This is a genomic window from Mesorhizobium sp. M0587, assembly GCF_040320945.1.
GTDB lineage: Bacteria > Pseudomonadota > Alphaproteobacteria > Rhizobiales > Rhizobiaceae > Mesorhizobium.
On record NZ_JAMYQP010000024.1, the window covers coordinates 1 to 101873 of the forward strand.

At 60.4% G+C, this 101873-nt stretch carries 97 protein-coding genes and 10 pseudogenes; 45 read left to right on the forward strand and 62 right to left on the reverse strand.

Annotated elements, in window-relative coordinates; translation table 11 throughout:
• Positions 1-473: 473 nt before the first annotated feature.
• Entirely contained in the window at positions 474-722 is a 249-nt protein-coding gene (locus tag NKI49_RS33430; RefSeq protein ID WP_502899507.1) for a hypothetical protein, read from the reverse strand.
• A 714-nt stretch (positions 723-1436) separates the two neighbouring features.
• Here NKI49_RS33430 and petA point away from each other — a divergent pair.
• From petA to NKI49_RS20745, 4 genes are read left to right on the forward strand one after another with little or no spacing between them, the layout of a single operon-like run.
• Positions 1437-1919 carry a ubiquinol-cytochrome c reductase iron-sulfur subunit gene (gene petA, locus NKI49_RS20730; RefSeq protein ID WP_352601362.1) on the forward strand — a complete coding sequence of 161 codons (483 nt, stop codon included), beginning with the start codon at positions 1437-1439 and terminating at the stop codon, positions 1917-1919.
• Between the two features lie 17 nt (positions 1920-1936).
• Complete coding sequence (locus NKI49_RS20735) at positions 1937-3238, forward strand: cytochrome b (RefSeq protein ID WP_352601360.1); 1302 nt, start codon at positions 1937-1939, stop codon at positions 3236-3238.
• A 31-nt stretch (positions 3239-3269) separates the two neighbouring features.
• Entirely contained in the window at positions 3270-4817 is a 1548-nt protein-coding gene (locus NKI49_RS20740) for a mechanosensitive ion channel family protein (RefSeq protein ID WP_352601358.1), read from the forward strand.
• A complete protein-coding gene (locus tag NKI49_RS20745) occupies positions 4814-5722 on the forward strand; it encodes a pirin family protein (RefSeq protein WP_352601356.1) in 909 nt (302 codons plus the stop codon). The genes NKI49_RS20740 and NKI49_RS20745 overlap by 4 nt, the downstream gene beginning before the upstream one ends.
• Before the next feature lie 95 nt (positions 5723-5817).
• Here NKI49_RS20745 and NKI49_RS20750 read toward each other — a convergent pair whose 3' ends face one another.
• The 8 genes from NKI49_RS20750 to NKI49_RS20785 all read right to left on the reverse strand — a co-directional run bounded on the left by NKI49_RS20750 (position 5818) and on the right by NKI49_RS20785 (position 10859).
• Positions 5818-6249, reverse strand: coding sequence for a DUF1810 domain-containing protein (locus NKI49_RS20750; protein WP_352601354.1), 432 nt, complete (start codon positions 6247-6249; stop codon positions 5818-5820).
• A gap of 35 nt (positions 6250-6284) precedes the next feature.
• Positions 6285-6566, reverse strand: coding sequence for a GNAT family N-acetyltransferase (locus tag NKI49_RS20755; protein WP_352601352.1), 282 nt, complete (start codon positions 6564-6566; stop codon positions 6285-6287).
• Between the two features lie 67 nt (positions 6567-6633).
• A complete protein-coding gene (locus NKI49_RS20760; protein WP_352601350.1) occupies positions 6634-7299 on the reverse strand; it encodes a sensor histidine kinase in 666 nt (221 codons plus the stop codon).
• Between the two features lie 279 nt (positions 7300-7578).
• Positions 7579-8016, reverse strand: coding sequence for a CBS domain-containing protein (locus NKI49_RS20765; RefSeq protein ID WP_352601348.1), 438 nt, complete (start codon positions 8014-8016; stop codon positions 7579-7581).
• Positions 8017-8075: 59 nt separating this feature from the next.
• Positions 8076-8723 carry an HD domain-containing protein gene (locus NKI49_RS20770; RefSeq protein ID WP_352601346.1) on the reverse strand — a complete coding sequence of 216 codons (648 nt, stop codon included), beginning with the start codon at positions 8721-8723 and terminating at the stop codon, positions 8076-8078.
• A 41-nt stretch (positions 8724-8764) separates the two neighbouring features.
• Positions 8765-9166 (reverse strand): cupin domain-containing protein, encoded by a 402-nt coding sequence (locus tag NKI49_RS20775; protein ID WP_352601344.1) that lies wholly within the window; start codon positions 9164-9166, stop codon positions 8765-8767.
• Between the two features lie 79 nt (positions 9167-9245).
• Positions 9246-10004 carry an SDR family oxidoreductase gene (locus NKI49_RS20780; protein ID WP_352601342.1) on the reverse strand — a complete coding sequence of 253 codons (759 nt, stop codon included), beginning with the start codon at positions 10002-10004 and terminating at the stop codon, positions 9246-9248.
• A gap of 66 nt (positions 10005-10070) precedes the next feature.
• A complete protein-coding gene (locus NKI49_RS20785) occupies positions 10071-10859 on the reverse strand; it encodes an alpha/beta fold hydrolase (protein ID WP_352601340.1) in 789 nt (262 codons plus the stop codon).
• A gap of 408 nt (positions 10860-11267) precedes the next feature.
• On the opposite strand from NKI49_RS20785, the gene NKI49_RS20790 reads away from it, so the two are divergent.
• Positions 11268-11477, forward strand: a complete 210-nt coding sequence (locus NKI49_RS20790; RefSeq protein ID WP_352601339.1) for a DUF680 domain-containing protein — start codon at positions 11268-11270, stop codon at positions 11475-11477.
• 296 nt (positions 11478-11773) lie between these two features.
• Here the strand turns inward: NKI49_RS20790 and NKI49_RS20795 are convergent, their stop codons facing one another.
• From NKI49_RS20795 to NKI49_RS20855, 13 genes are all read right to left on the reverse strand, one after another.
• Positions 11774-12523, reverse strand: coding sequence for a glucose 1-dehydrogenase (locus NKI49_RS20795; RefSeq protein ID WP_352601337.1), 750 nt, complete (start codon positions 12521-12523; stop codon positions 11774-11776).
• Positions 12524-12663: 140 nt separating this feature from the next.
• On the reverse strand, positions 12664-13485 hold the full coding sequence (locus tag NKI49_RS20800; RefSeq protein ID WP_352601335.1) for an alpha/beta fold hydrolase: 822 nt from the start codon (positions 13483-13485) through the stop codon (positions 12664-12666).
• A 552-nt stretch (positions 13486-14037) separates the two neighbouring features.
• Positions 14038-14730, reverse strand: a complete 693-nt coding sequence (locus NKI49_RS20805; protein WP_352601478.1) for a response regulator transcription factor — start codon at positions 14728-14730, stop codon at positions 14038-14040.
• Positions 14731-14732: 2 nt separating this feature from the next.
• Positions 14733-15110, reverse strand: a complete 378-nt coding sequence (locus NKI49_RS20810) for a response regulator (protein ID WP_352601333.1) — start codon at positions 15108-15110, stop codon at positions 14733-14735.
• Between the two features lie 2 nt (positions 15111-15112).
• A complete protein-coding gene (locus NKI49_RS20815) occupies positions 15113-15754 on the reverse strand; it encodes a response regulator transcription factor (protein WP_352601331.1) in 642 nt (213 codons plus the stop codon).
• 400 nt (positions 15755-16154) lie between these two features.
• On the reverse strand, positions 16155-19550 hold the full coding sequence (locus NKI49_RS20820) for an MASE1 domain-containing protein (RefSeq protein WP_352601329.1): 3396 nt from the start codon (positions 19548-19550) through the stop codon (positions 16155-16157).
• A gap of 310 nt (positions 19551-19860) precedes the next feature.
• Entirely contained in the window at positions 19861-21465 is a 1605-nt protein-coding gene (locus NKI49_RS20825; RefSeq protein WP_352601327.1) for an MFS transporter, read from the reverse strand.
• Positions 21462-22553 carry an HlyD family secretion protein gene (locus NKI49_RS20830; protein WP_352601325.1) on the reverse strand — a complete coding sequence of 364 codons (1092 nt, stop codon included), beginning with the start codon at positions 22551-22553 and terminating at the stop codon, positions 21462-21464. The genes NKI49_RS20825 and NKI49_RS20830 overlap by 4 nt, the downstream gene beginning before the upstream one ends.
• Positions 22554-24340: 1787 nt before the next feature.
• On the reverse strand, positions 24341-24568 hold the full coding sequence (locus tag NKI49_RS20835) for a hypothetical protein (protein ID WP_352601323.1): 228 nt from the start codon (positions 24566-24568) through the stop codon (positions 24341-24343).
• Positions 24569-24837: 269 nt separating this feature from the next.
• The gene (locus NKI49_RS20840; RefSeq protein WP_352601321.1) at positions 24838-25821 is read right to left on the reverse strand and encodes a substrate-binding domain-containing protein; all 984 of its coding nucleotides are present in this window, start codon (positions 25819-25821) and stop codon (positions 24838-24840) included.
• Between the two features lie 73 nt (positions 25822-25894).
• Positions 25895-26950: an ABC transporter permease gene (locus NKI49_RS20845; protein ID WP_352601319.1), complete on the reverse strand. Its 1056-nt coding sequence runs from the start codon at positions 26948-26950 to the stop codon at positions 25895-25897.
• On the reverse strand, positions 26950-28467 hold the full coding sequence (locus NKI49_RS20850; RefSeq protein WP_352601317.1) for a sugar ABC transporter ATP-binding protein: 1518 nt from the start codon (positions 28465-28467) through the stop codon (positions 26950-26952). The genes NKI49_RS20845 and NKI49_RS20850 overlap by 1 nt, the downstream gene beginning before the upstream one ends.
• Positions 28464-29462: a LacI family DNA-binding transcriptional regulator gene (locus tag NKI49_RS20855; protein WP_352601315.1), complete on the reverse strand. Its 999-nt coding sequence runs from the start codon at positions 29460-29462 to the stop codon at positions 28464-28466. Before NKI49_RS20855 ends, NKI49_RS20850 begins: the two co-directional genes overlap by 4 nt.
• Before the next feature lie 216 nt (positions 29463-29678).
• On the opposite strand from NKI49_RS20855, the pseudogene NKI49_RS20860 reads away from it, so the two are divergent.
• Positions 29679-29946: pseudogene (locus NKI49_RS20860) on the forward strand (helix-turn-helix transcriptional regulator); the annotation flags it as partial.
• 199 nt (positions 29947-30145) lie between these two features.
• On the opposite strand, the gene NKI49_RS20870 reads toward NKI49_RS20860, so the two are convergent.
• The 4 genes from NKI49_RS20870 to NKI49_RS20885 form a co-directional block, all read right to left on the reverse strand.
• Entirely contained in the window at positions 30146-30616 is a 471-nt protein-coding gene (locus NKI49_RS20870; RefSeq protein ID WP_352601313.1) for an SgcJ/EcaC family oxidoreductase, read from the reverse strand.
• A gap of 856 nt (positions 30617-31472) precedes the next feature.
• Positions 31473-31904: a hypothetical protein gene (locus tag NKI49_RS20875; protein WP_352601311.1), complete on the reverse strand. Its 432-nt coding sequence runs from the start codon at positions 31902-31904 to the stop codon at positions 31473-31475.
• A 362-nt stretch (positions 31905-32266) separates the two neighbouring features.
• Entirely contained in the window at positions 32267-32431 is a 165-nt protein-coding gene (locus NKI49_RS20880) for a hypothetical protein (RefSeq protein ID WP_352601309.1), read from the reverse strand.
• An 84-nt stretch (positions 32432-32515) separates the two neighbouring features.
• Positions 32516-32725, reverse strand: a complete 210-nt coding sequence (locus NKI49_RS20885; RefSeq protein WP_352601307.1) for a hypothetical protein — start codon at positions 32723-32725, stop codon at positions 32516-32518.
• A gap of 430 nt (positions 32726-33155) precedes the next feature.
• Between NKI49_RS20885 and NKI49_RS20890 the strand changes: the two genes are divergently transcribed.
• Entirely contained in the window at positions 33156-34346 is a 1191-nt protein-coding gene (locus tag NKI49_RS20890) for an MFS transporter (protein ID WP_352601305.1), read from the forward strand.
• A gap of 875 nt (positions 34347-35221) precedes the next feature.
• On the forward strand, positions 35222-36529 hold the full coding sequence (locus NKI49_RS20895) for an NRAMP family divalent metal transporter (protein ID WP_352601303.1): 1308 nt from the start codon (positions 35222-35224) through the stop codon (positions 36527-36529).
• A 268-nt stretch (positions 36530-36797) separates the two neighbouring features.
• On the opposite strand, the gene NKI49_RS20905 is transcribed toward NKI49_RS20895, so the two are convergent.
• On the reverse strand, positions 36798-37310 hold the full coding sequence (locus NKI49_RS20905) for a DEAD/DEAH box helicase family protein (protein ID WP_352601300.1): 513 nt from the start codon (positions 37308-37310) through the stop codon (positions 36798-36800).
• A gap of 1084 nt (positions 37311-38394) precedes the next feature.
• Here NKI49_RS20905 and NKI49_RS20910 point away from each other — a divergent pair.
• A complete protein-coding gene (locus NKI49_RS20910; RefSeq protein ID WP_352601298.1) occupies positions 38395-40938 on the forward strand; it encodes an RTX toxin in 2544 nt (847 codons plus the stop codon).
• 247 nt (positions 40939-41185) lie between these two features.
• Here NKI49_RS20910 and NKI49_RS20915 read toward each other — a convergent pair whose 3' ends face one another.
• On the reverse strand, positions 41186-41920 hold the full coding sequence (locus tag NKI49_RS20915) for a class I SAM-dependent DNA methyltransferase (RefSeq protein WP_352601296.1): 735 nt from the start codon (positions 41918-41920) through the stop codon (positions 41186-41188).
• A complete protein-coding gene (locus tag NKI49_RS20920; protein ID WP_352695748.1) occupies positions 41913-42338 on the reverse strand; it encodes a DUF1127 domain-containing protein in 426 nt (141 codons plus the stop codon). The genes NKI49_RS20915 and NKI49_RS20920 overlap by 8 nt, the downstream gene beginning before the upstream one ends.
• A 96-nt stretch (positions 42339-42434) precedes the next feature.
• Here NKI49_RS20920 and NKI49_RS20925 point away from each other — a divergent pair.
• Positions 42435-43240, forward strand: a pseudogene (locus tag NKI49_RS20925) (AraC family transcriptional regulator).
• 379 nt (positions 43241-43619) lie between these two features.
• On the opposite strand, the gene NKI49_RS20930 reads toward NKI49_RS20925, so the two are convergent.
• Together NKI49_RS20930 and NKI49_RS20935 are read right to left on the reverse strand one after the other, a co-directional pair.
• On the reverse strand, positions 43620-44135 hold the full coding sequence (locus tag NKI49_RS20930) for a hypothetical protein (protein ID WP_352601294.1): 516 nt from the start codon (positions 44133-44135) through the stop codon (positions 43620-43622).
• Positions 44136-44464: 329 nt separating this feature from the next.
• Positions 44465-44866, reverse strand: a pseudogene (locus NKI49_RS20935) (IS66 family transposase); the annotation flags it as partial.
• 635 nt (positions 44867-45501) lie between these two features.
• Between NKI49_RS20935 and NKI49_RS20940 the strand changes: the two are divergent.
• Positions 45502-46041 (forward strand): DUF2380 domain-containing protein, encoded by a 540-nt coding sequence (locus NKI49_RS20940; protein WP_352601292.1) that lies wholly within the window; start codon positions 45502-45504, stop codon positions 46039-46041.
• Here the strand turns inward: NKI49_RS20940 and NKI49_RS20945 are convergent.
• Entirely contained in the window at positions 45978-46415 is a 438-nt protein-coding gene (locus NKI49_RS20945) for an SRPBCC family protein (protein WP_352601290.1), read from the reverse strand. The two genes, NKI49_RS20940 and NKI49_RS20945, sit on opposite strands and share 64 nt — an antisense overlap.
• 127 nt (positions 46416-46542) lie before the next feature.
• On the opposite strand from NKI49_RS20945, the gene NKI49_RS20950 reads away from it, so the two are divergent.
• The gene (locus NKI49_RS20950) at positions 46543-47622 is read left to right on the forward strand and encodes an adenylate/guanylate cyclase domain-containing protein (RefSeq protein ID WP_352601288.1); all 1080 of its coding nucleotides are present in this window, start codon (positions 46543-46545) and stop codon (positions 47620-47622) included.
• A gap of 614 nt (positions 47623-48236) precedes the next feature.
• Here the strand turns inward: NKI49_RS20950 and NKI49_RS20955 are convergent.
• Positions 48237-49785: pseudogene (locus tag NKI49_RS20955) on the reverse strand (winged helix-turn-helix domain-containing tetratricopeptide repeat protein).
• A gap of 128 nt (positions 49786-49913) precedes the next feature.
• On the opposite strand from NKI49_RS20955, the gene NKI49_RS20960 reads away from it, so the two are divergent.
• On the forward strand, positions 49914-50375 hold the full coding sequence (locus NKI49_RS20960) for a cupin domain-containing protein (protein ID WP_352601286.1): 462 nt from the start codon (positions 49914-49916) through the stop codon (positions 50373-50375).
• A 452-nt stretch (positions 50376-50827) separates the two neighbouring features.
• Here NKI49_RS20960 and NKI49_RS20965 read toward each other — a convergent pair whose 3' ends face one another.
• Positions 50828-51925, reverse strand: coding sequence for a nucleotidyltransferase family protein (locus NKI49_RS20965; RefSeq protein WP_352601284.1), 1098 nt, complete (start codon positions 51923-51925; stop codon positions 50828-50830).
• A gap of 686 nt (positions 51926-52611) precedes the next feature.
• Between NKI49_RS20965 and NKI49_RS20970 the strand changes: the two genes are divergently transcribed.
• From NKI49_RS20970 to NKI49_RS20980, 3 genes are all read left to right on the forward strand, one after another.
• Positions 52612-52782, forward strand: a complete 171-nt coding sequence (locus tag NKI49_RS20970; protein WP_502899510.1) for a hypothetical protein — start codon at positions 52612-52614, stop codon at positions 52780-52782.
• Positions 52783-52882: 100 nt separating this feature from the next.
• Positions 52883-53188 (forward strand): hypothetical protein, encoded by a 306-nt coding sequence (locus NKI49_RS20975; protein ID WP_352601282.1) that lies wholly within the window; start codon positions 52883-52885, stop codon positions 53186-53188.
• Positions 53189-53627: 439 nt separating this feature from the next.
• The gene (locus NKI49_RS20980) at positions 53628-53897 is read left to right on the forward strand and encodes a hypothetical protein (protein ID WP_352601280.1); all 270 of its coding nucleotides are present in this window, start codon (positions 53628-53630) and stop codon (positions 53895-53897) included.
• 288 nt (positions 53898-54185) lie between these two features.
• On the opposite strand, the gene NKI49_RS20985 is transcribed toward NKI49_RS20980, so the two are convergent.
• Positions 54186-54485, reverse strand: a complete 300-nt coding sequence (locus NKI49_RS20985; protein ID WP_352601474.1) for a DUF1236 domain-containing protein — start codon at positions 54483-54485, stop codon at positions 54186-54188.
• Positions 54486-55735: 1250 nt separating this feature from the next.
• A complete protein-coding gene (locus NKI49_RS33435) occupies positions 55736-55963 on the reverse strand; it encodes a TrbI/VirB10 family protein (RefSeq protein ID WP_502899508.1) in 228 nt (75 codons plus the stop codon).
• 12 nt (positions 55964-55975) lie between these two features.
• On the opposite strand from NKI49_RS33435, the pseudogene NKI49_RS21000 reads away from it, so the two are divergent.
• A pseudogene (locus tag NKI49_RS21000) lies at positions 55976-56101 on the forward strand (Lrp/AsnC ligand binding domain-containing protein); the annotation flags it as partial.
• Positions 56102-56177: 76 nt separating this feature from the next.
• On the opposite strand, the gene NKI49_RS33440 reads toward NKI49_RS21000, so the two are convergent.
• The 3 genes from NKI49_RS33440 to xth form a co-directional block, all read right to left on the reverse strand.
• A complete protein-coding gene (locus tag NKI49_RS33440) occupies positions 56178-56303 on the reverse strand; it encodes a Y4oE-related protein (protein WP_502899506.1) in 126 nt (41 codons plus the stop codon).
• Positions 56304-56665: 362 nt separating this feature from the next.
• Positions 56666-58444, reverse strand: coding sequence for a DNA ligase D (ligD, locus tag NKI49_RS21010; RefSeq protein ID WP_352601276.1), 1779 nt, complete (start codon positions 58442-58444; stop codon positions 56666-56668).
• Between the two features lie 489 nt (positions 58445-58933).
• Positions 58934-59722, reverse strand: a complete 789-nt coding sequence (gene xth / locus NKI49_RS21015) for an exodeoxyribonuclease III (RefSeq protein WP_352601274.1) — start codon at positions 59720-59722, stop codon at positions 58934-58936.
• A 343-nt stretch (positions 59723-60065) separates the two neighbouring features.
• Here xth and NKI49_RS21020 point away from each other — a divergent pair, with 343 nt between their 5' ends.
• On the forward strand, positions 60066-60947 hold the full coding sequence (locus NKI49_RS21020) for a hypothetical protein (RefSeq protein ID WP_352601272.1): 882 nt from the start codon (positions 60066-60068) through the stop codon (positions 60945-60947).
• A 193-nt stretch (positions 60948-61140) separates the two neighbouring features.
• Here the strand turns inward: NKI49_RS21020 and NKI49_RS21025 are convergent, their stop codons facing one another.
• The gene (locus NKI49_RS21025) at positions 61141-61566 is read right to left on the reverse strand and encodes a hypothetical protein (protein WP_352695750.1); all 426 of its coding nucleotides are present in this window, start codon (positions 61564-61566) and stop codon (positions 61141-61143) included.
• Between the two features lie 225 nt (positions 61567-61791).
• Here NKI49_RS21025 and NKI49_RS21030 point away from each other — a divergent pair, with 225 nt between their 5' ends.
• The 10 genes and pseudogenes from NKI49_RS21030 to NKI49_RS21075 form a co-directional block, all read left to right on the forward strand.
• Complete coding sequence (locus NKI49_RS21030; RefSeq protein WP_352601268.1) at positions 61792-62112, forward strand: hypothetical protein; 321 nt, start codon at positions 61792-61794, stop codon at positions 62110-62112.
• A gap of 20 nt (positions 62113-62132) precedes the next feature.
• Positions 62133-62307 (forward strand): annotated as a pseudogene (locus NKI49_RS21035) (BMP family ABC transporter substrate-binding protein); the annotation flags it as partial.
• Positions 62308-62452: 145 nt separating this feature from the next.
• A complete protein-coding gene (locus tag NKI49_RS21040) occupies positions 62453-62833 on the forward strand; it encodes a hypothetical protein (protein WP_352601266.1) in 381 nt (126 codons plus the stop codon).
• Positions 62834-63054: 221 nt separating this feature from the next.
• A complete protein-coding gene (locus NKI49_RS21045; RefSeq protein WP_352601264.1) occupies positions 63055-63285 on the forward strand; it encodes a polymerase in 231 nt (76 codons plus the stop codon).
• Between the two features lie 607 nt (positions 63286-63892).
• Complete coding sequence (locus NKI49_RS21050) at positions 63893-64096, forward strand: CsbD family protein (protein ID WP_352601262.1); 204 nt, start codon at positions 63893-63895, stop codon at positions 64094-64096.
• A 330-nt stretch (positions 64097-64426) separates the two neighbouring features.
• The gene (locus NKI49_RS21055) at positions 64427-64939 is read left to right on the forward strand and encodes a DUF2231 domain-containing protein (RefSeq protein WP_352601260.1); all 513 of its coding nucleotides are present in this window, start codon (positions 64427-64429) and stop codon (positions 64937-64939) included.
• Positions 64940-65386: 447 nt separating this feature from the next.
• Entirely contained in the window at positions 65387-66454 is a 1068-nt protein-coding gene (locus tag NKI49_RS21060) for a glycosyltransferase family 2 protein (RefSeq protein WP_352601258.1), read from the forward strand.
• A complete protein-coding gene (locus NKI49_RS21065) occupies positions 66429-67121 on the forward strand; it encodes a class I SAM-dependent methyltransferase (protein ID WP_352601256.1) in 693 nt (230 codons plus the stop codon). The genes NKI49_RS21060 and NKI49_RS21065 overlap by 26 nt, the downstream gene beginning before the upstream one ends.
• On the forward strand, positions 67057-67548 hold the full coding sequence (locus NKI49_RS21070) for a GtrA family protein (protein ID WP_352601254.1): 492 nt from the start codon (positions 67057-67059) through the stop codon (positions 67546-67548). Before NKI49_RS21065 ends, NKI49_RS21070 begins: the two co-directional genes overlap by 65 nt.
• 292 nt (positions 67549-67840) lie before the next feature.
• Positions 67841-68071, forward strand: a pseudogene (locus tag NKI49_RS21075) (GyrI-like domain-containing protein); the annotation flags it as partial.
• Positions 68072-68147: 76 nt separating this feature from the next.
• Here the strand turns inward: NKI49_RS21075 and NKI49_RS21080 are convergent.
• The 3 genes from NKI49_RS21080 to NKI49_RS21090 form a co-directional block, all read right to left on the reverse strand.
• Entirely contained in the window at positions 68148-68354 is a 207-nt protein-coding gene (locus tag NKI49_RS21080) for a hypothetical protein (protein WP_352601252.1), read from the reverse strand.
• 129 nt (positions 68355-68483) lie between these two features.
• Positions 68484-69107, reverse strand: a complete 624-nt coding sequence (locus NKI49_RS21085) for a hypothetical protein (protein WP_352601250.1) — start codon at positions 69105-69107, stop codon at positions 68484-68486.
• Positions 69094-70332 carry a putative hexosyltransferase gene (locus tag NKI49_RS21090; RefSeq protein ID WP_352601248.1) on the reverse strand — a complete coding sequence of 413 codons (1239 nt, stop codon included), beginning with the start codon at positions 70330-70332 and terminating at the stop codon, positions 69094-69096. Before NKI49_RS21090 ends, NKI49_RS21085 begins: the two co-directional genes overlap by 14 nt.
• Positions 70333-70716: 384 nt before the next feature.
• On the opposite strand from NKI49_RS21090, the gene NKI49_RS21095 reads away from it, so the two are divergent.
• The gene (locus tag NKI49_RS21095) at positions 70717-71064 is read left to right on the forward strand and encodes a substrate-binding domain-containing protein (protein ID WP_352601472.1); all 348 of its coding nucleotides are present in this window, start codon (positions 70717-70719) and stop codon (positions 71062-71064) included.
• Between the two features lie 242 nt (positions 71065-71306).
• Here NKI49_RS21095 and NKI49_RS21100 read toward each other — a convergent pair whose 3' ends face one another.
• The 3 genes from NKI49_RS21100 to NKI49_RS21110 all read right to left on the reverse strand — a co-directional run bounded on the left by NKI49_RS21100 (position 71307) and on the right by NKI49_RS21110 (position 74571).
• Complete coding sequence (locus NKI49_RS21100) at positions 71307-73079, reverse strand: adenylate/guanylate cyclase domain-containing protein (protein ID WP_352601246.1); 1773 nt, start codon at positions 73077-73079, stop codon at positions 71307-71309.
• Positions 73080-73894: 815 nt separating this feature from the next.
• Positions 73895-74089, reverse strand: a complete 195-nt coding sequence (locus NKI49_RS21105) for a hypothetical protein (protein WP_352601244.1) — start codon at positions 74087-74089, stop codon at positions 73895-73897.
• A 290-nt stretch (positions 74090-74379) separates the two neighbouring features.
• Positions 74380-74571, reverse strand: a complete 192-nt coding sequence (locus tag NKI49_RS21110; RefSeq protein WP_352601242.1) for a hypothetical protein — start codon at positions 74569-74571, stop codon at positions 74380-74382.
• Between the two features lie 298 nt (positions 74572-74869).
• Here NKI49_RS21110 and NKI49_RS21115 point away from each other — a divergent pair.
• Together NKI49_RS21115 and NKI49_RS21120 are read left to right on the forward strand one after the other, a co-directional pair.
• Positions 74870-75495, forward strand: a pseudogene (locus tag NKI49_RS21115) (TRAP transporter permease); the annotation flags it as partial.
• Positions 75496-75953: 458 nt separating this feature from the next.
• Entirely contained in the window at positions 75954-76151 is a 198-nt protein-coding gene (locus tag NKI49_RS21120) for an ADP-ribosylglycohydrolase family protein (protein ID WP_352601240.1), read from the forward strand.
• A gap of 375 nt (positions 76152-76526) precedes the next feature.
• Here the strand turns inward: NKI49_RS21120 and NKI49_RS21125 are convergent, their stop codons facing one another.
• From NKI49_RS21125 to NKI49_RS21135, 3 genes are all read right to left on the reverse strand, one after another.
• A complete protein-coding gene (locus NKI49_RS21125; protein ID WP_352601238.1) occupies positions 76527-76796 on the reverse strand; it encodes a hypothetical protein in 270 nt (89 codons plus the stop codon).
• On the reverse strand, positions 76793-77071 hold the full coding sequence (locus tag NKI49_RS21130) for a hypothetical protein (RefSeq protein ID WP_352601236.1): 279 nt from the start codon (positions 77069-77071) through the stop codon (positions 76793-76795). Before NKI49_RS21130 ends, NKI49_RS21125 begins: the two co-directional genes overlap by 4 nt.
• 76 nt (positions 77072-77147) lie before the next feature.
• A complete protein-coding gene (locus tag NKI49_RS21135; RefSeq protein WP_352601234.1) occupies positions 77148-77306 on the reverse strand; it encodes a hypothetical protein in 159 nt (52 codons plus the stop codon).
• Positions 77307-77615: 309 nt separating this feature from the next.
• Between NKI49_RS21135 and NKI49_RS21140 the strand changes: the two are divergent.
• Positions 77616-78056: pseudogene (locus NKI49_RS21140) on the forward strand (J domain-containing protein); the annotation flags it as partial.
• A 117-nt stretch (positions 78057-78173) separates the two neighbouring features.
• Here NKI49_RS21140 and NKI49_RS21145 read toward each other — a convergent pair.
• Positions 78174-78473 (reverse strand): hypothetical protein, encoded by a 300-nt coding sequence (locus NKI49_RS21145; RefSeq protein WP_352601232.1) that lies wholly within the window; start codon positions 78471-78473, stop codon positions 78174-78176.
• Positions 78474-78611: 138 nt separating this feature from the next.
• Positions 78612-78863: a hypothetical protein gene (locus NKI49_RS21150; RefSeq protein ID WP_352601230.1), complete on the reverse strand. Its 252-nt coding sequence runs from the start codon at positions 78861-78863 to the stop codon at positions 78612-78614.
• A 729-nt stretch (positions 78864-79592) separates the two neighbouring features.
• On the opposite strand from NKI49_RS21150, the gene NKI49_RS21155 reads away from it, so the two are divergent.
• The 4 genes from NKI49_RS21155 to NKI49_RS21170 all read left to right on the forward strand — a co-directional run bounded on the left by NKI49_RS21155 (position 79593) and on the right by NKI49_RS21170 (position 85164).
• Positions 79593-81164, forward strand: a complete 1572-nt coding sequence (locus NKI49_RS21155; RefSeq protein ID WP_352601228.1) for a pilus assembly protein TadG-related protein — start codon at positions 79593-79595, stop codon at positions 81162-81164.
• A gap of 357 nt (positions 81165-81521) precedes the next feature.
• Complete coding sequence (locus NKI49_RS21160; protein WP_352601226.1) at positions 81522-82007, forward strand: Csu type fimbrial protein; 486 nt, start codon at positions 81522-81524, stop codon at positions 82005-82007.
• A gap of 38 nt (positions 82008-82045) precedes the next feature.
• Positions 82046-82777: a fimbrial biogenesis chaperone gene (locus NKI49_RS21165; protein WP_352601224.1), complete on the forward strand. Its 732-nt coding sequence runs from the start codon at positions 82046-82048 to the stop codon at positions 82775-82777.
• A 20-nt stretch (positions 82778-82797) separates the two neighbouring features.
• Complete coding sequence (locus NKI49_RS21170; RefSeq protein ID WP_352601222.1) at positions 82798-85164, forward strand: fimbria/pilus outer membrane usher protein; 2367 nt, start codon at positions 82798-82800, stop codon at positions 85162-85164.
• 24 nt (positions 85165-85188) lie between these two features.
• Here NKI49_RS21170 and NKI49_RS21175 read toward each other — a convergent pair whose 3' ends face one another.
• Positions 85189-86127, reverse strand: a complete 939-nt coding sequence (locus NKI49_RS21175; RefSeq protein ID WP_352601220.1) for a Csu type fimbrial protein — start codon at positions 86125-86127, stop codon at positions 85189-85191.
• Positions 86128-86566: 439 nt separating this feature from the next.
• Here NKI49_RS21175 and NKI49_RS21180 point away from each other — a divergent pair, with 439 nt between their 5' ends.
• A complete protein-coding gene (locus NKI49_RS21180) occupies positions 86567-86731 on the forward strand; it encodes a hypothetical protein (RefSeq protein ID WP_352601218.1) in 165 nt (54 codons plus the stop codon).
• Here the strand turns inward: NKI49_RS21180 and NKI49_RS21185 are convergent, their stop codons facing one another.
• Entirely contained in the window at positions 86732-87625 is an 894-nt protein-coding gene (locus NKI49_RS21185) for an AraC family transcriptional regulator (protein WP_352601470.1), read from the reverse strand.
• 205 nt (positions 87626-87830) lie between these two features.
• On the opposite strand from NKI49_RS21185, the gene NKI49_RS21190 reads away from it, so the two are divergent.
• Together NKI49_RS21190 and NKI49_RS21195 are read left to right on the forward strand one after the other, a co-directional pair.
• The gene (locus tag NKI49_RS21190; RefSeq protein WP_352601217.1) at positions 87831-88355 is read left to right on the forward strand and encodes a DJ-1/PfpI family protein; all 525 of its coding nucleotides are present in this window, start codon (positions 87831-87833) and stop codon (positions 88353-88355) included.
• Between the two features lie 44 nt (positions 88356-88399).
• Entirely contained in the window at positions 88400-89827 is a 1428-nt protein-coding gene (locus tag NKI49_RS21195; protein ID WP_352601215.1) for an NAD-dependent succinate-semialdehyde dehydrogenase, read from the forward strand.
• Between the two features lie 277 nt (positions 89828-90104).
• Here NKI49_RS21195 and NKI49_RS21200 read toward each other — a convergent pair whose 3' ends face one another.
• Positions 90105-90518, reverse strand: coding sequence for a hypothetical protein (locus NKI49_RS21200; protein WP_352695752.1), 414 nt, complete (start codon positions 90516-90518; stop codon positions 90105-90107).
• Positions 90519-90602: 84 nt separating this feature from the next.
• Here NKI49_RS21200 and NKI49_RS21205 point away from each other — a divergent pair, with 84 nt between their 5' ends.
• Entirely contained in the window at positions 90603-91229 is a 627-nt protein-coding gene (locus NKI49_RS21205; RefSeq protein ID WP_352601211.1) for a lyase family protein, read from the forward strand.
• 17 nt (positions 91230-91246) lie between these two features.
• Complete coding sequence (locus NKI49_RS21210) at positions 91247-91534, forward strand: hypothetical protein (protein ID WP_352601210.1); 288 nt, start codon at positions 91247-91249, stop codon at positions 91532-91534.
• Between the two features lie 189 nt (positions 91535-91723).
• Here the strand turns inward: NKI49_RS21210 and NKI49_RS21215 are convergent.
• Positions 91724-92478, reverse strand: a pseudogene (locus tag NKI49_RS21215) (SDR family NAD(P)-dependent oxidoreductase).
• A 794-nt stretch (positions 92479-93272) separates the two neighbouring features.
• On the opposite strand from NKI49_RS21215, the gene NKI49_RS21220 reads away from it, so the two are divergent.
• A complete protein-coding gene (locus NKI49_RS21220; protein WP_352601208.1) occupies positions 93273-93533 on the forward strand; it encodes a tyrosine-type recombinase/integrase in 261 nt (86 codons plus the stop codon).
• Between the two features lie 1010 nt (positions 93534-94543).
• Positions 94544-94843, forward strand: coding sequence for a DUF1236 domain-containing protein (locus NKI49_RS21225; protein WP_352601206.1), 300 nt, complete (start codon positions 94544-94546; stop codon positions 94841-94843).
• A gap of 878 nt (positions 94844-95721) precedes the next feature.
• Here NKI49_RS21225 and NKI49_RS21230 read toward each other — a convergent pair.
• The 6 genes from NKI49_RS21230 to NKI49_RS21255 form a co-directional block, all read right to left on the reverse strand.
• Positions 95722-96087 carry an SPW repeat protein gene (locus tag NKI49_RS21230; RefSeq protein ID WP_352601204.1) on the reverse strand — a complete coding sequence of 122 codons (366 nt, stop codon included), beginning with the start codon at positions 96085-96087 and terminating at the stop codon, positions 95722-95724.
• 99 nt (positions 96088-96186) lie between these two features.
• Positions 96187-96432 (reverse strand): DNA-directed RNA polymerase subunit omega, encoded by a 246-nt coding sequence (rpoZ, locus tag NKI49_RS21235; protein ID WP_352601202.1) that lies wholly within the window; start codon positions 96430-96432, stop codon positions 96187-96189.
• A 9-nt stretch (positions 96433-96441) separates the two neighbouring features.
• The gene (locus NKI49_RS21240) at positions 96442-97194 is read right to left on the reverse strand and encodes an NADH dehydrogenase ubiquinone Fe-S protein 4 (RefSeq protein WP_352695754.1); all 753 of its coding nucleotides are present in this window, start codon (positions 97192-97194) and stop codon (positions 96442-96444) included.
• 65 nt (positions 97195-97259) lie between these two features.
• Positions 97260-97754: an Hsp20/alpha crystallin family protein gene (locus NKI49_RS21245; RefSeq protein ID WP_352601200.1), complete on the reverse strand. Its 495-nt coding sequence runs from the start codon at positions 97752-97754 to the stop codon at positions 97260-97262.
• A gap of 78 nt (positions 97755-97832) precedes the next feature.
• Complete coding sequence (locus NKI49_RS21250; protein ID WP_352601198.1) at positions 97833-98303, reverse strand: Hsp20 family protein; 471 nt, start codon at positions 98301-98303, stop codon at positions 97833-97835.
• A gap of 276 nt (positions 98304-98579) precedes the next feature.
• Entirely contained in the window at positions 98580-98945 is a 366-nt protein-coding gene (locus NKI49_RS21255) for a hypothetical protein (RefSeq protein ID WP_352601196.1), read from the reverse strand.
• A gap of 243 nt (positions 98946-99188) precedes the next feature.
• On the opposite strand from NKI49_RS21255, the gene NKI49_RS21260 reads away from it, so the two are divergent.
• Together NKI49_RS21260 and NKI49_RS21265 are read left to right on the forward strand one after the other, a co-directional pair.
• Positions 99189-100583: a Do family serine endopeptidase gene (locus NKI49_RS21260; RefSeq protein ID WP_352601194.1), complete on the forward strand. Its 1395-nt coding sequence runs from the start codon at positions 99189-99191 to the stop codon at positions 100581-100583.
• Positions 100584-100802: 219 nt separating this feature from the next.
• Positions 100803-101042 carry a hypothetical protein gene (locus tag NKI49_RS21265; RefSeq protein ID WP_352601192.1) on the forward strand — a complete coding sequence of 80 codons (240 nt, stop codon included), beginning with the start codon at positions 100803-100805 and terminating at the stop codon, positions 101040-101042.
• A 670-nt stretch (positions 101043-101712) separates the two neighbouring features.
• Here NKI49_RS21265 and NKI49_RS21270 read toward each other — a convergent pair.
• Positions 101713-101871 carry a transposase gene (locus NKI49_RS21270; RefSeq protein WP_352695756.1) on the reverse strand — a complete coding sequence of 53 codons (159 nt, stop codon included), beginning with the start codon at positions 101869-101871 and terminating at the stop codon, positions 101713-101715.
• Positions 101872-101873: the final 2 nt, after the last annotated feature.

A 101873-nucleotide genomic window follows, 5' to 3' on the forward strand; every position in this document is an offset into this window, starting at 1 on the left:
CATTGCTCGTCCGTCAGAACCGTTCGAATCATCAAAGCCTCCAAAATGAGGCTTGAATCACTCAAAGGGCGAAAGTGGAATCCTGATTCTCAACAACCCCTAGGACGAATGCATCCGTCGAATGGGGATTCTAGTCAGCAGGGAGACAGCGACTTGAGGTAGTAGCTAAGCCGGCATGCCGCCCGGGAGCGGTCAGGGGCCATCACCATGAAGGTCGGCTGAGAGGCCGCGTCGGCCAGCCGCAAATTGCTCTTCGACCGCACTGAGGCGCATTTCGGTCAGGTGGGCCGAGAGCTGATCGGCAGCTTGGTCGAAGAGATTGCGCTCGGGAACGCGACTTCCCTGCCGCTATGGAGCGACATCGGCTGCGAGGACTTGCAGCGAAACAAAAGACTGCCGATCAGACCATTATGAGCAACTGAGGGCTAACGCCTCTATCCGCTTGGGATTGATACCGACTCGGGTGCACGACTCTAGAAGTGAGGATTAAGTTTGTTGCGCCACGCGCGTCCCTGGCGCCACAGTTCATGAACCAGCGACCCCAAATACATCAGGCGGCGCCTCAGATGTTGGCCAGCGTAGCCAGCATCGCGACAGTCTGTAATGTAAGTATTGGCATCGCGGGGCGTGGACGCCGCTTCAACCTCGTGGCCCTTGCTTCGTAACTTTTTGACAGTGCTCGCTCTGATGTAATGTGAGCCACCGATGACTACAATTTTCATATCGAGTCTCCTTGCCATCGCCAAATCTGAGAACGCCCGCACGACGATGCGCTATCTGCGGACGGCGGCCCCCGAAACAACATGAGCTTTCACGAGTACACGACCCGATTTGTATCAACTCCGATAGAATCTGGTACCAAGGTACAGCCAGCGCAGGTGCGCCCAAACTGGCGTCGGCAACTTCCATCGCCGCAGCGCTAACCGTCGTCAATTTCGTCGTGCGTGCCTTTGTTTTCCAAAGGCAGATGACATTCCATGATTTGTTGTTGTCCGGGCGGAAGCCCGCATAGCGCCACGCGCTAGCTATCCTTGCCAGCAACCTCCAAGACGATTGCATCAGGAAACTTGCATCTGCCGAGGAGGGACGGCCATCACACCGACAGCGAGACGTGCCTATGCCGAGGTATGATCGGGCTGAGCGATAGTTCTGTGATTGCGGCGTGAACAATGCCGGATCTGAGGAACGCTAACCGGAGAATTCAGAAACCCGGCGACCATTCATGGCCTCCTCAACAGTCCGGGCCAGCCCTTCGCTCAGTAAATCATGACCGAAAGTATTGGACGAACGCGCCCTAGGCACGATGGCTCACGTCCCACCACAGCCGGCATATTTCAACCCGACGCTACGCATTCGAAAAGCCACGGCCGTGTCTTGCCTTTGCTCGATGCCGCCGACGCGCTGTAGCAGCTTTCCCAACGGCAGGAGTCATCATTATGGCCGATCTTTCCGAACTCGAAAACGGCAGCGCCGAGCACACATTGCCCGCCGAGGCGCAGGCTCCGGTCGAAGTCGATGTCTCCTCGCTGATGCCGGGAATGTCGCTGGTTGTGCAATGGTGCGGTAAGCCGGTGGTCGTGCGCAACCGCACAGCCAAGGAAATGACGGATGGTCAGGCGGTCAATCTCGCTGAGCTCAAGGATCCGATCGCCCGCAATGCCAATTTGCCCGCCGACGCGCCGGCGACCGACGCAAACCGCACTGCGCCAGATAAGGAAGCCTGGATAGTGATGGTCCAGGTCTGCACGCATAGCGGCTGCATCCCGGTTGGCCAGCAGGGCGACTTCGGAGGCTGGCTCTGCCCCTGCCACGGTTCCCAATATGATAGCGCCGGACGCATCCGTAAGGGTCCAGCGCCGGAGAACATGGCGGTGCCGGTGTTCCAGTTCATTTCCGACACCAAGATCCGTATCGGCTGAAGCATGGGGAGGTTACCATGAGCGACAAACATTCGACATATGTGCCGAAAACCGGCATCGAACGCTGGTTGGACGCCCGCCTGCCGTTGCCACGGCTGGTGCATGATTCCTTCATCGTTTATCCCGTCCCGCGCAACCTGAATTACGCCTATACGTTCGGCGGCATTCTCACGGTCATGCTGGCGTCGCAGATCATAACAGGTGTCGTGCTGGCGATGCATTACGCACCCGACACGGGGCTGGCCTTCAATTCGGTCGAGAAGATCACGCGCGATGTAAATTCTGGCTGGCTGCTTCGCACCCTGCATTCGAACGGAGCAGCGTTCTTCTTCATCGCCGTCTATCTCCACATCTGCCGCGGGCTCTATTACGGTTCGTACAAGGCGCCGCGCGAGTTTCTATGGGTGCTCGGCTGCACCAATCTGCTGTTGATGATGGCGACAGCCTTCATCGGTTATGTGCTGCCCTGGGGCCAGATGTCATACTGGGGCGCTACCGTCATCACCAACTTCTTCACGGCAATCCCGCTGGTCGGCAACTGGATCCAGCAGCTGTTGCTCGGCGGCTTCGCTGTCGGCAATCCGACGCTGAACCGTTTCTTTGCACTCCATTATCTGCTGCCATTCATGCTTGCAGGCGTGGTGACCTTGCATATCTGGGCGCTTCACGTGGTCGGCCAAAACAATCCGACGGGGGTTGAGGTGAAATCCAAAACCGATGTCGTCGACTTCACGCCCTATGCCACCGTCAAGGATGCGGTCGGCATCATCGTGTTCTTGTTTTTCTTTGCATATTTCGTCTTTTATCTGCCGAACTTTCTTGGCCATCCGGACAACTACACGGTGGCCAACCCACTGAAGACGCCCGCGCATATCGTGCCGGAATGGTACTTCCTGCCGTTCTACGCAATCCTGCGGGCCATCACCTTCAATGTGGGACCGATCGATTCCAAACTTGGTGGCGTGCTGGCGATGTTCGGCTCAATCGCCGTGTTGTTCCTGGTGCCGTGGCTCGACAGCTCCAAGGTGCGCTCGGCGGTCTATCGGCCCTGGTATAGGCTGTTCTTCTGGATATTCGTGGCCGACGCGCTCTTTCTCGGCTGGCTCGGCTCACAGCCGGCGGAAGGCGCGTACGTGGTCATGTCCCAGCTTGCGACGCTTTACTACTTTGCATTTTTCATCATCGTCATGCCGCTGCTTGGGCTGATCGAGACCCCACGACCTTTACCGCATTCGATCACCGAAGCGGTCCTCGAAAAGAACAAGGCCAAGGGGCGGGCGCCCGGTCCGGAGATCCGACATCCGTCGGAAGGGCGCTGAACATTGCGAATATGCTCGATCTGGATCCGTCATGAGCTGGTGGAACTCGCCTCTGGTCTATATCGTGTTGATCGGCCTCGCCGGGATCATCGTTTGGACGCTCATCCCCAGACGTTTCGGCAATACGAGGCTGATCGTCCAGCTTGGCTTTTTCCTTGCCATGTCGATTCTCGTTCTCGACCTGCGCGTTGTCCCGTACGAACCTGCGAGGGGCGAAGAGGCAAGCAGCGGAGCGATCCTGATCGGGTCGGTCAAGCTGCTCTGGTGGGTTCACCTTGCCTGGGCGCTAATCGGATTTGTTCGTATTTATCTTGTCTTCGAGCGAAAGCCGCGCGAGGCACGTCTCCTGCAGGACGTCGTGGTCGGCATCGTCTACACCGGAATGCTGCTGTCGATCCTGGCGTTCGTCTTCTCCGTGCCAGTCGGAACGTTGATCGCCACCTCGGGGGTATTTGCCGTCATCCTGGGACTGGCGCTCCAGAATACGCTTGGCGACGTATTTTCAGGAATTGCGCTTAACCTCGGTCGCCCTTACGTGCTTGGAAACTGGATTGTCTTGAGCGACGGAACAGAAGGGCGCGTTGTCGAGACCAATTGGCGGTCGACCAACCTGCTTACCCCAGCTCACAATGTCGTCGCGCTGCCCAACAGTCTTCTCGCCAGGATCGGAGTGACGAATGTCAGCGGTCCAGACGAGAGCCATGGACTCGCCGTGACGATCAAAGTGGTACCGACGAAGATGCCGGCGATCATTCTCGATACCATGCGTTCCGTCCTGCTGAGTTGCAATTCGATCATCCAGGATCCTTCGCCTTCGGTTGCCATCAGAAGCCTGGATGCTGCGGCAATCGAAATCGAGCTCTCGTTTCGCGTCGCAAGTCTCGACCAGCGAATTAGCGCTCGGAACGAAGTTTTCGATCTCATCTATCGCCATTCAAAGTCAATCGGCATGCTGCTGGCTGAGCCGCTTTCGGCGTCGATTGCCATGACCAGCCGCCCAAGCGACGATACGGCAGCCTCTGACAGCTTCACCCCGATCGAACTGATCAAGTCCATACCGATTTTCTCGGCGCTGACGGATGCCGAGCAGGAGGCACTTGCGGCGACGACCTCGGTCCGCGGCTACCGCAAGGGCGAAATCATCGCAAGACAGGGAGAAAAGCTGCTGTCCCTCATGATTGTTCGGACCGGCGTCATCGCCCGGCAACGTGGCCAGGACGATGCTCAGCCCCAGGAAATCGGCCGGCTCGCACCGGGCGACTTCTTCGGCGAGACAGGCTTGCTCGCCGGGATCGGCGAGGAGTCGACATTGCGGGCAATGACCCATGTCGCGGTTTATGAGATAGACCAGAGAAGCATCGCGCCGCTGCTGCTCGACAGGCCTGAAATGGCCGAAGATCTTGCCGCGATCCTGGCGACGAGGGTGTCGGCCTTCGGCGACAGCGGCAATCCAGGACACCAGCACGCGAGCTCCAAATTCGCGCTCCTTACAGCCATTCAGGCAGCCTTTCGCGCCGCTCCGTTCAAGCATGCTGGAGCGCCTGGCCGAGAGGTCAAGCAGAAGGATCAACATCCATGACCATCCGCCAAAGCGACATCGCGGCCATCGAGGCACTCATCCAGCCGAGCGTCCGTGAGTTCGCGGACGGTTTGAAGGTACGGCGTTTGTTGCCCACCTCGAACCGCCTGATGATCGGGCCCTTCATCCTGTTCGATCATTTTGGTCCGGCTGTATTCGACGCGGGTCGCGGTTTCGACATGGGACCGCATCCGCATATCGGCGTTGCGACTTTGACCTACCTGATCGATGGAGAGATCGTTCACCGGGACAATCTCGGCGAAGTGCGGACCATCCGTCCCGGCGAGGTCAACTGGATGACGGCCGGGTCGGGCATCGTCCATTCCGAGCGCACGCCGCCAGAAGTCCGAGCGTCGGGAGGCAATCTCTTCGGCGCTCAGGCCTGGATGGCCCTTCCCTCCCGGTATGAAGAAATTGCGCCCAGCCTTGCGCATTACGGCGCTCCCGAAATCCCGAGGTTCTGTGCCGACGGGGTCGAGTTTACTTTGATCGCTGGCGCATCCGATGGCCTGGTCTCGCCGGTAAGAATCTTCTCCGACATGGTCTATGCCGAAATTGTGCTCACGAGCGGCGCGCGATACCAGGTGAAACCTGAATATGTCGAGCGCGCGATCTACGTTGCCGCCGGCGAGGTTGGGATTGTCGGCCATGACGGGACGTTCCATGAGGCCGATTTGATAGCTCTGGCGCCTGGCACCGAGATCGTGCTCCAGGCGCCTGCCTTTCATGCGGCAAGACTGATGCTGATCGGGGGCGAGCCGCTTTCGGAACCACGTCACATCTACTGGAACTTCGTTTCCTCTTCGGCCGAACGGATCGCGCAGGCGAAGATGGATTGGCGCGAGGGCCGCTTCCCCGGCGTGCCGGGCGAGCACGAATTCATACCCCTGCCAGACGACACCTGAGCGTGGGAATGACGTAGTGATAGTTCACCGGTGCGCATTTTGGCTGCCGCCATTCCCCACCCCATCGCCTGCAAGAATGCCTCTTGTTGGCGACGCTACGATGTCGGGTAGAGTTCGATCATTGTTTGTTCGTCGAGCAAACCGTCGAACCACACGTCAAAGATGGTTTCGAGCAGGAACTCGTCGTTGCTCGCTTCGGAAAACAGCGTCAGAGAGGCGTGTAATTTCTTCGCGTCAACATCACCGAAGACAGCGTGAGCGCTTGAACCGGAGAGCCGTTGTAGTGCCCCGATGCATTCCCGATAACGACCTCCTAGTATCGGAGATGAGAGATAGGCACTCGCTTCGTCGAGCGATGTGATCGCATATGGCGCAGGCGCAGCGTCGCTTCGGTTGACGGCCAACCTTGGAAAGATGAACTCCATGTAGGACGTGCACATCATTCCTTGGCGCAGAATACCTAGCGCGTCTTCATAGACAGCGTCCTGCGCTCTGACGAACCTCTGCAAATCATATTCGTCGCTCATTTCAGAGGATGCCTTTTTTCGCAACCAGCCTGTACCTATCCGTCGACGATATCGGCATATTCCGGCTGTTTGGCGAGGAACCGGCTCATGAAGGCGCATTTCAAGATCGCTTTGCGGCCGGTTTTGCGCAGCAGCTCAAACGTACCCTGAGCCAATCGCGTCGCGATCCCCTGTCCGGAAAACTCCGACGGGACTTCCGTGTGTATGAGAACAATCTTCCCGCTCTCGATCCTGTAATAGGCCGCAGCGAACATTTCATCGGCGATCGGCAGCTCGAAACGATGCTGTTGAGTGTTCTCGATGACTTCCGTATCCATCTTTAACTCTCGATTGTGCGCTGGTTTGTGCGTATTTGCCGAGACAGGTTGGCCTGTCGTTGGCCCTCTATCGTATTGCGGGCAACCGCAACGTCACGGCTGTGCCCGACCCGAGCTCGCTCTCGACGTCGACACTTCCCCCCGCCTCCTCGGCGAAGCGCTTGACCATTGGCAACCCAACGCCGCCGAGGCCTCCACCTTTCGTGGTGAAGAAAGGATCGAATGCGCGGACCATAGTCTCGCTGGTCATTCCAATTCCGTTGTCGGCGACACGAACATCTATCCGACCGGCCGTGGAACTTTCGGACGCCAAGGCGGCGTCGATCGAGATCAGACCGCCGTCAGGCATAGCCTCGCGTGCATTGAACAGAAGATTCAGAACCGCGTTTTGAAGCCCAATCGGATCACCCTTTACCCGAGGCAGATCGGAGCCGACCCGAACCTCGAGGCGCAAATTGGCACCCCAAGCGCTTCGAATGACGGATTCGACCTCAGCCAGGCAGGCGCCCACGTCCGCATACTCGATTTCGGCATGAATTTCTCGGGCTACGCCGATGGTTTGCCTGACAAGGCCGCCGGCTCGCTCCAGAGCTGTTTTGGCGCCGGCAATAACAAGCCCAAGATCCGGCGCCGCTGAGACGCTGGGGTCACGGGCCAGATGGTTCAGCGCGGATGAGGCGACCTGGATGAGATTGCCAAGGTCATGAACAATGCCGGCGGTCGATATCTGCACGGGTAGGCCGCTTCGCGGAACATCGGCAGGCCGGTCGAAGACATCTTCCTTTAGGCGTGACATTCCATTCCCCCGGTTGCTCGGTCGACTCTTGGTTGCTGGAAGAACTTAAATGAACTGCATCTGTGGTCGATTGGGTCGAGGAAGAGGGCGAGCAATACCGCGGTATATGTCTTGCTATCGCGTCGCGGGGCCCAGCGATCATGTTGACGAGCACGAGGAACAAGAGATCGCCCGGAGTGGGCTTGCTGTGGCCCGGCCCGGTGCCTTGCTCCTGCATCACTGGTAGCCGATCCCGCCGATGTAGTTGGCCAGGAGTTGCTCCTGGAGCTCCTCTTGATCGAAGAGCGCCTTCATTGCATCACGGATATCAAGCACGCCTATCGGCTTCTGGTCCGCCCCAAGTACCGGCACATTCTGAAGGCCTCGCGCGGCCATCGTCTGCCAGACTGAATGGACGTCGTCGTCGGGACCGCAGGAGACGATGGATCGGCTCATCAACGTAACAACGGGCGCTTCTGTTGGCCCTGAATTGGCCAGATGGCGGATGATATCGGACTTGCTCAGCACACCTGCCACCTCCCCGTTGCCGTGGCACACGACGACCAGGCCTGTTGCTGGTTTGGAAAGCGAGAGTGCGGCACCGCGAAGCGGAGCGTCGACATCGATCACTGAGAGGCGGGCCGACGTTATTGGATGCAGACTGTCAATGCGCATGACGCCCTCCTGAAAGCGCCTCGCGGCCACAGCCGGGAGGCTGGGGTTCGATGTTTTCCTCACTCCTGGAAGGGAGCGTTCATCACGGAATCAACTGCCGAAGGAGCCCTGTAGCCGGGGACAAAGCGTTCGCCGAAATCCCGGGCAAAGTTGTCGTAGGTGGTTGCGGGACTGACATCCGCGATCTGGCAAAAGCATCGCGTCATCCGTCGCTTCATTCCGAGCCGCGGGAATTCGCCGACGATCGTTGCCATTTCGGTGGAAGGGATGAGCTTATATTGCAAGCCGACGACATCGAGGCAGATCCCGGCTGTGCACAACGCCACCTCGGCTTCCTTGTAGAGGCCGATCGACGGTGTCGAGTTGAGGGCGACGCTGTCCCAGATCAGTTGAGCGCGACGTTCGTCGAAGCCGCCGTCCCGGACGAAGGTTCGAGCCAGATCGGCGCCTTCCACTTCGAAACGGCGCGGCCCGGCAAAGTGCTCATTGAGCGTGATGTCATGCAACAGGGTTCCGACAGCGACAACTTCCGCGTCGTGCTCGACATTCTGAAGCTGTCCGATCCTGGCCGCGAAAAGCCAGGATCGGACTACGTGATTGAACAAGTAGGGTTCACATCGCTGACGAGCATATTCGATCGCTCGGCCAACAATCGGCGTATCGGGGACCGAAACCCCTGCAAGCATGCGCCTGGCGATCGCATCCATGTCGGTGACCTTTCCTTTACGCCCCGACGACTAGCCCGATTTCATTTCGGGTATGTCGTCAGGTTCTTCTCGTTGGTATCGACAACGAAGATCGCAAGCAGGCGGGCGCGTTCCGTCTTGCTGGCGTTTTCGCTTATCGCGTGACGGTCGCCGGGAAATTCCGAGAAACTTTCGCCGGCACGATAGGTCTTCACCGGTCCTTCGTTGACCTGGCTTCGGATCGCCCCCTCCAGGACCGTCGCATAGATGAACGCGGACTTGGGATGCGTATGGGCAGGCGATGTACCGCCCGGTGCGTACTCGACGAGCACCGCTTTCATGCTCTTGCCGGGCACGTTTGGAAGAGCCTGGTCGTAGACGAGCTTCACGCTGTCCGCGTCTTTCGCCATTGCCGCGGTGAAGGAAGCGGCAGTGAGCGCTGCGCATAGAAGTGTCTTGATCATGTCTAGTCTCCTTGTTGAATTTGATGGCTGGGGAACGCCGATCTGATTGGTCACGAGACCAGCGCTAGCTTTTGTTTGTTTATTTCGGCGGTGTGTACCGGCTGAGCCAGTCATCGAAATGCACGGCGCCGATGCGCGCGTTCTCGCCCGGAACAAGCGTTCGATCGTCGACTGCCACTTGACCGTAGTAGAGAGCACCAGGATCCGCGACGACTTTGCGGGGGTCGTTGGTGGCCTTCAGAAAGCGACCGACGAGTTCGCTCATGCGAACGCGCTCCGGGCCGGCGATTTCGGTCGTGCCGTTCAACGGAGTGGCAAGCGCGACGTCCGCCATTGCATCGGCGACATCATCGGCCGCCATGGGTTGGAAGTACGCCGGTGACATGTGGATGGTATCACCGACGGCGCCGGTGTTTGCGATGGCGGCCGTGAATTCGAAGAACTGGGTGGCGTGGACGATCGTGTATGGGATTGCGGATTCCTTGATCAGTTTTTCCTGGAGCAATTTTCCGCGGAAATAGCCCATGCCCTGCAGCCGGTCGGTGCCGACGACTGACAGGGCCGCGTGATGACCGACACCGGCGGCGGCTTCGGCTGCAAGAAGATTACGCCCGGACGCAGCGAAGAATTCCAGCGCGGCCTTCTCCTCGAACGACGGCGAGTTCGCAAGATCGACGACGACCTGTGCCCCGGCAAGTGCGGCGGCCAGCCCTTCTCCCGTGACGGTGTTCACTCCGGAGTTCGGCGACGCCGCTAGCACGTCGTGCCCCTTTTTCCGCAGTCGTTCCACAGTCTTCGAACCGATCAGCCCGGTTCCGCCGATAACGACAATTTTCATTTCGAATCTCCTGCTGCAGCGTGTTTATTTGCTTTTGTTCGGTCGGGCGCTGGCGTTTCCGGACAGCTACTCGCTGGCCGATGCGGCGTCCTCGATAAGTGACGTGACCTCGTCGGGGCGTGAGACCATGAGTGCGTGGGAAGCACCCTCGACGACGACGGTTTTTACGGCATGCGCCCGCTTGGCCATGAAGCTCATGACGGCTGCCGGGATATTTCGATCATCCGTGCCGTAGATCATGTAGGACGGCAGCGTCTTCCATGAGGCAACGCCCGAGGCCTCAGCCAGAGCTGCCTGCGCGACGGGACGTTGAGTGGCTGCCATTAGCGACGCCTGTTCTTCCGGGACATCGGCGGCGAACTGGGCGCGGAACTTGTCGGGCTGGATGAAGAGATCCTGGCCGCCGCCCGGCAACGCGACTGGAGCAAGGGCGCTCGCCAGAGTGCTGCCGGGAAACATGCCAGAAAGCGTCAGGCTCGATTCACCGGTCTCCGGCGCGAACCCAGCCACATAGACCAGCGCCTTTACGTTGGCATTTCCGTTGGCGGCCTCGGTGATGACTGGCCCGCCATAGGAATGCCCCACCAGAACGACCGGCCCGGGGATCGACCGGAGGATGGCCGAGACTGCCGAGGCATCGCTGGCGACGCCGCGGAGCGGATTGGCTGCGGCCTTGGCTATATAGCCGTCCCTGTTGAGTTTGGTGATGACCGCATCCCAGCTCGAGGACTCGGCGAAGGCGCCGTGCACCAGTACGACGGTCGGCTTGGCCTTTGGGCCGACCGGCTGCGCCATCGCGGTGCTCGATAAGGCAATCGCCGCTGCGAGCGCCAGGATCCCGGTAATGTTCGACATTGCTTTCTCCTTTGCCGGCCTTTCATGACCTATGCGCAGAAGAATGCGCCGACCCGGCGCGCCGACCTATTGTGCGGAATGGTCAGTCATATGATGCCAAGGTCCAGGGTAGGTCATCGCTGAGATCAGGTGACCGGTGGCATGCTGCAGCGATGGCCGGCAGCGCTGGAATGGTGCCGGGGCCGCGGCCAATGAAAGATCCATGCAAGTGGCTGCTTCCAAACACCACTTCGCCCGACGAATGTTCAGCGCACTGCCTCCCGTCAACGGCATTGTCCCAGCCCTTCGGCTTGCATCGCCCAATGCCAACGCATGGGTCACACAGCCGGATCGTCTAATCGTCTTGCGGGAGCGAGGCTTTATATCTGGATGGGTGAAGACCACCAAGATAAAGATGGAGTTACCAAAATGAAAAAGACAGCTCTTATTGTTACAGCAGGAAGCGCAATTGCCGGAAGCGACCACTATGGATCAAACGGCGCCCAGCAGCCTGCACCTGCGTCTGACAACACGTATACCTCCTCGACCAGAAAAATGAACAACGATACTGGCATGCCGAAAACCGTACGCAAGCCTGTTTCCAACGACGAATATGGCCAAGGCATCTGGGGTCACTGATCCTGACCGACACCAAATTAAAGGGCCGGGGTGAGACCTCGGTCCTTCGGCCGTATCTGAGTTAATTCCTTGAGAGGTGAACCGACTTTTCTTGCCAGCCGATCCTCTGTCAGCGTTCGTGACGGCTTGTATCGTCTTAATTTGTACCACCACGACGAACGTTCTCGCCTTCGATCCGGTGCCCAGCGCGCGACGCGGTCGACGTCACTGCCGATCTTAGCGTTCGGATGCGCACCCCGTTGGTGACATCGTGGAATAAGGGGCGTCGCGACGGTGGACAACGGAGCAAGCGCGACTCAGAGCAACGCCATTCCGCCGTCAACCCGCAGGTTGATACCCGTGACAAAGCTGCTCGCGTTCGAGGCAAGGAACAGGGCGGCCTTTGCCAGCTCTTCCGGCTGTCCCATACGACCCAGGGGTATTGCTTCCGCCATCGCCTTTTCGAACGGTCCCCGCTGTTCAAACGGTAAGCCTAGCTTATCGAGAATAGCCGTATCCACCGGTCCTGGGCTGAGCACGTTGACCCGGATATCGCGGGACTTCAGCTCGATCGCCCAGCTGCGCGCGAACGCATTAATCGCTGCCTTCGAGCCAGCATAGACAGCATGCCCGTCCAGGACTTTCTCACTGGCCAGCGACCCCGTGAGGATGATTGCGCCGCCGTTCCGCATGATCGGGATCAGCTTCTGGACACCGAAGAAGACGCCGCGCGTATTGACGGCAAACTGCGCGTCATATTCTGCCTCGGATACGTCGGCCGAGTGTGTGATGGTGTTTAAGCCGGCGTTCGCCATATAGATGTCGAGCGCCCCGAACCTCTGCCGGATCTGCTGCGCGACGTCGTCATGGTGCGCCACGTCGGCCACATCTCCTTGAATGCCCAGCGCGCCTGCCCCGATCTGTGCGACCGCCTCCTCGACCGCCTGCTGCCGGCGGCCGGTGATGACCACTTGCGCTCCCTCGTCAGCAAAGATTTTTGCAGCCGATAGTCCGATTCCACCATTTCCGCCGGTGACCACAGCGATTTTACCTGACAGTGTGCCCATGTCGTTTCTTGCCTCCGGAATTGGCACTGGCCTGCTGGACGCCGGCGAGTGCAGCAGCGGGGTGAGGCTGCGGCCGGAGCTCTCCAGAACTCGAACGGCCGCAGCTGCCCGCAACAACGCCTGGTCGTGATCGCGGGAAGCTATCCTTTGATAAAGGCGAGCAGGTCGGCATTGACCTGGTCCTGGTGCGTGGCCGTGATCCCGTGGGGCGCACCGGGGTAATATATTTCCTTTGCACCCCTGATCAGCCGCGCCGACTTGACTGACGAATCCTTGACCGGGACGATCTGGTCGTCCTCGCCATGCAGGATCAGCGTCGGTATATCGAACTTCCTGAGGTCCTCGGTGAAATCGGTTTCGGAGAACGCTTTGACGCATTCATATGCATTCACGAGACCGACCTGCATGCTCCAGAGCCAGAACTGATCCAGAATCCCCTGGGAGACCTTGGCGCCGGGCCTGTTTGCACCATAAAATGACAGAGCGAGGTCCAGGTAGTGCTGCGAGCGATCCTTGAGGAGGCCAGCCCGTATACCGTCGAACACATTAATCGGCAGGCCCTCCGGATTGGCCGGCGTCTTCACCATGATCGGGGGGACGGCAGCGATGAGCACAGCCTTGGACACCCGCTTCGTCCCGTGCCGTCCGATATAGCGAGCGACCTCGCCTCCTCCGGTGGAATGTCCGACCAGCGTGGCGTCCCGCAGATCAAGCGCATCGATTACCGCTGCGAGATCGTCCGCATAGCCGTTCATGTCGTTGCCGGACGTGGCCTGGCTGGAGCGGCCGTGGCCGCGCCGGTCATGCGCAACCACACGAAAACCGTTATGGGCAAGAAAGAGCATTTGCCCGTCCCAGGCGTCCGAATTCAGCGGCCAACCATGCGAGAAGGTTACAACCGGCCCCCTGCCCCAGTCCTTGTAGTAGATTTCGGTGCCGTCCTTGGTCGTGATTGTGCTCATAGTCCTGGTTCCTTTGCCTTTTTGGTGGATAGCGGCGTTTGGCTTTCGGCCCGCGGTAGATTGCGAAGCGACCGAGGATCAAGCCGCCCACCAAGACGTCACGGCCGGATGCGCCAATCGTGAAAAGTCCATCCCTGCTCATCGTGTCCATCCCTGATGCTTGGCCTTCAACAACTGGCTCACCATCACGATCATCGATCCGACCTGCATGGTCGCTTTCGGGGAGGGGTGAGCGAAGGAGCGGGCGACACTCGACGATCGTGATGGCTTGCGAGGAAGAGGATGCGCTTATCCGGCCTGCAAACCTATTCTACGGAAGGGTCTGTCGTGCGATGCCAAGGTGTAGGAAAGATACGCTGAGACAAGGCTCGGCGGAGTAACTTGGTCTAGTTTCCAAAAACGCGACGCTGCCCCCAAGCCTGTGCGGCACCGATTTGACGCAGCAGTCGCCAAGCGTCATCGCTGGATAAATGTAGGTGGAGTGGACTCGCGCAAATCCGCGATCAATCGGCTGTCCCTGCATCATACTTGCAGGAAGCTTGGGGCAGAGATCTATGTCGCGTCGGCCTGTCGCATCGGCACGGGCAGTGTCTCCCATGCCCGGATCAGCTCGCCGATCGAAGCGGCTTCCATCTTGCGCATGACATTGCCGCGATGGAGCTTGACCGTCACTTCGCTTATGCCGAGGTCAAAGGCGATCTGCTTGTTGAGGCGTCCGCGCGCCACTTCATGCAGAACCTCACGCTCGCGTGGCGTCAGCGTTTCAACGCGCTCGATGTTGCGCTTGACGATCACGGCATCCGCCCGCCGCTTGGCATCCATCGCAATACCCGCGATGACGGCGTCCAGCAGCGTCTGGTCCCGCACCGGCTTGGTGAGAAAGTCCACCGCGCCGGCCTTCATCGCCTGGACAGTCATCGGGATGTCGCCATGTCCGGTCAGGAAGATGATGGGTTTGGGGTTGCCGTTTTTCGCAAGATGCTGCTGCAGATCGAGGCCGCTCGATCCTGGCATGCGCACGTCGAGGATCAAGCAGCCGGGGCTGTCCAAAATGTCGGCGTCGATCAACTCGCGGGTCGAGGCAAAGCAAACTGGCTCGAAGCCCGCCGACAGGATCAATTCCGATAGCGCCTCCCGGACAGATGCATCGTCGTCGACAATAATGACGAGCGGCTGCTGCGCTTCACTCCTGCGCTGCGGCGCCGACGATAGCGATCTCCGCTGGAGCGGCTGGTCAACTGTCATGATCATCCCTCGGTTTCTTGGTTGCGTAAAGCGTCACCCACCGCCACAAGCAGGGCCTGGCCATCGAAGGGCTTGCGGAAAAACCCGCTAATACCTTTGGCGCGGAACTGATCCGCTAGCTCGTGCCGGCCGGTAATCAGGAATACCGGAAGGTTCGGACGCGCCCTCTTGACCAGGTCACGAAGCTCAAAGCCGTCCATGCCGGGCATCCCGATGTCGGTGATGAGCACGTCCACGTCCGACAACCCACTGACCACCAGCGATCCCGCCGACGAGAAGCTGCGGGCCATATAGCCGGCGGACTCCAGAAGATCCTCCAGCGACTCAAGCAGCCTCGGATCGTCGTCAACCACCGCCACGACGGGCCTTCGCTTGCTCACGTTCAGCCCCCTCCCGATCGGCGCGAGTGCGTGATCGGTATTTCCAATCGCTCCGCCATGCGGACGAGGTCGGCAAGCGACGCGGCGCCCATTTTCTGCATCACATTCCTTCTATGAATTTCCAGCGTAACTTCGCTGATTCCCAGTTCAGCGGCGGCCTGCTTGTTGAGCAGACCACTCACCACCAGCGGCAGCACTTCGCGTTCGCGCGGCGTCAACTCGAGGTAACGTTGCTTCAACACGCCAAGTCCGGCGCGCTGCGATCTCTGTTCCCGATCCTGGGCAATCGCCGCATGGATTGCGGTCATGAGGTCCGCATCGCTGAAAGGCTTGGTCAGGAAATCCACGGCGCCGTGCTTGATCGCACGCACCGAGGATGGGATATCGCCATGTCCTGTTATGAAAACGATCGGCGGATGACCGCCCACTGCGATCTGTCTCTGCAGATCGAGGCCGTTGATATCTGGCAACTCGACATCGAGGATGAGACAGGCAGGCAAATCCGGCTTGTCGGCATTGATATACTCACCGGCCGACCCGAAGGCTATGGCGCGCATACCGTGCGAAACCAGCAGTTCGCTGAGCGCCTCGCGGATGCGGTGATCGTCATCCACGATGAAGACAATTTGCTCGTCCGTAGTCATGACGCGACTTTCGCATCGACGGACGCGAGAATGCCGAGATCGAAAGGGCGAACCGCTGTTTGAGAAGCACCGGCATCGGTTGCTCCCGACGGACCAACAAAGGCTCGAGGTCGTCGGTGCTCCGCATAGCACCTTCTATCAGTGGCTGGATTTGGGCGGATGCTCATGGCGCTATCCTAGTCCCGCTACACGCCCTTCGCATCTCATGGAAATCCATGCATGGATTTCCATCGGACTGTCCGCCACACCCGTTTTGGCGAACCGGAATGAAACCAAGCGCTCCCGCGCGAAACAATCGCTTCATACCGAGATACCGAGCGAGCGAAGCGGCGTCTGCAATCAGTGCCCTCGTCTCGGATGCGTTCCGCGTATGACCAAAAAAACTATTGCGGTCGCCCGATCATGGTGCAGCCTTCGCCTCAACCGGAAGCGTGAAGACGAACCTCGCCCCATGCGGAACGCGGTTCTCCGCCCATAAGCGTCCGCCGTGAGACTCGATGATCGAACGGGAGATCGCGAGTCCCATGCCCATTCCTTGCCCTTTTGTCGTGAAGAACGGGTCGAATATCTTATCGGGATGTTCGACTCCCGGGCCGGAGTCGCTGACTTCAATCTGGATTGTGTCCCCTGTCCGGCGCACACGCATCCCAAGAACCTTGTCCCCGGCAATGGCGTGCATAGCCTCGATGCCGTTGCGAATAAGATTGACCAGGACCTGTTGGATCTGGACGCGATCGAACGCGACCAGCGGGAGGTTGCGTTCGACGTCGATCTCCATACGAACGCGACACCGTATGGCTTCCTCGGCCATGAGGTCACGCGCTTCGTCAATGACACTGGGGATCGGCGTGCTGGTTCTCAGTTCAAGGGACGGCCTGAACAAGGCGCGGATGCGGCCAACCACATCTGCCGCCGAGTTGGCGTCCCGGATAATCCGCTCGGCTGTAATCTTGGCGCGGTCGAGATTGGGCGGCTCGGCGGATAACCAACGGTGGCATGCATTGGAGTTGGCGACGATCGCGGCTAGCGGCTGGTTCACCTCATGAGCGATGGATGCGGAGAGTTCAGCAAGGCTCGCCGCCTGACTCGCACGTGCAAGTCTCTCTTGCGCCAGTCGAAGCTGCTCTTGTGCACGCACCTCGTTTTCGATGTCCAGGCAGATAACGTTCCACTGCACGATATCCCCTTCAGTGTTGCGCATCGGGGCGGCTCGCGTTTCGACCCAGCGATACTCGCCATCGAAGCGCCGCAGACGATGCCTTCGCGCGTAAGGCTCGCCTGTGGTCAAGGAATGGGCATATCTCTCCTTGACACCTGCCAAGTCGTCGGGATGAACACCCGCTTCGAGTGTGCCGGCCAGCCGCGATTTTCCCGCTTCGTCCAGTTCTTCGAGGTTGTAGCCGAGAAATTCACGGAGCTGCTGGCTGCGGTACATCGGCTCGCCATCCGGCGCGGCACAATCGATCATTGCCGGCAGCGTTTCAACGAGTTGCCAAAGCGCGCGCTCTCTCTCGCGCAGCGCTTCCTCGACCCGTAGCTGATCGTCGATGTCGTGCGTAAGGCCGTACCACTGGACAATGCGTCCGCCCTGATCCCTCAGCGGCTCTGCCTGGCCCTCCATCCAGCGGTAAACGCCATCCGCACGACGCAGGCGATACTTCATAAAGAAGCGTTCGCCCGTGGCGAAGCAACTGTTAAGTGTTTCTCGCAGGCTGGCCGCATCGTCGGGATGAACGACGGTGGCTATGAAGGCCGCCAGCCGGTTCGTGTCCGGCATCTCCGCGTCCGTTATGTCGAGGCCGAGAAAATCGATCAGGCGCTTGTTGAAGAAGGTCGGCTCGCCGTTCGAAGACAGCCGCCAGAGGTAGCTCGGAACCATGTTGACGAGTTGGGAGAGCTCCTGCTCCCGGTCGTGCAACGCAGCCTGGGTGGTCACTAGGTCATGGATGTCGACGCTCACACCGTACCACTGGAGGATACGGCCATCTTCGTCGCGGAGGGCCTCCGCGCGAGTCTCGGTCCAGTGATAGCGCCCGTTGGTCCGCCGCTGGCGATATCTCTGCACGTAAGGCACGCCCGTTGCGAATGAATGGCGGATTGCTTGCCGTGCTGTATCGATGTCGTCTGGATGGATCACACTTAGGGAAGGCGAGCCATCCGGGGCGATGATGTCGCTAAGAGTGGCCCCGGTTACATCCGTGAACCGCTTGTTGACATAGGATGGCGTTCCTTCCCGTGTCGTACTCCAGATCAAGGCGGGCACCGTGTCGATGAGTTGCTGAAGGCGTCGCTCACTTTCGCGCAATGCCTCCTGCGCTCGCACCTCATCATCGACATCGAGAGAAACGCCGTACCATTGCACAACAGCGCCGTTTTCATCACGTCGGGGCTCCACCCTGCACTCCGCCCAGCGATAAGAGCCATCCTTTTCAAGCCAGCGAAACCGCATGATGGAGCCATCGCCGGTCTCGAAGCTATTCGATAGCGTGCACTGCACCCCGGGAGCATCTTCGGGATGGATCAGCTTCTGCAGCAATTCATCGATGCGCGGTTCGCCCAGATCTTCGAAGTTCGCGATGACGGAACGGAAATGGTCCTGGTACCGCTTATTGAAGTAGGCCGGCCCGCCCGTCGGCATGGCGCTCCAGATGCGGACCGGCACGGCGTCAATCATCTGCTGGAGTTGCTGTTCGTTCCGTCTCAATGCCTCGACGCTTTCGTGCAATGTGAGCACCGCCTGCTGGTGTTGCCGCGAAATGGCGGCCACGATCAGAGCCGAGAACGCCGAAATGACCAGAAAAAGCTGCAGCATGATCTGGTTGTTCTTTTGGGAAGCGGGATCGCCGGCAAATTGGCTGGCGCCGGATACCGTGAATACCGCCGTGATCAGCGCAAGCAGGATCAAGGCGACTGCGGCGCCCCTGAACTCAAAGCGCACCGCGGCCCAAAGAAGAGGCGGCATGATGATGTAGGCGAAGGGCAGGTAGCCGCTCAAGGAGAGGGCGGCAACGCCGAGAAAGATCAGCCCCAGGACGCTAGCTTCGATCCATCGGGCGGCCGAAAGCCGGGCCTTGCCGCGCCAGTTCTGGAACACGACCAGCGCCAGCGGCGCCACGATCAGGACCCCGGTTGCGTCGCCGATCCACCATAGAGGCCAGGCCGCGGCGAAGCTCTGTGACTGAATACCGAACCACGCAAGCGTTGCACTTCCCACCGTCGCGCTTGCGACTGGCGCGACTCCAGCGGCCAATACGACGAATGCGAGAACTTCCTGCAAGGTTTCCAGCCGAAGCGGGCGCTTGCAAGCCCGATTTACGAGCCATGCCCCGGCCACCGCCTCAAGAGCGTTGCCGGTGTAGATGAGGAAGGCGGCAAGCAGCGGAGTGTGGAACCACAACAGGTTGCTGGTCAGTTCAGCCACACAGGCTGCCAGCATCCACCACGGCCAGCTATACCTGGAGGCAATGAGGAGCGTGGCGATGAAAAGCCCGCTCGGAGGCCAAATGGAGATGCCCGTTCCAGGTACGATCGCGAGCGACTGAGCGAATCCGCAGCCCAAGACGTAAACCGCGATAAAAAGTCCCAGATGCAAGGGTCGGGGGCGATGCGCCCAGACCCGAGAGGAACTGCTTGTTTCAACATCACTGACAATATTGCCGGGAGGCAGGCCTGGTTCATTTGCCGCGCGAGCTCGACCTCGTCCTGGCGATCCCAGTCCGGATTGGTCCAACCCATGCTTCAGCGCGCGTGTTGCTTCGGAGTCGGTTTCGCTAGGCGAGGTGGATGCTGTCGTCATCGGCTGCTCCTGACGGACACACAAAAGCCTTGTCGGCTCTCCGTATAGCACTTGCTCTCAGCAGCTGGAATCTGGGCTGACGAACTCGCAGCCCATGATAAACCCGCCGCGCCCCAGCCGCATCTCATGGAAATCCATGCATCGCGTAGAGACTGGACGAACGGCCAGGTCATGTCGCCTGCCGCTTTGTCTGCTGCACACCGAACCCAGAATGCCCCTGCATTCCCATGTGGTCGGTCGACACCGCTCGCACGATACATCCGGGAGCCCTGCCGGCAAAGACAAGTTCCAATGTAAATGGCTAGAGGCGCTAAGTTCTAGACCTTGTTCGGTTCGGCCGAGCGGCTCGGCGGCCGAGGAATTGCTTGGCCAGAATGAGACAGGGCGCAGCAACCGCGAACAGCACCACAAGCGCGAAGAAAGCTTCATCGAACGAGATCGTGGCGACCTGCCTCTCAAGGGCGTGCTGCAGCAGCGGGAGCGCGGCCTTCGTCGCCGTGGCGCTGTCCATACCGTTTGTCAGCAGAAGGTTCGCGGTGGCCCGCAGGCGCTGGTCCACGGCCGCGTCGCCATTCATGAGGTGGGCAGCCAGTATGGTTCGATTGTGGACATTCTGATGATCAATGTACGTTTGCAAAAGGGCTGTGCCGGTCATACCGCCAACCTGTTTGCCGAAGTCGAACAGGCCGATGCCGAACGGCAGCGCATCGGCTGTAAGTCCCCGAAGCGAAATCAGGGTCAATGCCACGAACAGCAGACCCAGGCCGAATCCCCGCAGAAACAAAGGAACGCTCAGGTCCGGTGAGCCGCTCGCGCTGGTCGAACCCGACAGGAGCCACATGGCTCCGGCGAACAGCAAAACACCGAACGGGACAAGTGCAATCGGGTGAATTCCGGCCTTTTCGATGACGAAGCCAGCGAACAGAAGTCCCAGCGCGAGTGCGGCCCCACTGGGTAGCAGAAGCACTCCTGCGCCCGTGGCCGTAAAATCGAGGACGTTGAGGGCAAAAGCCGGGATGAGATAGGCGCTGCCCGAAAGAGCAAAGCCCGCGACGATGCTGACGAGGAGGCCAAAGCGGAAGTCCGGAACATCGAATGGCGAAACAGCCAGCAGTGAGCCTTCTGAACGGAAAGCGATTTCCCAAATGGCCAGAAAGCCGACGGCCACGACACCGATGGTGGCAAGCACGATGATATCCGTGTCGTCGAACCAGTTGAACCTGTTGCCTTGCAGCAAGACGTAGGTCAAAAGCGCGGCACCCAGGCCGAGCAACGAGACCTCAAGGACAGGAAGCCTGATTTCCCGCCAGTACGTTCGGTCGCCGTCCGCCCCCAGAAGGACAAGGGAGGCGATGCCGAGGGGAATGTTGCTCAGGAATATCCGCTCCCAGGTGAGATGGTCGACGAGCCAGCCCTCCAGGGCAGGCGTAACGGCCGCCGGAGCCGTCACGGCGCCTACAGCGAAAATTGCCTGGACGACCGGTTGATTTCTGTGCGGGAACCGGAAGAACAGCAGAGCCTGACCTGCGACGAGAATTGTGCCGCCGGCCAGCCCCTGGACAACGCGGCAGATGTCAATCCAGGTGAGGTCAACCGAGAACGTCATTGCCGCGGATGCCAGCAAAAGGGCGACGATCCCCGCGCGCAAACAGGCGGTCGGCCTGACTGCCCTGACAAAAAGCGGCGCGACAAGGAAAACCGTCAGTTTGGCCGCGATGAAAACAACGTCGGCCATCGCCAGTTCGTCCGGTGTTGCGTAGGTGTCGCCAAGCATGTCGATCCTGCCGATGGACAGTGCAGTGGACGCGACCGCGTCCATGAGGGCGGCCAGCACAATGCCTGTCGCCATGAGCCAGGCGCGCGACGGTGCGCCGAGATGGTGCTGCACGGCTCCTTCTTCGGCGAGATGCGTCACTGTAGCGAGCGTCCGTTCGCGGTTCCGCCGGGCTGCGTTTCCAGCGCAATAGCCGCATCCCGGGCACTAACGGCGATGGCAACGCGAGCCGAGAGCCCCGGAACCAGGCGGCCGGGCAATGGGTTCCGCGTCATTTTGACTTTGACCGGCACGCGTTGGACAACGCGGATGAAGTTTCCGGTGGCATTGTCTGGCGGCAGCAAGCTGAATGCAGCACCGCTGCCGGGTGCGAAGCTGTCGACAACACCAGCGATTTCCAGATCTGGATATCCGTCGACCCTGACGCGGACAGGTTGACCGATCTGCACCTGTTTCAGCTGGGTTTCCTTGAAGTTGGCGACGACCCAGACGTCGTTGACGGGAACGATGTCCAAGGCTGCCGCTCCTGGCGTGACATAGCGGCCGACACGGATCTGGCGATTGCCGACGATTCCTTCGACCGGAGCTCTCACGACTGTATTGTCTAGGTCGAGCATAGCCAGTTCGAGCGCTGCCTGCGCCTGCGACAGGGCTGCTTTCGCGCCGGACAATTGCGCATCCAGCACGTCGAGCTTCAGCTTTTGAGCCAACAGATTGGCTTCTGCGCCGTCCAGGGATGCCTGTGCCTTATCATGGCCAGCCTGTGCATCCTGCAGCTTCTGATCGCTTGCTGTCCCGTTCTTCTGCAGCGTCACGTAGCGGTTCAGGTTGGCGCGCGCGAACTGCAGGTCAGCCGTGGCGGATTGCTTCTGCGCCTCAGCCTGCGCGATCAACGCGTCCTGGAGTTTTCGAGTCGCCCCGATGTTGGCGATGTCCGCGTGCCGGGCGGCGACGTTAGCCTTCGCCTGGATCACTTTGGCCTTGTAGTCGCTATCGTCGATGCGAAAGAGAACAGCCCCCTTTGAAACGCTGGCATTGTCGTCCACGTCGACTTCGACGACATAGCCCGCCAGCTTGGGAGCGATACTGGTGATGTCTCCGCGGAGATACGCGTTGTCGGTCGCTACCTCGAATCGGCCGATGGTGAACCACTGCCAGCTCCATATTGCTGCTGGTGGCATCACCATAAGGGCAATGATGGCGATTGCGATCTTGCGGGCTCGGCTCATGATCGCCTCGACCTCAAGTCAACGCACTCGCCGTCGAAGGGGATACCGAGCTCCCGGAGAACCCCAGATGGTCGGCAAAGCTGCGAGCCGCGATACGTAATAAGCTTTCACGAGAATGTCTCCGTCGAGCTGCGGTTCAGAGTTGCCCAACGATCGCGGATTTCATGGTCTCGCCGCTATCACACGAATGAATATCCCAACTCGCCCGATTGGCAGTTCGCACTGGACCTCGGCACAGGTCGTGCTGTCAGCCGGTCAATTCACCGGCGCAGCCAAATGTCCATCTCGGGGTCGAAGCCTCAGGAGGCCGGCAATTGGCGACGGCAACCCTCCAGCCTGGTTGGTGCGACGCCCGCTTTCAGGTGGTCGCAAAACTGATCGCAAGGGCTGAGACGCGTAAGGCCCGAAGCAGACCAGCCTTTGTGCACGCCCTTCTACGCTCAAGCGCTCTCCCCATTCGAAATGGCCTTCACCTCACAAGGGACGTGACGCAAATCGGACTTTCTACACCGGAGATGCAGGCCGGTGCAGAAGCGGACGCCGCAGGGTTTCCAAGCTTCCGTGGCATATCGACCTCCGAACTCGACGCACCTGCAACGCCTCCTTGATGCATAGAGTAGAGCGTGCAGCCATGCAGCGGGTACGGCGTTGGCATTGGGGTATGAGGACCCGCTTCGCGGCCCCGCCCGTCAACCCCGGAGGCCACGGCGCTGCCAATCCCCGTCGCAACTGAGCTGCCGGGCTGCCGCCTAGTCGTTCGCTGCGAACGTCGGCTTCCATCTCAATTGCGCTTCGTCTTGAGGCTCTCGTAGTCAGCGATGCACGTGAAGCCAAGGCTCGATCGAGGGGCAAGGGACTTCAGTCTTAGTTGAGCTATCGCTAATATGACGATAGCTTGCAGAGCGGGGACGATCCTGGCGCTCATAGCTCAAACAGGACAGAGCGGAGGCTCAAAATGGGCGATGATAAGCTCTGGCATGATGCTATTCACGACCATCAGGTCGGACATTTCGCTTCGGAGAACGGTTTGACTGCGGACCTGGCTTGGGAGTTGATCCTAAAACACGGTAACAACCGAAAGGCCGTGATTAAAGCTGCGCAGGGTTTAGTCAGGCAACATGGCCGACCACCCCCCTGCTCCCCTATAGAACCCCCGCCGCCCTTGGCGAAGAGCGTGGGCGGACGAAAGCGGTAGCTTGCAACGCTTGCTGGGATTTTGGCGCCTTTGAAGATGGCCAAGGACATCACAGGCATACTGCGCTGTTCATCCGGTGGAACGGGACAGGTTGTGGCCCGTTTGGACGCAGAAACGTTCTAAAGCCTACCGAGCGAAATGATGGCCCTGGAAAATTGCGCCACGAACGCGATAATTGTCCTGTCGTGGTCCACAAATTCCGCCCTCACCGGCGGTTACATCCAAGGCCGGTTCACATCACTGAACCGGTCTTTTCTATTTGCGACAACGAATCGCCCCAAATAAACGGGTGGAGCTTCTGGGAGTGCCGCTGCGGCCAACGCTGACTCGGCAGCTTCACCTATGAATTAGTTCCGTTTTCGTTCTTTTCCACGACAACGCCATCCCGTACGGCTGGATAGGGTTCCTCGGCAATCTGCTCCAAGAGCTTCCGTGAGGCCGCTAGGATGCGGCGTGTCTCATCGATGGCCGATTGTAGGGAGCTCAGTTCGGCATCCGCTCGGCGCTGTTTACGGCGGGCGCTTTCGATAAAATGGTAGTCAGGTTCCCACCTGTATTTCATACGGGACCAACGAGCAAACCGGGGAAAAGTTCAGCCCGTCAGCTTCTCGAAATCGTTGCGGCGGTCGCGGATCGAGACGAGCAATTCCGCTTCGGTTTTGCTGGGCTCAAGTTGAAACACAGTCAGCACAGTGGACGCGAGCATTTCCGCGTCAATCGAAGTGGGGTGCAAGCTGGCGTCGGCGCATATCTGATCGAACACACGCTGACACATAGCCAGGTCTTCCGATGCCAGAAATTGGAAATTGGAAAAGGGCACTTGGCTGTCTCTCGCTGCATGGCGAGAGCGCAAAGCATCTCTCAATCGTCCGTATGCCGCGGCGTGCCGGGCGACGACAGAATGTACGAATTCGTACGCGGATGCTGCAAGCTAATTCAGTGTCAGGTCTGTCAAATATATAATCGCTTTAGTGTTGTTGGTGCACTTTTCAGCGCGATGCGCTCTTTTTTAGTTGCCTTCAAAGGTTGCGAACGCAAAGAGGGCGGGGTTCGTTACTCCCGCCCTCTTGGCGTGAGTTGCAGCAGTGGCTACTTACCCGACAGCTGCTTGGCGTTCTCGGCCGTAATCGCCGTAGTGTCGACGGTGACCGTGGGCTCCACCGACGAGGCGCAATCGAGCAGGATCTTTTTCGACATTTCGATCGCTTCCTTGGCGCCGGTCGGATAGGTGAAGGTCGCCGCCCAATCGCCCTTGGCGACGGCTTCGATGCCGCCCGCCGGTCCAGGCAACCCGTCGGTGCCGATGATCTTGACGTCCTTGCCTGCGCCCTTAGCGGCAAGCAGCGCGCCCGCCGCCATCATGTCATTCGAGGCGTAAAGCACCTTGATGTCGGGATGCGCCTGCAGCATGGCGGCGAAGGCGGTTTGGGCTTTGTCCGGCACCCAGTCGGCGGCCTGTTCGGCCACGACCTGGATCTTGGCATTCGCCTTCACGCCGTCCTTGAAGCCGTTCAGCCGTTCGACCGCCGGCGTGGAGCTTGGCAGTCCCTCGAGCACGGCTGCCTCGCCGCCGTCCGGCAGCAGGGTCTTGGCAGTGTATTTGCCCGCTTCCATGGCGATCTTGTAGTTATCGCCGCCGATAAAGGCGGTGTAGTCCTTGCCGGGATCGCCAACCGTCTTGCGATCGAGTTCGATGACCGGGATGCCGGCATCCATGGCACGCTTGACCGCAGGCGTCAGCGGTGCCGCCTCGAAGGGCGAGATCAGCAGGAGATCGACCTTCTGGGTGATGAAGTTGTCGACCTGCGACGTCTGCGTGTTGACGTTGCCGGCGCCGTCGGCGATCTGCAGCGTGAAGCCCGGCACTTGCTTGGCAGCCGCGGTCAGTTCGTCATTCACGTGCTGGCGATAGGGTTCTGCATTGTTCGCCTGAGAAAAGCCGATGATGAACTGACCGTCCTTGGCGCAAGCCTTGACCATCGGGCCGGCAGCTTGGGCGGCTCCCGCAATGCACAGGCCAGCGCCTGCCAGGAGCGCGGCCTTGAGGGCACGCCTTTTTCTTGTGGTTTCCATATTCACTCTCCTCCTCGTCGGGCCGGGGGCCAGACCTTTGGTTGACTGACTTCCACTTGCCGCCGCCTTCCTCCTAACGGCCCAAACCCTCGCGGCGGCGAACGAGGGATTGGAGCACTGCCGCCAGCACAATGATCGCGGCGGTCGCGAGCAGCTGCATGGCGGGGGTGATGTTGTTGAGCTGAAGGATGTTGGCGAGCGCGCCGAGCATGATGGTGCCGGCAACCGTGCCGACCATCGAGCCGGCACCGCCGAACAGGCTGGTACCGCCAATGACCACGGCGGCGATCGCTGTGAGTTCGTACCCCATGCCGTCATTAGCACTGCCGAAATTGAACTGGCCGGCATGCACGATCCCTGCAAGCGCGGAGGCAAAGCCGGTGATGGCATAGACCGAGATCTTCACCATCGACACCGGCACGCCGGAAATGCGCGCGGCGCGCTCATTGCCGCCAACGGCGAAGACGTAGCGGCCGAAACGTGTGGTGTTGAGCACCACGGTAGCGATCGCGGCGAAGGCGATGAAGACGATGGTGGCCACCGGAACGGTGTTGCTGAACAGGCGTTCGCCAAGCACCGCGAACACCGGGGGCGCTAAGCCAGGCCCGTCGCCATAAGAAATGTTGATGTACTGATTGCCCGACACCACCAGCGCCAGGCCGCGCGCCGCCTGCAGGCCGGCCAGCGTGACGATGAACGGCTCGAGCCGGAAGCGGCTGGAGATGGTGCCCTGAATCGTGCCGAAGACGATGCCCATGACCAGCACGGCAAGGATGGTCGGGACGAGGCCAAAGCCACCCGAAATCATCATCGATGCGGTCACCACGCTGGAAAGGCCAAGGACGGCGCCGACCGAGAGGTCGATGCCGGCGGTGATGATGACGAAGGTCATGCCGATGGCGATGATGCCGGTTTCCGACACGGCACGCACGATGTTGGCGATGTTATCGGGGTTGAGGAACAAGATTTCGCCATGCCGGCGCGGCGAGAAGATGATGCCGCCGATCGCCACCAGCACCAGGCCAATCAAGCTCTGGAAACGCACGATGAGGGCTAGCGGATCGCGATGCTTTGGTGCCGGCACGGGCACCAAACGCGCCCCCGCGATCGAAATCTTGTCCTGCGCCATCAGGCCTCCCTGCCGTTTGCCGCGGCAAGCACCGTGTGCTCGTCGACGCCGCCGATGAATTCCGCCACATTGCGCCCCTGGCGCAGCACCACGATGCGATCGCACAGGCCGATCAGCTCCGGCATCTCGCTGGAGGCGACCAGGATGCCGAGCCCTTGCGCCGCGAGTTGCCGCAGCCGCGCATAGATCTCGCCCTTGGCGCCGACATCGACGCCACGTGTCGGCTCGTCGAGCAACAGCAGCCGGGGATTGCCGAGGATTTCCTTGGCCAGCACCACCTTCTGCTGGTTGCCGCCCGAAAGCGCGCCGACGGCGATGTCGGGGTTCTTCGGCCTGATGTCGAACTGGCCAAAGGATTGCCTGATCGCATCAATCTGGCGCCGCGGCGACATCAGGCCTGCTGGCGAGATGCGGCGGATCACCGACATGACGAGGTTGAGGCCAACCGCCATTCTGAGCATCAGGCCGCTGCCTCGGCGGTCGTCGGTGACGAAGGCAATGCCCGCGTCGCGCGCGGCCTTGATCGAATCCAGTTTCACCGGCCGGCCGTCGATGGCGACCTCACCTTCCCAACGGCCGGACAGACCGGCGCCATAGAGCGCGCTGAGCAGTTCCGTGCGCCCTGCCCCCATGATTCCGGCTAGCCCGACGATCTCACCGGCATTGACGTCAAGCGAGATGCCGGTGGGCGGCTGCCATCCGGCACTTTCATGGGCAAGCCGGAAGCTCGCGTCGCGCAGGCTGAGCAGCGTCTTGCCGGCCGTCCTGGCCCGTTCGGGATAAAGCTCGTCCAGCGGTCGCCCGACCAGGAGCCGCACCAGTTCGGCCTGCGGCGCATGCGGCTCGGTGATGCCGGCGACGCGACCGTCGCGCATCACCGTCACCCGGTCGGCGATCAGCGGCACCTCCTCCAGGCGATGCGAGATATAGACGATGCCGACCCCGCTGCCGGCGAGCTTGCGCATGATGTCGAACAGCCTTTCGACCTCGCCGACCGTCAATGCCGCCGTAGGCTCGTCCATGATCAGCACGCGCGAGGCGTAGGACAGCGCCTTGACGATCGCCACGACCTGGCGCTGACCGATCGACAGATCGGCGACCATGCTGGCCGGATCTATTGCAAGCTCGATGGCTTCCAATCGTTTGCGGGCCTCGCCGCGCATCGCCCGCACGTCGAGGAAGCCGCCCGGCCGCATCAGTTCGCGGCCGAGGAACAGGTTGGACGCGACGTCGAGCGTCGGCACCAAATCGAGTTCCTGGAAGACAGTGGCGATGCCGGCTGCCTGCGCCTCGCGCGGATTGTTGAAGCGCACCGGCTTGCCGTCGATGAGGATGGTGCCCTCGTCTGGTGCGTAAACACCCGACAAGAGGTCCATGAGCGTCGACTTACCGGCGCCGTTCTCGCCGAGCAGTGCGTGGATTTCCCCGGCCTTGAGGTCGAAGTTGACGCCGCGCAGCGCCTGGACACCGCCAAAGCGCTTGACCGCACCGGTGACCGAAAGCAGCGGCGCGCTCATGTCGGGCTCGCACAGGATTGCCGGGCCTGCAGCGTCGCCTGCAGCCGGACCGCCTGCGGCTCAATATCGCTCGACGCAATACGGGCGCAGAGCAAGGCCGCTGCCTGCCGGCCGATCTCCTTGCAGGGCTGGGCGACGAGTGTCAGTCGCGGCTCGAAGCAATCGGCCCATTCGAAATCGTCGAAACCCGCAAGCGAGAGATCCCCCGGTATCGAGAGACCCCTTTCGCGGATTGCCCGCACCGCTCCGATGGTCGTCATATTGTTGCCGGTGATCAATGCCGTGGGCCACGACGGCAGGGACAGAATGGCGTGGGTCGACGCCGTGGCACTCGCCGTGTCGACGTTCTCGCACGACACATAGTGCGGCAGGTATTCAAGTCCATTGGCGGCAAGCGAGGCGCGAAAGGCCTCGATGCGCTCGCGCGTCGTCGCCAAGCCCGGCTGGCCAGCGAGATAGCCGATGCGCTTGTGGCCGAAGGAGGCGACGTGGTCGATGAGCGCCCGCATCGCCGTCTCGTTCTCGACACCGATCTGGTCAAAGCGCTGATCGGCGAAGCGGTCTATAAGCACGCAGGGCAGCTTCTTCTCGGCCAAATAATCGATGGCGCGCTGGGGCGCGCCCGACGGTGCCAGGATAACGCCGTCGACACGCCGCTGGTGGAACGCGCGCACCACCGACAGCTCGCGATCGGGATCCTCCTGCGTGTCGGAGAGGAACACCATAAGGCCAAGACGCGCGCATTCGGCTTCGACAGCGCAGATGATGTCGGTAAAATAGGGGTTGGAAATCGCCGAGATCGCCAGGCCGACGCTGTTGGTCGAGGCCACCTTCAGCGACCGCGCAAGTTCGTTGGGCTGATAGCCCATCGCGGCAATCGCGTCATTGATCAGCCGGGCCTTCTCCGGCGAGACAAAGCGGGTCCGGTTGATGACATGCGAGACGGTCGAAACCGACACGCCGGCGCGGCGCGCGACCTCAGCCATTGTCGGCATGGCGGCTCAATTGGAGTGCTGACAAGCGCTCCTCCCTGATGATGCGTTTCCGGTCCGCTCTTATTGGATCTGGCGGATTTAGAGCTACGGTAGCGCCGTCGAAACGTTTGCGCAATCGCTTCGATGACTATTTCGGATCAAATTTTGCGCTCGGCGCAATTCAATCAAACTGGCCGGGTGGAGGGGCGGGAAGATCGTCGAGCATGCGAGGAACACATGAACCCAACCGACAAAGCATTATGGTTCGTCAAGAGCCATCTGCCGGAGCCGATTTCGCTCGAAGACGTCGCCCAGAGCAGTGGCGTGTCGCGATTTCATGTCACACGGGCTTTTCTTGCCGCCACCGGGCCGTTCCGTGATGGGCTATGTGCGCTTGCGCCGGTTGACGGAGGCGGCGCGCAGGCTGGCCGGCGAGGCGCCCGATATCCCCTCAGTCGCGCTCGACGCCGGTTACAACTCGCATGAGGCTTTCACCCGGGCTTTTTTCATCGCCGGCTTCGATAGATCGCTCGTCCCGGAGCGAGGTCTGCCTGCTCGATGGCTGGCGCGAACAGGTCGGGCCGGGTAACACCACAGAACCTTGCCGACTGTGCGTGCGGCAATCCTTCTTGCGAACAGTGCCGCGTCATCGACAGCGCCATTCCCTCCGCTCGCCACGGCTTGCGATAGAAACTACACCGCTTCTACTTCACCGGCTCCGGCATCGCCGAGGAGTGGTGGTGGACAATAAGCCAGTTTCCGTTGCGCAATTCGTAGATGTAGGAGTAGCGCGCCTTGACGGTCTCGGTTGTGCCCGGGGTGTTTCCGGAAAGCGCGAAAGTATAGGTGCCAACGTCATACGCCGTGTTGCAGCCAATATGGATCGTGCGGCTATCGATGGTGCCCTGGGGATTGCGCTCGAGGAAATGGACGAAATAATCCTTGATTGCGGCGGGACCCGTTCTCGGTTGATTGGAAACGGTCGCCAGCAACACTGCATCAGGAGCGTAATTGGCGGTAACCTTGGCCGCATCGTGCGTTGCCAGCGAATTGTTCCAGCGATCGAACAGCGCGGCGATTTGGTCTTTGTTGACCGTCTTGCAACTAATCGAGGTGTCGGCTTGCGCGACAGCCGATGCGGCGCAGGCGACGGCGACTGTGATGAATCTTTTCATCGCTGATGATGCCTCTGGAGGGATACGAACGGCATGGCATATTGGGTGTGCAGCGGACTTAGCTGTCCAGCCGCGCACGTTTATGAGTTCACGCCCTAAGAAAGAGATGACCGGTGCGACGAGGGACTACTGAGGGGACACATGACGCCCGTCGCACCGGTCAACGCTAGAACTTGAAAGCTAGCCGCATATTAGCAACTGCGCAATTAATCCGGAAGGAGTACCCCTTGCCGGAAGGCCCGCCGAGCAGTCGAACCGACCATCAAGCCATATTGCGAGACGGTCCACGTCGTCATTTTCATCCGCTTGTGGCAGCTTTTCCGCCGCCTAGCGTGGAAGCAGTCTGTCAGAAGGCGGCCCCGGATCTGCCGCTGCAATGCGCGCCTCGTTTTGAGCTAATTTTCGCCGCGCTCAAAGCGCCAGCTTCTGCCGAGCACTTCGGACCCATGAAGATGCCACAAAGCTGGTTTCAACGAAGGCCCGGAGTGGGTGAGCTCTTGCAAATTCCATTTGCGAAACTGCCCCATATGCCGCGGAAGCCTAGCGCCCCATCCCAAAAAGAAGCGGGCGCAAGATCGAAATACTGATCGGAATCGATCCGTCCTCAGCTCAGCACTCGATGAGCAAGCGCGGCATCAACTCCCAGCATCAATCGATAGCAACCACCGGTCCAGAGACGGCCAGGGCCGGCGTCGCCGCGCCTTCGCGCATTTAGAGGGCCGGTTTCAGCGGCAGGAGCTGTTCGCAGACCACCTCAGGCGCTGGTAATTCGGGAACACCGAAAAGTGCAGCTGGCAGCAGACGCAACGATACGTCACGCTGTCAACTCAGTATCGACCGCGCTTCTTAAGCAACCTCAGTGCCACATTTTCCCTCTCAGCCATTTAAGAAACTTGTTCCCACCGATTGTTCGGCGGACCCGAGCGGCTGCCCATTCACCTCTGAACGTGGTTCCGACGTGGCAGCTGCAGACGATGTCGTGCAATTGCCAGTCAGTCAGCTCGAAGAACCGCTTGGCTTCTCCATATGAATCATCCCTTAGGCCCTCCACGCGGAGTACCGGATCCTCGAAGGCCACGCTAATTGGCGAGCCCTCACAGCGTGACGCGTCACGGCGTTTTCGCTCAAGATGCTCGGTGCGGGTAAGAGCACGCAGGCGTCGCTCGGGAACCTTCTCCAGCAACTCCGCCCAACGCTCAATGCGCTGCTGGCGGCTCATGATCGGGTATGTCGACAAAGGTTCCACCTTTGCGATTGTCTGCAGTTGGTCCAAGGTTTGGTGTTTCATGGTCGGCTCCTGTTGACGGAAGTCTCCCCACTGAGGAAGAATTATCGCGCTCCGAGGTCCTGACAAGAGCCGGCCTGGCGGCGATTGAGGCGCGCGGCGAACTCGATCTCGCAGAGAGTCTATGCAGGATGTTCTCCGACCGACGATGTGGAAGAGATGAGAGGGACCGGCGCGCACGTTCATCAATTGAACGACTGGTATGCGGGGTCATAGAATTGAAATTTGCGGTCGCCCGAAAGCAGTCATGCAAGCGCCGCGGACCGATCCTGCGGCCGGTCAAAACGGCGCTGGCTTGCCTCGGTCGCGTGACCTAGGCTGGGCCTCGACGATGATGCCGCCGACGCCGTGCAGAAGGGCAGGCCCTACGTGTTCTTTTTGAAGAGACGAGCTTCCCTCAGGATTGAGCCGCGATCGAAGCCGACCAGCGACACTATCTCGCGTATCTGGTGTTCGGGTACGCCTGACTCTCGCGCGAGCTCGCTGACGATTTCAGGTTTCAGGCCGGGCCGTGCTTGTTCTTCCGCCATCACATTGTGCCTGATGTTGGCCAAGAATGCGATAGTTTACGCTTTCGGACCAAGTCTAGCCAGGGGATTCGCTCACGGGTTCGCTTACCGTCCAAGCGCCTGCCGGGAAGCCGAAAGAGGTTCTTCCTCGTCCACTAGTCCGGCCATGTAATTTGCAATAATCCGGGACGCCAGCGCTTGGCGTCGCTGTTCAGCTAGAACCTCGGACGTGAGCCGGTCGAACACGCGGCCCAGCAGCGCCAGGTCAGACGGATAGAAGACGCCTGCCTCTTCGGCTTTTCGGTGGATCGGCATGTGTCCCTCCCCGCCGGACTGATATGCTGCGCAATTAATCCCATTGGGGAATGGCAGTAAAGAAAAGGCCGCTGCGTGGAGCTGAGAGCTAGGCAGCGGCGAGGCTGCCGATAGCTCCTAGCCGGCTGGGGCTGGCGCGGGATCGGCTCGACTTTGGCCACACTTCCAGGAAGAGATCGGGTGGTGGATAAATTCCGATCACCCACTGGCCGGTCGCAACGAATTGGACCTGGCCCTTAGCCAGCTTCCAGAGCCGGTGCTCAGCCGTATCGATTGGAAAACAAGCGCGGAGGTATCGTGAGCGATGCCGACTTTTTGTCGCGATCGCGAAGTTCAGCCCTTAACCTGGTGCGAGCAAGGTCTCCAACGGCAGCATCGATAGTAACGTCAACGTGGCGGGGTCGAAGCCGCTTCCACGCGAGGCGCGTCCATGGCAGAACTCCTTGGCATGGCACGCCCTGGCCCGCTACTGGCATTTTTAGCGCTCTATGTCCTTATGTATGCAGCATTCGGGACAGCGTCCCCGTTCTGGCCACGGTATTTTGAGGTGCGCGGCCTGACACCTGAAGAGCTGGGCGTTCTATTCGGGCTAGGCAACGCAGCCCGGCTGATTGCCGGACCGCTCGCCAATCGAATTGCAGATCTTCTCGGCGCCCTCCGCATCACCCTGGCGGTCTGCATCGGGATCGCGGTGGCGGCGACGCTTGGGCTGGCTGGCGTGCAGGGCCTCTTTCTTATATTAGTCGTCTATCTTGCCCAGTCAGCAGGACTGGCGCCGATCACAACCCTCGCCGACGCCCTTGCGGCGCGCGCATCGGGGCGCGAGCCCGGTTTTGAGTATGGTTGGGTGCGGGGTGCGGCATCAGCGGCCTTCGTAGGTGGCACCCTCGCGGCTGGCCAGGTGCTCGGAGTTTTCGGTCTAGGTGCGATTATATGGATGTACGCCTCGCTGCTCGCCGCAGCGTTGGCTGCCGCCGCGCTGGTGCCGGAATCAGACACCGCCGCCGAGCGGGCTGCGGACCCGGTCGGGCAAAGCGTAATCGGCGGGCTGCGCGAGCTGCTCGGTCTTCCGACATTCCGGCGCATCGTGGTGATTGCGGCGCTGATCTATGGCAGCCATGCGATGCATGACACCTTCTCGGTAATCCGCTGGACGGCGGCCGGGGTCGGCACGGCGGCGAGCAGCATGCTTTGGTCGGAAGCCGTCGCAGCGGAGGTGGTAATGTTCGTTTTGTTTGGACCGATCCTGCTGCGTCGCTTTGGCGTGGCCGGGGCAGCTGCTCTGGCCGCGGTGGCCGGAATCCTGCGCTGGGTCGTGGAAGCGGAAACGGCGGTGGTTTGGATACTTGCGTTCGTGCAACCGCTTCACGGCATTACCTTCGCATTGCTGCATCTTGCCTGTATGCGTGTTATCGCCAGCAGCGTGCCCGCACATCTTGCCGCCACCGCGCAGGCCGTTTACGCGATCGGCCCGGGGCTGGCCACCGCGGGCCTGGTCTGGGTATCAGGACAGCTTTACGGAGCCTATGGCCCGCCCGGGTTCCTCATCATGGCAGCATTCTGTGTGCTGTCCCTTCCGCTAGTGAATGGACTTCGTGAAAGGCCCCCATCACCGGATTGATGATGGTCGCGCTTATGCGAGCTTCTCAGCCAAGGGATGGCAGCGGCGGGTCGCAGGATATGGACTCACATGAAAGACCGCCGCTTTAGATGGGGAAGCTGACGTTGCTGAAGATTTAGCGATCTCGGAGCACGAAATGAACTCCATACCAACTCCGGACGGACCCCGTTCTACCTTTCCTGAAATGCTCTAAAAGGCGATCTTCAGTCCGACCTTGGCGCCGATGGTGGAACTGTCGGACGACATTTTGCCACGAACTTCGCCGTTGACGGTGGTCGAGTCCGACATCTTCAGGTTGAAGCCGGTCAACAGCGCGGCGGAAAGATCCGAATCGTCGAAGTCTATCCCAACCGGTAACCGGCGGGCAGCTCAATACGACCATCCTTGACGCTCCGAAACAACGCGTGCGAACCGGAATTGCTGGATTCATTCCAGCCGCGCCGCAAATGGGGCGTAGCTTGGTGGTGTCGATCAACGAAATCTGCGCGTCCGGCGGAGAGCTTGTCGGGGGTTGCTCAACTCGCTTCGCTGTACGGAAGAATCAGAGCCCGGTTGGTCGAGGCCAGGAGACGAATGCTGGCGGTCGACATAGCCCCGCCATGGCACTCTGCAGGCAACGAAGTTGTGCCTTCCCAGTGGGATAAGCGCATCCAGGAACCTTAATCCTTCTAAGAAGTTATGGATGCACTCTCAGCCGGACAGCGTCATGTTCCGCAGGACGCAGCCGGCAGGTGTTCTTTTGGCGATCTCTTTAGGCGCCACCGTCGTGTCACGTCTGCTTCAGAGGCACTTTGGGCGTACGGTTCCATTGATCGTCCTCGGGCAGGTGTTGGCGGCCACCGGCGCCGCTGGTTTTGCTCTGTGGATCGGTGACGATGGACGAACTGACGGCCGCCAGGAAAGACCAGCCGAGTTCCTCTGCCGCTCCCGCGGCGAAGGAGATTCTGGGCAGACTCGGGCCGGGCCTCATCACGGGCGCGTCCGACGATGATCCATCCGGGATCAGCACCTATAGTCAGGCGGGGGCGCAACTCGGGTTTGGCATCGGATGGACGATGCTGCTGACCTATCCTCTGATGGTCGCAATTCAGGAAATCAGTGCGCGCGTCGGAAGGACGACCGGACACGGCATCGCAGGCAATCTGTGCCGTCACTATCCAAATTGGCTTCTGCAATCAATCGTAACTCTTCTGTTCATCGCAAACACCATCAACATCGGCGCGGACCTCAGCGCCATGGCGGATGCGACGAAGCTTTTGATTGGCGGCCCGGCGGTGCTCTACGTCGTGCTATTCGCAGCGGTTTGCGTGGTCGGAATCGTTTTCGTGAACTACGATCGCTATGCGCTCATCCTGAAGTGGATGACATTGAGCCTGTTCTCGTATGTCGCGGTTGTCTTTGCCGTGCGAGTTCCCTGGGGCGAAGCACTCGGTGGCGTGCTGGTTCCCAGAATCATCTGGAGCAGCGAGTTCTTCACCACGCTTCTCGCGATCTTCGGCACGACGATTTCGCCCTATCTCTTCTTCTGGCAGGCGTCACAGGAGGCTGAAGAGGTCCACGCAAATCATCACAGAAAATCGTTGTTGAGGGCTCCACGTCAGGCGCTCGACGCGTTCTCGCGAATTCGCGCCGACACTCTCATAGGCATGGCATTCTCCAATATCATCGCTTTGGCGATCATCTTCGCGACCGCGGCGACGTTGAATAAAGCCGGCACCACCGACGTCGAGACATCCGCTCAAGCGGCCGAAGCGTTGCGGCCGATTGCCGGCGATTTTGCCTTTGTCATCTTCGCTTTCGGCATCGTCGGTACAGGGTTGCTAGCGGTGCCGATCCTGGCCGGCGCGGCGGCTTACGCCATTGGCGAAGCGAGACGATGGCCGGTGGGATTGTCGCGCAGACCTAAGGAAGCTGTGGCGTTTTACAGCACTCTTGCCGCGGCAACGGGGCTCGGAGCAGCGATCACGTTCAGTCCAATTGATCCTATCAAAGCGCTGTACTGGACAGCTGTCATCAACGGTGTCGTCGCCGTTCCGGTCATGACAGTTATGATGGTTATGACAGCGCAGCCGAAGGTCATGGGCGACTTCACCATCAAGGGTTGGTTGCGCTGGCTGGGCTGGACCTCCACGATCGCGATGGCGATGTGCATGTTCGGGATGCTCATCAGTTGGTTCATGTGACAGCCAGATAGCTTCCGCCGTTGGCACTCGGGACGATCTCGCAGCGGCCCGGCAGTTTTTTATTGGGGGTGACCAAGCCAGTCTGGCGGACCTGACCGGCACTTGTTGCTTCGCCGGCGCGTGCCAAGGCGGGCGGCTACAAACCGCCCACCGACTTGCACACTCCAAACACCATTGGCGACTCCGCCAGTGAGCCGCTCCAGCAGGCTGGCGTCTTCCCCCCAACCATTCGAGTGCTTTCCATCCCATTCGCAACACTTTCAAGGCTTCAGGTCAGTTGAGCAATGATATCGTCGACGACGCTCGAGACGGTGCCGGCCGTGTCGACATTGATCCCGGCTGGAAGGTATCCGCGGGTACTATGGTAGCGGAGTACCAACGCACGCTCGTCTGGCTCGAAGCCCGGCTCATTTGGCCGTCCATCCAATCGTCGGTTCAGCGTCTCGACATCGGTATCGAGCACGAAAACCTTGTCGAATAAGTGCAGGAACTTATGGAAGTTACGGGAGCCGCCGCAGAAGAAGGTGACTGGGTGGGTGGTGTCGGCGATCAAGGATCGGACTTTGTCGACAGGCCAAATCCAGTGCGCGTAACTCCAGGCGATGCGGTCCGCGACGCCTTCAGGTGGTCCGGCCAGTGCCTGGCCTGTCTCGGGGTCGCCGACATAGGCCAAGACCCGATCGCCATGGATGACGTGGTAGCCGCGCCGTTCCAGTTCGGTACCGACAGACGTTTTTCCAGTGCCGGAACCGCCTTCGATCAGATAGTTCTTGATGCCCATGGGCGCCGTTTACCATGGCTTTCAATTCGGCGAGAAGAGACTCTATTTGCGGACGGTTCACCAACGAATTCGCCTAATCAAAGGCAGCTTTCAGGACTTTGCGGATTTGCAGTGAAGGTCCGAAATGCGGTCGCTTCCGGCATTCGGGACCGTTCAGTGGACAGCAGAATCCACGGCCAAAATGCGCCTCTATGGGTCGTTGGGAGCGGCGGCCGTAGATCCCAGAAGCAGTCGTTCGATCGAGTTGCCCGATCTAAGCGGACAGTTCCGACACTGGTGGTCGCTACGCAGCCGCAGCAGCGTGACCGGCAGGAACATCGAGCTTAGGTGGGAACGGCTGCGAGCGAACCCGCCCCCATGTCGCTTGTTAAGGTCGCCCGACGGTATGCCACGGGTGATGCATGTTTGACTTAAGGTCTCAAAATCGGCCCGACTATTCGCCAGGATCGAATTCAGCTTTCAACAAGAATGTCTCCACCGGCCCAATCGGATTATTGATCCGGCTCTCGAGAACTTCGATAAGTTTCCGTCCAATGCCCGGCCATGCCCACGGAATGAACTCCGATCTTTGCCGGCAGGAAGCGCCAGCCGCGTGCTGTCGTGGGTGACGATGTGGACGTCGCGGCCCGGTATAAGACCCCGCCTGCCGAGAGCGTGGGTCGCCTCGTAGGCAATCTGTTCATTGTCGAATCAACATAACGATACGCGGTGTCGAGGTCGGTTCTTCCAAACGCGACGAATGGCGTACGTCTATCCAGCAATAGCTTGACGCGCGGATCACCCACGTGCGTGATGATCAGTCCGTCCGGTGCTACGCGCCTGAAGCTGCCGCTCCACACTCTCGACGGAAGTGTCGTGTTTCGAGGGCGCGCTCAGTATGTGGTGGTGCAGGCGAGACTTCGATGTCCCTCTATCTGCCTGCCTGACCCAGCAGCTGCCTGCCCATCTGGCCGCTGGGCCATGTTCTCTGCCGAAAGGACCTCGCTTAGACCGTTGGGCTATGGATTAGTCCAGATTGGTAACTGGATTACCATCCTCGATCTCGTATCCTGGTCGATCATGGTGCGGGCGCGGAGTATTGATATTGGCTGAACCGTCTCATGCGATCGGCAGCGGGAGTGGCGAGAAACTCTTGACGGATTCCGGCATTGACTCCGGCTTCAAAGGCGACTGGCTGAACATTGACAATTGGACCCCGCCGGTCGAAAGCGCGAGCGACAATGAGACGACCCGCGAGATCTCCGATCTTAGCGAAGGACTCGCTGCCGAAATCGGCAAGGGCGGAAGCAATCCTGGCCTGGATCCCGCCGCGGACAGCATCGATCCTATCTCGGCGTATGGGTTCACTCCGACATGGGGGAGCGATGGCGGATTGAAACTCACCACCATCGCCGAGACAACGGCCGGACCTGGGACTCATCTCGACAGCACCTTCCTCGAAACGCTGATGGCGAAGGTCGCCGGCTTGTGGCACGATGCGGAAACGGGCCATGCCAACAGCCATGCCACCTACACCGCCACCACCCCTGAGGCAGTTGCTGCTGACATCGGCACAAGCACAACGGGCGCCGGGGTCATCACCAGCAGCCTGCTTGCCGCGAGTTCAACGGCGATCGACCCGATCTTCGAAACCAGAGTGGCGGCCGCCGGCGACGACGTCGAGGAGAAGGGTTCGGGCTCGATCTCGACCAACACCAACGACCTGGAGCTGGGCTATGACAGCAGCACTCGCCAGACAGTAGGCATCCGCTTCACCGGCATCGACATCCCGCAAGGCGCCATCATCACCAGCGCTTATATCCAGTTCCAGGCCAACGAGGTGAAGACTGGCGCAACCTCGTTGTTGATTCAAGGCGACAATGTCGACGACGCCAGTCCCTTCACTACCGCCAACAACAACGTGTCCTCGCTTCCCAGGACGGCCGCATCCATCGCTTGGGCGCCGGACCCGTGGACCACGGTGGGCGAGCAGGGCTTGGCCGAGCGCACGCCGGACCTGTCGGCAGTCGTGCAGGAGATCGTCAACCGTTCGGGCTGGGCTGCGCTCAACGACATGGCATTCCTGGTCACCGGCACCGGCACCCGCACGGCAGATTCCTATGAATACTCGCCGGCCAGCGCGCCGCTGCTGCATATCGAATATATTCTACCGGGTCCGCCCGGCAATCCGGTGGCCTTCAACGCACCGCCCGATGCCAACAACGCCACCAACCAGATCGCCGAACTCGCCGCGGCGGGCGCCGCCACCGGGATCACCGCCTCGGCCAGGGATCCCGACGCCGGCTCGACCGTCACCTACAGCATCAATGACTCGCGCTTCGCCATCAATGCCAGCAGCGGCGTCATCACGCGCTCGGCCACTGGCACGCTCGACTTCGAGACGCAGTCGTCGATCAACCTGACGGTGACGGCAAAGTCGTCCGATGGCAGCACCGCCAACCAGGCCTTCACCCTCGCCGTGCTCAATAGCCCGGAGCCGGTCGCGTTCAACACCCAGCCGGATGCCAACCCCGCCGCCAACCAGATTGGCCAGAACGCCGCCGCCGGCACGGCGATCGGCATCACCGCATCGGCCAATGATCCCGATGCCGGATCGACGGTCACCTACAGCATCAACGACTCGCGCTTTGCCATCAATGCCAGCACCGGTGTCATCACGCGCTCGAGCACCGGCACGCTCAACGCAACGTCGGAGCCGTCGGTCAACTTCAACGTGACTGCAACTTCATCCGACGGCAGCACCAATACCCACGCCTTCAGCGTCAGCGTCACCGGTGCTAACCAGCTCCCGACATCAGTGACCCTGGCGCATACCATCCTCACGTCGCAGTGGTCGCCACCGAGCCCCGATCCCACGGATATCGTCTATATCTCCCACTTGGGCACGCTGCTGGTTGCCGACAGCGAAGTTGACGAGATGTCCATTTTTACCGGCAAGAATCTCTACCAGATGAATCTGAGCGGCAGCCTGGTGGGTACGCTCACAACCATCAAATTCTCCGACGAGCCGGCCGGGGTCGCTTATAATCCTGCTAACCACCATCTCTTCTTCGCGGACGACACCGGCACAAAGAGCGTGTACGAACTCAATCCCGGACGGGATGGACTTTACAACACGTCCGACGACATCGTGACCTCCTTCAAGACGTCGGCATTCGGCAGCACGGATCCGGAAAGCGTTGCCTATGATACCAAACGGGGCGTCCTGTATGTCGCGGATGGCTCAACACAGACGATCTACACCGTCGCACCGGGTCAGAACGGCAAATTCGATGGCATCGCGAGCACGGGCGGCGATGACATTGTGACGAGTTTTTCTGCTCGCGCGCTGGGGACCCCTTCCGACGAGACCATTGCGTACGATCCGGTCCACGACCTCCTTTATGTCATTACATCGAAGAATTCGGTGGCAATGGTAACGCCCACTGGACAGTTGTTGGGCACGCTCGATATCTCCGCCGCCCATGCGCACAAACCGGCGGGAATGGCGCTGGCGCCGAGCAGCGACGATCCAAGCCACAGTATGAGCCTGTACATCACCGATCGCGGCACGGACAATGACTCCAATCCGACCGAGAACGACGGCATGATCTATGAATTCCATTTGAACGATTGGCTGCTCGCCTGATCCGCCACAGCGATGGTTCAACCCCTCGGCGCGCTTCGTGCCCGCGCAGGTTGGTACGAACCTGTTCATGAATCCGATAGCGCTATGAAGCGGCCACAACAGCCCGGACTTGACCGAGATTGGAGCGGCGTTGCCAACTACACTGGCATTCGTTCTTCTGATTCAGCGCTCCGCGAAACGTATGAGTTTCGGGCCATTCGCTTGGCCGCGACGGTCGCCTCTAAGCCCAGAATCGGCCCGACCCGTCCTAGCCTCCGACCTTCTGCCAGACGGAGATGTGCATGTCGCTGGCCTGAGTGAACGGCTCCCTTTTCCAGCCGCTCCAGCGCTCTTTGAGCGTCAGGCCGGCTACTCGCGCCATGAGGTCGAGCTCAGCCGGCCAAGCATAGCGGAACGGAACCGAAAAGCGCTGACAGATGCCGTCCCTAAGCCATATGTGATGGGACCAGAAAGTCTGGTTCACCACGTCGAACTCGTCGATGCCCCAATGCGTCTTGCTGCGATCGAACGCCAGCATCGTCTCTCCGACCGGGAGCCGCCGAAGCGGCGGTACACCGACCTCTATCAGGAAGCGCCCACCCAGTTCGAGATGCGCGCCCGCGTTTTGGAAACAGGCGACCTGAGCGTCCTGCGACGCCAAGTTATTGATCGTGTTGAAGACCAGATAGACGAGAGAAAACCGTCCAGCGACCCGTGTCCTAGCCATGTCACCGATAGCCACCGGGATTTCCGCGCCTCCGATTTTTGCGCGAAGGCGGGCCGCCATCGGCCGGGAAAGCTCTATGCCTTCTACCTGCACCCCTCTCCGTGCGAGCGGAAGTGCCAAGCGACCGGTCCCGATCGCGAACTCCAGCACGCGTCCGCCTCCTGCGAGTTCGGCTAAGAGTTCAACAGCCGGGTCGACGACCTCTGGCGCCGACATCCTGTCATCGTCATCGTAGGTCGCCGCAATCTTTTCATCGAAATATCCGTCGTCATGCATTCCCGTTTGCCTTTCTGCTGGTGATCTGCTCCGGGGAGGCTGGGCTAGCGCGCGGCGCCGCTTGACGGCGGCACGAATCCGCGGGCCGCCCCGAGAAGGGAGCAGCGAGGGCTTCGACCCATCCGCACGGGACCGGCGGTTCCTCGGGTCCGGGTGCCTCCATTCCGGCGGCTTGCAATCGGTTTGGCCCCGTGCCGCTTCGGACCGCGCCACATCGGACGATCTCGCGAATGTCACGGCGTGCGATGCCCATATCTCTCAGATCGCAATCCGACAGGCGCCGCAGCGCATGTTCAGTCTCGCGGCGTTGCCACCAACCCGCTATGGCGAAATCCTGAACAGCTAGGGCCCGCAGGCTCGTCAAAAGGCCATGGACGAGGCGCTCCGGCACTTCGATCATCTGCAGTTCGAGTGTCATAACTGTGACCCACGGATGCGTAGCGTTGGTGCAAACCTAGTGAAGCGCCGACAGACATGTTATCGCTAGTCTGACAAATTGTATTTGTGAGCCGCCATGATCGCTCGCGACAACCTGGTAAATGTTCATCTGCCGGAAGACGGCTCTGGCGATTATCCGCACACCGCCGTCGCTCAGGGCGGAGTCGAGCCTGCGGGGCAGGCCTACGCGTTCCATGCGCACCACCGCGCGCAGCTCTTTCAGATCGTGCGAGGTTCGCTGAGGCTGGAAACGGAGCGAGGCTACTTCATCGTGCCGCCCGAACGCGCCGTGTTCGTGCCGTCCGGGGTCCTTCATGAAGTGACCTACCTGCAGGACACCGATCGCAGCTATCTCTTCTTCCGGCCCGACGCGGTCGTAAATCTGCCCTCGGATGTGTCGGTGATCGGGACGACGCCGCTGCTGCGCGAACTCATCCTGGCGTTTCTCGAAGTACCCCGTGCGGAGGCCGGCAGCGCCCGCGCCGAACGACTGGTCGCAGTCATTCTCGACCAGCTCCGGGCGAGTCCGGTCGCGCCGTTGTCTCTTCCCTCGCCGATATCCGAACGCCTCCGGTCCTTCGCCGAAGACGTCCGGAACGACCCGGGTGCAGACTGGCCACTCGATGAGATTGCGTCATGCGCCGCCATGTCCCCGCGCAGCCTCCAGCGTCACTTCCAACGGAGACTGGCATGAGTTTTCGCGCCTGGCGGCAGCAGGCGAAACTTCTCAAAGCGGTGGAGTGGCTCGCCGCCGGCCGAAGCGTCGGCGACATCGCCTTCTCGCTCGGCTACTCTGGCCCGAGCGCCTTCATCGCGGTGTTTCGCGCGGCCTTCGGTGCCTCTCCTGGAAAGTATTTCCAAGAGCCGTCTCCGGGAGAGTAACGCGCCGCGCGGCTCGTGGCCCATTCTCCAGCCTTCGCCTATCACCTCAGCCGAAGATTAGATTGGCACCGGTTTCAGTTTGCCAATTGTGCGACTTTCGAGACACAAACCATGAACACTGCGGCGCAGTGCTGCTGGATTTCTAATCGCCGCTCAGTCGGCTTCCATGTTCCGAAATGACCGGATTAGGGCGCTGCCTGGCGGCCTTTGAATCAAGGACGGGCCGAGCTGACGTTCGTCCAACTGCCGTCCAACTTCAGGTTCCGACCGTCACAGGCACCAGATGTTGCAAGATATCTAATCGAACTAAAGTCCGGCATCGATCAGTTCGCCCAGAATTTTTCCGCCAATAACAATCCGGTCCACCGCATCGATGGGGCTAAGCCATAGCCCAGTTCGCGGTCATTACCGACATAGATATGCGACCCGAAATAGGCGGAATGTCGATATCGCTCCAGATGTCGATGGACCGGGCGAGCCAGTCCAGATTGTCCGCAGCCGCCGGATCGTTGGCGGGCCCGAACAATTGAACGGCCAGTTCGGACGCGTCGTCCCGGGCAAAATGGCCTTGCCGCCACAACGCGGTCTCCATCACGAATTCGAGGTACCGTAGCATTTCGTCGTCAACGAGATTGTCGCTGCCGCGGTAGACCCAGAATAGATCCGACCAGGTCGTATCCATTTTCCGGGCGAATTCACCGGCATTCGGTAGACTGGCCGTTATTTGCTCAAGCCGCGCCTTGAAATTTTCGAGTGGCGTTAGCGGCTTGCCCCGCGAATTCATCTTAATGTAGAGCGCATTGCCCTCCGCGGCGTTTTTGATCGGCAAGACGTGAAACGATACCGCAGGCCGCGCCTCGTCAGTGTTCGAAATCCTCGCCAGCGAAGTGCGCATGGATGGTGTCCAGCGTCCTAAGCATGGACTGCACGGTCGGATCATGGTTCCAGGTATGGAGATACCAAGCTTGGTCGACCAGCCATTGAGACACAGTGTCTGGCCCGGCAAACGCTTCCTGAAGGCTGGAATGCGATCGAGATTGGCCGGAATACCGAACGTTCAAATGATCGGGACCAGGTTTCCTGAAGGCGTTCGCATTCGAGGTCGCAAGGGTACCACAACCGCTCCGGCGCGATGAGGAGCATGGCCAACCTGCTGAAAGGTAAGCATCCGGCGAAGACCGCGGCAAAGTCGATTTCGGCGAATGGACGGTATTCGGCAGCCTGAGTGGTCGCGTTGTTGGCCAGGCGTTTCCATTCCCACGGCAGCAGCTCGTGGAGGCTCGTCTGCGGCGTATCGGCGATGCGGGCGAGCACGTCCGCGAGCCAGGTCTGCGGATCGACATCGTTGAGTTTTGCTGTGCCAATCAGCGTTGCCGTGGCCCCGGCCCGGTCGGCTCCACGTTCGGAGCCGGCAAAGAGCCATGATTTGCGTTCCAATGCGAAGCCGCGCAGCGCGCGCTCGGCCGCGTTGATTGTGAGGCAGATCCGGCCATCATCGAGGAAGACGGCAAAGCGGTCCCAGCGCTTGAGCATCTAGTCGACGGGTTTGGCGACGGAGGATGAGCGCGACAGCTTGGTACGCTTATTACGAAGCCAGGTCTCCAGCTCTGTCACCGGCGGTACGGAGCTCGGCTCCCAGCTGGTCGAGCTTCGCCTCGATTGTCTCGTCGGCATCATCGGCCTTGGCATAGTCCGCATCCAACTTGTCGTATTCGACCTTCAGCGCGTCGCGTCAGGGGAGCACGTCAGGGCAATGATCAAACTACGGGAACCTGAAGGGGATCGAACCTACAACGCTTTCATTTGCTCCGTATCCAATTTGTAGGTCCGTGTCCCCTGCCCTCGCTCGGAGTTTAGAAGAAATCGACAGACTAGTTAAGCCCGGGATAGCAACTCGGGTGGTCCCACAAAGTCGCCCTACATCTTTGATCCTGCCGAACGGCCACGTTATCCACCAAAACCGGGCACACCCGTTTCCATCTCGGGAGCGGATATTAAGGTACACGTGTCCCGACAAATTGAGCTGGAAATAGACGTCCTCAGTATCCTCTGCGCTGACTTTGACAATGCGGCAGCGGCGGCGCGCAAACTCATCGCCACGGTCCCGGCTTTCGCCATCGCGCCATTATCAAACAATATTCCCTCGCCTTGGCTGCAGGCGCGGACAGGCTTATCCTTCCAGCTGGAGGAAATACGATGCCCGCAACGTATCCAACGCAAGCTCTTTTCCCCCAATTTGTTGCGCCGCCCTGGCCGCCGCGATGGCGCTTGCTTCAGGCGCGCCGGCGGACGCAGCCGAGCTATCGACGCTCGCGGTTGCCGGATTCAGCTTCAAGGATACGTCCGGCGAGGTCCGGGACCAGACCGCCGAGCACGCAGCGCGGCTGAAGGCATTCGGCGCGGTGCTGCACGACGATCTGTCGGCGAGCCCGAAGATCGATCTAGTCGCCCTGCCGTGCGAAGCCGATCGCTGCGGCGACCTCGGCTCGATCGCCACGCAGGCCAGAGCCGCGAGCGCGAAATACCTGCTGGTCGGCGAGGTGCACAAGATGAGCACGCTGATCGGCTGGGTGAAATTCGTGGTGCTCGACCTGAGCGAAAACAAGCCGGTCTGCGACCGGTATCTCACTTATCGGGGCGACACCGACGAGGCCTGGCGGCGCGGCCGCATTCATCGCGCGGGATGTGGGGAAGTACTGCATACCGTAGGCAATGCGCGGCGCGTTGATTGGCATGCTCACTCTTCGAGTGGCGTGTCCGGTCCCGGATCGCCGCCGGCAGCGGCTATGGCCAGCCTGTGACAATAGTGATTCCAGCCCTTTTGGTGGCCGGCGCGCTCTTCCTCGTTCGGCAGGCCGCTATGGGTGAGACGCACCAGCGTGCCTGCACCCTTCTCGAAAAGGTCGATTTCGACCAGGCTCGATCCGGGCGGCACCTCCTCGCGCCCTTCCCAGCCGAAGCTGTAGGCGAGGCGGTGGACCGGGATCACTTCGGTGAACTGGCCGCGGGCGGCGTATTTGCCGCCCACGCTGACGAGATAAATGCCGCCGGGATGCGGCTCCACGGTTGCATTCGTGCCGAGCCATCGCATGATCTTGTCGGGGTCGGTCAGAAAGGCGAACACCGTCGCCTGCGGGGCCGCGACCTCGACTTCGCTGCGAACTGCGTTTGCCATGGTGGCTTCCTTTTTGGGGTGCAATGTCATCCGGCTCGAGCAACAATGTAGGCCAATCGCCGTTCGAAGCAAGAAAGCTGCCGCCATCCTCATGACAGGCGCGCCACGGCGTTGCATGATCGCGGCCATGCGGCTTCCCTCTTCCCTTTCCTATCTCATCGACGAAGCGTCCGGCGCGGCCGACGGCGATGCATTCCTGTCCGCGCTCGGCGCAAGGCTCGTCGTCGACGGCCTGCCGCTTGCCGGCGGTGCATTCACCCAGGCCGCGCCGCACCCGATCATAACGCGGCGCACATGGCTGTGGCGCGCCGATACAGGAACGGTGATCGAGGCTTTGGGCTTCGGCTTCAGTGCGCCCGCCGATGCGGATAATGCAAATAACGGCCGCGATTGGCTGGCTGGACTGGGAGGCGGTGTCGTATACGAGGATGTCGTCGGCGGCGCTACCGACGGGACCGTGCTCGGCTGGGCTGCGACCCGGCCGCTCCGCGAGTCCGAAACGGAGCTGCTGCATGAGGCGGCGCGATATGCGGCCGCGCCGCTTGCAGTGCTCACCGCGCGCTCGACGCTGGCCGCGCTGCTGGAGACCTATCTCGGCCGGCGCAGCGCGGCGCAGGTGCTGGCCGGCCGGCTGCGGCGCGAGGCCGGCGAGACCATTCGGGCCGCGCTGCTCTTTGCCGATTTGCGCGGCTTCACCGAACTGTCGGAGTCCGCCGCGCCTCAGGAGGTGGTGGCAGCGCTCGACAGTTGGTTCGACCGCGTCGCCGGCGCCGTCCACGCCTTCGGCGGCGAGGTGCTGAAATTCATCGGCGACGGCGTTCTAGCGATCTTCCCTATCGGAGAGCGCGACGCCGCCACCGCATGCGACGCGGCGCTGCGCGCGGTCGCTGCCGCGCGCGCCGGCATGGACCACCTCGATCGCAGCCGCACCGCGCAAGGCATGCCGCCTCTGCCCTTCGGCACCGCGCTGCATATCGGTGAGATGCTGTGGGGCAACATCGGCACCGCCGACAGGCTGGATTTCACCGCGATCGGGCCCGCGGTGAACCTGGTGAGCCGGCTGGAGGGTCTGTGCCGGCCTCTCGGCCGCGCGGTGCTGCTCTCCGGCGCCTTCGCGGCGGAAACGACGCAGCCGCTGGTCGCTCTCGGCGAGCACGGGCTGCGCGGCATCGCCGAGCCCTGCGCGGTGTTTGCACTGCCGGAGTGAGATGCCGCTCCTTCTCCACGCTTATCCATAGAGTGCGTCTTTCTGCCGATCGGCGTTCGATATGACCGCCGAAACGCGGCTCACCCGGTGGCCGCCACTCGATCGCGATGCCGGCAATCCTGGCATCCTTGTTTGAAGGCTCGGCTCCGGCGCAAATCCTGTGAGGCCTGCTGGGATGGCGCATCACAGGTCCTCTGTGCGGTGACTTGCTTCGGGCTGAAAACGGGCGCGAGTTCCCCTCCCCTTTCCCGCAATATCGCGTTGCGGCTCTGCGTGGCGAAAAGCTGCTCGACGATGAAGCCGAACGCGGCATTCGAACCTGGACGTCGCCAATCGAAATCGCTCGGCCTCTCCTGATGCGGCGAGTCATCTGGCCGCTTCCGCGCGAACATGAGCTTTGGCGCTACAGTGTGCTCGGCGCCAAGAGACTCGGCATGCAATTTGGCTTAGCGTAGGATTCCGCCTTCTCCCGCAAATACCCCCTTTAGTTCGATGCCTACACCGGCCCCTTGCCGACAAAGGCACCTCGCGGCTAAGCCGAACACATCCTGTACGGTTCGCGCATGTATTTGTACGTCGACTTTCGATCAGAATGACGAAAAACCAACGTCGCACTACTCTGGCAACCCCGCAGTCCGCAGCGCATCGCCAAGAGCTTCCGCGAGCGCTGGGGCGCAGTTCACGCCCCCGAACTGGCGATTGTAACGAAAGGTCGGATGCAGTTCGAGCACCCGTGCAGCGGCTGCCCTCGCTTCTTCCAGCCGTCCGAGTTTGGCAAGCGCAGCGGCCAACTGCACATAGGTGATGCTGTGCGCGGGATTGGCCTGAACAGACTTGTAGGCGGCGCGACAGGCTTCTTCATAGCGGCCGCGCAGCAACTGACTCATTGCCTGCGCATCGAATGCGGCGAAAGCCCATGGGTCGAATGGACTGAGCCGCATGCCCCTCTCGCTCCACTCGATGGCGCGCTCTGCTTCTCCGCTCCATCCGAGCATGAGGCTGCCAAGGATGTAGGTCAGTGCCGATGACGGACTGATCGCGAGCGCGGCTTCCAATGCGATGAAAGCAGCGCCGCGATCATGCCCATCCATGCCGATCGAAAATCCCGCAAGCGTCAGAGCGGTCGCATCGTCCTGGCCGTGGAGGATCGCGGAGCGGGCGTGGCGGATCGAAGCCGCTCGGTTGACCTCCAGCAGGCCGGCGCGGAGGAAGAGACAATGTGGCACATCGCCGCGTTACCGTGCGCCAGCGCATAGGCAGGATCGAGTTCGATGGCACGTTCGAGCAACATGAGCGCCCGCGTCACCTGCTCGGGCATGCCGGAATCGACGTCGAGTTGGGCCCGCAACACGAGGTCGTAGGCATCGAGGCTGTCGGGGCGCTTGCGTTTCACCCTGCCGATTTCGGCGCGCCGCAGACTTGGCGCAATCGCGCCCACAGCCGACAGCGCGATCTCATCCTGAAGTGCGAAATATCGTCGGACTTGCGGTCGTAGCGCTGTGCCCACACATGGGCACCGGTCGACGCATCGATCATCTGGGTGGTCACGCGCACGCTGCCGCCGGCCTTCCGCACGCTGCCTTCGAGTACATAGCGGACGCCAAGCTCACGGCCGACCTGCTTCACGTCTACGGCACGGCCTTTTTAGGTGAAAGTCGAGTTTCGCGCGATGACGAAAAGCCAGTTGATGCGTGCCAGGCCGGTGATGATGTCGTCCACCATCCCGTCGGCGAAATAGTCCTGCTCCGGACTGCCGCTCAGGTTCGAGAACGGAAGAACCGCGACGGACGGCTTGTCGGGCAAACTCAGCCGCTCAGTAACGGCGCTGGCCGCCTGATCAAGACTATTGGCGGCAACAGCCGGTCCGACATAGCGGTAGCCGCGCCGCGGAAGCGTTTCGATCCAGTCAGCGCCGCCGGCCAGATCCTCGAAAATCCGGCGGACCGCAGCAATCTGAACCGTCAGGTTGCTGTCTTCGATAGCCTGCGCAGGCCATGCCGCCTCGATGAGGGCTTCCTTCGAGACTGGCGTTCCCGCGCGCGCCACGAGCAGCGCGAGCAGCGCGACCCCGCGCTGCCCGAGCGCGATCGGCTCGGCACCGTGGAATAGGATTCCGGCATCGGTGTCGAGGCGGAACGGGCCAAAGGCAAGGGGCGTCGCCATTCACCACACAAGATACGGTTTGTGATTTTTTCGCAACAATTTCGGAGCGGTTTCACGACTTGCCGGCGCGGACGCGGCATCTTGCTTCAGTGCTTGCGGAAAGAAGCACCAAGCCGATGGAGGATCACATGAGCGCCGCTCCCGTCATTCGCATGCCAGAGGACAACAAGGGGGTCATGCTGCGTGGCCATCCTATGGTGTTTCTCGTCACCGGCAAGCATACCAAGCACACGAGCATGTTCGACTGGACGATCCCGGCGGGGTTCGCCACCGGGCTGCATGTTCACCGCGTGCAGGAGGAGACCTTTTACGTGATCGAGGGCGAATGCGAGTGGCATGTTGGCGAAAAGACGATCCGCGCAACCCCGGGAACCTATCTGTTCATCCCGCCGGGAGTGCCGCACAACATCACCAATGTCAGCGAGAAACCGGCGCGCGTATTGATGACCGTCTCTCCGCCCGGGCACGAGCACTGTTTCGAAGAGCTTGCAAAACTCGCCGCGCAGGGTGCCCCCGACCCGAAGGCGCTTGCCGACTTGCGAGACCGCTACGACACCAATCAGCTCTCGACTTTGACGACACGTAGCTAAATCGGGGCCGCAATGCCTGCTTGGGGCGCTGCTTGCCCGTTCAAGTGGCCGCTCATTTGATTGCAAGCGACCCTGGCAGCCCTTCGAAACGAACGCCCCACAGAATCATCATTTGTCTAGCTTAGCGTTGTTTGGCGGACCTTCAACGCGATGCCCTCTGATTGGATGGCCAATCCCTCGCATTGCCCGAGGTCTCGGGTTCAGCATTCGCCTGCCAAATTGCGGCCCTAATGGTTCACATAACAACCATCAAGTGTTGCCACGACGGTAGACTAGCCAGACTTGCTCAAGGATCAACAAGCCAGAATGCCAATTATGCGATTTTGGACGAACACACGGCGAACAGACCTCAACAGCTACGGTATACTCCCTCGTACCCGATCCTGATCCACGAGGGTCTTCCTCAATCCGAGCGATAAGGGCGGCTTTCGGCCTCCCCCTTTTTTTGCTGGCTACGACTTCACGGCCGGGTCGAAGCCGTCCAGTTCCTCGCCGATCTCGACGAGGGCCCTTCTGACTGTGTCCTCAACTTCCTGTCGTTTCTTCGGCGGCATCAGGCCCAGCCCCTTCAGCATCGCCTCGCGCCAGTGCTGCCCTCTCCCCCACGCTTCCGAGAACACTGTTGCAAGGTCGTCCTTGCGCCGGGTCGCCTCCAGTGCCTCGACAAGGAGGCTGGCCTGATGGACGTCTTTTTCGCGCTTGGCGACGCCATCTGCATCTGATTGCCTGCGAGAGGCGACGATGAGCTTGTGAACTGCATACCGTTCCGGCGACGGCACGGTTACAGGCACCCCTGACCGATGCAGCATCACGGTCCGGATGGGCTCGTGGATCAGGAAATCGAGAAAGCGCAAGGGCTGCGCCGAAGCTCCCCCCAGTGCTGGCATCGGACTGGCATGGTCAGTGAAGTCATCGGATCCCCGGTTCGGCGTAAGGAACTCGACCTTGTATCTCGTTGCATTCTCGAATTGCGTCGTGTGTCCGGGATCCGATCTGTGGGGGATTTCCCTGAAGGTTGGGTCAATCTCTCTCAAGATTTCCAGGATCGGCGGCAGGCTATCTTCGACTGACGACGAGATCGAGTAGTGCTGCGCGAAATCGGCATCGCCGGTTTGCAATGAAGCGCCGGGCAACCTTACACCGAGATGTCCTGCATACGTCTGGAAGGCAACCGTACCAACGAGCACGCCTCTTAGGCGGAAGATTCCTGCTGCTCCCATGGCTTCAACGACATCGCCAGTGAACCGGTCCGGAGCAGTCAGCCCTGCTTCGCGAGTCAGCGTGGAGACGAGTTTCCGTCGGCTGCGGAGGTCTTCCTTAATCTCTTGGAAGGTTTCAACGCGTTTCGCGATCTCGGGGTCGTCGGACGGGCCGACATACTTCCGCGTCTTCTTGGGTTGGGTTTCCTCAAAATACCAATAGCCCCGCCCCTTCACCGGCACCCGGACGAAATTTCCCGCCGTGGAGAAGTCGGTTTCGAACGATGCATCAAGGCAGCGCTGAACAAGTTCCGCATACATCGTGCGATAAACGAGATCGACCGTCTTCATGCGTCGGCTCCGTTATAAGAAATATGAGTTTCTCTTATAACGGCATGAGCTCAAGCGATGCAAGCGACGTTATAAGAAAATTGCTGAGATCTTATAACGCTGCCTTCCGCGCGATAGACAAGACCAGAGGCACGCTATCGAGTCCCACCGCCTACAATCGTAGATAGGCCTTGACCCCGGATCATCAATCAGCACTTTTTGTCATGGTGGACGATGCGACCCCAGGTGAGGATCACGAGATCTTCCATCGCTATCCGACGCCCAATGGGCCTTCCAGCGATGCAGGCGCGGGATCGATGGCGGGCGCTTCAAATCGGCCCAGCGTCCAGCAGACGGCGTTGGAGGAATCAAGCAGTGCGTTAGCATCCCCGCGCCACCGGCGCTATGCTTGCAATGCAAATCCACGAAGGTATGACCCGCGCAAAAACGCACAGCCACGACAATCCGGCGGCCGATACGGTAGCCGTCCCCCCTTCCGCATGAGTTCGCCGAACATCTTTCCGACCTAGCAGGCTTCTCTGATTGGGGTCGTTGAGGTCACATCCCTCTGCAATGTTTAGTACGCCGACTTAACAACTCTCCTAGCTGATCCCGCAATATGAGCGTTGCTCAAACCGGCCGAACGAGGCAGTCTGTGGATTCGAGGCGTCGTCTCGACTAGTGCATACCCAATGGACGACAGATCGATGAAATCCAGCATCGACCACCTCTCGCTGCCAAAACAGCGCGAGCTGACGAAGACGGTTGAGCTGCTCCTCGAGGAGTTTGAGGATGCCCTCAAGGGAGGGACGGCCGACCGCGGCCGAGCTGTTGCGATTGAGCCGCGCACAGGTTCACCGGCTGTTGCAAGCCTATGATCGCGATGGCGCGTCTGATCGTCCATTCCGAAACAAGCTGCTGGAATATATTAGGTTACGCTTATATTGACGGGGCGTTGTTGCGCTCCAGAATCAGCGAATGGCGAAGGGCATCAAAGTTGGCGACGAGGTCGCAATCGCCGCGACTGTGCGCAGGCGCGTCACCGAAGACCGGGTGAGCGTCTCGATCCCCTCTTATGGATTTCCTCACTCAATCGTTGACCGGGCTGCAAACATGAAGAAGGGCCAGCCAATCGAGCTTATCGGCGACGTTACTCACATCGGTGGTGATCTGGTCACGGTGAATCTGGGCGTGCCTGTAACAGTGAAAATGGATACTGTGCGGCTGGTGAAGCCGTACTCACCTCCGAAGCGAAAGGCTGCACTGGTGGACAAGCCGACGTGACGAAGGTCTCAGAACTCGGCCCCTCGATTCCCGGCAAGCTGCATGACGGCCAGGTCGTCCGCGAAGAGGACCATTTCTATAGCGGCCCCAGTTGCGGGCAGAAAGTTGACCAGCGCGACTTGCGCCAATGCCTTCTGGCACGAAGAGCCGGGGAGCCGCTGGAGCTAGAACCCGAGGCAAAGGTCATTAAATTCCCACGACGGAAATGAAAAAGCCCGCCGGCCGGAGCCAGCGGACTTTTTTGAAAATGACCGATAGTCAGGCGCGATCCCGCTTGGTCAGAGAGCGACTGCGCATCCTTCGTTTGTATGTTTGGCTGCCATCCAACTTGAGCGCATATAGCTGCTCAGTCGGGTTTGAAGTTCCTTCCTCCGGCTCCCTCTGGCTAGGCCCGGCGTGTACTTTGGTCGCCCAAAGCCAAGGGGGCCGGGCCGCCTCCATGTTGCCGGAAAGCTGGACCGCACTGCTACCCCTCCGCTGGGTCAGCCCGGTCGCGGAGAGCGGCGAGCAATTCGGCTTCCGTTGCTCCGGGGTAGAGTTGAAAAATCGTGAGCACTGTCGCCGCAAGTTCCTCAGCGCGGCTCGACGTACGGTCTACGCCGGTGTCGATGCATACCTGCTCAAAGATGCGCTGACACATCGCCAAATTTTCCGGGTCCAGGAATTCCAAGTCCGACAAAATCACGCAGTGGCCGGCTGGATTTCCTGAACGCCTCGCGCGGGAGGTCGAAATCGAGGGCGCTAGGACGGTAGCCTTCATCATCATGGTCCATCGGCGGTCCCCAATCGCGAGAAGTACGGAATCGTACATGAAAATTGCAAGCTAGTTAGCGCTGGGAGTGTCGGCCTCTAACACCGAGAGGCAGCCCTGCTTTCGGTATCCAGCCTCCGACGACGAGCACCCGCTATAGGCTTTGCGTACATGACGGGTGCTCATCAACCGACGACGAAGGGACTGATATTCGCCGGCCGCTGAGTTGAGTGCTTAGCGCTCGGATCAATCGTAGACCTTGACTATTTTGCGGGTACCCGGGTCCACGAGAACTGTTCGGTTGTCGACTACCACGTAGCGGTATTTGACGTTGGGGACTTCGTGAAGCTCTACGGTGTCGGGCAGAGCTGTGCCCACGTTGAGTTCGACGCCTGGAAGCTTCACAGAAGCGAGGGGCTGCTTGTGCACATACTCCCGAATGACCGTATCCTGTTCAGGCGCGATCACGACGTCCTGAGCCGCAGCTGCGCCGACGCCAGCAAGCAGCAGTAACGCCGCCGCGGCGGCTCTCAGATTCGATCTCATATTCGATACCTCCGTGGGAAACTTCATGCCCTGCCCCCAATGCAACTTGGGGGAATCAGAAATGTTCCTGTCGGTGGACTTCAGTCCGGTCGCAGCTTGGACTTCAGTCCGGTCGCAGCTTGGACTTAAGTCTGATCGCGTCGGGCAATGGTGCCGTCCTCGTGCCAGCCAGACCACCCCACTTGGCTGGGAGGATGCTCAGCCGGAGGTGATCCAGAGCTTGTGAGGGCTTGACGGAGAAGCGACGCAATCGGCGGGCCCAAAGGCGCAAAATTGGATCGCATTGCGGGGTTGCGGCCCAAAAGCGGCTAGCCCTCAAGGTCGCCAGTCAAGATGATCCGCGGCACAAAGCGCCTTCCTGACCATTGTCTCGTGAGCAACATACCTATTGGGGCTATTCCAATGTACCGCGCTGCATGCAAAAAGCCCGTCACCTCTGGGGAAAGCAACGGGCTTGTGTAGAGCGGTGCTGTAAAATAGCCGCTCCGCAATAATGACTGGCACCGGTGAACATTCGATTAAAAAGCCCGCCAACCTTTGGCTGACGGGCAGGGTCTGGAGTGCGGCTAGGGATTAACCCAGCACAGGGTCAACGAGCGGCGGAGGGGTCGGTTGCGATCAGCCGTTCGGCCGCCGGCCAGAAGACACGAAAAAGCCCGCTTTGGCACATGCCATCGACAGAGGCGGTTTTCGACTCATCGTCCTTAATGACCTGGGTCCGGTATCCGTCACTTTTCGTGAATCCAGTCATCGCCCTCCGGCGGCCTGTCAACCAGTTCGGGCTCCATGGGCTTTAGGAACTTCCAGCATCCACTGACTCGCAAGACCAGAATTCAATTAGCTTTAGCTAAATAGTTCCAAAACTCAAAAGCGCGAACGATGCAACAAAAAAAGCGCGCCGCACGTTGCGCCTCGATAAGACCAGGCAGGGGAACAAACATGGCCGATGACAAAGCGCAAGCGCGATTCCCGCGACCGCGTATCGGAGCGCATTGTGCGCAGTGAGGGTCAAGCCTCGAGCAAAGATGCCCGCCACCTCCCCTCGGCAGCGGGCAGTTTCGTCGTGCGAACCGCACTGAATGGGAACAGTGTGACAGCCGAAGTACCTCAAAGCGACCATGTTCCACCGATGAGAACAAAAGAGGGACTCACAGATTGGCGGTTCGGGTCTAGAATCGGCCTATTGAACGATCTTCGATAATCTCTCCCAAACCCCAGAGGGGCTCGCCGGTTGACCCGAGGCTTTCAGCTTAGGATCTATAAGCACTCGAGAAGGCGATGTCATGATCGACCAGAATATTGAACTTGTAGCCCGGCCGGATCTCGAGAGTCGGCTGGACGTCCATGTTCTTGGAGATCGTTCGTTCGGCCACGCGGCCGAATGTCTCCGGATACTCGAACCCGATACGGGCCATGTACTGGGTCTGGTGCGATTTGAGCTGGATATGATAGGTCCGCCGCGAGGTCGTCACGACCATGGATGACACACAGACCTGCACGCCTATGACCGCCTCCTGAAGGAAAAGCTGACGCGCCTGGACGGGGTGGCCTCGATCGAATCCAGCTTTGCGCTTGCTCAGATCAAGCGGTCGAACCGGCTCCCGGTCGAGATGTGAAGCTTGGCGGTCCCAGACTTGTGACCGAGCCGTGCTGCAAAATGGATACGATTGCGCAGCTTGGACGCTGATCGGCTCAGCCTTGTCTGGCGAAATCCAGTTCAGAAAAAACCGTGCACCAGAAGCGGTAGTCGCTTGTGCGGCCGTCGAAATGCGCCGTCAGTGCGCAATGAGCTGCAGCCGGTGGCAGCACTCGAGCCATAAAGCTCGATGGCTGCCTGCGCGGTAGCCTCTGGATCGATCAGGTCCCAGAGCGTCAAAGTTCCTGGGGTGTTGGTACGGAAATGATCGGATTGAATTTTTGGCATACACAAGGCTCCCGCGGGTGGTCCAGCGAGGGCAGCGGTGCGCTGCGAGGCCGGACGTTGGGAACCCACCTGGAGTGAGCCACGATCCGAGGGCGTTTTCGCCCAGGATATGGCCTTCGACAGCTTCGCAGGGCAGTGGCCCGAAGAAGCTAGCGCAGAGGCAATCTATTGCAGAGCACCGTTCCGAAGGCAACTGGTGAGCGTGTGCACAGGCGGCCCTGTCTGATCAGTGCGCCATCGCTCCGGAAAACCCGGTTCAGGCGGCCTTTCTGGCAGCCGCCCTGAAGGGACGGTCGATGTTGAAGGCGTCTGGACGGATATGGTGCTCCACCTGGTTCCAAGTCACGGGATGGGCGATTGGGAAGCCAGGCCGCGCGCGTGGTGAGAAGGCCCCGACAGCCGTGTTGCCGCGCCCGTTGCGGAGGTAGTCGATGAAGATGCGGCCCTTTCGGGCTGAAGGCGCGGCGGACAGCAGATAACGCTCCGGATGAGCTTCAGTAAGCCGATTGGCGAACGACTTAGCCAGGAGGCGAGCCCTGTCGTGCGTAATCTTAATCTCAAGTGGCGCCATCAGGTGAATGCCCTTGCCGCCTGTCACCTTCGGCCAGCTCTCCAGCCCTTCCGCTTCCATGACGTCGCGGAGCGCCAGCGCGGTCTCGATGACTTCATCCCACCCCACGCTCTCGCCGGGGTCGAGGTCCAGAACGATGCGGTCGGCATACTCGATATCGTCAACGGTGGCGTTCCAAGGGTGTAGCTCTACAGCATCCATCTCCACCAGCCCCAGCAGGCCGGCAAGGTCGTCTACCCACACGCGCACGCCTTCGCCACCCTCGCGCTTCTGGACCCGCAACTGATGCACGGATGCGGGGATCTTCGGCAGCGCGCCCTTGTGGTAGAAGGTTGCGCCATGAGCGTGGCGGACCAGCTTCAGCGGTCGCTGGCCGAGATGGATGAGAGCCTGATCCGCAACTCTCTCCCAATAACGTGCAAGGTCTTCCTTGGAGGGCGAGACTGCGTCGGGCAGCAGTTGCAGGATGTTCTCGCTGGGAACGCCATGTTGCCGCGTTGCGCCACGTCGCTTCGAGGGAGCAGGAGGCTTGGCCGGGATCGTCACGAGGTCTTCGCGCAGGCCCTTGAACACCGCCTCGCGCAGCACGCCGCGATCAGTAACGCCGCTGAATTGCACCTCGGCCAGCACGTCTGGTCTGACCCAGGTCGCCTTCGGTTTCACAATTGGCTCTGAGAGCGGCGAGTTGCTGATGATCAGCGGGTCGAGCCGCTCGCGAACCGCTTGCGCAGCGCTCAACGTATACCCGCTTCTTGCCTTCCCGGCATAAAGCAGCCGGTCGCCCTCGCGGCGGCCAATGTAGAGCGATGCGATGCGGCGCGGGTGAGCGCCGAGTTTCTCGACAAAAGCGACAATGGGAAAGGTGTCGCTCTTGATGCACTTCACCTTGAGCCAACTGGCCTGAACCCCCGAGCGGTACGTGGCATCGGCGCGTTTGCAGACGATCCCTTCCAATCCCATCCGGCAGGCATGTTGAAACACGTCTCTGCCGCTCACCTCCAGATGCTCGGCATAGGTCAGTGTCGGCGCCGCGTTCTTCAGCACCTTCTCCAGCACCGCCTTACGCTTTACCAGCGGCTGCTCCCGAAGATCGCGCCCGTTGAGGTGCAGCAGGTCGAATGCATAGAAGATGAGCCTTGCGGAGTTGGGATTGCCCAACTCCCGCTCCAAGGCCTGGTAATCCGGCAGGCCGGTGTCGCCGAGGACGACAGCCTCCCCGTCGATGATCGCCGCCTTCACCGGCAAGCCCGCCGCTGCTTGAACAATTCGTCGGTACCGATGTGACCAGTCGTAGCCCCGACGCGTGAAGGCCCGCGCTTTGCCGCCCTCGATGATCAGCTCGGTGCGGTAGCCGTCGTACTTGATCTCGTGAAGCCATTCGCCGCCCTCGGGGGCTTTCGCAACCAGCGTCGGCGACTGAAATTCAACGAATGAGAGCCGGCCATCTCCGGCTTCGGAACTCATGGCGCAACATTCCTCCACCTTCGACTTCAACTTTGATGCCGCTGAATAGGTTCCGGGCAGAGCTGGCTTAAGGGGCGGCGCATGGCCGGATCATCGCTCGGGTGCCGTGGGGAACTATTATTTCATTGCTTACGTATCGATGTCGCTCATTGGTTCTCCCCCAGTGCGCGTAAGAACCAGCTGTCTTGGCGTCACGTATCGGTGCAACAATGTCGAGGAAGCCGCCGAGGAACTGTTGCGGTGGACGAGCGCGCGACCGTGCGGCTGATGCGACCTTAAATGCTCCGCAGCCTGCTGGACGCAGTCGACCGGATTGGCAGCCCCGGCGCAATGAGGGGCGATGGTCGGACGCTTGCAGTCCGGAGCGCAGTTGGACCCGATGGATCCGGCAAACGTCTCCCTTGTTGAAGGCGCATTCCATTCACCGGGAATTTGCCAGCAATAGAACGACGTCGCTAAGCGATTTCCGCCGAACAATGGGCTTGCCAACTACATGTCGGACGAGGCGAGCTCTATCCAGGCTGGCGCATGATCACTCGGCTTTTCCCACCCTCGCAAGTCGACGTCCACGCCGGCATCACGCAACCTGTTCGACAGCGACGGGCTCACAAGGAGATGGTCCATTCGTAAGCCGGAACTTCGATCATAGCCGCCCCGGAAGGAGAAGTTCCAGTAGGTGTAGATGCCTTTCTCCGGATGGATGCGGCGGACGGCATCGATCCAGCCGTTGCCAAGCATTTGGGCGTAGGCCTGCCGGCTCTCCGGAAAGTAGACCGCGTCGCCTGTCCAACGTCTCGGCACCACGGCATCGATCGGTGTGGGCACGACGTTGTAGTCGCCGCACAGAACACTAGTGATCCCTTCCCTGAGCAGCACCTGGCCATAGCTGATCAGACGGTCGAACCAGCGGAGTTTGTAGTCGAATTTCGGGCCGGGCGCTGGATTGCCGTTTGGCAGGTAGAGACAGCCAACGACGATGCCATCCACTTCGGCCTCGATATACCGGCTGTGAGTATCGTCAGGATCCCCTGGCAGGCCGCGTCGACGTTCCAGCGGCTCCTTTCCTCGGGCGAGTACAGCGACGCCGTTGTAAGATTTTTGCCCGTGCCAGATCGCGCCGTAACCGGCGTTCCGGATGGCTTCGGCGGGAAATTTGTCATCCGAGGTCTTCAACTCCTGAAGGCATACGATGTCATAGTTGGTTTGCGCCAGCCACTTGATGAGCACGGGCAGCCGACCGTTCACGCCGTTGACGTTGAAGGTTGCGATGCGGGTCATTCGACCTCTGGCGGTTTAAGCATGGAAGGCTCGGAGCTTGACTGTGCCACCATGCCGCCGATGGGGGAGTTGTTGGCCCTCCGTGTAGGGTTGGACGGCATCACCAATCCTTTCCAGTCATTTCGTACCGACTCATCAGTACCCGCACACGGCCGCAGCCTCACCTCTGATGAGACATCGTTCATCCTTGGCTCTTCTTAACCACCGAGTGTGGGGAAAGTTTCCGCGCAGGGCCTAAACGTTGGGCATGACCATAGTCGCCGTATTCCCGCGGGCCCGTCGGCTGGTGAACCTTTATGGCCGGCGACGCGTTCCGTGCAGCGAAGTCGATTGATGCAGTGTGATGGAAACCGACGATCATCCCGCGCCGCAGAAACAGGAGGCACGTGGTGCCGAAGCCCGCTTTTCCTTCGATCGAATGGCGGTCGAGCGGTTTCAGCAAGCTTTTCCGCGTGCCAGATGGAGTGACGAGCGCAGGAGCTGGTTCGTACCCGGCAAGACAGCAGCCCGGCGGATCGAGCGCTGGCTGGCGCAGGAGGCAACGCAGCGGGCGCCCCATGACGACTACAAAGGTCGCGATGCCTTCGCCTTCGACCCGATATCGAGCCAGTATCTGGAAATCGCGGACGACCTCCGCATCCGCACGCCTTTTTCGCGGGCGGTGCTTGAAGAATTGCGCGCCGTTCCGTGGGCGAGTTGGGACGATGAGTTGCGGGCCTGGAGAGTTCCGTTCCGGTCATATGAAGAGCTCCGGCGCCGATGGCCGACCATCGAAAAAGCTGCGCAGCATGCCGAACCGGAGGAGAGGAAACGGCGACGGGCGGCCGCCAAAAACACTGAAGCCTATCGGGCCGCGCAACAGCGGGCTGCTGAGCGCCGACGCCATCGCTATCCTTTGCCAGCCCAAGATCTACCTATCTTGGGCCGCGCAGTCGCAACCGAGCAGTACGGGATTGTCGTCTTTGATGAATTTTCCGGTGAACTTGTTGAGCTATCGGACGCAGCCGCCTTCTATCCCCATGCAATGCCTGCGAACGGCGACTTCGTTTGGGGCAAGTGGCGTTCGGCTACGCTGGCCGAACTTGTGAGCACATGGCCCGCTCGGTCAACTGCCGGTCCGACCGAACGCTTCAGAGGCTGGTGGAGGCCAACACTCGCCGAACTTAGAGTTGCCCGTCGAAAAGCCCGCAGCAGTGAACGGAGGCGGCGAAGTCGCGGTCGGTGAATGCGGCGCTCACATCCGGCTTTGCGTGGCGTCCAATAGCATCGGACTACGGAGAGCGTTCGGTAGGGAATTGGGCAGGTCTACTGCTGCACGATGACGACCGCGTCATAGCGCCAGACGCCGCGGCGCGCCATGCGGGCCTCGATAAACCGCCGAATGCGAACGCTGGGTCCACCGACGCACTTGGCAGCAGTCATTCCACGTCAAGTTCCCGGCGCTTGCACCATTCAGAACGCATGTACCGATCAATTCCCCGACCCGCTTCGGAGGTCCCCGGCCGGTAATGGTGCGTGATGTTGCAGTCGATGCACCGGACCGGAGAGCCCAGGCTCAGGCTCTCGGCGCCGGGTTTGCACAAGGCGATGCGGTCTTCTGCTGGGTTCGGCGTGGCTCGAAGATAGGAATTAACTCCCAGCCAACTCAATCCGTTCTTGACTTTTGTTCCGTCTTTGTTCACAATGGGCACGAAGCTTTGGAGTACACCATGGCCCACATTGTAACGCGGGACAGCCGCCAGGAAGCCGTCCTCCAAGCAATCGCGGACAAGTTCATTGCCCAGCATAAAGGCGACTCGGTGAAGGCTCTGAAGGAAATGATCGTTCTCAACGGACATCTTCAAGACAGGCTTGACGCGTTGTCAACATCGCGCAGGGCAACTCGCCAGGAGGACAGATCGTAATGACCACGAGGTACCTTGACGCTGAATCGAAGGCCGAACTGCACTTTGAAGCGGAGAAGCTCATCGCCTGCTACGAAAGCCCTCTCGAGACCCGTGGCCGCTACGAACCGCCGGCGGGACCACTGCCTTGAGCTGTTAGCGGGATGATGAGGACCGGGTCTGCCCATGCATGATCTTATTGCTTTTCTACAGAGCAACTCGGCCCTGGTAGCGGCCAATCCGGCGGCCTTCGCCACATTTGCCGTGCTCTTTGGAGGTGGCGGGCTTGCCGTTGGACGCTATTTGCTGAGCGAACGCATCGCCAATCTGGAAAGTCGAATTGCCAGACGCGACGAGGAAATCATGGATCTCAGGACGAAGCAGAAAGCACCAGAGGTGGGCGCCTCCATGTTGCCGGTATTCGAGATGACCGAGATTTTTCCGCGCCGGCCTGTCGCTTCACACCAGCTCCTGGTTCAACGAGACGAAGATCACTGCGTCAGATAGCCAGCTCACCGCAAGGCGACGAAGGCGGCGCCTGGTCGATCGGCTTGCCAGTGACATGGCGAAGTTCGCTTCCGGCAAGCAGTTGACGGCATTCGTCCTCGACTGGACCAGCGATTATGTTGATGCGGCTCAGGCCGTGTCCGCTGGAGCTGGAAGCCGGAAGTGCGATGGGACGGGCTGGCGGCAGGCGTCGTGATAAATGGCGCCATACAAAGACGTCGCATGCGATCGGCTACAGCGTGATCAGGATCCGCTACATGGTTGCTGTTCGGCGGAGCAATGGCGGGCTTGACAGACGCCATCTGTCGGTCGCCTACACGCCCGCTGTCGGTCGAGGAACATGACCGTCAGCAAGCGCTGGATCGCGCTGGCGCTGGTGATGTCGCTCTGGCTGCTGCTGTGCATTTCGCTTGGCGCATGGCTCCTCGGCGGCATGGCGATCCTGCCCGCTGCAAGGACAGGCGCTGCTGGACATACCGGCAGGACTTTGTCTGCCCTGCCCTATCTGGCCACCAGCATCGTACTGGTCCTGATCTCGCGGAACCGCCTGATGCTGGCGGTGCGTTTCCCAGCCTGGCTTGCCAAGCCCTTCCGACCGCAAACTGACGGCGCGCCTGTTCCGAGCGGTAAGCTGTGTCGCGCCCGGCTGATGCGTGCGCGATCCAATCTGGCCAGAAGCACCAGTGATCCGAGTGTGACTGGGGTGCACAAGAAACTTTGAAGGATCCGGTTAGCTGGGCTGGCAACGTGTTGTCTTGCCGACAGCCCACAACTGCGACCAAAGTCCTGGGTCCCGCTGCAAAGGTCCGATGTGTGAAACCATTCATCCCGGTTGCCCATTTGCTCATGTCGACTGTCGATTATCCGTCCCTTCATCGTCAGTCGAATGAGTGCCCGACATCCCCCGCGATGTGGCGGGCACTCATGGTCGGAGAGAGTTGTATGCGCCTTGGCGAGATCATCGTGAATACCTGCGCGACGCTCCTGTTGATGAGCATCGTTGCAATCTTGTTCCTGCTTTTCGGAGAACCGCTGTGGCCAGAACGAACGGCCCGGATGGTGATAATCTTGCCCGTTGATAGGAGCACGACGGCGGCCATCAAGAACACGCATCAGCCGCTGCCAGCCAGCTTTGATGTGAGCATAGTGCCGGCGAGACCGACTAACCAATGACGGGTGAGTCATCCTTCTGCCGCCGGGGTAGCACTGAACGCCTGAGCGCTGCGACGGCATTCTTAGCCGGATCGAACGGCTGTAGCCGCGTCGCCGGCCGCCGACCAGGCTGTCAGCCCAAATCAACAGGCCGCCGGTCGCGCGGTCGAAGCTCCCGGCCAATCGCGATTCCAACAGAACGTCGCCCCGCCCCAACGGCTCACGGATCCATTTCGAACAGGGGAAATGGCCGTCGGAATGCGCAGCGCGACCCCTCGATGCGCTTGCTCACGGATGCGATGATCGCCACCAAGCACAGCGTCCGCAATGTCGTATTTAAACGGTGTTCGATACTTAAATAACGAATACTTTTCGAGCGCGGACCTGAGTGGCCTTGGCATCCGACCAAAGGCGACGGCGGCTGCGACTGGCACAACGAAATCGTATGTTCTCTTTGTTCGCGGAACCATTCTCGCACTTTACCTTTGCAGGCTCTGCAAACCGGCCAGTTCTGGTTGGAAGGCTGTCATCATGATTTCGTCGGCCATAGGCTCGTCGTCACTTGCGTTGGCGGAACCTCCGGATCGTACGACCGTTTTTTCTCCGATGAAACAAAGGAGGAATCGTCATGGACTGGAACCGAGTCGAGGGAAACTGGAAGCAAGTCAAAGGTAAGGTCAAGGAACAGTGGGGCAAGCTCACTGATGATGATCTCGACCGCATCGCCGGCAATCGCGATCAGCTCGAAGGCAAAATCCAGGAACGCTACGGCATCGAGAAAGATCGCGTACGTCAAGACGTCGACGACTGGTATGGTCGCCAAAGCTGGTAGGACTGAACTGGTCAAGCACAAGGACGGTCACGGCTGGAGGCTTGCAGGTTGGTGCGCGCCACAGGCCCGCTGCTCGGGTGTTTCCCCCTGAGCGTCGGCGCAGGTTCTTACGTGTTGGCCAACGTTCATGCCTGCACTGCGTCGCCTGTGGAGCGTTGCTGGTGACCAGCGCTATACCCTCCCCGGCCGGATCTCGGTCAGCCCGAGGAGGCGGCGGGCGAACATCTTTCCTATCGCAAGGGCGCTTTGCCCAGCCGTTCTCCGGCCCGCTGCGACGACGGAAGTCTCTATCGCCGCGGGAACACTCTCCCGAACCCGACGTTAGTAGATATGCCAGAGACACATCACCTCCTGGGCGTTGCAACCACCGCCAAGATTGGCCGTCACCCAATCCATCCGATGTTGATTCCTTTCCCTATCGCCTTGCTGGTCTCGGTCTTCCTTTCGGATGTGATGTTCTGGTCGACCGGCAATGCATTCTGGCCCGAGGCTTCCTTCTGGCTGCTCGGCTTTGCCCTGTTCATGAGCGCTGCCGCGGCGCTGGCCGGCTTTGCCGACTTCCTCGGAAATGCTGCCGTGCGCTCGATAAGCGCGGCATGGCACCATATGATCGGCAATGTCACGGCAGTGGTGCTCGCGCTCGCCAGCTTCCTCTTGCGCCTGAGCGCCGGAGCTGCCGAGGGCGCTTTGCCGTGGGGCCTGGCTCTGTCGACGATCATCGTCCTGCTCCTTCTCTATACCGGCTGGAAGGGTGGAACGCTCGTCTATGAACACAGGGTCGGCGTGCAACCCGAACAGGGTGAGGACCTTACCTCGCGCCCGAGGCCATCGCGAAAGGCCTGACAATGTCCCCCAAGGTTTGTCTCGGCGGGGTCGTCACTCCAGCGACCGCCGCACCCGCGGTGCCGACTTTTTATACAGACGGTCTCCGAACATCCCGAAACGGCCAGTCGACGACCCGGGCCGACATGTGACCGATATGGCTGGCCAGGCCCTGCGGGCGGCCGCCTCGAAGGCATTCCAATTCCGGACTCGATGAAGAGATCGGCAGCGTGTACGAAGCGATCACTCATGCCGTTGGACATCGCGAAGGCGGTCTCGCGGATTGAAGACTTTGTCATCGTTCCCATAGGCGGTTCGCGATCGCATCGATGCGGCAGCTTATGAACTGTTGAGTTTTGAGCAGGTGCCAGCACTGCGCCTATCGTTGCCTGGACTCGCCGTATCTAAAATTTTATAAATTAGCTATACCTTATGGAACTTTGATGCGGGCGTTTCATTTTCATCCGCATGCGAGCCTCTGTCATCCAAAGCATCGGGACGGGAGTGAACGCGTCGCCGCGCTACTCGCTGGTCCTGCCGATATACAATGAAGAACAAGTGCTGCCGCGACTGGTCGAACGGATCGAGTCGCTGATCTGTCAGCTGGACGGAGAGACCGAAGCGATTTTTGTCGATGACGGTAGCCGTGATGGCAGCGTCAAATACCTCCGGCGTATGGTCACCGCCCACCCTCGCTTCCGGCTTATCGAGCTTTCCCGCAATTTCGGACACCAGATTGCGATCACCGCTGGCATGGATGCTGCTGCCGGTGAGGCCGTCATCGTCATGGATGCCGACCTGCAAGACCCACCGGAGGTCGTTCTCGATCTCGTGGGAAAGTGGAAGGAAGGTTTCGAGATCGTCTACGCCCGTCGTGTGAAGCGCGAGGGCGAATCCTGGTTCAAGCGTCTCAGCGCTGATCTTTTCTACCGTTTCCTGGAGAAGATGACACCGGTCAACATCCCGCGCGACGTCGGGGATTTCCGTCTGGTCGGCCGCCATGCGCTGGAGGTCTTCAAACATATGCCTGAACACGACCGCTTCGTCAGGGGCATGTTCGGCTGGATGGGATTCAAGCAAACGGCAGTGCCGTTCGAACGCCCCCCAAGGACCATCGGCCAGACCAAGTACCCTTTCTGGAAAATGGTGCACCTTGCTGTTCACGCCATTGTCAGCTTCTCGGAAAAGCCGCTCCACTTTGCGCTTTGGGGCGGATCGGCCATTTCCGCACTTGCGCTGGCCTTTGGCGCTTATGCCGTGTTCGCCTGGATCTTTGAAGCCGGCATCATTGCCGGCTGGACTTCCACCGTGGTGATCGTATCGCTCCTGTGCGGCATCAATCTGTTCATGACCGGCGTGGTCGGTCTCTATGTCGGTAGCATCCACGCCGAGGTGAAACGCCGCCCTCTTTACGTGATCGATCAGCTTACCGGCTTCGACGAGCCGGTGCGTGCCGTCGCTGATGGGAGCCGGAGATCGTTTCGCAAGCCCAAGAACGGAGTCGCTCCCAGTGTCCGAACTCTTCGACAGCTATAGATCCAGCTATGGGGAGACCATCGATGGGTCGATCCGGTTTTCCGGGCTCAAGCACGAATTCTTTTTGGTTGCTAAGGCCGACCTGCTTCGGCGCCTGGTCGCTGAGCGAGGACTTCGTCGGCGGGGGGCCATGCTGCGGGCGCTTGATGTGGGCTGCGGCGTCGGTTCGCTCCATCCCTACTTAGATGGCGCTTTCGAGCGCCTAGATGGCTGCGACGTCTCGCAAGAGTCGATCCAGCGCGCCAGCGAGGACAATCCGGGCGTCGTTTATAGGACATGCACCACGACGAGCCTGCCTTATGACGATTGCGTGTTCGACCTGGCTTTTGCCAGTTGCGTTGTTCATCATGTTTCGCCCGCATACTGGCTCGATTTCTTTCGTGAGATCCGACGGGTCGTGCGGCAAGGCGGCGTCGCCTGTATCATCGAGCACAATCCCTATAATCCGCTGACGCGCCTGGCGGTGCTCCGGTGTCCGTTCGACCAGGACGCGGTCTTGCTCAACGCCGTCAAAGCAGCGGCCCTCTTTCGACAGGCAGGCTTCAGGGAGGTTCGATCCGAGCACTTCCTGCTGCTCCCGTCGGCCGGCAGGTTCGCCAGAAATGTTGAGCGTGCCCTCGCGCTGCTGCCACTTGGGGCCCAGTATGCGTGTAGTGCGCGCGTCTGAACATCGGTCTGCCGGCGGCGCCGTCCTAAAGCTTCTGGCGCGCTTCGGCCTGGTCGGCATCGCCGCCACAATCCTGTATGCCGCCTTGGCGGCCGCCTTTGTCAAATCGGAACGGCTCGGCTTCAGTCCCGTCCAGGCGTCCCTTGCAGCTTACGCAGCCGCAGCCTTGTTTTCCTATCTCGCGCACAGGTCAGTAACCTTCATTTCGCATGGACCCCATAGATCAGAGGCTCCGCGTTTTCTGGTGCTGGCGGCGGTCGGTTTGGCGATCGCCTGTGGCGCGCCGGCGCTTTTGACGGCGAAGCTGGGACTGCCGCTCATCTTTCCCATTATGATTACCTGCTTGCTTGTGCCCGCGATCAATTTCGTCGTGCTCGACCGATGGGTTTTTGCACAACGCATTCCCGATCAGTCCGGCGACGGCTGACGCGTGCTCCACCAGAAGATTGGCGTCTGGAGGCAGCTCACCGTTCACGAATCTGATGAACTGCTCGAAAGCCGCTCGCTGAAGCACGGCTTCACCTATGATTGGTTTTTGCCGCGTTGAACTGGCGCCTGCTCCTCGATTGTGTGCGGATGCCGTCGCCATCGGGTGCCTTGTCCGCGAGAACGATCGCATGCGGTATGAACGCGTTTGTCGGAAAACGACCATATTCCGCCGTTCAACCGTGGATCGGGCTTGCCTTTGAGCCGTTGCTGGCAGGCACATGTTGAATCGCAAGATCGGTCGAGGACGCTGCGCGGTACTGCGCTATCCCGGCAATACCAGCAATCTCGAGCCCGCGGCGCTCTACCTTTATCGTGATTGGCTGCCGGCCAGCGGCGAGGAGGCACGCGACTTCCCGATCTGTTGCAAACGCCGGCTCTTTTCCATCCCGCAGGCGCAGGCACATGAGGTGAGCGCGGAACTGTTGCTGCCGCTGAAATATGGTAATTCCAGGAAAGTGTGAAGCGGTTTTCCGTCCGAAATTGCCTCAAAACGAAAGAGCTAGAGCACTTCACCGTCTGCGTGAAAGGTGAAGTGCTCTAGGTCGGTGGACGCTTGTCTGATCGACAGAACGACCCGCACGCGTCAAAGCGACAACAACACGTCCGGCTTGACATCATCGATCGACGCGAAACTATGCGTTTTCCTGACACCAGAAAGCGGCAGAATGAGCTGCTGCAGGAATTTTGAAATGTTGCCACGTCAACTATTCGTGCTTTGACCAGGTAGTCGAAACCACCAGTCACTATAGGGCATTCGATGATTTCGGGTGCCTTCGCGGAGGGTCAGACGGTCCACAATTCCCGTGGCTGCCTCCAAAAGACAGCCTTGAATCTGACCTGCTCAGCCTTGGGAATTCCAAGAGTCCACACGACTTAGCCGGCGTCCAGCCGGAACGACACCAATTTGATGGCGCGTTTGTAGATGTTGCTGGCGGCTGGGCTTGGCGGAATCCCGTCGCGATAGTCGAAGGTCATTTCGAGTACCTTTGCGCAGGCAAACGCTGCAGGCGGGATCGCGAACGAGATCGTCTGCGGTTCTTTGCTCGACAGTGTTACCTCGTGTACCCGAACGCCGTTCACCGAGATCATTACCCTTTGTGTGATCTGTGGTGGACGAATGATGGCGGACAATTGTAGCGTTGCCGTAAGGTCGTGGCGGAGCGGATGTACTTCCAGGCGGAGCCGAGAGGTCTCGCCCAGCGAATGGGTTCCGTCGGCTACCGGGCCCGACCAACCACAGACCATCATGCCGGCTGCTTGTTTGGCGCCGTCGGACCGGAACGACACCGTCTGGCCAAGAGTGTAGCTGCCGACCGCATCGCGGTTGAGGCACGTCGTTGTGCGATCGATGTAATAGCCCCGATAATCGGCGTTGACATCTGGATTGAGAGCGAGCGCGAGGATGACGATCTCGGACGCGGCCAGAACCACCGCCAGCGCGTAGCCGCCAATGGAGGCAGCACGTCCATAGGGTGCCTGGCTGTCAGACCAGGGCAAGATAGCCTCCGATCCACGCCAGAGTCATGAAATAGCAGGTGCTCAGAAAAAGAGCCAAAGTCACGAGATAGGTCAGCTTCGATGCCGACAGCAGCTCGGCGATCAACATCATCAGCGGCGCAAGCCCAATGACGTATCTGACCATGGAAGCCAGATTCGTGATTAACGGCAGGATGATGCTGATCGCGCAGAAGAGCGCAGCGCCATATCGCCTGTGAGCCGCCAGAACCACCGATAGGGTCAACCCTATGAGCGCCGCGAGCGCGCTCCATTGCGGCGCGGTGGGCAGCCATCCTTTTGTCGGAACAGCGGAGAGACCGTCCCATAGAAAAAGGAGCGGATCGCCAGCCACCCGCCCAAACGCGCGCTGGACGTGCAAGAAGGCAAACCCGTCTCCGACGGTGACATACAAAAAGAGCATGTAAGCAAACAAGCCGGCGGGCGAGATGAAGATAGCTACGAGCATATCCGGACGACCAAGCACCCATCGCGGGAAAGACACCGCCGACCCGCCCTGCTGCCGGTGCTGCTCGAACATCTGAATGACGGTCGCAAAGACAGCAAGAACCCCGACAAGCCTCGTTGCCGATAGCAAAGCGGATGAGACGCCGGCGGTGAGATAGCTGGAGCGCTTGAGTGCCAAAAAGACGCACGACGTCAGGAGCACGAAAAGAGGTTCGGTAAGGACGGTGGTGAAGTGGAAGGAGAACGGGCCGCTAAGCAGGAAAGCGCAATACAGCACATAAGGACGCATGTTCTTCTCCAGCAGTGGCCATGCCACCAGACAGGCGCCGTAGCTGCATGCAATCGAAGTGATCGTCGCGATCAGAATCGTGGGGAAGGGGAAAACAAACCGAAGAGTAGCCACGAGCATGGGATACAATGGAAAGAAGCCCCAGCGTCCGACGTTGCTTTGGCCTGGAATGGGAAAACGCTCGTAACCGTGTTCGGAAATGTCCACATACCACGCGCAGTCCCACCGGCAGAGTGCACGCGCATAAGCTTCGAAGCCTGGTCCTGCCGATACTGAAGCGAATGCAGCATACCGAATGACAAGCCCGCTGATCATGAACAGGAGCGGAACCGCAGTAGCGATGACCCACAGGCGACCGCCAGCGTTTGCGCGCGCCGCATCTGCAAGCGCCAGTTGTGCCTCCACAGGTGATGGCGCCACACTCTGCGATGGCGAGCCTGGCTCCGCCGGCTCGAGGGCGCTGCGAGCCATGAAATCGGTCCATCGGAAGCTTCAAAATCATTAGCCAGACTTGAAGCCCCGTCTGCAACTTAATCTGGTAAGGATCAACGATGCCGCGCGGCTTCGGTTCCTTGTGCAGCAGGACGGCGTTGGGGTGCAGGTCGATCGGTCATACCAGTCGAAGAAGAAAGCATAGCGCGCTTCACCTCCTCGCTCCTACGCTCATCACTGCCGGCTCGATTGCTTGTGACGAGGCCGGAGCGACACTGAGTTTGGTCAATGGTACGGACGCAACACGCACCTCCACCATTCGCGAGGCCTTAGTTGACGGCTTCATCCTGGGCCACAGCGCGGACATCGAGTTAATCGCATCTTTAAAACGCCGGCGGCTGCCCTTCGTTATCCTTGAAAGCGATGCCGGTCCGGACGTCAACTCTATCCGGACAGACGGCAGGAGCGGTCATATTCGATCGGGCTCCGCAAGCAACGGCGATCTTGACTATGTCCGACTGGCAGGCAATCACCGTCCTCGACGAAGCGCGTCGGCGCAAAATCAAGATACCCGAGCACATGTCGGTCGTTGGCTTCGATGGCACCGCGGAGTCTTCGCGCACCACCCCTCCGCTCACGACAGTGGCGCAAGACATTGTCGGTAAGGGGAGGCTCGCCGCCACGGCGGTGTTTGCAAACGGCGCCCCGAGCCAAGTGATGATACCGGTCGAACTCTTGGTCCGCGGCTCGACCACCCGACCGCGCGGTTAGGCCGGCCACCTCTTACATCGTCGTGACGCACAGGCAGTTGCGCGGTGGCCACCTCCAGCGGACTGATCTTATCTTCAGGTCGCGATCCGAATTGATAGGGCGTAGGGGCGGAGGTCTGTTTTCGGGAAGTCGCAAACTGATCTCTTTCGACCGGCTTAGGCGCAGCTCGGAGAGTCGTGTATGGCGGCACAGCTGGTCGACGGCGAAAAACGAAACAAGCGCTATTCCAGTAGCATCCGCAACTATCGAAGCCCGGCAATTCGCAGCCCCTCTACATAGAGGGCACGGTGCTTGTCGTGAACGATCGGATGAAATTTTTCAACCCATTGGAGCGACAGGGACGGTTGAAGGCGCTTGGCCTCCGAAAGCGCATGAACCGCGATGTCCAGTTCACCGGCCATACCAGCGGCCGTCGCATACGTCCGCCATGCCGACCCGAAATGGGGGCGGAGTTCCACCGCCCTACATTCGCATTGGACCGCGTCTGCATACCGCCCGGCCATGAAATGACATAACCCAAGAATGGAGAAGTTCGCCGCATAGGTATAGTCGCGAGGACTTAGCCTTCCCGCAATTTCAAGGTGGTTGAGCCCGTCGGCTGGCATGCCGCCATATCCGTAAGTTGAGCCCAGGATCGAATGCGCAAACGCGAAGCTCGGGTTTAGCTCGATTGCTTCATTTAGTTCTCTCACAGCAGAGTCGAAGCCTCGCGAAACCATGTGGACAAACCCTGCCGCTAAATGAGTCCACGGGTCCTCGGGATCGCGTTGGATCGCCCGCTGCGCGAGGGCCCGAGAGGTGGGCAGAATGTCTACTGCGTTGGCCCACCCTGACAGAACGCGGGCCGCGTGAGCCCACGCCAACAGGCTGTTAGCGCGGGGATAGTTAGGATCGAGGTCTGTAGCCTGCTTCAAAAATCCTTGTGCAATCTCGATTTCGGTCGCCGAACTCCAGGTCCAGACATATGGCATCGCCTTCATGACGAAACCCCAAGCGTCAAGACTGTTGGGGGAACTGCGCTGAAAGCGTTGCTGTTCCGCCGTGTAGAGCCGCGGCTCGATCGCGGCGATGACACTCTCGGCAATCTGATCCTGAAGCGCGAAGAATTCCGACAACTCTACATCGTATCGTTCAGCCCACACTTGGACGCCGGTCGATGTGTCACTGACTTGCGCGCCTATCCGGAGGCGATGCCCTGAGCGCCTTACACTTCCGTCGAGCACATACCGCACGCCAAGCTCTCGACCGACTTGTTTGACGTCGACTGCTTTTCCCTTGTAAGTGAACAGAGAGTTGCGGGCTGACACGAAGAGCCAACGAAGACGCGACAGCCGAGTAATAATGTCCTCGGCAAGGCCATCGGCGAAGTATTCCTGCTCCGGGTCGCCCCCCATGTTCTGAAATGGCAGAACAGCAATCGAAGGCGTGTCGGGTAGCGCCCAGTTTTCGGAGGACTCGGCAGACGCAGCCGGTTCGGATTTTGGCACTGTATCCCGCAAACGTAGACCATAGGTCCGCACCGGGCGTGCGATATTTTTGAGCTCCTTTTCGCCCAGATCGACAAATTCTTCCTTGATCTTGTCGCGCACATGTTCGTAAGCGGCGGCCGATAAACAGATGCCGTTCGGCTCAGCGACACTTTCTAGACGGGCGGCAATATTGACACCATCGCCCATCAGATCGCCGTCGCTCTCCTCGACAATATCGCAGAGATGAATGCCGACGCGAAATTCAATGCGTCGCCCAGGCGGTAGACCAGCGTTGCGCTCAACCATACCGTTCTGCATTTCGATTGCACAACGCACGGCGTCAACAACGCTCCGGAACTCTACGAGGGTCCCGTCGCCCGTGAGCTTCACGACGCGCCCCCTGTGCACGGCGATGGTGGGATTGATGAGATCGCTCCGGAGCGCTCGGAGTCGCGCCAGCGTTCGATCTTCGTCCGACGCCGCCAGCCGGCTATATCCGACCACATCGGCGACCAGGATCGCCGCAAGCTTCCGAGTCTCGCTCACTTTGTCCACTCCTGTCGATTAAGCGACATAGCACAGACCGATCTACAGAATCCCGTTTTCGAAGGCGACTTTCGAAAGCCTGAATTCCGAGACAGCCTCAAATACCGCTGTGCGGGACTTGAATTGAAAGTGAATTGCGCTGCAGGTCGCGGTTGCGCCAGGTACGGACGTTGATTTCATCGGCGCCTAAGGTCCGCCTCGCACCACCAGCTGTCGTTGGCGCTGTCTGCTTCAGGGCGGCGGCAAAGCTGACCTCTACGGCCGACATCAGGCGCAGAGCGGACCGTCGTGTATGCGGTATAGTTGGTCGACGGTGAAAAACGAAAGCGCGTTACCGTTCGGCTGTGCGATCTCTCATTCCGTGGGTGACAGCGTCAAAAATCGAGCCTGGGCGCAAATTCCTCCAGCGAGTCATCAAGCAGGGGGGTTCTTCCTCAGTCTCCTGCTTGGGCTCGACCATCAGAAGACTGATGACGACCAGTGCGAGAGAGGCCCAGGTCAGAGCTGGTATCGCCCCCCAAGCAACAGGATACCCCAGTCTCATCACTTGGGACCAAGGACCAGCTTGCCCTCCTCCGCAGCAGCGGCAATGAACGTTTTATGGACATCCCTCGGGCGTCATATCGCCAGCTAAACAGGACATGGCGTACAGCAAGGTCCCATTTGGGGGCCAATCGGGACGGAGCTTCAAGACCGCTTGAGATTTCATCGCACCCTGCCACCTCGGAGAAACCCAAGCAGCCATCTTACGGGTCACGAAGCGAAGAAATAAGGTTCGGAATGTACCAGGTTGATGGGCCCGCGTCCGAGCTTAATCAGGGGGTGTCGGACGGTTCGTCTTCTCCTTTCTGATCAAGCAAAGCAAGCAGTGCCCCGATGGCGCCAGGCAGTTGAGCCTCGATCTTCAAGTCTAGGACCTTGTGCAGGTAACGGCGGGTCTCTTCGGACGCAATCATCCGCCGAACAGCGTTCGCGGCCGACATCTGCCCTGATCGATAGTGGTCGGCCATGATTGGGAACTACCCCTACCCTGCTCGCAAATGCTTTCGAGGTGGTATGGTTCCATCAGAGATCACCTCGGGGGATTTCTGAGCGGGTGATCGGATATCAGGCACGCGTGCCGACCCCCATACCCACGGTGCCGAGAGGTGCTGAAGGGGCAGGACCGCACGCCGCCAGCTAACACCCCTCTTGTTGAACTTCAGGAGCAGCTCGCCGGCTGTCTCGACAGAGGAAACGTTGTAGCGATGGCTGAGGCTGGTCTTGAATGGGACCGGAGGGGAGAACCAATGCAGTGACATTAGAGGCCACCTCGGGCGACCCTACGTTTCAGGTCTTCGGCATTCAGAAGGTTCACCAGGTCATCGGCATACTCCCAATCGAGGTCGACCGCTTCGTAGCCCTCGTACACAGCCGGCAGCCCGGTGAACACGTCGAACACCGTCCAGGACTCGTCCGCTTCCTTCCTCAGGTCGTACCGTAGGGATATCATTAGCTGTATCTAATGTAAGTCGGGAATGTTTGGTAGAAATTTCTGAGCGGGTGATCGGATAACAGGCACGCGTGCCGTGATGCCGAGGGGTGCTTAGGGGGCCGAGGTAGCCAGGCGACACCCTCAATCATCCCGATCTGATAGGAGGACCCCTTCCTCCTTGGCAGCGAGACCGAACAGCCTTCCGACATCCTGATGCGACACTTGCCTTCCCCGAAGGCCGCGCAAGCCTCGACCGCACGTCGCCAATTAGCGCCCCTCTTGGTGAACTTCAGGAGCAGCTCGCATCGTGATGTGCCTGCGCGACGGCGCCAAATATGCGCTCGCCGTCGGAGCCGCCGCCGCAACAGTCGGCATCGTCGTGGGCGTCGTCACCTGACCGGAGTGGGCTTCAAGCTGTCCCACATCGTCACATCGACGGCTGGACACCTTTCCCTTCTGTTCGGCACCTTCATCCCCGAGGCGATCTTCTCGGCCCAGGGCCTGACCCTGCTGTTCACCTTGATCATGACCGGCGTCGTCTGCATCCTGATGGGCTGGCGGCGTACGCCGCCGCTGGCATGGCGGGGGCGGACCCGTTCAAGACCGGCAACACCGCCTTCCGGCTGGGGATGGGCAAGGCACTGGTTCCTTTCGTGTTCGTCTTCTCGCCATCCCTGCTGCTGGTGACGAAGGATTTCACCTGGCCGAACTTCTTCCTCGCCTTTTTCGGCTGCGTGCTCGGCATCACCTGCCTGGGCGCCGCGCTGTCACGCTACCTTCTGGTGCGCAGCACGCCCGTGGGAAAACGTGCCGCTGGTGTTCGCCGCCCTGCTTCTGGTGGCACCCGAACTCTGTTCGTCGCTACTCGGCCTGGCGCTTTTCGTCCCGGTCCTTCTGCGCCATTGGAACGCACGTCACACCGAAGAGGCGCAACCAGCCTGATCAGCGCCGCTCCAACGCAATCGTTCCCGGAGTTTCGACGTCGCGCATATGCGCGGTGGGCGGACGGGAAGATGAGAGGGCGGACCATCGAGTCCATGACATTCTGCTGCGGGTTCTCGGCGCCGAGCGAGCTTCAGCATAGTCGCGAAGATGTCTGCTCCCGAGAAGGGGCGATGACCTTGGCGATGACAAGCCTCTTCCACCATTTCGACGACGATGGCCGCTTCTTATCAGCCTTCGATCGTGTCCGATCTGGAGGACTTGGGAAGTCCGTCACCTCGTAGGCCGGCAAGCGGTAGCGCCCGCCGGGGAAGCCAGGGTCGCTGCGTAGTCGTCGCCAACGTCGATAGCGATCTCGGCGTTCTTGTCGATCAGGCTAACGATCCGCTCTAGAAAGGCGTAGGAAATGGCCGCTTTGCCGACATTGCGCCGGGACGAAGTCTCATCGTCGGGCCAAGTTGTCGACACGCTGGCAGCGGCGCTATGGTCGTCCAGACCACGACGACATTCGCAACGATGCCGACACGGTCCGCGCGGTGACGGGAATGATTGCCGGCGCGATCTATGGCTACAAGGCAATCCCGGAACGCTGGCGAAAGGTTCTGAAGTACGGCGATGCGATCAAAGCGACAGCACAACGCCTCACGCAGAACTAAGCGGTAGTGGGTTAGTTTGGAAACTCGTGCCCTTCTAAAAGGCGCCCGCGTCGCTTGGAAAGCGTCCGCAATAGGTCCGCTTCGTCCGTTGCCCCGTCATCAAAAACCTGGAAGATTTCCATGGCTAGGAATTCCCGCTGGTCGCGGTCTTTTTTGGCTAGGCGGCGTTCGTAGCACAGCCGATCAAACACCCATTGGAGCATATTCAGATCAGCGGGCCAGTAGACACCCCTGTAACCCCACAGTGACATTGCCGCCGCCCTCAGACGCGGCTTGCCGACTATTGCACAGAAAGGGAATGCACACGAAGAAAATCCCGTGTCCCCCGTGGAACGAATTCACCGATTGTTGATTAACAGGGTAAGCGGTCGATCCTTAACGGTGTAGCCGCGCTAAAAGAGCCCGTCGCTCACGCTCATTAGCTGCGACGGAAAGGTCACCCGGCCTTTTTTCTATCGCGTCCAATTCGGCAAGCCGAGTCTTCGCCGCCTGGACGGCTTTCGGATCGTCGTTGTTTTCAATGATCGTCTCGCAGATGAACCGCTCAATCGCACGTTTCTTGGTGAGCTTGGCCTCGACCTCCGCGTCGATCTTCAAGACCGTGTAGGGGCCGCGGAACTTGTCGGGGTTGATTGGCGTCTTCATTCGGTCACTTCCTCGACTTCCAGAACGACAACGCGGTGCCCCGCATAGGTTCCGACCTTTGTCTTATAGTAGTCGGTTTCGTCGCGCACGCCCACCACGCGGTATTGCGTGCCGCGAGTGATGATCTCTTGCTCATAGTCAGTTCCGCGCAGCATCGGCGTTCCCTTTTTGAAGACGGCTTCCATGACGAAGGAAGTCTCGCCCTCGCTTGGAATGCTGATCGCGGAGCCTTTGGCAAAGCCGACCGCCGCCCTCTCCCGAACGGAGAATGACATATAGCCGCTCGCCCCCGGGGCCGAGCAAGGCTGGCTAAGAGCGACGGTGCCATTCTCCGCTTGCGCGTCAACACGATCACGTTCCGCGTCTACCCGTTACCGGGTCCGTGGCGACCGAGATCGTGGAGCTTTCGCTCGCCTCGTCCGACACCGTGCGAGCCGCCCACATGAATGCGTTCTTCTGGAACGACAGGTTCACGGTGTAGGGCGTGCCGACGGTGCCTTCGAAGGTCACGGCGGCTTTGTCGGCCGCATTGACAAATCGATCCTCGTCGTCTGCAGACGCACACGTGCATTGGAAAAGAGTGCACCGCCAGAGTAGCAGAAAGACGGTTCATTCGGCCCAGGAGGCGTTGGTTAGAGAAATACGCGTTCGGAATCCGTGGTTGATCGGGACGTCAGAGTGCTGAGCAAAACGCGATCATGCCCAAGCGTGGAAGATCACAAGAAGTCACTCGATACATGCCCCAGTTAACGGCACCACCTTTCCGGACGAAAGTTACAAGAGATTGATAAAGAACATGAATAAGGCCGCTACCATCCAGATAATCGGGACACGGGCGATGGATCACGATTCAGCGAAATCGTGGAAGCCCACAACACGCTCAAAGATCCGGTCAAACGCGCCCAATACGATGTCCAGTATAGAGACCATTTGAGCTCTCGCCGGGAGCTGACCGAACAAGCCGGCGACACCAAGGGTCTAGAGAGAGATGTCGTCATTCAGGCCAGACTGCTCTCGCTTCTTTGCGTAAAACGCCGGCAGGACGTGAACAATCCTGGCATTGGCGATACGGAAATCGAACGCCTGTCGGGCTGCCCGCGCGAACATCTGGAATTTCATCTCTGGTATCTAAAATCAAAGGGCTGGATAGGAAGAACTGAGAACGGCACCTTCGCGATCACCGTTGAATGCATCGATCGCGCTAATTCCGAACAGAGTCGCAACGCTCCCGCCACTAGGCTGCTAGAAAGCGCTCATTGAATAGGGATGATCCCTGCCAGCGCCCCTTTCCGCTGGCTGCTCTCCTACGCGGCCGAAGTGCGCACACGTCCTGGCGCCCGCCTAAAGGCAGCGCCTGACCTATTCGCGATGCTGGCCCTAACCAGCGCCTCGCTCGAAGGTCGGTTTCGAAACACACATCCAGCGCGCCTCGTCTTGACTTTGATAATCGGGCACGAAGGTGAAGAACACCGGCCGGCGATCACGCCCCGCCGACTTGCACTCCGCGCAGATAAAGAGGCCGACGAGATCCTGATGCAGGGAACCATGATCAGGCCCGAGCCGATCGACAAGCGCCGCAATGTCGAGCCTGGTCGACTTGCAGCACATGGGATGCCGGCAATTCACGTAGACGGTTTCGCGCGCAGCAAGGGTGTGGGCAAGGGTCTTTTGAGGCATGGCGATCTCCGCGAATGGGGTCGCCGCAACGAAGGGATTATATTCTTGGTCTCGATGGCGCGGCAAGCGCTGCCTATTGCTTTGCCCTGAAATCGAGCAGCTTCGCATGGCGGAGCTTTTCTTCGCCCTTCAGCAATCTCACGCGACCGGCGAGACCGGGCTGGAGCCATTCGGCCCTTTCCTCCTTGAGCCCGGTTGGCACTGGTCTGCCGACCTTCCCTTGCACGCGATCCCATAGGCGCTGGCGCTTGTCGGCCTTGAAACGAACGCACCGCCGGCATAACGGCGCTTGTCGGCCATAAGCACCATCGCAGGCTTGCCGGCCTCGCGCTGCACGCCGATGATGTCCATCTCCGTTTCGGCGTAGCACTTGATCTTGCGCCAGTTCATTGTCGGGCCGCTGCTATAGGTGCTGCCCGTTCGCTATTTTGGAGGGATGCGATTTGCCCTCTCCAACGGTGATCAGCCGTTTTTCGCGGCCAATCTGGCGGCTGTTAATCGAATGCTGGACGAATGATCAAACCAATTGCCAAGGAATGTGGAAAGTTGTCCGGCGAGGACGTTGTTGGAGGCAAGACACGCGCCCTTCCCTGCCCCGCAACGCAGCGCTATTTCGCGCCTTAACCTCCCGAACGCCGGATATCGGCACCGCCGCTCGCTGAAAGCGCCAGGAACGGCCCAACTGGCATGCGATCGGGATGACTGAAATGGGGCCGTGAGCAGACCGTCCGGTTCTGGAACGAATAGCCAGAAAACTGCCTTCCGCAGACGACCTTTCTAAGAGCATCCAAGATCTGAGAGCTTGGTCCGCAATAGATCTTCGCCACCTCGGAAAAACCTGGCTGTATGAGGTGAGGTTCGACGGCTATCGATCGCAGATCGTCGCACTTAGTGACCAAGGGGTTGGATGGCGAAGTACCTCGAACGGGCGAGGTCCTTGGGTTGCCGAGGTGCCATCCATTCGTCGTTGGAGCGACTTGAAAGCCTGCTGGGCCGAACAGGCGCTTGGCCTTTAGAACCTGGTTTACCAAGTTTTGTCGCCTTATGCGCGAATGCTAATAAATCAACCGCCCTTAAACCATTACTCGGTCATATGCCGCATCAGTCGAGGGGTGGGTCATGGGCATCAATAGATTCTGGCGGTCGGAAGCTGGCAATTTCGCTTTGTTGTTTGCGTTGGCGGCGCCTGGAATCCTGGCGGCTGTCGGTTTCGCGGTGGACGTATCCACCGTCATGCGAGCAAAGGTCAATCTGCAGAACTCTCTGGACGCTGCGACGCTATCTTCGTCGCACCTGTCAGACGGCGAAGCGAACCGCAGGCTTGCATTTGATAGCTATTTTCAGGCCAACGTCGCAAATCACCCTGAACTCTCCAATGCGAAAGTGACCTTGTCCGTCGACAAGGGCTTCAACTACGTCAAGACCAGGGCCGTCGCTTCCGCGGACGTGAACCTCAATTTTGCTTTCCTGTTCGGTGATAACCAGCACATCGAAGTGGATTCCGGCGGCGTGGAGGCGACGAACAACCTCGAAGTCGTGCTCGTGCTGGACAACACCGGCTCGATGGCCGGTGCCAAGATCAAGGCTCTCAGGGACGCCACCAAAGCACTTCTCGATAATTTGGATGGAGCAAAGTCACCCGATCGGAAGGTGACCGCGGCGATTGTGCCGTTCGTCACCGCCGTTAACGTGAATGGCGATGAATTTGACCCTTCCTGGATAGACATGGAAGGCAAATCGCCGAAGAACGGCGCGAATTTTCCTCTGCTGCCCGATGGCAAGCGTGTAAATCACATGGACCTGTTCAAGGACCTGGCACAGGGGACCGGTTGGAAAGGCACGGGCTGGAAGGGCTGCGTCGAGGCACGCCCGGGAAGCGCTGCCATTTCTGACGTAGTCCCCGACCAGGATGACGGTAACACCCTGTTTGTGCCCTATTTCGCTCCAGACGACCCCGGCGAAGCGACCGGTCCATCTGCGAGCTACGGCAACGACGCCAGGGTCTATAACAACTCGTATCTTTCCGATGACGTTATGGACGGCGCGGACACGAAGGGAAAAGATAAGAAGATCGCCAAATACGAGAACCCCAAGGCGAAAAAGATCAACGACAAATATGCGCCCCTGACGGTCGGCCCAAACCGAGCCTGCCCGACTCCAGTGGTGCCGTTGACCACGGATTTGGACAAGTTGCGAACGGCCGCCGCCCAGATGCAAGAGTGGAACGGATCTGGCACTAATGTCTCCGAAGGGCTCTCTTGGGGCATGCGGGTGCTTTCACCGGACGCCCCCTACACCGACGGCGCCCCTTGGAAGACCCCGAATACGAGCAAGATCGTCGTTCTGCTTACCGATGGCGAGAATGTCGTCTATGGAGCGAGCGCCGAACCGGAAAAGTCGGATTACACGTCCTATGGCTACCTCGCATCCGGCAGGTTCGGAACCAGCAACCAGACGGACGCCGCGCGCGCCGTGGATCGATGGACGCTTGACGTTTGCGATAAATTAAAGGCGCAGCAAGTTCAAATCTACACCATCACGCTGCAATCCGACACGGCCGCGAACCGGACACTCTACGGGAAATGCGCAACGAACCCGACCGACTACTTTGCCGTTAATGATCCCAGCAAATTGCCGAACGTGTTCCAGACAATCGCTGGAAAGTTCACGACACTCCATCTGGTTTACTAGGGCTCGGGCATCCTAAGATGCAACCGAATTCTGCGTGTCTTTGAGGACGCCAATCTACTATCCCGCCGATGCGCATATGGATTCTTGGCGGCGTTTGGAACCTCCCCGATGAACGCCGCCCTGACGCACGATAATTGCGCCTGGCGTCCGACGAGGCGCATTGCAGTTTGGCGCTCTCGCGTCGGTTCCCGCCTCTACAGGCAGGGTTAGGATCGATTCCGTACGTTAGTATCTACTAAATAAGTAACAAGTCATTAACTAAGATCGAACATATTCCGGCTCGATCCTCGGCCTCACAGCCTTCAATTCCGCCTCCGCCCGCTCTCACTCTGGAACCATCGAAAGGAGCATCGTCGAATGTGGCGTAAAATAGTAGCATGCCTGGCGAACTTGGCATTCTTCGGCGGCGAGGCACACGCTACGACAACAACCACGCCCATGGTCGTGCAGATGACGATCACCGCGTCCTGTACGATCAGCAGCGCTTCGACCTTGAACTTCGGCTCCTCGGGCGTGATTGCGGCCAACGTCGACCAGACATCCACCGTCCAGGTTCAATGCACGAACACGACCCCCTATAACATCGGTCTGGATGCGGGCACCGGATCGGGAGCGACCGTCGCTGCCCGCAAGATGACGAACGGAGCCGCCACCATCATCTATTCTCTTTACAGCGACAGCGGCAGAACGACCGTCTGGGGCAGCACTATCGGAACCAACACGGTGTCGGCGACCGGTAGCGGCGCTGCCCAGAGCTTTACCGTATATGGACGCGTGCCGGCGCAATCAACGCCCGCGCCAGCCGTCTATACGGATACGGTGACGGTCACGGTAACGTATTAAGGTCGGCCGCATCGACGGTCGATGCCAGGGGGTGGCAAATGAATTGGGCAAGGCTGGCTCCAGCTTTGGTGGGAGCATTGCTGTTCGGCGGGGTGCAGGTCCGCGCGGATTCGCTTCAGGTACAACCTGCTCTCGTCGATGTCGTCACGCCCGGCGCGGCGTCGACCATCACGCTTCGCAATGAAGGGCGGACGCCGAAAAACGTGCAAATTCGGGTTTTTCGCTGGTCACAGGCCGATGGCCAGGAATCGCTGCAGCCGACGGAAGATGTGGTTGCCTCTCCTCCGGCCGTCACGCTGCTGCCGGGCGCCAACTATGTCGCCCGTATCGTGCGCGTGGCCAAGCGGCCGGTCGTGGCCGAGGAGGCCTATCGCCTGCTCGTCGATGAGCTTCCGGACGCCAGCCGGGTCAAGACCGGTACGGTGAAGCTCCTGGTTCGCCACTCGATTCCGGTCTTCTTCGGTTCGCCGGAAAGAACGCCGCCGGCCGTTGACTGGACGATATCAAAGCAGGACGGCCGGTTGATCGTTTCGGCCCGCAACAAGGGCGGCACGCGCCTGCGCATCTCCGCGCTGTCGCTACGCGATGCCGGTGGGCACAAGATTTCATTCGGCGAGGGTCTTGTCGGGTACGCGCTCGGCCAGTCGACCATGCGATGGGCGGCACCCACCGGTGGGCGCAAATTCCCCGCCAAGGGATCGGTCTCGATCTCGGCTCAGGGCAACGATGGCACGATCAATGCCGTGGCGCCGGTCGTCGCCGCGCCGTGAATGCGGCTTGTTTCCTGACATTGTCGATACTTTTTGCCACGCTGACACAGTCCAACCAAGCAGCCGGGGCAGTCCAACAGCTTCAGCTCGAAGTCTTCATCAATGGCGCCGCCACCAACCAGATCGCGGCTTTCGTATCTCCCGACGGCCAGCACCTTGGCGCAACGCCCGACGAGTTGCAGGCATTGGGGCTGGATGTTGGCAAGCGGGTCCGGTCGGCGGCAGCCCCAGTCATGCTCGACACGGTGCGAGGGCTGGCCTATCGCTACGAGGTGCGGGAGCAGCGCGTTTTCCTGACGATCAATGATGGCCTGCGTGGAACGATTTCCTACGACGCGACGCCAGGCCATGAGGCCGCGCCTGACGTTCGGGCGGGGTTCGGCGGTGTCCTCAACTACAATCTGTTCGCGGCGTCACGGCAGGAGCCCGACGCTGGCGGCTTCACCTTCAGTGGCGTTTCCACCACCCTCGACGCGCGCGTCTTCTCGCCGGTGGGCACGTTCAGTCAGTCGGCGATCCTGCGGCTGGCGGACGACGGCGGCGCTGATGCCTTGAGGCTCGACACCGCCTATACCTATTCCGATCCGGTGACGCTGATGTCGTATCGGGCTGGTGACGCGATTTCCGGCGGTTTCGTCTGGACCAGGCCGATCCGCATCGGCGGGTTTCAGGCGCGCCGCAATTTCGGTCTTCGCACCGATCTGATCACCCAGCCGCTGGCATCGGTGAACGGCAGCGCGGCAGTGCCGTCGACGGTCGACGTCTACGTTAATGACCTCAAGACCTATTCGCACACCGTCGGCAGCGGCCCGTTCCAGATCACCGACATTCCCGTTACCACCGGCGGCGGCCAGGCAATCGTCGTCCTGCGCGATGCCGCCGGCCGCGAAACGCGAACCAGCGTGCCGTTCTACGCCTCGCCCAGCCTGCTGCGGCCGGGCCTGTTCGACTTCTCGCTCGGGGCCGGCCTGCCGAGGCTTGGATACGCGACCCCGTCCGATGCCTATGCCACCAATCAGCCAGTTGCATCGGCAAGCCTGCGCAAAGGCATCTACGACTGGCTGACGCTGGAAGGCCACGCCGAGGCCAGCAAGGATCTGGTCAATGGCGGTCTGGGCATAGTGATGCGCACCGGCTCACTTGGCGTTGCCTCGTTCGCATTGGCCGGCAGCCATAGCGGAGGCGGCAGCGGGCTGCAGTCCTATGCCTCCTACGAGATCAGGATCGGGACCCTCAGCGTAAATGCCAGTTCGCAAATGACCTTCGGTTCCTATGATGATCTCGCCTCGGTGAGCGACAGGCTTCAGGAAACCGGAGCCCCCAGCCACGCCTTCTTCGACCTCCTGTCATTCGAACCAGGAGGTATGGATGCATCGACGCGAGCGAGGCCGCCGAAAATGGTCAACAGCATTTCCGTTGGAACGCCGTTGACGTTCGACAGCGGCAGCATCAGCGCGAGCTACATCGATATGGTGCCGGCCGGAGGCCAGAGTTCCAGGATACTCACCGCGTCCTATTCGCGAACGCTGCCTTTCGGCTATCTCAACGCCACCGCCTTCGCCGAACTTGGCGGGCGACGGAACGCCGGCCTCTTCGCTGGGCTTTCCATCCCAGTCGGCGGCGGCGCAATGGCATCTACGGCGGTTTCGGCCGCCAAGCACGGTGTCGGCGTGACCGCGGACGTTAGCAAGCCGCTCGGCGAGGAACCAGGCAGTGCGGGCTGGCGAACCAGCTTCAGCCAGGGCGGATCCTCAGAGGGTTCCGCGGCGGTGTCCTATCGCACCTCCCATGGACGTGCCGATGCCGCCGTCGGGCGTTCAAGCTCGGGCACCACGGCGACAGCCCAGTTGGACGGCGCAATCGCGACGATGGGATCCGGCATCTTCCTGACGGACCGGATCGACGACAGCTTCGCCCTCGTTGAAACAGGTTTGCCCGGTGTCGGCGTGCTCTATGAAAACCGGCCAATAGGCGTCACCGATGCAAAGGGCCGGCTGCTGGTGCCGGGGCTGCGCGCCTATCAGCGGAACAAGATCGCCATCGAAACGGCCAATCTGCCGGTCGATGCCGACGTCTCGACCACGCAGGATGTCATCGCGCCCGCCGACCGAGCCGGCGTGCGGGTCGATTTTCGGGTTCGCACCAATGTCGGCGCCGCAGTCCTCATCCTGGTGGGTCCAGACGGACAGCCGCTCGAGGTCGGGTCGCACGCTACGATCAACGGCAAGCAGGACTTCGTGATCGGCTATGACGGGCGTGCCTATGTAAAGGGACTGGCGCAAAAGAACACCGTCATTGCCGAGACCGCCAAGGGAGCGTGCCAAGGATCGTTCGGCTACATACCGAAAGCAAACCAGCAAGTGGTCATCCCGGCCGTCTGCCGATGACGCCCGATTGGCCGCTGGGGCTCGTCAGTAGGTAACCGTCACGATGATCGTGTCGGTGTACGCTCCGGGCGCGGGGGTGGTCTGAGCAGGGGCGCGGGCGTATACGGTGTATGCTTGGTCCAGCCCGGTTCCGGTGCCGCTTGAGGTGTCGGTGCCGATCATATTTCCCCAGACGGTGGTCCTGCCGCTGTCGCTGTAAAGCGAATAGGTTACGGTCTTGACGCCGCTCGTCATCTTCCTGGTAGCGACCGTGGCGCCGGAACCGCTGCCCTCGCTCAGCCCGATATTGTAGGGCGTCGAGTCGGTGCAGCGAACCGTGACCGAACCCGTCGAATCGACATCGGACGCTAGCACCCCGACAGAGCCAAAGTTCACGTTGGTGGCCGAGACGTTGCAGTTCGCGTTGATTGTCGCGGTCCAGGTGGAGCCACTGGACGTGGCCTGCCGGCTACCAGTCGGGCACGCGGCGGCGGTCTTGTAGTCATAGCCGGCGGCTGGCGCGGTGGTCATGGTCCAGACATACGATCCGGGTCCCGAGGTGGTCTGGTTGGAGAATACCCTGCCGTAGACGGTCAGCGTGGTACCGGCGCTGCCAGAGGAACCCAAAGCGAGATCGTAGGTCGACCCGATGGGATAGAGTCCATAACCTGTCGTGGCCAAGCCCCAGGACCCCCAGATCGTCGTTCGCGACGGGTCGCTATATAACTCGTGCACCAGTCGCTCAGAACCGGAAGCCAGCCGGCGGTTGCCGGCCGCGTTGGTCTGGCCAGGTGAAAGCTCGACGCACAGGCGCACGGTCTGGTTGGCCGTCCCGGTGCAATTGATCGAGAAGGTTGCCGTCGTGTCATCGACGACTCCGCTCAGTATGTCCACCGCACCGTACGATCCGTTGGCGGACGTGATGGTGCAGCTCTGGCACCAAGCCCCTTGCAGACCGCAAACGAGGAACACTGTGATCAGCACTGGCCGGAGCCGAACTGTCCAGAGAAGCGAACGGCATCGGCGACGAAATCTTCTGAAATCTGATCCTTTGCTTATCATGGTATCTGTCTATCACGGGCCGAGACCAATACAAAGCAAGCTCAACCGTCGACAGGGCTGCGGCCTAGGGGCGAGTTATGAGGCATAAACTCTGAGGTCACACAGTTGAAGCGCGGCGACAGCTTTTGAGCGTAACCGGGACTTCCAGTGTTGTCGCTGGAGATGTCTGCTTCGGGCAACTGCAAAATTGAACTCTACGGCCGATTTTGGGCGCAGAGCGGACAGTCTTGTATGCGGTATAGTTGGCAGCATCAAACTTGGGTACGCTTGCCGAATGCGAGCTCAACCACTCTCGCCTGACCGGACCCAGCTTCTCTTGACAAGCATGGCTTTTAAACACCGCACGAGATCAGAATAACTGATGACCGGCCATTGCGCCGCGACATTCCGTGGCTTGCTCGGCATGATGGTGGTGCTGCCGCCGTCCACCACCAATGCCTGCACGGTGAACCACGGTCAGGCCCTGACCGACAACTCGGTGACTGCTGGTTGGGGAGCTTTGTCAGACCACAGCGCCCATCGCTAGCTATGCGGCAACGCTCATTCGCTCCCTGGCCTGCTTGATGTCACGGACAGGCGGTACGCCAAACATTCGGCCGTATTCGCGCGTGAACTGCGGCACGCTTTCGTAGCCGACCGCATAGGCGGCGCTGCTCGCGGGCATGCCGTCTGACAGCATGATGCGCCGCGCCTCAATCAGGCGCAACTGCTTCTGGAACTGCAGCGGCGAGAGCGAGGTGATCGCTCTGAAATGCTGGTGGAAAGAGGAGACACTCATGCCGGCCTTCTCCGCTAGCTGCTCGACGCGAAGCGGTTGCGCAAATCCTTCACGGATGAGAGCTACTGCTTTGCCGATGCGCTGTGCGTGGCTATCGGTAACGCCCAGCGCGCGGATGGCCGAGCCATGCCTGCCCGCGAGAAGCCAGAAATGCAGCTCGCGCACAAGCTGATCCCCAAGCACGGGCAAGGCCGCCGGCCGATCGAGCATGCGCATCAGCCTCAAAGCGGCTTCGGCGACTTCTGCCTCGGTCGTGTCGACGCGGACGGGTCCGCCGACACCTGCCTGCACGACGCGCATCTCCACGGCCAGCCGCTCGATCACCGCGGCGTCGAGCTCGAGGACCAGCGAATAATAAGGCACGCCGGCGTTCGCGCGGGTGATCTGGCTCACAGTCGGCACGTCCGCAGCGATCAATAGCGAGTCGCCGGCGCCGAACTCGAAGGTCTGGCTGCCCATGGTCACGCGCTTGCCACCCTGGACGACCAGAGCCACCAGCGGGCGGTTGATCGCATATTGCAACTCGCTGGGACGAGTGGCCCGGATCGTACTCAACCCCGGCACATCGGTTCTGGCAATGCCGTAACTATCGGCATGGGCGTCGGCATGGCGGCGAACGGCTTCAAGCAGCGTGTGTGTCATTGCAGCGAGTATATTCCCGAGCGTGCGACGCACAATCCACCTCGGAGTAATAGGCAAGAAAGCCGAAGCTTTGGGTAACCGCGATGTCCGGGCCGGGGCAATTGTGCCGGTCAACGGGAGCGGGATCCTAGATGGCTCCCCCGCAGTCGGAGAGTTCAGATGACCGACCTTTCGAACCGCCGTGTCCTGATCCTGTCTGCTGAGGGTGTTTGAGGATGACGAACTGTACCTCCCCCGCCAGTCGCTGCTCGACGCCGGCGCGAACTTGACTCTGGCCTCGCCCACTACGGGATCGATCAGCGGCGTCGTCTACGATATGGCGACGGGCCGCTCGAACCCGTCCGAGCGGGAGATTGCGCCCGACGTGCAATTGTCCGACGTCGATGTCGCCGCCTACGACGCCGCCTACGACGCGCTGATCGTGCCTGGCGGCGTGGTGAACCCGGACAGGCTGCGGATGACCGAGGAAGCAGTTCAGATCGTCCGGCAATTCGACGCGGCCGGTAACCCGGTGGCCTCCATCTATCGTGGCCCCTGGGTGCTAATTGAGGCCGATATCGTGCGCGGCCGGCGCACCACTGGCTGGTACTCCGTCCGCACTGACCTGAGGAACGCGGGATCGCAGGTCCTGGACGCCGAAGTCGTCATCGATGGCAACCTCATTACCAGCCGCATGCCGTCCGACATCCCGGCCTTCACCAACCCCATTGTCAAAGCGCTCTCGGGCTGAACCGCCCCACCCGATCAGCCTGCCCGCAAGCCAGGAGTCTTTCCATGACCAACATGTTCCAGCTTCTGATCGACGGCGAGAGCCGCGAAGGCTCCGACCGTATCGCAGTCGATGTCGTCAACCCCGCTACCGGCGAGGCTTTTGGCAGTGTGGCCTTTGCCTCCAAGTCCGATATTGACGAGACGATAGAGGTCGCCTTGGGCGGGCTCCGATCTTGGCAGGCCGTGCCGCCTTGGGAGCGCGGCCGCATCCTCAAGGACGCGGCCCAGCGCCTGCGCGCAGACATCATCCGCATCGCCAATGTCATCACCCGCGAGCAGGGCAAGCCGCTTCGCGAGGCTTGCATTGAGATCGAGCGCTCCGCCGATTTCCTCGAATGGGGGGGCGAACAGGCGCGGCGGATTTCCGGCCGCATCGTCCCGGGCCGCGCGCCCGGTCAACGCATTGAGGTGCAACCGCATCCGATCGGCGTGGTGGCCGCCTTCACGCCCTGGAACTTCTCGATGGCGCTTGCTGCGAAGAAATTCGCAGGCGCGCTTGGCGCCGGTTGCGCGATCATCTGCAAGCCCTCGCAGGAAACGCCCGGTTCGGTGATCGAAATGGCCAAGGCACTGCTCGAGGCGGGCATCCATCCGGCCGCGATCGCAGTCGTGTTCGGTGACGCCAACGATGTCTCGACCCAGCTCATCAATGCGCCGCAAGTGGCCAAAATCACCTTCACCGGCTCGATCCCGATCGGCAAGCGCCTGGCTGCGGCCGCCGGGGCAGCGATGAAGCCGGTGACAATGGAACTCGGCGGCCATGCACCGGTGATCGTATGCGGTGACGTCGACCCCGAAGCGACGGCCGAACTGCTGGTGCATGCCAAGTTCATGAATGCCGGCCAGATCTGCCTATGTCCTTCACGTTTCTTTGTCGAGGCGAGCATTGCGCAGCGCTTCACGGCGCGCTTCGTCGAACTGGCCAATGCGTTGCGCGTGGGCGACGGCACCGATCAGCAGACGCAGATGGGGCCGCTCGCCAACGAGCGCCGGGTCGACGCCATCGCAAGGCTTGTCGACGACGCACGCGGACGCGGCGCGACCATTCTTGCCGGCGGTAAGCGGCTGGACCGACGCGGCAACTTCTACTCGCCGACCGTGCTGACCGATGTTCCCGACGAGGCGGCCATTCTGCGCGAGGAACCTTTCGGTCCCGTGGCGCCAATCCTGCCGTTCAACGACGAGAAGTCGATGCTGGAAAGGGCGAACGGGCTCGAATTCGGCCTCTCTTCCTATGTCTTCACCCATGACGGTGCGCGGCAGCGCCGGCTGGTCGACGCCCTGCAATATGGCGTTGTCGGCGTGAACGGGGGCCTGACGCACCAACCCGAAGCACCGCTCGGCGGCTGGAAGGAAAGCGGCATCGACACCGAAGGCGGCATTGAGATCCTCGATCCGTACCAGATTACCAAGCATGTGAACCTGCAGTGAGACAGCCCGGCGGGAGCGATTCCGATCCACCGTGTCACCGCGATGGAGGGCGTCGTGACCTTGATCGACGCAGGGCCTACGCTGCTTGCCAATGTGTTGACGCTGTTCTCCAGAACGGCGTGAACACCTTGCACAGCCAGTCTGTCGAGCAATGGCGGGCGCTGCAGGCGCCCATCCCCGGGCCGGCCAGCGCCCATATGCCGATCGCCGCGTCCGTGTCGATCGCCATGGTCGCCCGCGGCAACCATTTGGCTCGCCCTGCTCGCCACCGTCGTCCTCAACTATCGAGAGCGACTGTGTTCGCCGCTTGATGCCCCTGCATGATCAAATCGAACTCAAGCAGCGTACCGGAGATCTGTGATGCACCCTTTCCCTGATCGATTCTCCCTTTTGCGGCGCGAGCTTCACAGACTCCGAAATGCGCTCGATTTTCGACAGCGGGGCTTTCATACGCCCTTGCGTCGAGACCGAAGTCGCACTCGCGAGGGGACAAGCGCGCCTGGGCATGATTCCTGCCGAAGCTGGGCTCGGCATCGCAAACGCCGCCAATCACCACCAGTTCGATGTCGAGCGCCTGCGGCGCGAAACCGAGATCGTCGGCTATCCGATCCTCCCGATCGACGACAACTCGCAGATGCGGCAGGGCAGGCAGGGCGCTATCTGCATTGGGAGCAACCACGAAGGACATCATGGATACCGCAACGGTCCTGCAGGTCCGCGCCGCACTGGACCGGATTGACTGCCCTTACCGAAACGATGGGCGCATTGCAGAGAGTTGGCGAAGGCGCACCGCGCGACTCCTATGGCTGGACGCACGCATCTGCAGCACGCGCTGCCGATCACCTTCGGCTACAAGGCGGCCGTTTGGCTGAGCGCGCTCGAACGGCACCGCGAGCGCTTGGCGCAAATGCGCCCGCGCGTACTTGTCGTACAATTTTCCGGCGCCTCGGGCACACTGGCATCCCTTGGCGACAGAGGACTGGCGGTGCAAGAGGAACTTGCGCGGATATTGGAGCTGGCCACGCCGGCGATCACCTGGCATTCGTCGCGCGACGGCATGGCCGAACCGGTGCAACTGCTCGCCCTGATCTGCGGCAGCCTCGCCAAGCTCGCCTTCGATACCTCCATCATGATGGCGACCGAACTCGGCGAAGTTTCGGAACCCCTGTGTGCGCCATCGCGGCGCATCGAGCACCATGCCGCAGAAGCGCAATCCGATCTCGTGCGAGTTCATCATCGCCGCCGCAAAGCTGGTGCGCCAGCATGCCGGATTGATGCTCGACGCAATGGTGCACGATTTCGAGCGCGACTGGCCCGTGGCATCTCGAATGGCGGCGGTCCCCGAAGCATTCGCCTGACGGCAGGCGCACTTAGCCAAGCCCACTCCTGCTCTCCGGGCTAGAAGTGCATCAGGAACGCATGCGCGCCAATCTGGACGTGTCGCGCGGCCTGATCGTAGCCGAGGCGGTGATGATGGCCGGAAGGCAAACTGCGCACGACCTCGTCTATGCCGGGTGCTGCCGCGCGCTGGAAACGGAACAGTCGCTCTTTGAGGTTCTCGCGGGCACGCCCGAGGTTGCCGCCCATCTTGGGCTGAAGCGTCTGCACGAGCTCACAGAGCCGACCAACTATCTTGGGTCCGCCCAGGAGATGATCGACCGCGTCCTCGGCGGCGCCAAGGCTGGCCAGCCAGCCGATCGGGCGTAGTCGTGCGGCCTTGCGGCTCGGCCTGAGTTGCCTGCATAAGCGGCCGCTTGGCGTCACAGAACCTTTCCAGCAACCGCCGTTCGATCCAAGAAAGTCTCCAAAGAAAGCACCGCATGAGTGCCGAAAGGCCGCTGCCGCGAGACCGCGGCGGCGCCTTTGGTGATCTTTACCTTGACCGGGCCGGTTGCCTTAAATCACCTGCCCGCCAGAAACCTCGATCCGCTGCGCGGTAATCCAGCGATTGTCGGGGCCGAGCAGATTGGCGACCATCGGACCGATGTCGTCGGGCAAGCCGACGCGGCCAAGCGCGATCATGTTGCCAAACTGCTTGTTGAGATCAGGCATGTCACGCACCGCGCCGCCCAGGAAATCAGTCTCGATCGCGCCAGGCGCCACCGTGTTAACGGCGATGCCCCGGCTTCCCAGTTCCTTGGCCATGTAGACCGTGAGGATTTCCACCGCGCCCTTTGCGGCGGAGTAGGCCGAAAAGCCGGGATACGAGACGCGCGTCAATCCCGTAGAGAAGTTCACGATGCGGCCTCCATCGACAATGAGCGGCAGCAGAGCCTGCGTGAGGAAGAAGACGCCTTTAACATGGGTGTCAAAAAGTGCGTCGAATTGAGCTTCGGTGGTTTCGGCGAAACTTGCCATTTCACCCTGGCCGGCATTGTTGACGAGGTGGTCGAACCTATCCCCTCCCCACGTGGCGACAGTTGGGACCGGACTGTTTCAGCGAAGCGCCCGAACGAGCCGATGTCGGTCACGTCGAGACGCAGCGCCACGACCTTACGACCCATTGCCTGAATCTCGGCGACGACGGCCTTCGCCTGCTCGTCGCCCCTGCGGTAAGTGAAGATCACGTCGCCGCCACGGCGCGCGATGCTTATAGCGGTGTTGCGGCCAAGGCCGCGGCTTCCACCAGTAACGAGCGACACAGTCGTCATTGAAATTCTCCTTCGGATCGATTGTTGCGACGCAACTGTTATGGGCGTGGGCGGCCCCCACCGGTTGCCCGTTCGTCGGGTAGACTTGCCTAATCCTACGATCACGTTGTTATATCCATCCTCCATCAGTGGTGGTGGGTTCGCCGCTTGCCATCAGCGTGATTCTGCTTCGGGATGCGCCAATACGCGCCAGTCGCCGTCGCGCACTCGCCGGCGACGCTGCTCCCGCGCGATAGCTGGACAGCAGGTACGCAAATGCGGAACCCACGGGCTTCGGGGAGGGGGCGCTGGCCACGGCCAAAGGCGCCGTCGAGGGCAAAGCGGCCAAGAGCGCTATAACCGCGACGGGCCGGAGAACGACCCGCTTCGCGGGAGGGCGCGTGCGGTTGAGGTAGAGATCAAGAACCGGTCGTTGCGCCTGCGTTGAGCGGGGTTCAGCAGCGGCAGAGCATCACAGGCTTCTTCAACAAGGGGCGCCTGACCATGCCACATCCCGTTCTCGATACACGGATCAGCCCGTTGCGCCAGCGACTGATCGACGACATGAACATGCGGCGTTTCTCCCGCGAGACGCAACGCAACTACTCCGCGACATCGGACGCCTGGCGACATTCCTTGGGCGATCACCGGCCAAGGCGACAGCGGACGATCTGCGCCGGTTCCAGATCGAGCAGCAGGACGACGGCGTTCAATGAACAGCATCGTGTCGGCGTTGCGCTTCTTCTTCACGCATACGGTCGATCGTCCCGATCTCGCGCAAGCTCGTTCGTCTGGCGCATCCGCGCCAGCTGCCGGTGGTCCTGAGCCGCGACGAGGTTGCCAGGCTGCTCAACACCACCTGCCTCAAGCACCAGGCCGCGCTCTCGGTCGCCTATGGCGCGGGCCTGCGCGTCGCCGAGGTGTCGATGCTGAAGGTCGCAGATGTCGACAGCGAACGCATGCTGCTGCGCGTCCATTGCGGCAAAGGCGGGCGATATCGCAACGCCACGTTGGCGGACCAACGACGCGGGCCAATCAGGTGGTGCGTATCCCGATCTTCGGCAGAGGTGGGGTGAACACCGCCTGCCGAAACCTTTTAGAGATATCTATGTTCCATACCCCTGCGATGGAAAGTCCACCGCCCCATTGCAAAGCGACGGTCCTTGTCCAGCCCCTGCGAACTAGCTCTGGTCGGCAGCCGCGAGAGGATGCCTTCGGGTCGAGCCCAATCCCTAGAATCCACGGGTTAGTTGCTAGAACCGAAGCACGATCCCGGCCCGCCTACGGTAGCACCGGACGCGCCGGCGACCATGTCGCCAGTAACTACGGCAGATCCTTCTCCAGCCCCGCCGGCGGTGGTGGCGGCGGCGGTAATAGTGGCCGTAATCTGGGTCATAATCTGGCTCGTAATAGGGGTCGTGGTAGCGCCGATGGTTGACCGGCTCCACTTCCGCCTGAGTACCTTCATCATCGAAGGTCGGTGAATCTGGCGCGTCGAGTTCATCGAGAATGCCGCTTTTGGCCCCTGGAACGCCGGCCACTGCGCTGATAGGCCGAACCGCGCGTGCAAAGGCCGCGGCCCCTGCAATGCCACACATTGCTGTCAAGAAGGATCGCCGATCCATAGAAAGCCTCCCAGTGTTACACACTCTAATGTTACCAACTCTTAGGCGCGGGGCCAGGAAAGGCAGGCTTTGCGCCCGTTACAAATTAAGGATTCGCCAACCGCAGTGCGGCCCGTGAACCCATCAGCACAGGAAGGGACGTAGCTGCACCGATCTGCAAATATGTCAGCCAAGCGCGAATCCCATCACCAGAAAGGTGGCGGCGGTCGCGAACAGCGGTGCGAGCAACCAGCGAGCTTGGCTAACACTTCTATCCATCTGTTTTCTCCGAACTTTCCGGAGAAACAATAACCTAGGAAGCAAGCTGTTCCACGCCACATCATGGGTAAGACCATTGCGTTTCAGGCTCAGACTTGAGTCCTACCCTCCGCCCGACCGAAGCCTCAACCCCGGAACGTTTGACGTTGCCCCAAGTTCGGTTTTGGAGGGCGGCTTGGACGATGTGGTGGTGCGCCGAAATTATGAAAATGCATCTTACGGGCGCTGCTGCGCCGTTGTTGCTCTTCGCTGCTGTCGGCGCGGTCGCTGCTCAGGACGTGGTCATCACGCCTGAGCAGGATACGGTCATCAATGAGTATGTGAAGAAGCAGCCTTTGGCATCGGTGAAGATTCCCGGCGTGGAACTCAATATCGGCACAGCGTTGCCCGACACGGTCGAGCTGCATGAAGTGCCAGGCGTCAAATACCGCTATGTCGTGATCGACAACCGGACAGTTCTGGTGGATCCGGGCACTCGCAAGATTATCAAGGTCTACGACTGACCAACCTTCGGCTGAAGCCCGCCGTCCATGTGGCGGCGGGCTCGCGGATGAAACTGAAACCGATGACCCGGGTCGGTTTGCCCGGGGATGGCCTCCACATGGACACCAATAGTGTGGCCGGGCCATCCTCGGCGGGCGCACTGACGTGATGGTATGGTCGACTTTATGGTGTGGGCCAATTCCAATGCTTCGCCGTTCGAAACGAACGACTTCGCTGCGAAGCCGATCAGGCCAAGCAAGTCGAGTGTTACCGATTCCACGTTGGAAATGGTCGCGCGGATTTCCGTTCTGTTTAGGCACCTGTCGAACAACATCGGTCACGAGCGCCTCGAGAATTTTGGCGCATTGATAGAGGATCATCTACATAGGATTGACCCAGATTTCGAACTCGCCTGTTGGGGCTGGTGGCTCTGGCCTCATGGCTTCAAAGCTCTACTAGATGCGAAGCCGGGAATGGGCGACACGCTATTATTTGGGCGGGTAATACTGAGGTCGAAGTGCATGCCAGTTTCAGCCGGGCTTTCGTCAATCTGCGCACGGCGCTAGAGGCTGCAATCGCCCAGATTAGCAATCCGCAGCAGCAATAGCGGCAGGAGGCAATTCAATTGGAAGAAGAACCGACAATCATCAATACAACCGGCGAATCGTGGGCTTTTGGTTTTAAGGACATCGGCGCCAGCGACAACGGTAAGTGGGCGTTCTTCCGCGCCCGCCGCGAGCAACGAACAACCGACCGCGATCGTCGGGCGAGATCCGGCTCGGGGGCACGGCTGAATAGCCGCGGCTGTCTGTTGCAAATCGGGGTCGCCCGGCCGAGAGGCGGCCATGATGGGTCACAGGAAAAGGGGGCCCGGATTCCGGGCCCGCCGGAGAGATGGTCAGGCCGTCGAAAGCGGCCGGTTGCCGAAGAACCAGAGGCTTCCGGCAGCCAGGGCCGCCACGATGACACCCACGATCACATGTGCCCACATGGCCGCCGCCAAGCCCGAAAAGCCGAGGGCCCAGGGCGAAACCAGTGTCCACAGCCCAACCACGAGGTTTGCCCATTCCTCGTATGCGTGGGACGCAACCAGCGCACCCACGGCGATCAGGGCGATCACCGCACCGGCGATCCAGGCGTTCCAGGCCGCATAGGTTTCAGTCGTAAACCCGAGATACCAGGGCGATAGTACCAAAGCGATGCCGGCGACTACATTGACGATGTCGATCACCGGACGATTTTCAGTTTTCAGCCATTTCTCCATTGTTCATCCTCCTTCCGTGACAGGTCAGTGAACCGTCCTCTGATTGAGGGCGGGTGCGACGGCCGAGGATTGCCCTTGGCCGCCGCGAAACTTTCGTCGTTAGCCGGGCCGTCCCCGGCCATTGCGCGAAATCGAACCGGCCGGAACGAACGGCCTGACCTCGTCGGGCTTGAACCGGTTGCCGGCGATCTCGCGCAGGGCGAGTTCAACGGGCACCCTCGCTTCGTCGGCCAGGCGAGTCTCAGCGCCCCGGCTGAGCGCGCGGGCTCGTCCCGCAGCTGCCACAGCCAGCGCGAAACGATTGGGAACCGAATTTTCACAATCGAACACGATGAGCGGATCCATAGCGTCACCTCACATTGCCTTCTGCTTTTGGTCCGGAATGGAGACGGTCAGGTCCGCTGCCGTTATCCAGGGTTCCATTGCGAGCAGCGCCTGTTCCACTTCGTCGGGCCGCGTCGGACGCGCGTTCTCCGGCATCCCCTCCGAGGTTGCGAGATCGACCAGATACTCATTCCACGCCCAGTTGCGCAGGATGGCGCGTTTCTCGTCGGCGGTCAGAAGAGGGTCGACGACCACATCCATCGGCGATGCAAAAAGTGCCTCCGGGTCCGCCAGCGCCGGTCGATAATGCGACGCCTGCGAAACAGCGCCGTAGCTGGTCTGCAGCAACGCCATCTGTAGGCGGTTCCAAACAAGATCCGCACCAGCCTGCAGCCGCTTCTCAGCATCGGAAGATTCGACACGGGATTTTTCAGCCGCCGGGTTCCCTTGAACCGTGTACGCGAGGCCCTGACGTTCAGCATAGTCGATGGCCGCCTGAGCCGTCGGAAAATCGAGTTCCACCTGGGTCAGGGTGTCACCGCTTCCGGTATAACCCATCAGGGGCTCGATGATCGGCGCCGTACGCCGCTCGAACATCAGGCGCCATCCTTTCGACCGGGCACGGCCTGAGGTCATGACCGACCGGCAAGGCTTGTAGATCCGCGCGACCGCATCACGCGGGAACTCGGATCTACCGAATGACGGCGCTCGCCCGCGGTTGTCGTTTGCCGGTACGAGATTTTCTACGACTGGCGTAACTTCTCTGTCTTGCTTCCGCATCATTCATCCCTCCCTTGGCGAAGGATTGTGCCGGAGGCAGCGGCGTGCCGCCTCCGGCGCTCCGTGCGTCAGTGAGTGATGGGGATACGCTTCACCTTCGACTGTGCATTCGGGTTCTTCGGCAGCGTCAAGGTCAGGACGCCATTGGCAAAGGACGCCTTGGCCTTGTCGTCCTCGACTTCATAGCCGAGGGGTATGCGCCGCTCGAAGCGACCATGGAAGCGCTCGGAATAGCCCTTCTCCTCGGTCTCCGACCGCTTCTCGCCACGCAGGGTCAGCACGTCCTCATCGAGCAGGACTTCGATGTCCTTCTCTTCCATGCCGGGGACGTCGGCGGTGACGCGAAGCTCATTATCCGACTCCGAAATCTCCACCTTCGGCCAGCCGCCATCGAACGGCGAAAGCTGCCCCGCAGTAGGCAAGCGCGTGTCGAAGCTCCTCAACACGTCATCGAAGAGCCTGTTCACCTCGCGGTGAAGCGAAAGAAAGGGATCGCCACCGCTATAGATGCTCGGGGCCTGGTTGTTGTTACGGCCCCACGGGATAAGGTCACGCATATTCATCTTCGTTCACCTCCACGTTTCAACCGCGCGGCACCGGACGATTGCCGGTGCCTGTCGCTTCTGATTCACGCTGAAACTTCAGGCCGCGTTCTTTTCGGCTTCGATCTGCTGTGGCGCAGCCTTTGCCGTGCTGCCGGCGATGGCGATCCGGCGCGGTTTCATCTCTTCGGGAAGCTCGCGCTTGAGATCGATGTTCAGCAGCCCATTGACCAGGCTGGCGCCGACGACCTTCACATGGTCGGCCAGTTCAAACCGACGCTCGAAAGCGGGCCCGGCAATGCCGCGATAGAGATACTGGCCATTGTCCTCGCCAGGTTGCGACCCACTCACAACCAACAGGTTAGGCTGATGAGTGATGGTCAGCTGATCCTGCGAGAAGCCGGCGACCGCCATGGTGATGCGGTAGTCGTCCTCACCAGCCTTGGCGATGTCGTAGGGCGGCCAATTGTCTGTCGCAGTGACACGGCTCGCATTTTCCAGCATGTCAAAGACGCGGTCGAAGCCGATGCTCGACCGGAACAGGGGGGTAAAATCGAGGTCTGTCCTCATAGCCACATCCTCCTTTGAGCAACATGGATACAAGAAGGCGCCAAGAGACCATGACGTCTCCTGGACTCTCCGCCGGCCCCATCTGGCAACCGGCGATTAGCTATTTATAACAGCACGTTGCGGCTTCAAGAGGCCGCAGAGAAAAATTTTCAACGAGATCCGGACGTATGGCACGCTGGAACAATGGACGCGCAGAGAGCGTACTCGGGTCCTTCCGCTGGCGAGTTCCTCACCAGCGGATCGGGTAGCTCGGATGCAGGGAGGGCGGCGTTTCGCTCAGAGCCGATCGACGGAGGCTGCGAAACCGGCCTCCATGGTGCTGCCGACCTCGCGGTCGCCGCCGACATTGCTGGGAAGTCCCTCCAATCGATCCAATTGGCGCAACGCGTCCATGATGGCGTCGAAGCTGACCGGCTCGCTTGATCCCGGCGGCATGCGCAGCGCCGGCACGGATTCTACCGCGCAGGCGTCCGATGCCCATGACGAAAGGATGGCGCGCTTTTCCTGCACATCCAGCGTCATGTCGCTCAGCACGTCCTGCGGGCGCTCGAAATGCCGTGCGGGATGCAGCAAACGGTCAAGGAAAAGATCGGGGGCCTCAGGCCCGACCGGGGGAAAATTCGTCGAAATGGCTCCTTCCATCGATGATCCTCCGCTTTAGAATCTCCTTTGTTGCTCTCTGTCGGTGGCCCTCGCGAGTCCACCGGCCGAGATTTTGGGGGTTTGCGATGGAATTTCAATGGCCAAGGAAGGTCACACGCTACGATTTCAGCCCCTAGGAAATCATTTTTTCGAGCCCGTGAAACAATCCGCTTGCATCCCCGTTCCTGCGTTCGCAGGGACATAGTCACGCAGCCGCGAGGCGGCCGGGCAGGAGAACCAATCATGTCCTACATTTCGAAGAAGCAATTGAGCGTTGCATTGGTGGCGGGAACTCTGATGCTCTCGGGGGGCGGCTTTGCTCCAGTCACAGCTCAGGAGATCCCGAACGATTTCAGCGCAATCGTGCGTCAGAAGCTGCCGGCGGTCGTCGCGATCACGACCAGGCAGATCATCCAGGACCAGACAATGCTCGATGATTTTCTCGGTCCCTTCGACGGCCACGGGCCTGCCCAGCCCCAGGTGCGAGAGGCCCTTGGCTCCGGATTCGTTATCAGTCCCGAGGGCTATATCGTCACCAACAATCACGTCGTCGCCGATGCTACCGAGATCCATGTGGTATTCTCCGACAAGGAGACAGCGCCCGCGCGCCTCGTCGGCCGGGATCCGGCAACCGACATCGCGGTGCTGAAGGTCGACCGGCGGCCCAATATGGCCACAACCGCCTGGGGCGACTCGGACGCGGTGCAGCCGGGTGCCTGGACGATTGCGATCGGCAGTCCATTCGGGCTCGGCGGAACAGTTACCGTCGGTGTGCTTTCTGCTCGTTCACGCGACATCCAGGCCGGCCCTTACGACGATTTCCTGCAAACAGACGCCTCCATCAACAGGGGCAATTCCGGCGGGCCGTTGTTTAACGCGCGCGGCGAAGTGATCGGTGTCAATACCGCCATCGTCTCGCCCTCTGGGGGCAGCATCGGCATCGGATTCGCCGTACCTTCGCGAACTGCCCAGAGGGTCGTCGACCAGTTGATCCGCACCGGCCACATTGAGCGCGGCTTCATCGGAGTGCGTCTCCAGGAAGTCACGCCGTCGATTGCCGAGGCGCTCGGACTGCCGGGCAGCAAGGGAGCACTGGTGGCCTCGGTCGAGCCCGGCAGTCCGGCCGACAAAGCAGGTTTACAGGCTGGTGATGTGGTCGTCCGCTTCAACGGCAAGGACATTCAAGGTGTTCACGACCTGACTCTTGCAGCAGCTAGTCAGAAGCCAGGGTCTAATGCGACCCTGACGAGCATCCGCGGTGGCAGCCAGCAGGAACTGGCCCTGACCATCGGTCAACGCAAGGACGAGGAGGTGCAGACCGGCGCTGTCCCTGCTCCGGATGCGGCTAATCAACGCCTCGGTCTCTCGCTCAGTCCGATCCCAGACGAGTCGCGCCAACAACTCGGTCTCGAGCCGGGCACGACCGGCGTCTTAATTCAGGAAATAGCACCGAACAGCCTTGCCGCGGAAGGCGGCCTGCGGCCTGGCGACGTCATCGTCTCGGCCAATAACCGCAATGTGACACAGCCGTCAGATATCCGAGAGGAGTGGGCGAAATCCCGCCAACAGAACAAGCCAATCCTGTTGCGCATCAACAGGCAGGGACAATCGCTTTTCGTAGCCCTGGGGGCATCCTGACGTACCATGCGTCGGAACCGAAGGTGCTAACGTAGACCTCTGTTGCTGTGGCCAAGCGAGTGCCAAATGTCTGAGGAAGCAACAGGTTCGACGGCCATAGCGCGGCTCTCGCTAGGAAGAAAATTGATCAATAAGGCATCCTCACAACCGCAGAGAGTGAGTTTTGTAGACCCAAACCAGCGCGGACAATTCCAGCCAGGATCGGAGCCCACTCTGCACTTGGACTATCGTCTCGGTATTGCCAACCCGCGCTCGCGCTTCCGAGGCCGGGAACGCGAAAATGCAACGGATCGTCGTGATCGCGAAAATCGTAGAGACGGAACGGCGAAGATGACGTCGAGCACCTCCACCATTGCCCGCGCCCTGAAGAGCGGCCTGACGAACCAGCTCGTCCAGCCCGTCTCGGGATTTGTCTTTGAAGAAAAAACCGCTCGCATTGGTGCTGGTAGGTCACGTTGAGGCGATTGCGCATGAAGCGGACGAGGATGTTCTTCGATGAGTCGAGTTCTGCCTGCTTGACGATCAGCATCTTGGTGCCGGTGACAATCAGGAATGCGCAGATTTAAAGAATCCACGCGAACTCGCCGACAAGCGTCGCTATCGACACAAGCGTCGCGCCGACACCGATCATGATGGCCCGCACCAAGTATGCCTCTGGACCCAATCTTGACGATTTAGCGGCTTCCACATCGAGGTTAAAGGCCCGCCGCTCCTTTGCGAAGCGGCGGGCCTGCCCCCACATTCCCCCGCCCGATTTGCCAGGATGGTTGACCCGGCATTGGTGACAAGCAATTGTGATGTCCCATTACGGAACGACTATGCGAATGGCGCAAGTGAGGACTGCCGATTAACATTATTTGTAGCTAATATGCCACGTCAGCCGGACGGCATCGTGCCTGCGGTGGTTTGGCATCCCTCGCAATTCGGACGTGATTTAGGTCGCGTTGCGCGAGTTGGTGGACACTAAAACTTACTTCCAAAGGGCTGCCGAAAAAAACCCGCTCTTCCTAGCCGGTGACTTGCACGAAGGGCGCACCAAAGCGCATCGGCGGTCGTTAGGACCTCACCGATATTTGACCGGGGACTGAAGCGCGGACCTCATTCAGATCGGTCTAGGGGCTGTTGAGAATCATCGAGAATTGATGACGGCAGCGCATGCGTAGATCATCGCGGAGAAGTTGCGATCGGTTTTCTCGCTGCGCATTGCGATGCCTTTGAATTCTTTGAGCTTCGCGAAGAAGTTCTCGATGAGATGGCGCCATTTGTAGATTTCGGCGTCGATGCTGATGG

What these genes read in the sequence shown, in the direction of transcription:
- NKI49_RS33430 (WP_502899507.1), bottom strand. Translation starts at nt 722, where the DNA reads ATGAAAATTGTAGTCATCGGTGGCTCACATTACATCAGAGCGAGCACT.
- petA (WP_352601362.1), top strand. Translation starts at nt 1,437, where the DNA reads ATGGCCGATCTTTCCGAACTCGAAAACGGCAGCGCCGAGCACACATTG.
- NKI49_RS20735 (WP_352601360.1), top strand. Translation starts at nt 1,937, where the DNA reads ATGAGCGACAAACATTCGACATATGTGCCGAAAACCGGCATCGAACGC.
- NKI49_RS20740 (WP_352601358.1), top strand. Translation starts at nt 3,270, where the DNA reads ATGAGCTGGTGGAACTCGCCTCTGGTCTATATCGTGTTGATCGGCCTC.
- NKI49_RS20745 (WP_352601356.1), top strand. Translation starts at nt 4,814, where the DNA reads ATGACCATCCGCCAAAGCGACATCGCGGCCATCGAGGCACTCATCCAG.
- NKI49_RS20750 (WP_352601354.1), bottom strand. Translation starts at nt 6,249, where the DNA reads ATGAGCGACGAATATGATTTGCAGAGGTTCGTCAGAGCGCAGGACGCT.
- NKI49_RS20755 (WP_352601352.1), bottom strand. Translation starts at nt 6,566, where the DNA reads ATGGATACGGAAGTCATCGAGAACACTCAACAGCATCGTTTCGAGCTG.
- NKI49_RS20765 (WP_352601348.1), bottom strand. Translation starts at nt 8,016, where the DNA reads ATGCGCATTGACAGTCTGCATCCAATAACGTCGGCCCGCCTCTCAGTG.
- NKI49_RS20770 (WP_352601346.1), bottom strand. Translation starts at nt 8,723, where the DNA reads ATGGATGCGATCGCCAGGCGCATGCTTGCAGGGGTTTCGGTCCCCGAT.
- NKI49_RS20775 (WP_352601344.1), bottom strand. Translation starts at nt 9,166, where the DNA reads ATGATCAAGACACTTCTATGCGCAGCGCTCACTGCCGCTTCCTTCACC.
- NKI49_RS20780 (WP_352601342.1), bottom strand. Translation starts at nt 10,004, where the DNA reads ATGAAAATTGTCGTTATCGGCGGAACCGGGCTGATCGGTTCGAAGACT.
- NKI49_RS20785 (WP_352601340.1), bottom strand. Translation starts at nt 10,859, where the DNA reads ATGTCGAACATTACCGGGATCCTGGCGCTCGCAGCGGCGATTGCCTTA.
- NKI49_RS20790 (WP_352601339.1), top strand. Translation starts at nt 11,268, where the DNA reads ATGAAAAAGACAGCTCTTATTGTTACAGCAGGAAGCGCAATTGCCGGA.
- NKI49_RS20795 (WP_352601337.1), bottom strand. Translation starts at nt 12,523, where the DNA reads ATGGGCACACTGTCAGGTAAAATCGCTGTGGTCACCGGCGGAAATGGT.
- NKI49_RS20800 (WP_352601335.1), bottom strand. Translation starts at nt 13,485, where the DNA reads ATGAGCACAATCACGACCAAGGACGGCACCGAAATCTACTACAAGGAC.
- NKI49_RS20805 (WP_352601478.1), bottom strand. Translation starts at nt 14,730, where the DNA reads ATGACAGTTGACCAGCCGCTCCAGCGGAGATCGCTATCGTCGGCGCCG.
- NKI49_RS20815 (WP_352601331.1), bottom strand. Translation starts at nt 15,754, where the DNA reads ATGACTACGGACGAGCAAATTGTCTTCATCGTGGATGACGATCACCGC.
- NKI49_RS20820 (WP_352601329.1), bottom strand. Translation starts at nt 19,550, where the DNA reads ATGACGACAGCATCCACCTCGCCTAGCGAAACCGACTCCGAAGCAACA.
- NKI49_RS20830 (WP_352601325.1), bottom strand. Translation starts at nt 22,553, where the DNA reads ATGAGCCGAGCCCGCAAGATCGCAATCGCCATCATTGCCCTTATGGTG.
- NKI49_RS20840 (WP_352601321.1), bottom strand. Translation starts at nt 25,821, where the DNA reads ATGGAAACCACAAGAAAAAGGCGTGCCCTCAAGGCCGCGCTCCTGGCA.
- NKI49_RS20845 (WP_352601319.1), bottom strand. Translation starts at nt 26,950, where the DNA reads ATGGCGCAGGACAAGATTTCGATCGCGGGGGCGCGTTTGGTGCCCGTG.
- NKI49_RS20850 (WP_352601317.1), bottom strand. Translation starts at nt 28,467, where the DNA reads ATGAGCGCGCCGCTGCTTTCGGTCACCGGTGCGGTCAAGCGCTTTGGC.
- NKI49_RS20855 (WP_352601315.1), bottom strand. Translation starts at nt 29,462, where the DNA reads ATGCCGACAATGGCTGAGGTCGCGCGCCGCGCCGGCGTGTCGGTTTCG.
- NKI49_RS20870 (WP_352601313.1), bottom strand. Translation starts at nt 30,616, where the DNA reads ATGAAAAGATTCATCACAGTCGCCGTCGCCTGCGCCGCATCGGCTGTC.
- NKI49_RS20875 (WP_352601311.1), bottom strand. Translation starts at nt 31,904, where the DNA reads ATGAAACACCAAACCTTGGACCAACTGCAGACAATCGCAAAGGTGGAA.
- NKI49_RS20880 (WP_352601309.1), bottom strand. Translation starts at nt 32,431, where the DNA reads ATGGCGGAAGAACAAGCACGGCCCGGCCTGAAACCTGAAATCGTCAGC.
- NKI49_RS20885 (WP_352601307.1), bottom strand. Translation starts at nt 32,725, where the DNA reads ATGCCGATCCACCGAAAAGCCGAAGAGGCAGGCGTCTTCTATCCGTCT.
- NKI49_RS20890 (WP_352601305.1), top strand. Translation starts at nt 33,156, where the DNA reads ATGGCAGAACTCCTTGGCATGGCACGCCCTGGCCCGCTACTGGCATTT.
- NKI49_RS20895 (WP_352601303.1), top strand. Translation starts at nt 35,222, where the DNA reads ATGGACGAACTGACGGCCGCCAGGAAAGACCAGCCGAGTTCCTCTGCC.
- NKI49_RS20905 (WP_352601300.1), bottom strand. Translation starts at nt 37,310, where the DNA reads ATGGGCATCAAGAACTATCTGATCGAAGGCGGTTCCGGCACTGGAAAA.
- NKI49_RS20915 (WP_352601296.1), bottom strand. Translation starts at nt 41,920, where the DNA reads ATGCATGACGACGGATATTTCGATGAAAAGATTGCGGCGACCTACGAT.
- NKI49_RS20920 (WP_352695748.1), bottom strand. Translation starts at nt 42,338, where the DNA reads ATGACACTCGAACTGCAGATGATCGAAGTGCCGGAGCGCCTCGTCCAT.
- NKI49_RS20930 (WP_352601294.1), bottom strand. Translation starts at nt 44,135, where the DNA reads ATGCGCACTTCGCTGGCGAGGATTTCGAACACTGACGAGGCGCGGCCT.
- NKI49_RS20940 (WP_352601292.1), top strand. Translation starts at nt 45,502, where the DNA reads ATGGCGCTTGCTTCAGGCGCGCCGGCGGACGCAGCCGAGCTATCGACG.
- NKI49_RS20945 (WP_352601290.1), bottom strand. Translation starts at nt 46,415, where the DNA reads ATGGCAAACGCAGTTCGCAGCGAAGTCGAGGTCGCGGCCCCGCAGGCG.
- NKI49_RS20950 (WP_352601288.1), top strand. Translation starts at nt 46,543, where the DNA reads ATGCGGCTTCCCTCTTCCCTTTCCTATCTCATCGACGAAGCGTCCGGC.
- NKI49_RS20960 (WP_352601286.1), top strand. Translation starts at nt 49,914, where the DNA reads ATGAGCGCCGCTCCCGTCATTCGCATGCCAGAGGACAACAAGGGGGTC.
- NKI49_RS20965 (WP_352601284.1), bottom strand. Translation starts at nt 51,925, where the DNA reads ATGAAGACGGTCGATCTCGTTTATCGCACGATGTATGCGGAACTTGTT.
- NKI49_RS20970 (WP_502899510.1), top strand. Translation starts at nt 52,612, where the DNA reads ATGAAATCCAGCATCGACCACCTCTCGCTGCCAAAACAGCGCGAGCTG.
- NKI49_RS20975 (WP_352601282.1), top strand. Translation starts at nt 52,883, where the DNA reads ATGGCGAAGGGCATCAAAGTTGGCGACGAGGTCGCAATCGCCGCGACT.
- NKI49_RS20980 (WP_352601280.1), top strand. Translation starts at nt 53,628, where the DNA reads ATGTTGCCGGAAAGCTGGACCGCACTGCTACCCCTCCGCTGGGTCAGC.
- NKI49_RS20985 (WP_352601474.1), bottom strand. Translation starts at nt 54,485, where the DNA reads ATGAGATCGAATCTGAGAGCCGCCGCGGCGGCGTTACTGCTGCTTGCT.
- NKI49_RS33435 (WP_502899508.1), bottom strand. Translation starts at nt 55,963, where the DNA reads ATGGTCGTGACGACCTCGCGGCGGACCTATCATATCCAGCTCAAATCG.
- NKI49_RS33440 (WP_502899506.1), bottom strand. Translation starts at nt 56,303, where the DNA reads ATGGCTCGAGTGCTGCCACCGGCTGCAGCTCATTGCGCACTGACGGCG.
- ligD (WP_352601276.1), bottom strand. Translation starts at nt 58,444, where the DNA reads ATGAGTTCCGAAGCCGGAGATGGCCGGCTCTCATTCGTTGAATTTCAG.
- xth (WP_352601274.1), bottom strand. Translation starts at nt 59,722, where the DNA reads ATGACCCGCATCGCAACCTTCAACGTCAACGGCGTGAACGGTCGGCTG.
- NKI49_RS21020 (WP_352601272.1), top strand. Translation starts at nt 60,066, where the DNA reads ATGGAAACCGACGATCATCCCGCGCCGCAGAAACAGGAGGCACGTGGT.
- NKI49_RS21030 (WP_352601268.1), top strand. Translation starts at nt 61,792, where the DNA reads ATGCATGATCTTATTGCTTTTCTACAGAGCAACTCGGCCCTGGTAGCG.
- NKI49_RS21040 (WP_352601266.1), top strand. Translation starts at nt 62,453, where the DNA reads ATGACCGTCAGCAAGCGCTGGATCGCGCTGGCGCTGGTGATGTCGCTC.
- NKI49_RS21045 (WP_352601264.1), top strand. Translation starts at nt 63,055, where the DNA reads ATGCGCCTTGGCGAGATCATCGTGAATACCTGCGCGACGCTCCTGTTG.
- NKI49_RS21050 (WP_352601262.1), top strand. Translation starts at nt 63,893, where the DNA reads ATGGACTGGAACCGAGTCGAGGGAAACTGGAAGCAAGTCAAAGGTAAG.
- NKI49_RS21055 (WP_352601260.1), top strand. Translation starts at nt 64,427, where the DNA reads ATGCCAGAGACACATCACCTCCTGGGCGTTGCAACCACCGCCAAGATT.
- NKI49_RS21060 (WP_352601258.1), top strand. Translation starts at nt 65,387, where the DNA reads ATGCGAGCCTCTGTCATCCAAAGCATCGGGACGGGAGTGAACGCGTCG.
- NKI49_RS21070 (WP_352601254.1), top strand. Translation starts at nt 67,057, where the DNA reads ATGTTGAGCGTGCCCTCGCGCTGCTGCCACTTGGGGCCCAGTATGCGT.
- NKI49_RS21090 (WP_352601248.1), bottom strand. Translation starts at nt 70,332, where the DNA reads ATGGCTCGCAGCGCCCTCGAGCCGGCGGAGCCAGGCTCGCCATCGCAG.
- NKI49_RS21095 (WP_352601472.1), top strand. Translation starts at nt 70,717, where the DNA reads ATGCCGGTCCGGACGTCAACTCTATCCGGACAGACGGCAGGAGCGGTC.
- NKI49_RS21105 (WP_352601244.1), bottom strand. Translation starts at nt 74,089, where the DNA reads ATGGCCGACCACTATCGATCAGGGCAGATGTCGGCCGCGAACGCTGTT.
- NKI49_RS21110 (WP_352601242.1), bottom strand. Translation starts at nt 74,571, where the DNA reads ATGATATCCCTACGGTACGACCTGAGGAAGGAAGCGGACGAGTCCTGG.
- NKI49_RS21125 (WP_352601238.1), bottom strand. Translation starts at nt 76,796, where the DNA reads ATGAAGACGCCAATCAACCCCGACAAGTTCCGCGGCCCCTACACGGTC.
- NKI49_RS21130 (WP_352601236.1), bottom strand. Translation starts at nt 77,071, where the DNA reads ATGTCATTCTCCGTTCGGGAGAGGGCGGCGGTCGGCTTTGCCAAAGGC.
- NKI49_RS21145 (WP_352601232.1), bottom strand. Translation starts at nt 78,473, where the DNA reads ATGCCTCAAAAGACCCTTGCCCACACCCTTGCTGCGCGCGAAACCGTC.
- NKI49_RS21150 (WP_352601230.1), bottom strand. Translation starts at nt 78,863, where the DNA reads ATGAACTGGCGCAAGATCAAGTGCTACGCCGAAACGGAGATGGACATC.
- NKI49_RS21155 (WP_352601228.1), top strand. Translation starts at nt 79,593, where the DNA reads ATGGGCATCAATAGATTCTGGCGGTCGGAAGCTGGCAATTTCGCTTTG.
- NKI49_RS21160 (WP_352601226.1), top strand. Translation starts at nt 81,522, where the DNA reads ATGTGGCGTAAAATAGTAGCATGCCTGGCGAACTTGGCATTCTTCGGC.
- NKI49_RS21165 (WP_352601224.1), top strand. Translation starts at nt 82,046, where the DNA reads ATGAATTGGGCAAGGCTGGCTCCAGCTTTGGTGGGAGCATTGCTGTTC.
- NKI49_RS21180 (WP_352601218.1), top strand. Translation starts at nt 86,567, where the DNA reads ATGACCGGCCATTGCGCCGCGACATTCCGTGGCTTGCTCGGCATGATG.
- NKI49_RS21185 (WP_352601470.1), bottom strand. Translation starts at nt 87,625, where the DNA reads ATGACACACACGCTGCTTGAAGCCGTTCGCCGCCATGCCGACGCCCAT.
- NKI49_RS21195 (WP_352601215.1), top strand. Translation starts at nt 88,400, where the DNA reads ATGACCAACATGTTCCAGCTTCTGATCGACGGCGAGAGCCGCGAAGGC.
- NKI49_RS21200 (WP_352695752.1), bottom strand. Translation starts at nt 90,518, where the DNA reads ATGATGTCCTTCGTGGTTGCTCCCAATGCAGATAGCGCCCTGCCTGCC.
- NKI49_RS21210 (WP_352601210.1), top strand. Translation starts at nt 91,247, where the DNA reads ATGCGCGCCAATCTGGACGTGTCGCGCGGCCTGATCGTAGCCGAGGCG.
- NKI49_RS21225 (WP_352601206.1), top strand. Translation starts at nt 94,544, where the DNA reads ATGAAAATGCATCTTACGGGCGCTGCTGCGCCGTTGTTGCTCTTCGCT.
- NKI49_RS21230 (WP_352601204.1), bottom strand. Translation starts at nt 96,087, where the DNA reads ATGGAGAAATGGCTGAAAACTGAAAATCGTCCGGTGATCGACATCGTC.
- rpoZ (WP_352601202.1), bottom strand. Translation starts at nt 96,432, where the DNA reads ATGGATCCGCTCATCGTGTTCGATTGTGAAAATTCGGTTCCCAATCGT.
- NKI49_RS21240 (WP_352695754.1), bottom strand. Translation starts at nt 97,194, where the DNA reads ATGATGCGGAAGCAAGACAGAGAAGTTACGCCAGTCGTAGAAAATCTC.
- NKI49_RS21245 (WP_352601200.1), bottom strand. Translation starts at nt 97,754, where the DNA reads ATGAATATGCGTGACCTTATCCCGTGGGGCCGTAACAACAACCAGGCC.
- NKI49_RS21250 (WP_352601198.1), bottom strand. Translation starts at nt 98,303, where the DNA reads ATGAGGACAGACCTCGATTTTACCCCCCTGTTCCGGTCGAGCATCGGC.
- NKI49_RS21255 (WP_352601196.1), bottom strand. Translation starts at nt 98,945, where the DNA reads ATGGAAGGAGCCATTTCGACGAATTTTCCCCCGGTCGGGCCTGAGGCC.
- NKI49_RS21260 (WP_352601194.1), top strand. Translation starts at nt 99,189, where the DNA reads ATGTCCTACATTTCGAAGAAGCAATTGAGCGTTGCATTGGTGGCGGGA.